The organism is Arthrobacter sp. TmT3-37 (genome assembly GCF_054510835.1).
On sequence record NZ_JBTNDU010000005.1, the window covers coordinates 113,199 to 199,122 of the forward strand.

Annotated in this window: 76 protein-coding genes and 4 tRNA genes (1 of these 80 running past the window's edge); 53 read left to right on the forward strand and 27 right to left on the reverse strand. The window is 70.8% G+C overall.

What is annotated here, in order from left to right; translation table 11 throughout:
• Positions 1-87 carry the 3' portion of an ATP-dependent Clp protease ATP-binding subunit ClpX gene (gene clpX, locus ACX80U_RS09170; protein ID WP_133080633.1) on the forward strand. Its footprint begins 1,206 nt before the window's first position, so only the last 87 of its 1,293 coding nucleotides appear in the window; the start codon falls outside the window, past its left edge; the stop codon is at positions 85-87.
• A 67-nt stretch (positions 88-154) separates the two neighbouring features.
• Here clpX and ACX80U_RS09175 read toward each other — a convergent pair whose 3' ends face one another.
• On the reverse strand, positions 155-1,663 hold the full coding sequence (locus tag ACX80U_RS09175; protein ID WP_459268159.1) for a glyceraldehyde-3-phosphate dehydrogenase: 1,509 nt from the start codon (positions 1,661-1,663) through the stop codon (positions 155-157).
• Positions 1,664-1,872: 209 nt separating this feature from the next.
• Between ACX80U_RS09175 and ACX80U_RS09180 the strand changes: the two genes are divergently transcribed.
• Complete coding sequence (locus ACX80U_RS09180; protein WP_133080631.1) at positions 1,873-2,490, forward strand: mycothiol-dependent nitroreductase Rv2466c family protein; 618 nt, start codon at positions 1,873-1,875, stop codon at positions 2,488-2,490.
• Positions 2,491-2,558: 68 nt separating this feature from the next.
• Here ACX80U_RS09180 and valS read toward each other — a convergent pair whose 3' ends face one another.
• Both valS and ACX80U_RS09190 read right to left on the reverse strand, forming a co-directional pair.
• Positions 2,559-5,183: a valine--tRNA ligase gene (gene valS / locus ACX80U_RS09185; RefSeq protein ID WP_459268160.1), complete on the reverse strand. Its 2,625-nt coding sequence runs from the start codon at positions 5,181-5,183 to the stop codon at positions 2,559-2,561.
• A 53-nt stretch (positions 5,184-5,236) separates the two neighbouring features.
• Positions 5,237-6,757: a SulP family inorganic anion transporter gene (locus ACX80U_RS09190; RefSeq protein WP_459268161.1), complete on the reverse strand. Its 1,521-nt coding sequence runs from the start codon at positions 6,755-6,757 to the stop codon at positions 5,237-5,239.
• Positions 6,758-6,892: 135 nt separating this feature from the next.
• Between ACX80U_RS09190 and ACX80U_RS09195 the strand changes: the two genes are divergently transcribed.
• The 4 genes from ACX80U_RS09195 to ACX80U_RS09210 all read left to right on the forward strand — a co-directional run bounded on the left by ACX80U_RS09195 (position 6,893) and on the right by ACX80U_RS09210 (position 9,047).
• Positions 6,893-7,693 carry an SDR family NAD(P)-dependent oxidoreductase gene (locus ACX80U_RS09195; protein ID WP_459268162.1) on the forward strand — a complete coding sequence of 267 codons (801 nt, stop codon included), beginning with the start codon at positions 6,893-6,895 and terminating at the stop codon, positions 7,691-7,693.
• 74 nt (positions 7,694-7,767) lie between these two features.
• The gene (locus ACX80U_RS09200; protein WP_208741300.1) at positions 7,768-8,217 is read left to right on the forward strand and encodes a hypothetical protein; all 450 of its coding nucleotides are present in this window, start codon (positions 7,768-7,770) and stop codon (positions 8,215-8,217) included.
• Positions 8,214-8,528, forward strand: a complete 315-nt coding sequence (locus tag ACX80U_RS09205; RefSeq protein WP_459268163.1) for a winged helix-turn-helix domain-containing protein — start codon at positions 8,214-8,216, stop codon at positions 8,526-8,528. The genes ACX80U_RS09200 and ACX80U_RS09205 overlap by 4 nt, the downstream gene beginning before the upstream one ends.
• A 123-nt stretch (positions 8,529-8,651) precedes the next feature.
• Entirely contained in the window at positions 8,652-9,047 is a 396-nt protein-coding gene (locus ACX80U_RS09210) for a DUF7793 family protein (protein WP_133080626.1), read from the forward strand.
• 64 nt (positions 9,048-9,111) lie between these two features.
• Here the strand turns inward: ACX80U_RS09210 and ACX80U_RS09215 are convergent, their stop codons facing one another.
• Positions 9,112-10,467, reverse strand: a complete 1,356-nt coding sequence (locus ACX80U_RS09215; protein ID WP_459268164.1) for a cytochrome P450 — start codon at positions 10,465-10,467, stop codon at positions 9,112-9,114.
• 422 nt (positions 10,468-10,889) lie between these two features.
• On the opposite strand from ACX80U_RS09215, the gene ileS reads away from it, so the two are divergent.
• The 5 genes from ileS to ACX80U_RS09240 all read left to right on the forward strand — a co-directional run bounded on the left by ileS (position 10,890) and on the right by ACX80U_RS09240 (position 17,539).
• A complete protein-coding gene (ileS, locus tag ACX80U_RS09220; protein WP_459268165.1) occupies positions 10,890-14,186 on the forward strand; it encodes an isoleucine--tRNA ligase in 3,297 nt (1,098 codons plus the stop codon).
• The gene (locus ACX80U_RS09225; protein WP_459268166.1) at positions 14,179-15,564 is read left to right on the forward strand and encodes a bifunctional folylpolyglutamate synthase/dihydrofolate synthase; all 1,386 of its coding nucleotides are present in this window, start codon (positions 14,179-14,181) and stop codon (positions 15,562-15,564) included. The genes ileS and ACX80U_RS09225 overlap by 8 nt, the downstream gene beginning before the upstream one ends.
• 7 nt (positions 15,565-15,571) lie before the next feature.
• On the forward strand, positions 15,572-16,003 hold the full coding sequence (locus tag ACX80U_RS09230) for a DUF4233 domain-containing protein (RefSeq protein ID WP_208740985.1): 432 nt from the start codon (positions 15,572-15,574) through the stop codon (positions 16,001-16,003).
• A 90-nt stretch (positions 16,004-16,093) separates the two neighbouring features.
• On the forward strand, positions 16,094-16,510 hold the full coding sequence (gene ndk / locus ACX80U_RS09235) for a nucleoside-diphosphate kinase (RefSeq protein WP_459268167.1): 417 nt from the start codon (positions 16,094-16,096) through the stop codon (positions 16,508-16,510).
• A gap of 63 nt (positions 16,511-16,573) precedes the next feature.
• Positions 16,574-17,539, forward strand: coding sequence for an aldo/keto reductase (locus ACX80U_RS09240; RefSeq protein WP_208740988.1), 966 nt, complete (start codon positions 16,574-16,576; stop codon positions 17,537-17,539).
• 107 nt (positions 17,540-17,646) lie between these two features.
• On the opposite strand, the gene ACX80U_RS09245 is transcribed toward ACX80U_RS09240, so the two are convergent.
• The 9 genes from ACX80U_RS09245 to ACX80U_RS09285 form a co-directional block, all read right to left on the reverse strand.
• Complete coding sequence (locus ACX80U_RS09245) at positions 17,647-19,773, reverse strand: 3-hydroxyacyl-CoA dehydrogenase NAD-binding domain-containing protein (protein ID WP_459268168.1); 2,127 nt, start codon at positions 19,771-19,773, stop codon at positions 17,647-17,649.
• Positions 19,770-21,056, reverse strand: a complete 1,287-nt coding sequence (locus ACX80U_RS09250; protein ID WP_459268169.1) for a thiolase family protein — start codon at positions 21,054-21,056, stop codon at positions 19,770-19,772. The genes ACX80U_RS09245 and ACX80U_RS09250 overlap by 4 nt, the downstream gene beginning before the upstream one ends.
• A 49-nt stretch (positions 21,057-21,105) precedes the next feature.
• Positions 21,106-22,395: an HRDC domain-containing protein gene (locus tag ACX80U_RS09255; RefSeq protein WP_459268170.1), complete on the reverse strand. Its 1,290-nt coding sequence runs from the start codon at positions 22,393-22,395 to the stop codon at positions 21,106-21,108.
• Between the two features lie 83 nt (positions 22,396-22,478).
• On the reverse strand, positions 22,479-23,105 hold the full coding sequence (locus tag ACX80U_RS09260; protein ID WP_133081008.1) for a DUF3000 domain-containing protein: 627 nt from the start codon (positions 23,103-23,105) through the stop codon (positions 22,479-22,481).
• A 107-nt stretch (positions 23,106-23,212) separates the two neighbouring features.
• Positions 23,213-24,283, reverse strand: a complete 1,071-nt coding sequence (locus ACX80U_RS09265; RefSeq protein ID WP_133080616.1) for a threonine aldolase family protein — start codon at positions 24,281-24,283, stop codon at positions 23,213-23,215.
• 7 nt (positions 24,284-24,290) lie between these two features.
• A complete protein-coding gene (locus ACX80U_RS09270; RefSeq protein WP_133080615.1) occupies positions 24,291-25,010 on the reverse strand; it encodes an SDR family NAD(P)-dependent oxidoreductase in 720 nt (239 codons plus the stop codon).
• Positions 25,007-26,371 carry a DUF6421 family protein gene (locus ACX80U_RS09275; RefSeq protein WP_459268171.1) on the reverse strand — a complete coding sequence of 455 codons (1,365 nt, stop codon included), beginning with the start codon at positions 26,369-26,371 and terminating at the stop codon, positions 25,007-25,009. The genes ACX80U_RS09270 and ACX80U_RS09275 overlap by 4 nt, the downstream gene beginning before the upstream one ends.
• Positions 26,372-26,612: 241 nt before the next feature.
• Positions 26,613-27,038 carry a peptide-methionine (R)-S-oxide reductase MsrB gene (gene msrB, locus ACX80U_RS09280; protein WP_459268172.1) on the reverse strand — a complete coding sequence of 142 codons (426 nt, stop codon included), beginning with the start codon at positions 27,036-27,038 and terminating at the stop codon, positions 26,613-26,615.
• A gap of 14 nt (positions 27,039-27,052) precedes the next feature.
• Positions 27,053-27,538: a universal stress protein gene (locus tag ACX80U_RS09285; protein ID WP_133080612.1), complete on the reverse strand. Its 486-nt coding sequence runs from the start codon at positions 27,536-27,538 to the stop codon at positions 27,053-27,055.
• An 89-nt stretch (positions 27,539-27,627) separates the two neighbouring features.
• Here ACX80U_RS09285 and ACX80U_RS09290 point away from each other — a divergent pair, with 89 nt between their 5' ends.
• Positions 27,628-28,896 carry an alpha/beta fold hydrolase gene (locus ACX80U_RS09290; protein ID WP_133080611.1) on the forward strand — a complete coding sequence of 423 codons (1,269 nt, stop codon included), beginning with the start codon at positions 27,628-27,630 and terminating at the stop codon, positions 28,894-28,896.
• On the opposite strand, the gene ACX80U_RS09295 is transcribed toward ACX80U_RS09290, so the two are convergent.
• Together ACX80U_RS09295 and ACX80U_RS09300 are read right to left on the reverse strand one after the other, a co-directional pair.
• Positions 28,880-29,320: a SufE family protein gene (locus ACX80U_RS09295; RefSeq protein ID WP_459268173.1), complete on the reverse strand. Its 441-nt coding sequence runs from the start codon at positions 29,318-29,320 to the stop codon at positions 28,880-28,882. The genes ACX80U_RS09290 and ACX80U_RS09295 overlap by 17 nt on opposite strands.
• A complete protein-coding gene (locus ACX80U_RS09300) occupies positions 29,317-30,234 on the reverse strand; it encodes a sulfurtransferase (protein ID WP_459268174.1) in 918 nt (305 codons plus the stop codon). Before ACX80U_RS09300 ends, ACX80U_RS09295 begins: the two co-directional genes overlap by 4 nt.
• Positions 30,235-30,604: 370 nt before the next feature.
• Here ACX80U_RS09300 and zapE point away from each other — a divergent pair, with 370 nt between their 5' ends.
• Positions 30,605-31,639 carry a cell division protein ZapE gene (gene zapE, locus ACX80U_RS09305; RefSeq protein ID WP_459268175.1) on the forward strand — a complete coding sequence of 345 codons (1,035 nt, stop codon included), beginning with the start codon at positions 30,605-30,607 and terminating at the stop codon, positions 31,637-31,639.
• Between the two features lie 97 nt (positions 31,640-31,736).
• Here the strand turns inward: zapE and ACX80U_RS09310 are convergent, their stop codons facing one another.
• The 5 genes from ACX80U_RS09310 to ACX80U_RS09330 form a co-directional block, all read right to left on the reverse strand.
• Positions 31,737-31,988 carry an antitoxin gene (locus ACX80U_RS09310; protein WP_208741005.1) on the reverse strand — a complete coding sequence of 84 codons (252 nt, stop codon included), beginning with the start codon at positions 31,986-31,988 and terminating at the stop codon, positions 31,737-31,739.
• Positions 31,989-32,154: 166 nt separating this feature from the next.
• Positions 32,155-32,228 (reverse strand) — tRNA-Gly (locus ACX80U_RS09315).
• Between the two features lie 29 nt (positions 32,229-32,257).
• Positions 32,258-32,329 (reverse strand) — tRNA-Val (locus tag ACX80U_RS09320).
• A gap of 26 nt (positions 32,330-32,355) precedes the next feature.
• A tRNA-Cys gene (locus ACX80U_RS09325) sits at positions 32,356-32,426 on the reverse strand.
• A 52-nt stretch (positions 32,427-32,478) separates the two neighbouring features.
• Positions 32,479-32,552: transfer RNA gene (locus ACX80U_RS09330), tRNA-Gly, on the reverse strand.
• A 194-nt stretch (positions 32,553-32,746) separates the two neighbouring features.
• Here ACX80U_RS09330 and ACX80U_RS09335 point away from each other — a divergent pair.
• From ACX80U_RS09335 to rpe, 5 genes are all read left to right on the forward strand, one after another.
• Entirely contained in the window at positions 32,747-33,622 is an 876-nt protein-coding gene (locus ACX80U_RS09335) for a cytochrome (RefSeq protein ID WP_459268176.1), read from the forward strand.
• A gap of 137 nt (positions 33,623-33,759) precedes the next feature.
• A complete protein-coding gene (gene def / locus ACX80U_RS09340) occupies positions 33,760-34,365 on the forward strand; it encodes a peptide deformylase (protein WP_133080605.1) in 606 nt (201 codons plus the stop codon).
• The gene (locus ACX80U_RS09345) at positions 34,362-35,327 is read left to right on the forward strand and encodes a methionyl-tRNA formyltransferase (protein WP_459268177.1); all 966 of its coding nucleotides are present in this window, start codon (positions 34,362-34,364) and stop codon (positions 35,325-35,327) included. The genes def and ACX80U_RS09345 overlap by 4 nt, the downstream gene beginning before the upstream one ends.
• Positions 35,324-36,904: an RsmB/NOP family class I SAM-dependent RNA methyltransferase gene (locus ACX80U_RS09350; protein WP_459268178.1), complete on the forward strand. Its 1,581-nt coding sequence runs from the start codon at positions 35,324-35,326 to the stop codon at positions 36,902-36,904. Before ACX80U_RS09345 ends, ACX80U_RS09350 begins: the two co-directional genes overlap by 4 nt.
• 70 nt (positions 36,905-36,974) lie before the next feature.
• A complete protein-coding gene (gene rpe, locus ACX80U_RS09355) occupies positions 36,975-37,637 on the forward strand; it encodes a ribulose-phosphate 3-epimerase (protein ID WP_459268179.1) in 663 nt (220 codons plus the stop codon).
• A gap of 87 nt (positions 37,638-37,724) precedes the next feature.
• Here rpe and ACX80U_RS09360 read toward each other — a convergent pair whose 3' ends face one another.
• Entirely contained in the window at positions 37,725-38,459 is a 735-nt protein-coding gene (locus ACX80U_RS09360; protein WP_459268180.1) for an acVLRF1 family peptidyl-tRNA hydrolase, read from the reverse strand.
• Positions 38,460-38,510: 51 nt separating this feature from the next.
• Between ACX80U_RS09360 and ACX80U_RS09365 the strand changes: the two genes are divergently transcribed.
• From ACX80U_RS09365 to nusB, 13 genes are all read left to right on the forward strand, one after another.
• Positions 38,511-39,980, forward strand: a complete 1,470-nt coding sequence (locus ACX80U_RS09365) for a replication-associated recombination protein A (RefSeq protein WP_133080600.1) — start codon at positions 38,511-38,513, stop codon at positions 39,978-39,980.
• Positions 39,981-40,402: 422 nt separating this feature from the next.
• Positions 40,403-41,029, forward strand: coding sequence for a 30S ribosomal protein S4 (gene rpsD, locus ACX80U_RS09370; RefSeq protein ID WP_055771608.1), 627 nt, complete (start codon positions 40,403-40,405; stop codon positions 41,027-41,029).
• Between the two features lie 158 nt (positions 41,030-41,187).
• Entirely contained in the window at positions 41,188-41,562 is a 375-nt protein-coding gene (locus tag ACX80U_RS09375) for a DUF948 domain-containing protein (protein WP_133080599.1), read from the forward strand.
• A gap of 24 nt (positions 41,563-41,586) precedes the next feature.
• A complete protein-coding gene (locus ACX80U_RS09380) occupies positions 41,587-41,865 on the forward strand; it encodes a DUF6167 family protein (RefSeq protein WP_133080598.1) in 279 nt (92 codons plus the stop codon).
• A gap of 155 nt (positions 41,866-42,020) precedes the next feature.
• Positions 42,021-44,699 carry an alanine--tRNA ligase gene (alaS, locus tag ACX80U_RS09385; protein ID WP_459268181.1) on the forward strand — a complete coding sequence of 893 codons (2,679 nt, stop codon included), beginning with the start codon at positions 42,021-42,023 and terminating at the stop codon, positions 44,697-44,699.
• 8 nt (positions 44,700-44,707) lie between these two features.
• Positions 44,708-45,325 carry a Holliday junction resolvase RuvX gene (ruvX, locus tag ACX80U_RS09390; RefSeq protein WP_459268182.1) on the forward strand — a complete coding sequence of 206 codons (618 nt, stop codon included), beginning with the start codon at positions 44,708-44,710 and terminating at the stop codon, positions 45,323-45,325.
• Complete coding sequence (gene mltG / locus ACX80U_RS09395) at positions 45,322-46,554, forward strand: endolytic transglycosylase MltG (protein ID WP_133080595.1); 1,233 nt, start codon at positions 45,322-45,324, stop codon at positions 46,552-46,554. The genes ruvX and mltG overlap by 4 nt, the downstream gene beginning before the upstream one ends.
• Positions 46,555-47,439: a shikimate dehydrogenase gene (locus ACX80U_RS09400; protein ID WP_459268183.1), complete on the forward strand. Its 885-nt coding sequence runs from the start codon at positions 46,555-46,557 to the stop codon at positions 47,437-47,439.
• 32 nt (positions 47,440-47,471) lie between these two features.
• Positions 47,472-48,680 carry a chorismate synthase gene (aroC, locus tag ACX80U_RS09405; protein WP_133080593.1) on the forward strand — a complete coding sequence of 403 codons (1,209 nt, stop codon included), beginning with the start codon at positions 47,472-47,474 and terminating at the stop codon, positions 48,678-48,680.
• A complete protein-coding gene (locus ACX80U_RS09410; protein WP_133080592.1) occupies positions 48,680-49,267 on the forward strand; it encodes a shikimate kinase in 588 nt (195 codons plus the stop codon). The genes aroC and ACX80U_RS09410 overlap by 1 nt, the downstream gene beginning before the upstream one ends.
• Entirely contained in the window at positions 49,257-50,351 is a 1,095-nt protein-coding gene (aroB, locus tag ACX80U_RS09415; RefSeq protein WP_459268184.1) for a 3-dehydroquinate synthase, read from the forward strand. The genes ACX80U_RS09410 and aroB overlap by 11 nt, the downstream gene beginning before the upstream one ends.
• A 143-nt stretch (positions 50,352-50,494) precedes the next feature.
• Positions 50,495-51,058: an elongation factor P gene (efp, locus tag ACX80U_RS09420; RefSeq protein WP_133080590.1), complete on the forward strand. Its 564-nt coding sequence runs from the start codon at positions 50,495-50,497 to the stop codon at positions 51,056-51,058.
• Positions 51,055-51,465 (forward strand): transcription antitermination factor NusB, encoded by a 411-nt coding sequence (nusB, locus tag ACX80U_RS09425; protein WP_133080589.1) that lies wholly within the window; start codon positions 51,055-51,057, stop codon positions 51,463-51,465. The genes efp and nusB overlap by 4 nt, the downstream gene beginning before the upstream one ends.
• Before the next feature lie 102 nt (positions 51,466-51,567).
• On the opposite strand, the gene ACX80U_RS09430 is transcribed toward nusB, so the two are convergent.
• The gene (locus ACX80U_RS09430; RefSeq protein ID WP_459268185.1) at positions 51,568-52,878 is read right to left on the reverse strand and encodes a PrsW family intramembrane metalloprotease; all 1,311 of its coding nucleotides are present in this window, start codon (positions 52,876-52,878) and stop codon (positions 51,568-51,570) included.
• Positions 52,879-52,974: 96 nt separating this feature from the next.
• Here ACX80U_RS09430 and pyrR point away from each other — a divergent pair, with 96 nt between their 5' ends.
• The 13 genes from pyrR (at position 52,975) to ACX80U_RS09495 (ending at position 68,113) form a co-directional block, all read left to right on the forward strand.
• Positions 52,975-53,562: a bifunctional pyr operon transcriptional regulator/uracil phosphoribosyltransferase PyrR gene (pyrR, locus tag ACX80U_RS09435; RefSeq protein ID WP_133080587.1), complete on the forward strand. Its 588-nt coding sequence runs from the start codon at positions 52,975-52,977 to the stop codon at positions 53,560-53,562.
• The gene (locus tag ACX80U_RS09440; RefSeq protein WP_459268186.1) at positions 53,559-54,587 is read left to right on the forward strand and encodes an aspartate carbamoyltransferase catalytic subunit; all 1,029 of its coding nucleotides are present in this window, start codon (positions 53,559-53,561) and stop codon (positions 54,585-54,587) included. The genes pyrR and ACX80U_RS09440 overlap by 4 nt, the downstream gene beginning before the upstream one ends.
• On the forward strand, positions 54,584-55,957 hold the full coding sequence (locus tag ACX80U_RS09445) for a dihydroorotase (protein ID WP_459268187.1): 1,374 nt from the start codon (positions 54,584-54,586) through the stop codon (positions 55,955-55,957). The genes ACX80U_RS09440 and ACX80U_RS09445 overlap by 4 nt, the downstream gene beginning before the upstream one ends.
• Positions 55,945-56,493 carry a PH-like domain-containing protein gene (locus ACX80U_RS09450; RefSeq protein ID WP_459268188.1) on the forward strand — a complete coding sequence of 183 codons (549 nt, stop codon included), beginning with the start codon at positions 55,945-55,947 and terminating at the stop codon, positions 56,491-56,493. The genes ACX80U_RS09445 and ACX80U_RS09450 overlap by 13 nt, the downstream gene beginning before the upstream one ends.
• Positions 56,490-57,839, forward strand: coding sequence for a glutamine-hydrolyzing carbamoyl-phosphate synthase small subunit (gene carA / locus ACX80U_RS09455; protein ID WP_133080583.1), 1,350 nt, complete (start codon positions 56,490-56,492; stop codon positions 57,837-57,839). The genes ACX80U_RS09450 and carA overlap by 4 nt, the downstream gene beginning before the upstream one ends.
• Positions 57,839-61,144, forward strand: coding sequence for a carbamoyl-phosphate synthase large subunit (gene carB / locus ACX80U_RS09460; protein WP_459268189.1), 3,306 nt, complete (start codon positions 57,839-57,841; stop codon positions 61,142-61,144). Before carA ends, carB begins: the two co-directional genes overlap by 1 nt.
• Positions 61,134-61,985: an orotidine-5'-phosphate decarboxylase gene (gene pyrF, locus ACX80U_RS09465; RefSeq protein WP_459268190.1), complete on the forward strand. Its 852-nt coding sequence runs from the start codon at positions 61,134-61,136 to the stop codon at positions 61,983-61,985. The genes carB and pyrF overlap by 11 nt, the downstream gene beginning before the upstream one ends.
• A 166-nt stretch (positions 61,986-62,151) precedes the next feature.
• Positions 62,152-62,490 (forward strand): integration host factor, actinobacterial type, encoded by a 339-nt coding sequence (gene mihF, locus ACX80U_RS09470; RefSeq protein ID WP_459268191.1) that lies wholly within the window; start codon positions 62,152-62,154, stop codon positions 62,488-62,490.
• Between the two features lie 10 nt (positions 62,491-62,500).
• Positions 62,501-63,070, forward strand: a complete 570-nt coding sequence (gene gmk / locus ACX80U_RS09475) for a guanylate kinase (protein WP_459268192.1) — start codon at positions 62,501-62,503, stop codon at positions 63,068-63,070.
• Between the two features lie 42 nt (positions 63,071-63,112).
• Positions 63,113-63,373: a DNA-directed RNA polymerase subunit omega gene (rpoZ, locus tag ACX80U_RS09480; protein WP_055771293.1), complete on the forward strand. Its 261-nt coding sequence runs from the start codon at positions 63,113-63,115 to the stop codon at positions 63,371-63,373.
• Between the two features lie 31 nt (positions 63,374-63,404).
• A complete protein-coding gene (coaBC, locus tag ACX80U_RS09485) occupies positions 63,405-64,619 on the forward strand; it encodes a bifunctional phosphopantothenoylcysteine decarboxylase/phosphopantothenate--cysteine ligase CoaBC (protein WP_459268193.1) in 1,215 nt (404 codons plus the stop codon).
• 86 nt (positions 64,620-64,705) lie between these two features.
• Complete coding sequence (gene metK, locus ACX80U_RS09490; RefSeq protein WP_133080577.1) at positions 64,706-65,917, forward strand: methionine adenosyltransferase; 1,212 nt, start codon at positions 64,706-64,708, stop codon at positions 65,915-65,917.
• Between the two features lie 45 nt (positions 65,918-65,962).
• A complete protein-coding gene (locus ACX80U_RS09495; protein WP_459268194.1) occupies positions 65,963-68,113 on the forward strand; it encodes a primosomal protein N' in 2,151 nt (716 codons plus the stop codon).
• A gap of 33 nt (positions 68,114-68,146) precedes the next feature.
• Here the strand turns inward: ACX80U_RS09495 and ACX80U_RS09500 are convergent, their stop codons facing one another.
• From ACX80U_RS09500 to ACX80U_RS09515, 4 genes are all read right to left on the reverse strand, one after another.
• Positions 68,147-68,431 (reverse strand): hypothetical protein, encoded by a 285-nt coding sequence (locus ACX80U_RS09500; protein ID WP_459268195.1) that lies wholly within the window; start codon positions 68,429-68,431, stop codon positions 68,147-68,149.
• Positions 68,432-68,533: 102 nt separating this feature from the next.
• Positions 68,534-69,670 carry a glycosyltransferase family 4 protein gene (locus tag ACX80U_RS09505; protein WP_459268196.1) on the reverse strand — a complete coding sequence of 379 codons (1,137 nt, stop codon included), beginning with the start codon at positions 69,668-69,670 and terminating at the stop codon, positions 68,534-68,536.
• Entirely contained in the window at positions 69,667-70,539 is an 873-nt protein-coding gene (locus tag ACX80U_RS09510; protein WP_459268197.1) for an alpha/beta fold hydrolase, read from the reverse strand. The genes ACX80U_RS09505 and ACX80U_RS09510 overlap by 4 nt, the downstream gene beginning before the upstream one ends.
• Positions 70,539-71,372: an aldo/keto reductase gene (locus ACX80U_RS09515; RefSeq protein WP_459268198.1), complete on the reverse strand. Its 834-nt coding sequence runs from the start codon at positions 71,370-71,372 to the stop codon at positions 70,539-70,541. Before ACX80U_RS09515 ends, ACX80U_RS09510 begins: the two co-directional genes overlap by 1 nt.
• 99 nt (positions 71,373-71,471) lie before the next feature.
• On the opposite strand from ACX80U_RS09515, the gene ACX80U_RS09520 reads away from it, so the two are divergent.
• Positions 71,472-71,840, forward strand: a complete 369-nt coding sequence (locus ACX80U_RS09520; protein WP_459268199.1) for a zinc-binding dehydrogenase — start codon at positions 71,472-71,474, stop codon at positions 71,838-71,840.
• A gap of 21 nt (positions 71,841-71,861) precedes the next feature.
• On the opposite strand, the gene ACX80U_RS09525 is transcribed toward ACX80U_RS09520, so the two are convergent.
• Complete coding sequence (locus ACX80U_RS09525) at positions 71,862-72,770, reverse strand: sugar-binding transcriptional regulator (RefSeq protein WP_459268209.1); 909 nt, start codon at positions 72,768-72,770, stop codon at positions 71,862-71,864.
• A gap of 216 nt (positions 72,771-72,986) precedes the next feature.
• On the opposite strand from ACX80U_RS09525, the gene ACX80U_RS09530 reads away from it, so the two are divergent.
• The 8 genes from ACX80U_RS09530 (at position 72,987) to holA (ending at position 85,725) form a co-directional block, all read left to right on the forward strand.
• Positions 72,987-74,729, forward strand: coding sequence for a glycerol-3-phosphate dehydrogenase/oxidase (locus ACX80U_RS09530; RefSeq protein WP_459268210.1), 1,743 nt, complete (start codon positions 72,987-72,989; stop codon positions 74,727-74,729).
• Positions 74,730-74,866: 137 nt separating this feature from the next.
• A complete protein-coding gene (locus ACX80U_RS09535; protein WP_133080569.1) occupies positions 74,867-75,613 on the forward strand; it encodes an aquaporin in 747 nt (248 codons plus the stop codon).
• 71 nt (positions 75,614-75,684) lie between these two features.
• Positions 75,685-77,202 (forward strand): glycerol kinase GlpK, encoded by a 1,518-nt coding sequence (gene glpK / locus ACX80U_RS09540; protein WP_459268200.1) that lies wholly within the window; start codon positions 75,685-75,687, stop codon positions 77,200-77,202.
• A gap of 262 nt (positions 77,203-77,464) precedes the next feature.
• Positions 77,465-79,987: a leucine--tRNA ligase gene (gene leuS, locus ACX80U_RS09545; protein WP_459268211.1), complete on the forward strand. Its 2,523-nt coding sequence runs from the start codon at positions 77,465-77,467 to the stop codon at positions 79,985-79,987.
• A 43-nt stretch (positions 79,988-80,030) separates the two neighbouring features.
• The gene (locus ACX80U_RS09550; RefSeq protein WP_459268201.1) at positions 80,031-80,885 is read left to right on the forward strand and encodes a DegV family protein; all 855 of its coding nucleotides are present in this window, start codon (positions 80,031-80,033) and stop codon (positions 80,883-80,885) included.
• 102 nt (positions 80,886-80,987) lie between these two features.
• Positions 80,988-82,055, forward strand: coding sequence for a helix-hairpin-helix domain-containing protein (locus ACX80U_RS09555; RefSeq protein ID WP_459268202.1), 1,068 nt, complete (start codon positions 80,988-80,990; stop codon positions 82,053-82,055).
• Positions 82,052-84,616 (forward strand): ComEC/Rec2 family competence protein, encoded by a 2,565-nt coding sequence (locus tag ACX80U_RS09560; RefSeq protein ID WP_459268203.1) that lies wholly within the window; start codon positions 82,052-82,054, stop codon positions 84,614-84,616. The genes ACX80U_RS09555 and ACX80U_RS09560 overlap by 4 nt, the downstream gene beginning before the upstream one ends.
• Before the next feature lie 92 nt (positions 84,617-84,708).
• Positions 84,709-85,725, forward strand: coding sequence for a DNA polymerase III subunit delta (gene holA, locus ACX80U_RS09565; RefSeq protein ID WP_459268204.1), 1,017 nt, complete (start codon positions 84,709-84,711; stop codon positions 85,723-85,725).
• Positions 85,726-85,924: the final 199 nt, after the last annotated feature.

Below are 85,924 nucleotides of genomic sequence, written 5' to 3' on the forward strand. Positions count from 1 at the left end.
ATCACGGACGACGTCGTCGCCAAGCGGGCGGAGCCCACGCTCATCTCGCACGAAGTGGTCGCGAAGCGGCGGAACAAGTCGGCCTGACCCCGCGGCGGACAGCGATCCGACAGGAAAGAAGGCCCGGCCGATCGGCCGGGCCTTTCCTGTGTCCTCAGGCCGTGGCGCCCGCGGTGGCTCCGGCGTCCGCCTGCGGGTAGCTCGGTGGGTGGACGGCTGCCATCTCCTCCATGACGCGGACGACCTGGCAGCTGTAGCCGAACTCGTTGTCGTACCAGACGTAGAGGACGAGGTGGATGTCCTCGGAGATGGTCGCGAGGCCGTCGACGATGCCGGCGCGGCGGGAGCCGACGAAGTCGGTGGAGACGACCTCGGGGCTGTCGATGTAGTCGACCTGCTTGCGCATGCCCGAGTGCAGGGACATCTCCCGCAGGTAGGTGTTGACCTCCTCCTTGGTGGTGCCCTGTCCGAGGGTGAGGTTCAGGATCGCGATGGAGACGTCCGGGGTGGGCACGCGGATGGAGCTGCCGGTGAGCTTGCCCGCGAGTTCGGGCAGGGCCTTGGCGACGGCGGTCGCGGCGCCGGTCTCGGTGAGGACCATGTTCAGGGCCGCGGAGCGGCCCCGGCGGTCGCCCTTGTGGAAGTTGTCGATGAGGTTCTGGTCGTTGGTGAAGGAGTGCACGGTCTCGACGTGGCCGTGCACGACGCCGTAGCGGTCGTTGATGGCCTTCAGGACCGGGGTGATGGCGTTGGTGGTGCAGGACGCCGCGGTGATGATCCGGTCGGTGTCTTCGATGGTGCCGTGGTTGATGCCGTGCACGATGTTCTTCAGTGCGCCTTTGCCGGGTGCGGTGAGCAGGACCTTGGCGACGCCGGTGCTCTCGAGGTGCTGGGAGAGGCCCGCCTCGTCGCGCCAGCGGCCGGTGTTGTCCACGACGAGGGCGTCGGTGATGCCGTAGGCGGTGTAGTCGATGGAGGCCGGGTCGTCGGAGTAGATGACCTGGATGCGGGTGCCGTTGGCGGTGATGGTGTTCGACGCCTCGTCGACCTGGATGGTGCCCTCGAAGGATCCGTGCACGGAGTCGCGGCGCAGCAGGCTGGCGCGTTTGGTGAGGTCGTTGGCGGAGCCGCGGCGGACGACGATCGCGCGCAGGCGCAGGCCGTGACCGCCGCCGGCCTTCTCGATGAGCAGGCGGGCCACGAGCCGGCCGATGCGCCCGAAGCCATAGAGGACCACGTCGGTGCTGGTGCGCTCGTCGTGCCCGCCCTGGCCGACGATGTCGGCGAGCTCGGTGCGCAGGAACTCCTCCAGGGAGCGTTCGTCCCCGGCGGCGGTGGAGGCGTCGTAGGACAGGCGCAGGCGCCCGATGTCGATGGCGGCGGCGCCGAGGTCGAGGTCGGCGAGGATCGCGAGCATGGGGGCGGTATCCTCGAGGCGGAGTTCCTCGGTGGTGATGCGGCGGGCGAAGCGGTGGGCCTTGAGGATGTTCATCGTGGACTTGTTGATGAGGCTGCGTCCGTGGATGCTCGTGACCACGTTGTTCTTCCGGTACAGGCGTCCGATGAGCGGGATCATGGCTTCGGCGAGTTCCTCGCGGTCGAGCCAGCCGTCGTGGGTGTCGGCGGGGGTGTCGGCGTGGTCCTCGGTCCGGTGCTGCTGCAAAACGGCGTCCCTTCCATCACCGGGAAGTCCGGTGCGAACTCATCCAGCCCGATGCGACGCAGGGAGAGCGCCAGGCACCGTCGGCTGGTCGTGTCCTTTCATTAGACCGCCTCCGGCAGCACGGCACCAACTCGGGGCGGAATACGACGTCGACAGGGCGGGTTGCACGGAAGAAGGCTACGGCCTCCCAATCTCAGAAGGAGTACTGCATGAGCGAGTCCACGACCGTCGAGAAGGCCGATTTCTGGTTCGACCCCCTGTGTCCGTTCGCCTGGATCACGTCGCGCTGGATCGGCGAGGTGGAGCAGGTCCGCGACATCTCCGTCGACTGGCACGTCATGAGCCTGTCCGTCCTGAACGAGGGACGTGACCTGCCGGAGGAATACCAGGCCATGATGCTGCAGGGCTGGGGGCCGGTCCGGGTCATCATCGCCGCTGCGGAACTGCACGGGAACGAGTACATCAAGAAGCTGTACGACGCGATGGGCACCCGCATCCACATCGGGCAGGACAAGGACTTCGGGCGGGTCATCCGCGAGTCCCTCGAGGAGGTGGGCCTGCCGGCGGACCTGGCCCGGTTCGCCACCACCGACGAGTACGACGAGAAGCTCCGGGCGTCCCACAAGGACGGCATCGATCGTGTCGGCGACGAGGTCGGCACCCCGGTGGTCGCCTTCAACGGCACGGCGTTCTTCGGTCCGGTCCTGACGAGGATCCCGCGCGGCGAGGAGGCCGGCCGTATCTTCGACGGCGCCGTGCTGCTGTCGGAGTTCCCCGAGTTCTTCGAGCTGAAGCGGTCCCGCACGAAGAGCCCGACGTTCGACTAGTCCGCAGGACAGACGGAAGGGGACCCACCGTACGGTGGGTCCCCTTCCGCGTTCTACGCCCGGGAGGCCTATTCGGCGGGCTGGGCGACCAGTTCGACGTCGGAGACGGCCAGGGTGCCGTCTCCTTCCGCGAAGCGGAGGTCCCTGGCGTTGCCCGCGGCGAGGAGGTCGGACAGCCCGGCACGGACCTGCTCCACCTGCACCGACGGTGCCGTCACGACGGCGGTCTCGACCTCGGTGCGCTGTTTGACCTTCGCCTCGGACTTGGCCTTGCGGATGCCTCCGAGGGCCAACGCGACGGAGGTGAGGACACCGGCGTCGGCGGTGTCCGGCAGGCCGGCCAGCGCGTCCGCGCTCGGCCAGGCCGCCCGGTGGACGGAGCCCTGGCGCCACCAGCTCCAGACCTCCTCGGTGGCGAACGGCAGGAACGGGGCGAACAGGCGCAGCAGGGCATCGAGCGTCGTGGCCAGCGCTGTCTGGACGGACTGCGTGCCCGCGTCCGCGGAGTCCCCGTAGGCACGGTCCTTGACCAGTTCCACGTAGTCGTCGGTGAAGGTCCAGAAGAAGGACTCGGTCAGCTGGAGCGCGCGGGCGTAGTCGTACTTCTCGAACGCCGCGGTCGCCTGGTCGGTCACGGTCCGTAGCTGTGCCAGCAGGGACAGGTCCAGGGCGTTGGAGACGCGCCCGACAGCACCCTCGCCCACCGACGCCTCGGTGACGCCGAGGTTCAGGACGAACTTGGAGGCGTTGAGCAGCTTGATCGCGAGGCGCCGGCCGATCTTCATCTGGTTCACCTCGTACGCGGTGTCCGCGCCGAGCTTGGCGGATGCCGCCCAGTAGCGCACGGCGTCGGCACCGAACTGCTCGAGGACGTCCGTGGGTACCACGACGTTGCCCTTGGACTTGGACATCTTCTTCCGGTCGGGATCGAGGATCCAACCCGAGAGTGCCGCGTGCTTCCACGGCACCGAGTCCTGCAGCGCGTCGGCGCGGACCGCCGTCGAGAACAGCCAGGTCCGGATGATGTCGTGTCCCTGCGGGCGGAGGTCGAAGGGGAAGACCTTGCCGAACAGGTCCTCGTCGCGGGCCCAGCCACCGACGATCTGCGGTGTGAGGGACGAGGTCGCCCAGGTGTCCAGGACGTCGTTGTCGCCGATGAAGCCGCCCGGCTGGTTGCGTGCGGATTCCTCGAAGCCCGGGGCGGGGTCGGCCGCCGGGTCGACCGGGAGGGACTCGAGCGCGGGAACGACGGGATGGTCGTACTCGGGCTCGCCGTCGGCGTCGAGGCGGTACCAGACGGGGACGGGGACCCCGAAGAAGCGCTGCCGGGAGACCAGCCAGTCGCCGTTCAGGCCCTCGATCCAGTTCTCGTAGCGCGAGCGCATGAAGGCAGGGTGGAAGTCGATCTCACGGCCGCGCTGGATCAGTGCGTCCCGCTTGCCGGCGTCGCGTCCGCCGTTGCGGATGTACCACTGGCGGCTGGTCACCACTTCCAGGGGCTTGTCGCCCTTCTCGTAGAAGTTGACCGGGTGCACGATCTTCTTCGGTTCGCCGTCGAGGTCCCCGCTCTCGCGGAGCAGTGCGACGACGGCCTCCTTGGCGCTGAAGATCGTCTTGCCGGCCAGCTGCGCATAGTTCTCGCGGGCGCGCCCGGTGGCGATCCACTCGGGGGTCTCCGAGCGGATGCGCCCGTCGCGACCGACGACCGCTCGGGTCGGCAGCTGCAGCTCGCGCCACCACGTGACGTCGGTCAGGTCGCCGAAGGTGCAGATCATGGCGATGCCGCTGCCCTTGTCGGGCTTCGCGAGGGGGTGCGCCTTGATCTCGACCTCGACGTCGAACAGCGGGGAGGTGACGGTCGTGCCGAAGAGGGGCTGGTAGCGCTCGTCGTCGGGGTGCGCGACGAGGGCGACGCATGCCGGCAGGAGCTCGGGCCGCGTGGTCTCGATGTGGATCTGTCCGCCGTCGGGTGTGGAGAAGGCGATCCGGTGGTAGGCGCCGGGCTGCTCGCGGTCCTCGAGCTCGGCCTGCGCGACGGCGGTACGGAAGGTGACGTCCCACAGGGTGGGCGCTTCGGCGAGGTAGGCGTCCCCGGCCCTCAGGTTCTCGAGGAAGGCGCGCTGCGAGACGGCCCGTGAGGTGTCGTCGATGGTCCGGTAGGTCAGGTCCCAGTCGACCGAGAGGCCGAGCGTGCTGAACAGGTTCTCGAAGACCTTCTCGTCCTCGACCGCCAGCTCCTCGCAGAGCTCGATGAAGGTGCGGCGCGACACCGCGTCGAAGTCGCGCTGGTTCTTGGCCGGCTCGGCGGGCGGCCGGTAGTCGGGGTCGTAGGCGACCGACGGATCGCAGCGCACCCCGTAGTAGTTCTGGACGCGGCGCTCGGTGGGCAGACCGTTGTCGTCCCAGCCCATGGGGTAGAAGACGTTGGCGCCGCGCATGCGCTGGAAGCGGGCGAGGACGTCGGTCTGGGTGTAGGAGAACATGTGCCCGACATGCAGCGATCCCGACGCCGTGGGCGGGGGTGTGTCGATCGAGTACACCTGCTCACGCGTGGTGGCCCGGTCGAAGGAGTAGGTGCCGTCCGTCCGCCATTGGCGGGACAGCCTCTCTTCGAGGCCCTCGAGGGCGGGCTTGTCGGGAACGGAAACGGGCTGGGGTGAGGGCGTGTCTGTGCCCTGGGTCGTATCGGCCATGCCTCCATTGTTCCCTACGGCGGCGGGCCCGCCGTGCGCGGTGCTCCCGCGGCTCAGGCGCCGAACTGTCCGCGCAGCCGGTCGCGCATCGACGCGGACGCCTCGTTGAGGCCGACGACGGCCACCTCCGTGCCGTGGGAGCGGTACTTCTCCGAGACGGCATCGAGGGCGGCGATGGTCGACGCGTCCCACAGGTGCGACCGGCGCAGGTCGATGGTGACGTGGTGGGGGTCCGCCGCGTACTCGAACTGCATGTAGAGGTCGTTGGAGGAGGCGAAGAACAGCTCGCCGTCGATCACGTAGGTGACGCGCCGCTCGCCGTCCACCGTGTCCTCGGTGCGGTCGACGGTGACGAAGTGGGCCACGCGGCGTGCGAAGGCCACCATGGCCACGAGGACACCCACGCCGACGCCGATCGCCAGGTTGTGCGTCCAGACGGTGACGATCACGGTGGCGAGCATGACGGTGGTCTCGCTCCTGGGCATGCGCCTCAGGGTGGCGGGGGTGATGCTGTGCCAGTCGAAGGTGGCGATCGAGACGAAGATCATGACCGCGACGAGCGCGGCCATGGGGATGAGCGCGACGATGTCGCCGAGGGCGACGACGAGGACGAGCAGGAAGATCCCGGCGAGGAACGTCGAGATGCGGGTGCGGGCCCCTGAGGCCTTCACGTTGATCATGGTCTGGCCGATCATGGCGCAGCCGCCCATGCCGCCGAAGAAGCCGGTGATGATGTTCGCGGCACCCTGGCCCCACGACTCGCGGGTCTTGTCGGACCGGGTGTCGGTGATGTCGTCCACGAGCTTGGCGGTCATGAGGGACTCGAGGAGTCCGACGGCGGCGAGCGCCAGGGCGAAGGGAGCGATGATCCGCAGGGTCTCGAGGGTCAGCGGGACGTCGGGGAGGAACAGCGCGGGCAGGCTCTCGGGCAGGTCTCCCTTGTCGCCGACGGTCGGCACGGGCACGCCGGCGAGGATGGTGAACAGTGTCAGGACCACGATCGCGACCAGGGGTGCGGGCACGGCCCTGGTGAGGCGGGGCAGGCCGAAGACGATCAGCAGGCCCACGGCGACCATCGGGTAGACGAGGACGGGGACGCCGAGGAGTTCGGGGACCTGGGACACGAAGATCAGGATGGCGAGGGCGTTCACGAAACCGACCATGACGGAGCGGGGGATGAACCGCATGAGCCGTGCGACGCCGGCGATCCCGAGGATCACCTGGATGAGCCCGCCGAGGATGACGGCCGCGATGAAGTAGTCGAGGCCGTGGCTGTCCACCAGGGGTGCGATGACGAGGGCGACCGCGCCGGTCGCGGCCGAGATCATCGCGGGCCGGCCGCCGAGGAAGGCGATGGAGACCGCCATGGTGAACGACGCGAACAGGCCGAGCCGGGGGTCCACACCGGCGATGATCGAGAACGCGATGGCCTCGGGGATCAGCGCCAGCGCCACGACGAGGCCGGCGAGCACCTCGGTCTTCAGGAGCCGCGGGGTCCGGAGCGCCAGCCTCACCGAGGATCGTTCCCTGGGCGAGAGGGGGGTGTCCGTGATGGTGCGTCCTGCGGATGTCATGGTGCGTCGGTTCCTTCTGGTGGGGCAGCGGAGGGCACAAGAGCGCGGGCCCCGCTCAACGTTACCTGCGCGCGGCCTTCTCCGGGTCGGTCCACCGGAGGCACAGGATCGCCCCGGGATGGCTACAGTGGCCCCATGACCCAGACATCCCCGGCGCCCCTCGGCGCGCCCGCCGACCCGGCCCCCTCCGCCCTGCGCGCCATCGTCACCGGAGCCAGTTCCGGTATCGGCGCGGCGACCGTGCGCGCCCTCCGCCGCGACGGCTGGGACGTCGTCGCGGCAGCCCGCCGGGTGGACCGGCTCGAGGCCCTCGCGGCGGAGACCGGCGCCACGGCCCTCGCCCTGGACGTCACCGACCAGGCGTCCGTCGATGCCTTCACGGCCGCGGCGACCGCCGGCGGCCCCGTGCACGCGCTCGTCAACAATGCCGGCGGAGCCTTCGGGGCCGACCCGGTGGGGCAGTCCGTCATCGAGGACTGGCAGCGGATGTACGACGTCAACGTGCTCGGCTCGATGCGCATGACCCGCGCGCTGCTGCCGGCACTGCGCGACGGGGGCCAGGGCAGCGTCCTGTTCCTGACCTCCACCGCCGCGCTCGCGGCCTACGAGGGGGGAGCCGGGTACTGCGGCGTGAAGGCCGCACAGGAGTCGATGGCGCGTTCGCTGCGGCTGGAGGAGGCCGGGAACAACATCCGGGTCATCGAGGTGTCCCCGGGCATGGTGCGCACGGAGGAGTTCTCGCTCAACCGACTCGGCGGGAACCAGGGTGCAGCGGACAGGGTCTACGAGGGCGTGGAGTACCCGCTGACGGCCGAGGACGTCGCCGATGCCGTGGCCTTCACCCTCAACGTGCCCCATCACATGAACATCGACCAGCTCGTCCTGCGCCCGCTGGCCCAGGCGGCGAACCACAAGGTGCTCCGCTCCACCACCTGATCGAAAGTACTTGCCAATCCGGAAAGTAGTTGCGATAGTGGTTCCATCAGCAACTACTCGGAAGGGGCACGACGATGAGCGATACCACGAAGACCGGTCACCCGGGCGCGGGGGAGGCGCAGGCACTGCTCGCGCAGGCGGACCAGATCGGCGCAAGTGTGAGGACCGGTGCGGGCTGGCCGCAGATCGCCACGTTGCTCGGTCTCGGCGCCGTCTCGGCGATGGGCGTCGTCGCCCTCGGACTCGCGGCGCAGGCGCCCGGCACGCCCGTCGTCCTCCCGATCGTCACCATGATGGTCTGGATCCTGATCTTCACGACGATGGCCGCCGTCTTCACCCAGGCGAACAAGCGCGGATTCGGCGTCCGATGGGCGTACTACATCGGGGCGTGGGCCCTGCTGTGGGTGGCGGCGATGGTGCTCGGTGGCACGGTCCTCGAGGGCGAGCTGTGGTTCTCGGCCCTCATGGCGGCGCTCATCACCCTCACGACGACGGCGTGCGCCTGGTACGAGGCCCGCAGGTGAGCACGCAGGACACGCCCGCCCACCCGCGCCACCAGCTGGACGACACGCTGGGCCACCCGGTCCGGTTCTCGTTGATGGCCGCGCTCGCCCAGACCCAGGAGATCGATTTCGCGACCCTCCGCGACCACCTGCAGGTCTCGGACTCGGTCCTCAGCAAGCAGGTGGCGGCGTTGGAAGCCGCGGGCTACGTCGGCGTCCGCAAGGGCTTCATCGGGAAGCGCCCCCGCACCTGGTTGACCATGACGAAGGCCGGGGACGCCGTATGGCGGAACCATCTGGCGGCGCTGCGGGAGATCGCCGGCACCTTCTGAGCCGGGCGGCAGAGCTCTCCGCCACGGAGGGCCCTGCCGCCCGCTGCCGATTCCGTCCGGCGCTCCCCGACCCGGAGTAGGGTGCCTCTGGGCAGGTGTTGCACCGACAGGGGGACGGACAGCGTGGACGATCAGCCGAGCGGGACGGACGTGGCAGCATTCGCGGCCGAGATGAGGGACGCGGTCCTCTGGGTGGAGTGGAGCCGCAGCGCGACGGTCAGCGACGAGATGGCCGAGGCCCTGGTCGAGCGGGCGAACCGGCTCAGCCCCGACCTCTGCCCGCCGATGCTCGTGGAGCTGAACGGCATGGTGTCGCTGAGCCGCGGTGCCCTGCACCGGTTCGCCTCCGGCCTGAACATCGCAGCCATGGCCCTGGTGGGACCGTCAGCCGTCGACCGGACCCTGACCGAGTTCTTCACGCGGGTGCACCGGCCGCCGTACCCCACCCGTCATTTCGAGGACTCCGACCGGGCGCGGGCCTGGCTGGGCGATCATCCGCACAGCGGAGCCGCGACCTGAGGACTGCGTCCCCGGAGTCCCCGGCCGGAAGGTCGGCGGGTCCGGGAGGAACGCCGCCTGCCCCTCAGGCCGGAGGAGCCGTGTCGTGGGCGCTCGTCCGCGACGCGACGCGCAGGCGCACCGAGAAGTTGTCCAGGGTGCCGGGCAGGGGGCGGGCCGGATCGAGGGCCTGACCGTCCTCGACGCCGAAATCGTGCCCGTGCACCAGCGAGGCCAGCGCGGCGCTCGTCAGGAGGAGCACCAACTGCTTCCCCGGGCACACCACCGGTCCGTCGCTGAACGGCACGAGGGGCCAGTCGTCCTGCTCGCCGGACAGCCAGCGCTCCGGCGAGAAATCGTGGGCACCCTGGACGTGGCGCTCGTCCCGGTGGAAGTACGGCGAGTAGATCAGGACGCCGCACTTCGCGGGCATCCGACCCTGCGCCCACTGCACGGGCGCGGTCGTCTGCCGCAGGATCATCGGGGTGGTCGGCCAGAGCCGGAGTGACTCGAGGACGACGGCTCGTAGGTAGGGGAGGAACCGGCGCCCCGACTCGTCCCCGTCCACCTCGTCCCGGGCGACCGCCATCGCCTCCGGATGCGTGGCGAGGACCGTCAGGGCCCGGAAGGTCGCCATCCCGGCCGGATCGAAGGCGAAGAGCCACTGGGGGACCTGCTCCGCGGGCTCTGCGCCGTCGCCCTTCGGGGCGGCGGCCAGCACCGCGGCGAGGCTCCCGGGTTCGGCGTGGGCGAGCTCGTGCCCGACGCGGGCCAGGAACCGCTCGCGCGTCCTCCTGCGCACCGGCCTCAGGAACGCCCAGTTGCCGTCCTTGCGCAGCCTGATCACCATCGCGGTGAGTTCCTTGTCGTCCCGCGCGTGGTCCCCGAAGACCACGCGACGGACCACGCGGTACCACGCGTCCAGGAAATCGCCCCACGGCAGGGACCCGCGGGACGAGGCTTCCGCGAGCAGCTGCTGCATCTCCTCCTCCACCACCGGGACGAATCGATCCGCGAGGTGGTGTACCGGATGGCTGGTGTCGAGGACCTGCTCCTGCAGGGCGCGCCGGACGGTGCGGACCTGCCCCTGGGAGATCAGGACGTTGGCGGGCTGGAAGTGGGACAGGGCGGCGCGCTTCTCGGTGGTCGCAGGCGAGAACGGCTCGGGCGAACCGACCAGGACGGTGTGGACGTCTTCGGGCGCCAGCACCACCGCCTGCTTCCGGATCGGGAGCTTCAGCATCAGGGGGCCGGACGGGTACTTCGCGTGGATCGCCTGCAGGATGCGGACGGCCCTCGTGTCGAGGCCGAGGCGGGCGGAGAGCCCGACCACCCTTGGACGCCGGATGATGGGTCCCTTCGCGACGGTCGGCAGGAAGACTCCCAGCAGCAGCCGTGCGGTGTCCGGTGCGGACGCGGTGGGGAGGGTCGGGGTCGGCATGCGGTCTCCATCCTGTCGCGGTCGGGGTCCCTTCCAGCCTGCCGCGCGCGGGTGGGGACCACAACGCCTTTCGCAGCGCCCGCCGGCCCGGCGGATGTGCAGGTCCCCTTTCGACAAGGAAATCGCGGCGGCGCTAGACTGGGCACACAAGCGTCGACCCGGCGATCACCGGTGAGCTTCCGGAAGAAAGGCCGCCCTCCGTGGCGGCCCGTAGAACCGGACGGGTGGCCCGTCACAGCCGGAACGAGCGGCGGCCCCGGCTGCCGTGCCAGTGGCACGGCGGACGACGGCGGCAAGTGAGGTGGTACCGCGGGTCCTGGACCCCCGCGGCCGGTCAGGCAACCGGTGGTGGGCGGAAGGGGAACCGTCCTCACGGCAGGATTCCTGCACTCCCCGACGCCGCCGCACACAGGATGAGAACCATGCCGCAGATCTACCCCAAAGCCGTGTCGCCCGACGACAGCGGTGCCTCCGTCGGAACCAGCGCCTCCCCGCGCTTCCCCGAACTCGAGGAACGCGTGCTCCGCTACTGGCAGGAGGACGGCACCTTCCAGGCGTCGATCGACGCCCGGGATCCCGGCGTCGACGGTTCCAACGAATTCGTGTTCTACGACGGCCCGCCCTTCGCCAACGGCCTCCCGCACTACGGACACCTCCTCACCGGCTACGCGAAGGACCTCGTGGGCCGGTACCAGACGCAGCGCGGCCACCGCGTGGAACGGCGCTTCGGCTGGGACACGCACGGCCTGCCCGCCGAGCTCGAGGCCATGAAGCAGCTCGGGATGACGGACAAGCAGCAGATCCTCGCCATGGGTATCGACAACTTCAACGACGCCGCCAGGGCCTCCGTCATGAAGTACGCGGGGGAGTGGCGCGACTACGTGACCCGCCAGGCACGCTGGGTGGACTTCGACAACGACTACAAGACCCTCAACCCGGAGTACATGGAGTCCGTCCTCTGGGCGTTCAAGACGCTCCACGAGAAGGGCCTGACCTACAGCGGGTACCGGGTCCTGCCGTACTGCTGGAACGACGAGACGCCCCTGTCCAACCACGAACTCCGGATGGACGAGGACGTGTACCAGGACCGGCAGGACCAGACCGTCACGGTCACGTTCCCGATCCTCGCCGGCCCAACGGCCCTGTCGAAGGACCTCGCGGGCGTGCAGGCCCTCGCCTGGACCACGACGCCGTGGACGCTGCCCACCAACGCCGCGCTCGCCGTCGGGCCCGACATCTCCTACGTCGTCGTGGTCGGGGAGCGCGACGGCGAGGCCGGCCGCTACCTGCTGGCGGAGGACCTGCTGGGCAACTACGCCAAGGACCTGGGCTTCGCCGACGCCGCCGCCGCACGCGAGGCCGTCACGTCCCGCCACCTCGGGACCGAGCTGGAAGGGCTCACCTACGAGCCGCTGTGGGACTACCTCGCCGACCCCGAGGAGGGCGGCTACCGCAACGCCTTCCGCATCCTCGTGGCGGACTACGTCACCACGACGGACGGCACCGGCCTCGTGCACCAGGCACCCGCCTACGGCGAGGAGGACCAGAAGGTCTGCGAGGACGCCGGCATCCAGGTGATCCTCTCTGTCGACGAGGGCGCGAAGTTCCTGCCGATGTTCGGCAGGGGCCCGCTCGCGGAGATCGTCGGGCTGCAGGTCTTCGAGGCGAACCGGCACATCACCCGCGTGCTGAAGACCGAGGGACGCCTCGTACGGCAGGCCAGCTACGTGCACAGCTACCCGCACTGCTGGCGGTGCCGCAACCCGCTCATCTACCGCGCGGTGTCCTCGTGGTACGTCGAGGTGACGAAGATCCGCGACCGCATGGTGGAGCTCAACCAGGACATCACCTGGATCCCCGGCAACGTCAAGGACGGCCAGTTCGGCAAATGGCTCGCCAACGCGCGCGACTGGTCCATCAGCCGCAACCGCTTCTGGGGCAGCCCCATCCCGGTCTGGGAGTCGGACGACCCCGAGTACCCGCGCACCGACGTGTACGGCTCGCTCGCCGAGTTGCAGGCCGACTTCGGCAGGCTCCCGTTGAACAAGCAGGGCGAGGTGGACCTCCACCGTCCGTTCATCGACGAACTCACCCGGCCCAATCCGGACGACCCGACCGGCCGGTCCACGATGCGCCGCGTCGAGGACGTCCTCGACGTCTGGTTCGACTCCGGATCCATGCCCTACGGCCAGGTGCACTACCCGTTCGAGAACGAGCAGTGGTTCGACACGCACAACCCTGCGGACTTCATCGTCGAGTACATCGGGCAGACGCGCGGCTGGTTCTACATGCTGCACATCCTGTCCACGGCCCTGTTCGACCGTCCGGCGTTCCGCAATGTCATCAGCCACGGGATCGTGCTCGGCTCGGACGGGCAGAAGATGTCCAAGAGCCTGCGCAACTACCCGGACGTCTCCGAGGTGTTCGACCGCGACGGCTCCGACGCCATGCGCTGGTTCCTCATGGCCTCGCCGATCCTCCGCGGCGGCAACCTCGTGGTCACCGAGCAGGGCATCCGCGACGGCGTGCGGCAGGTCATCCTGCCGCTGTGGAACGTCTGGCACTTCTTCAGCCTGTACACCAACGCGGCCGCCGGCGGCGCGGGCTACGAGGCGAAGACCGTGACACCCGAGGCCGCGGCACGGCTGGGTGAGCCGATCGACCGCTACATCCTCGCGAACACCGGCAACCTCGTGCGCGACATCACCGAGTCACTCGACGCCTTCACGATCAGCGACGCCTGCGAGTCCCTGCGCCGCTACCTGGACACGCTCACCAACTGGTACGTCCGCCGGAGCCGCCAGCGGTTCTTCGACGAGGACACGGACGCCTTCGACGTGCTCTACACGTGCCTCGAGGCCGTGTGCCGCGTCGCGGCGCCCCTGCTTCCCCTCGTGACGGAGGAGATCTGGCGAGGGCTCACCGGCGGTCGGTCCGTGCACCTCACGGACTGGCCCGAGGCCGCCGCGTTCCCCGCCGCCCCTGACCTCGTCGAGCAGATGGACCGTACGCGCCAGGTGTGCTCCGTGGGCTCCAGCCTCCGCAAGGCCGCGAACCTGCGGGTGCGCCTGCCGCTGCGGGAGCTGACCGTCGTCGCGCCCGGCGCAGCGGACCTCTCGGGCCAGTACTCCGCGATCATCGCGGACGAACTGAACCTGAAGGGCGTCCGCCTGGTCGACTCGGCCGATGCCGAACCGGCCGAGTTCGGGATCACCCAGCGCCTCGTGGTCAACGCCCGCGCCGCCGGCCCGCGCCTCGGCAGGAACGTGCAGAGCGTCATCAAGGCGTCGAAGTCCGGCGACTGGTCGGTGGACGAGGACGGCGGCGTCACCGCCGGTGGCCTCGGACTGGAGCCGCACGAGTACACGCTCGACACCGTGGTGGAGGGCAACGACGCCGCGTCGAAAGCCGTGACGGTCCTGCCCGGCGGTGGATTCCTCGTCCTCGACACCGAGGTCACGGAGGAGCTGGCGGCGGAGGGCACGGCGCGCGACGCGATCCGCGCCATCCAGCAGGCACGGCGCGACGCCGACCTCGACATCAGCGACCGCATCACCACCACCATCGGTGTCGCGCCCGGGCAGGTCGGGGCACTCGAGGCGAACGCCGACCTGATCCGGGCGGAGACCCTCACGGTGGAGCTCCGCATCACCGCTGCCGAGGACGCCGGCAGCGATTTCAGCATCACCGTCGGAAAGCGGGAACAGCAGCATGGATGACACCAACGGCACCGGGGGCGGCCCAGGACTGGACGCCTTCTCGGTGGAGAGTGTGTACGCGGAACTCCTGGGCCGCGCGCCGGAGAACAGGATGGAGCCGCGCATGGCCCCCCTGCACCGGGCCATGGAGATCCTGGGGGAGCCGAACCGGGCCTTCCCGATCATCCACATCACCGGCACCAACGGCAAGACGTCGACGGCGCGGATGATCGAGAGCATCCTGCTGGCGCACGACCTGCGGACGGGCCGCTTCACCAGCCCGCACCTCTCGCGTGTCACGGAGCGCATCAGCATCGACGGTGAGCCCGTCGACGACGACACGTTCGTGCGCGTCTGGGACGAGATCAAGCCCTACCTCGACATCATCGACGGCGAGCTCCTGGTCGCCGGCGAACCCCGCCTCACCTACTTCGAGTGCGTCACGATCCTCGCGTTCGCGATCTTCGCGGACGAGCCGATCGACGTCGGCGTGATCGAGGTGGGACTCGGCGGCATCACCGACGCCACGAACGTCGGCGACGGACAGGTGGCGGTGGTCACCCCCATCTCGCTCGACCACACCGACCTCCTCGGCGACACCGTCGAGGACATCGCCCTGGAGAAGGCCGGCATCATCAAGCCCGGCTCCTTCCTCGTCAGCGCGATCCAGCCGCGGGATGCCGCGCAGGTGCTCCTGGAGCGCGCCCGGGAGGTGGGTGCGGAGTTCCGGTTCGAAGGCGTCGAGTTCGGTGTCGAGTCGCGCACCGTCGCCGTCGGCGGGCAGGTGGTGTCCCTCACCGGACTCGCCGGACGCTACGGCGACCTGCTGGTACCCCTCCACGGCGAGCACCAGGCGGAGAACGCGGCCGTCGCGGTCGCCGCGGTGGAAGCATTCCTCGGCGGCGGTGAGCGCCGGCTCGAGACCGAGCTGATCCGCAACGGGCTGCGCGCCGTCACCTCGCCCGGCCGCCTCGAGGTCGTCCGGACCGCGCCGAGCATCATCGTGGACGCCGCCCACAACCCGGCCGGCGCCCGCGCCGCCGCGAAGGGTATCAGCGAGGCGTTCGACTTCTCCCGGCTCGTGCTGGTCATCGGCATCCTCGAGGACAAGGACGCCGCAGGCATCCTCGCCGAACTGCACGAGGAGCTCGGCGGCATCCTCGAGGACGTCTGCCTCACGCAGTCCACCTCGCCCCGCTCGGTCCCCGCCGCGGACCTCCTGCAGGCCGCCCTCGCGGCCGGCTTCGCCGAGGAGAACATCAACATCGCCCCCGGCCTCGACGACGCCCTCGAATGGGCCGTCATGAAGGCCGAGGACAACAACGACCTCGCCGGTGGCATCCTCGTGACCGGCTCCATCACCGTGGTCGGCGAGGCCCGCACGCTCCTGGGGAAGTAGGTAGGCCATGGCACGCAGAACCAGGGCACAGCGCGAATGGCGGCCCGGCATGCCGAAGAAGCGGAGGTCCACGAAGATCCTCTTCGCCTCCACGGTCCTGCTGCTCGAGGCGTTCGTCGTCTTCTTCGCGACGCTCGCGGTCTTCGGACTGCGACGCGACGAGATCCCGCCCGCCGTCATCCTGACCTCGGGCCTGCTGCTCAGCGTCGTCCTCGTGCTGACGTGCGCCGTGCTGACCAAGCGGTGGGGGATCGGCCTCGGCTGGATCCTGCAGCTGGTGATCATCGCGGGCGGCATCCTCGAACCGGCCATGTTCGTGGTGGGCATCGCGTTCGCGCTGACCTGGCTCTACGGCATCCGTCAGGGGATGCGCGTGGACCGCGAGAACGTGGAGCGGGACCGGCTGCAGGCCGAGTGGGAGAAGGCGAATCCGGAATAGCCGCCCGCTTTAGTAGAGTCGGTCCTGATACCACCACCTCCCCGACCCGACACCGCGCCGTCCCGGACGGCGCCCACCCCAGGAGTTCCCATGAGCGTTGAGCGCACCCTTGTCCTCGTCAAGCCCGACGGCGTGTCCCGAGGCCTGACCGGTACCATCCTGTCCCGTATCGAGGCGAAGGGCTACACCATCGCGGAGCTGAAGCAGGTCCGTGCCTCCCGCGAAGTCCTGGAGGAGCACTACGCGGAGCACGTGGGCAAGCCGTTCTTCGAGCCGCTCGTCGAGTTCATGCTCAGCGGTCCGATCGTCGCCGCGGTCTTCGAGGGCCAGCGCGTCATCGAGGGGTTCCGTTCGCTCGCGGGAACCACCGAACCGACGGCAGCGGCGCCCGGGACCATCCGGGGCGACCTCGGCCGCGACTGGGGCGTCAAGGTGCAGCAGAACCTCGTGCACGGCTCCGACTCGGCGGAGTCGGCGGAGCGCGAGATCGGCATCTGGTTCGCCTGACACCCGCGTCATCGGTTGCCCCGGGTCATGTGCCCGGGGCAACTGTGTTGATAGGTTAGGGCCATGATGACCTATCGCAGACTGGGTTCCTCCGGACTCAGCGTTTCCACCGTCGGGCTCGGCTGCAACAACCTCGGCAGGGCCGGCACCACCTCCGAATCGCAGGAGGGCACCGACGCCGTCGTGCATGCCGCGATCGACGCCGGCATCACGCTCTTCGACGTGGCCGACATGTACGGGAAGGCGCCCGGCGTCAGCGAGATGCAACTGGGCAAGGCGCTCGGCAGCCGTCGCGACGACGTCGTCCTCGCCACGAAGTTCGGACTGGACATGAACGGGGTCAACGGACCCGACTGGGGGGCGCGCGGATCGCGGCGCTACATCATCCGGGCCGTCGAGGCGTCGCTGCGCCGCCTCGGCACCGAGTGGATCGACCTCTACCAGTACCACGCCCCCGATGCCGCGACGCCGATCGAGGAGACCCTCGCAGCCCTCGACGACCTCGTGACGAGCGGCAAGGTGCGGTACCTCGGACACTCCAACTTCGCCGGCTGGCAGATCGCCGAGGCCGAGTTCACCGCACGCAGCGGTGGGTACACGCCGTTCATCTCCGCGCAGAACCCCTACAACCTGCTGGACCGCCGCCTGGAGCGGGAGGTCGTCCCGGCCGTCGAGGCGTACGGGATCGGTGTGCTGCCCTACTTCCCCCTGGCGAACGGTCTGCTGACGGGCAAGTACCGCCGCGACGAGGTCCCCGCCGGGAGCCGGCTCACGCACTCCCGGAAAAACGTGCTGGAGACGGCGGACTGGGACCAGCTCGAGGCGTTCTCGGCCTTCGCGGCCGAACGTGAACTCAGCGAGGTCCAGGTGGCGTTCTCATGGCTCGCCGCCCAGCCGTCCGTCGGCTCGGTGATCGCCGGTGCCACGTCTCCCGAGCAGGTGCGCCAGAATGCCGCCGCAGCGGACTGGACGCCGTCGGACGAGGATCTGGCCGAACTGGACGGCATCTTCCCCCGCCCGGCGGCCTGACCCGGCGACAGTCCCGTCCCGGGCCGCGTGGTCGCCGCACCGGACGCCGATGGACCCCCGGCTCGTGCCGGGGGTCCATCGCCGTCCTGCCTGTCCGCGCGTACGGTTCAGGCCCGGTGGAACGTCTTCCCGATGACGCGCTCGGATGCTCCGACGCGATCGAGGTAGGGCGTGATGCCGCCGAGGTGCAGCGGCCAGCCGGCGCCCAGGATCATGCACAGATCGATGTCCTCCGGCGCGGCGACCACGCCCTCGTCGAGCATCCGCCCGATCTCGTCGGCCAGCGCATCCTGCGTACGGCGCAGCACGTCCTCCGCGGACGATGCGCTGGTTCCGCGCTCCATCAGCGCCAGGGTCTGCTCGGGAACGGTCTCGGTGCCGTCCTCCTGCTTCACCCACAACCCCTTGATCCCGGCGTCGATGAGTGTCCGCTGGTTCGCCGAGACGTGGAAGCGCTCCCCGAAAGCCGCGTGCAGCGACTCCTGGACGTGCTGACCGACGGGCAGCCCCACGAGGGCGAGCAGCCGGAAAGGCGTCATGGGCAGACCCATCGGACGCAGTGCATCGTCGGCCGTCGCGGCGTCCGTGCCCTCGTCGAAGACGGCGGTGATCTCGCCGAACATGCGTCCGAGGATGCGGTTCACCACGAAGGCGGGGGCGTCCTGCACGAGGACCGCGTTCTTCTTCAGGCCCTTCGCCAGCACGAACGCCGTCGCCAGCACGGCGTCGTCCGTCGAGGGCGCGCGCACGACCTCGAGCAGCGGCATCGCGGCGACGGGATTGAAGAAGTGGAAGCCGACCACCCGCTCCGGATGGACGAGGTCCGCGGCCATCTCCGCCACGGACAGCGAGGAGGTGTTGGTCGCGAGGATGCACTCGGGGGAGACGACGGCCTCGACCTCCGCGAAGACCTGCTTCTTGACGGACATCTCCTCGAACACGGCCTCGATCACGAAATCGGCGTCGGAGAAGACGTCCTTGGAGACCGAGCCGGTCACCAGTGACCTCGTCCGGTTGGCGGCGTCCTGGGACAGGCGCTTCTTCCCGAGCAGCTTCTCGATCTCCGCGTGCACGTACGCCACGCCCTTGTCCACGCGGTCCTGGTCGATGTCCGTGAGGACCACCGGAACCTTGAGCCGGCGGGCGAACAGGAGCGCGAGCTGGCCGGCCATGAGACCCGCGCCGACGACGCCGACCTTCGAGACCGGACGCGCGAGCTTCCGGTCGGGAGCTCCTGCCGGGCGCTTGCCGCGCTTCTGCACGAGGTCGAGGAAGGCGTAGACCGTTGCATGGAACTCGGGCGTCTGCATCAGTTCCGCCAGTGCGGTGCACTCCGCCGCCGCCGACTCCTGCCTCGACCAGGTGAGGCCGGACTCGAGCAGATCCAGCACGCGCGAGGGCGCAGGAGCGGCGTTGCCGGTCTTCGCCTCGACGAAGGCCCTGCCTGCGGCGACCGCTGCGGTCCAGGCGGCGTCGTCGTACTGCGAGAGCTCGGCGCGCCGCTCCTCGACGGCAGCTGCGGCTGCGCCGCCCCGGAGCACCTGCGCCGCCCACAGCAGGGACTGCTCGAGGTAGTCGGCGGGTTCGAAGAGGGCGTCGGCGATGCCGAGCCCGTAGGCGGCCCTGCCGTCGAGGCTGCGGTTGTTGCTCAGCGGGTTCTCGATCATCACCTTGACGGCATGGGCGGGGCCGATCAGCCGCGGCAGGCGGTAGACGCCTCCCCAGCCGGGCACGAGTCCGATGAAGGCCTCGGGCAGGCCGATGCCGTTGGCCCCGGAGGACACCGTGCGGTAGTTCGCGGCGAGGGCGATCTCGAGGCCGCCACCCAGAGCGACACCGTTGATGAAGGCGAAGCTCGGCACGCCCAGGTCGGCGAGGAGGTCGTACGCCTCGTGTCCCAGTTCGGCCATGAGCCGGCCGAGGTGCTCGGACTTCACGCTCTTGACGGTGCTGAGGTCGGCGCCGGCCACGAGGAAGTAGGGCTTGCCCGTCACGGCGACGGCGGAGATCTCGCCGCGCGCCGCGCGTTCCTTCAGCTCCTCGAGGGTGCGGCCGAATTCGATGAGCGTGGTGGGGCCCAGCGTGGTGGGTTTCGTGGAGTCGAGGTCGTTGTCCAGCGTGATGAGCGCGAGGACGCCCGCGCCCTCGGGCAGGGTGATGTCCTGCACGTAGGAGTGGGTGACGATCTCGGTCGGGACGAGGCCGGCCAGTTCGTCGTAGCGTTCGAAGCTCATGCTGCGTCCTGTCCGTAGTGCTCGTGGTGGGGGTTCTCCCAGATGACCGTCGCGCCCATGCCGAGGCCGATGCACATCGTCGTCATGCCGTAGCGCACGCCTGGGTCCTCCTCGAACTGGCGGGCGAGCTGGTTCATGAGCCGCACGCCGGAGCTGGCCAGCGGGTGTCCCACGGCGATCGCGCCGCCGTAACGGTTCACGCGGGGGTCCTCGTCGTCGATGCCGAAGTGGTCGAGGAAGCTCAGCACCTGCACCGCGAAGGCCTCGTTGATCTCGAACAGCCCGATGTCGCCGATCTCCAGGCCTGCCTGCCGGAGTGCCTTCTCCGTGGCCGGGACGGGCCCGATGCCCATCACCTCCGGTTCGACACCGGCGAAGGCGTAGGCGACCAGGCGCATGCGGACGGGCAGACCGAACTCGGCTGCTGCGTCGGCGGAGGCGAGCAGGGCTGCCGTGGCGCCGTCGTTCAGTCCGGCAGCATTCCCGGCGGTGACGCGGCCGTGCGCACGGAAGGGTGTCCGGAGCGCTGCGAGGTCCTCGGCCGTGGTCCCCGGGCGGGGCGGCTCGTCGACGGTGTTCAGGGTCCAGCCGGAACCGGGCTTCCTGCCGGCCACGGGTACCAGGTCGGGCTGGATCCGCCCTGCCTCGTAGGCCTGCGCCAGCTTCTGCTGGCTGCGGACCGCATAGGCGTCCGCCCGGTCCCTGGTGATCGACGGGAAGCGGTCGTGCAGGTTCTCCGCCGTGTTGCCCATGTTCAGTGCCGCCGGATCGACGATGCGCTCGGAGACGAAGCGCGGGTTGGGATCGGCATCCGCTCCCATGGGGTGGTTGCCCATGTGCTCGACACCGCCTGCGATGACGACGTCGTATGCGCCGAAGGCGATCCCCGAGGCGGTGGTGGTCACAGCCGTCATGGCGCCGGCGCACATCCGGTCGATGGCGAATCCTGGGACCGTGCGGGGGAGCCCGGCCAGGAGGGCAGCGGTGCGGCCGATGGTGAGGCCCTGGTCCCCGGTCTGCGTGGTGGCGGCGATGGCGACGTCGTCGATCCGCTCGGGCGGCAGGGTCGGGTTCCGGCGCAGCAGGTCGCGGATGCACTTCACCACGAGGTCGTCCGCGCGCATGCCGGCGTAGATGCCCTTCTCGCCGGCCCTGCCGAAGGGGGTGCGTACTCCGTCGACGAAGACGACGTCGCGGACGGCTCGTGACGCGCTGCGTGCGGGCACCGTCCCGGTATCTAGGCTCACCTGTTGCTCCTCTTCGAGATGTAGGTCAGCGATCATGTTACTGGTGAGTAACATAGCGTGCAAGCGACAGGAGCCGGCCCAGGATTCAGCCTTCGGGCGTCTCCCGCACCTTCGCAGGCAGGGGATCGGGGTCCAGGAATGCGACGGTGATGATCGCCGCCACCTGCTCGATCTGCCAGGGGCGCGCCCCCAGGTCGGCGAGTGCCGCCGAGACGGACTCGAGCGAGATCTCGGCCGGCGGACGCCAGGCGATGCGGCGCAGGTAGTCAGGCGTGAGCAGGTTCTCCACCGGCATGTCCAGCTTCTCCGCACACTGCGCGACGCGCGGGCGCGCGGTCTGCAAGCGGGCCGCGGCCTCGGGATCCTTCTCGGGCCAGATGCGGGGCGGGGGCGGCGCGTTGGTCGGCACGTGCAGGGGTGGGAGGTCGGTGAGCTTCCTCGCGTCGCTGATGCATCTCAGCCACCGGGGCGCCTCCTTCTGCGCTGCCCGGCCGTGGAACCCCTTCGTGGCCAGCAGCTGCGGGACGGTGGCCGGCATGGCGCGCGCCGCCGCGACGATCGCCGAATCGGGGATGAGGCGGCCGGGTGCCACGTCGCGGCGCTGTGCGAGGTCTTCGCGCTCCAGCCACATCTGGCGGACGGCGGCGAGCTGGCGGCGGTCGCGCAACTGGTGCAGGCCCGAGGTGCGGCGCCACGGATCCACGCGCGGTTCGGCGGGCGGGGTGCGGCGGATGTGCTCGAACTCCTCCTCGGCGATGCCTAGCTTTCCGCCCTCCTCCAGCAGGCCGGCGAGCCTGTCCCGCAGTTCCGCCAGGACCTCGACGTCGAGCGCGGCGTAGCGGAGCCACGGCTCGGGCAGCGGCCGCTTGGACCAGTCCGCCGCCGAGTGCTCCTTCGCCAGGCTGAAGCCGAGCTGCGACTCGATGACGGCGGCGAGGCCGACCCGGGGGAGTCCGGCGAGGCGCGCCGCGAGCTCCGTGTCGAAGAGCCTGTCCGGCCACATCCCGAGCTCGGCGAGGCAGGGGAGGTCCTGGCTCGCGGCATGCAGGATCCACTCGACGCCGTCGAGGGCGTCATCGATGATCTGGAGGTCGTCGAAGGGCTCGGGGTCGATCAGCCACGTCCCGGCACCTTCCCGGCGGATCTGGACGAGGAACGCGCGCTGTCCGTAGCGGAAGCCGGAGGCGCGCTCGGCGTCGACAGCCGCGGGTCCCGTCCCGGCCGCGAGGGCCGCTGCCGCCCGCTCGAGCCCGGCGGGCGTGTCGATCACGAGGGGGACGCCTTCGCGCGGTTCGGTCAGCAGGGGGAGTGCGGCGGGTATGCCGGGATCGGACGCGTCGGTGCTGTCCGTGTGTTCGGAGGTATGGGAACTCATGGTGATTTCAGTCTATCCCCGCGGGCGTGTGCGCCCGGAAAGCACCCGGCGCTGCTCCCTGGACCGGACGGTGCAGCGCGGAGTCAGGACCTGCGGTGCGGAAGGTGCGCGACGCCGTCGGGCAGCGGCGGCAGCCCGGCGAAGGTGCAGACCATCTCCGACCACGCCTCGAGGTGCCTCCGCACGTCGGAGGTCTCCGGTGTCCAGGACGCGCGGAGTTCGATGTCGATGGTGTCGGGCCGGTCCTCGAGCGTCCCGTAGCTCTCCGAGAGGATCCTCGTGGCCGTCCCGCCGGTGCTGTGGTGGCGTGCCCCGTGATTGCCCAGTGCTTCCACCAGCCAGGTCCAGGCGACCGAGCCGAGGAGCGCGTCGTTGCCCATGTCCGGTTCGAGCTGTGCCCGGATGTAGGTGACGATCCGGAAGCGGCCGTTCCAGACCTCGGAGCCGTCGGGATCGTACAGGAGGATGAACCGTCCGGTCGCCAGCTCCTCGGGCTCGGGCGGGAGCAGGAGGGTGCGGGCCGGGCCGTGGAGCGGTGGCGGCAGGACGGGCGTGGCCTCGAAGACCTCGGCCCCGAGTGCCACCGCGAAGGGGGCCAGGCGCGACGGCGCCGGGATCTCCTCGAGCCGGATCTCGCTGCGACGGGCTGCTTGCCGCAGGCCGGCGAGGGCGTCCAGGAATTCCGCAGGTAGTTGCGTTATACCGCCGATTGCACTCACCCCCGCAGGTTATGCCCTGCGGGGGTGGCTGCTGCGGCGGCGCGCCGTCGCAACGGGTGTGCGGGCGGGCGCATCCGGCCCGGGACGCACCGACCGCGTCAGGCGGAGACTTCCCGACGGATCGCCTCGATGAAGGAGTCGACGTCCTCCTCGGTGGTGTCGAACGAGCACATCCAGCGGACCTCCCCGGTGGCCTGGTCCCAGTCGTAGAAGCGGAAGCTCTCGCGGATGCGGTCGGCCGAGCCCGGAGGCAGGATGGCGAAGACCGCGTTGGCCGTGGTCTCCTGCGTGAGCGTCACGCCCTTGATGCCGCGGACGCCCTCGGTCAGGCGTGCGGCCATCGCGTTGGCATGCCCCGCCGAGCGGAGCCACAGGTCGCCCTCCAGCAGGGCGATGAGCTGCGCCGAGACGAAGCGCATCTTCGACGCCAGCTGCATGTTGAGCTTGCGCAGGTACTCCAGGCCCGTGGACGCCTCCGGGTTCAGGACGACGATGCACTCGCCGAACATCAGGCCGTTCTTGGTGCCGCCGAAGGACAGGATGTCCACACCGGCGTCGCGCGTGAAGGCGCGCAGTGGCTGGCCGAGGGCGGCCGCGGCGTTGGCGAGCCGGGCACCGTCCATGTGGACCCGCATGCCACGGGCGTGGCAGTGGTCCGCGATCGCCTTGATCTCCGCGACGGAGTACAGCGTGCCGAGCTCGGTGGTCTGGGTGATCGAGACCGCCAGGGGCTGCGCGCGGTGCTGGTCCCCCCAGCCCCACGCCTCACGGTCGATCAGCTCGGGAGTCAGCTTGCCGTCCGGCGTCGGGACCGTCAGCAGCTTGATGCCGCCCACCCGCTCCGGAGCCGCGTTCTCGTCCACGTTGATGTGGGCTGTCCGCGGGCAGACGACGGCGCCCCAGCGCGGCAGGATCGACTGCAGCGAGAGCACGTTGGCGCCCGTGCCGTTGAAGACGGGGTAGATGGAGATGCCCTCGCCGAAGTGGTGCTCCATCACCTCCTGCAGGCGTGCGGTGTACTGGTCCTCGCCGTAGGCGACCTGGTGGCCCTCGTTCGCTGCGGCGAGCGCGGTGAGGACTTCCGGATGCACGCCCGAGTAGTTGTCGGAGGCGAAGCTCCGCTGGGTGCGGTCGTGCAGGGACGGGGCTGTTGTCAGGGTGTCGGTCACGGTTCCATTATCCCCGATGCGCGTCGCGCACCGCGTCGATGCGGGCCCCGTTGACGTCCGCCGGAGGCGCCCCGAGCAGCGACGCCAGGATGCCGGCGAGATCGTCGACGTGCGTGTAGCCCGGGAACTTCCGGTCGGGGTGCTGCTGCCGCAGGGTGTCGTCGACCAGCGCCTTGACCACGACGGCGGTCGATGCCGCCGCGCTGCCGTCCCTGGCGAAGCCGTCGGCGACGGCCTGGAGCCAGGCGTCGACGGAGGCCTTGACCGCGGCGTAGGAGGCGTTGCCGGCCGTCGGGGCGGCGACGGCGGTGGCGGACACCGCCGCGAGGCGTCCGCCCCGCTCGGCCAACTGGTCGTAGAAGGCCCTGCTGGTATTGAAGAGGGTGACGAACACCGAGCGGTGCAGGGCGTCGTAGTCCGCCGTGGACTGGGCGGTGATCCCCTTGCCGCCCCGCCAGCCGCCGACGAGGTGGAACAGGGCGTCTGCGCCGCCGTGGTCGGCGCGTACGCGGTCGGCGAGGACCCGCACCGCCGCCTCGTCCGTGAGGTCGCACTCCTGGCGGTCCACGCCCTCGAGCGTCGCGAAGGCCTCGGCGAGCCGCCCGGCGTCCGAGCCGACGGCGACCACCGTCAGTCCGTCCGCGAGGAGCCGTCGCGTGAGGGCCCTGCCGGATGCGCTGGTGGCACCGGCGACGACGGCGGTCCGGCCGCCGGTGCTCTCGCTCATGCCGCGTCCGCCGTGATGCCCGCGGTGGACTCGATGATCGGCTTCATCTTGCGGTCGAGGGCCTCGAAGAACATCGAGAGCGGGAACTCGTCGTCGAGCACGGCGTCGGTCAGGCCACGCGGGGGGCCGAGGAGCTCGAGCGCGTCGGGACCCTTGGCCCAGACCGATGCGGGGTGCGGGGTGACCGTGGCGGATACCAGGTCGTAGGCGGCCAGCCAGTGCGCGATCTTCGGCCGGTCGATCGAGCGCCAGTACAGCTGCTCGATCTGCTCACCGAGGGCGACGACGACGTCCGCCGCCTCGTCCCAGTCGATGGTGAGCTCGGTGTCGGTCCAGTGCAGGACGCGGTGCTGGTGCATCCACGCGAACAGGAGCTGTCCGCCGAGGCCGTCGTAGTTGCGCACGCGGCTGCCGGTGATGCTGAAGCGGAAGATGCGGTCGAAGATGACCGCGTACTGCACGAGCTTCGCGTGCTTCCGCGCCTCGGGTGACGCGTCCTCGTCCTTCTCGATCGTGACGGATTCACGGAAGGCGGTGAGGTCGCAGCGCAGTTCCTCGAGCGAGTACAGGAAGAAGGGCATGCGCTGCTTGATCATGAAGGGGTCGAAGGGGAGGTCGCCGCGCATGTGCGTGCGGTCGTGGATGAGGTCCCACATCACGAAGGTCTCCTCGGTGAGTTTCTGGTCGTCGAGGAGTTCCAGGGCGTCCTGCGGCAGTTCCAGGCGCGTGATGTCGGCGGCTGCCCGGACCACGCGGCGGAACCGGGCGGCCTCGCGGTCGGCGAAGATGGCTCCCCAGGTGAAGGTCGGGGTCTCGCTCACCGCGACGGTCTCGGGGAACAGGACGGCGGAGTTCGTGTTGTAGCCCTCGGTGAAGTCGAGGAACCGGATGGGCACGAACAGGCCGTTCGAGTATGCGCCCGCTTCGAGCTCGGCGATGAATTCGGGCCAGAGGACCTCGATCAGCACCGCCTCGACGAGCCGGCTGGTGCTGCCGTTCTGGGTGTACATGGGGAACACCACGAGGTGCTGGAGGCCGTCCGTGCGGTCCTGCTGGGGCTGGAAGGCGAGCAGCGGCTCGAGGAAGTCGGGAACGGCGAATCCGCTCGATCGCCAGGCGTCGAATGCCGTGACGGTGCGCCGGAGGTACTCGGCGTCGTGGGGGAACAGGGGAGCGAGCTCCGTGATCGCGGCCGTGATGGCGACCGTGAGCTCGGCGGCCGGAGCGTGGTGCTCCGGCTCCGGGATGGAACCGTCCTTGACCTGCAACAGGCGCAGCTCCTGGGCTGCTGCCTTGAGGGAGAGCCAGGCGGGCTGCTCCTGGGGCGTGGTGTCGACGGGCGCGAGCGGGGTGACGGTCATGGCTCCTGCTTTCTCTGGTCATGGATGTCGGATCCGTTGCCGCGAGCGTAGCAACCAGGACAGCTCCTCTTACACTCCGGAGGGAGAAGTTCCAGAAAGTCTTATGCTCGGGAGCGGACGACCGCGGGAGAGGACCAGACCGGCTTTCCCCCCTATGGGACGCACGAGGGACGTACCCGGACACGCCGGACACGGGAAAGGCCGGCTCGCGGGCCGGCCTTTCCGCACGCTCTCGTCCGGGCTACTCCGCCGGAACGAGCGTCATGGAGATCGAGTTGATGCAGAACCGCTGATCCGTGGGGGTGTCGAAGCCCTCGCCCTTGAACAGGTGCCCGAGGTGGGAGTCGCATCTGGCGCAGCGCACCTCGATGCGTTCCATGCCCATCGACCTGTCATGCAGGTACCGCACCCTGTCGTCCGCCAGCGGCGCCCAGAACGAGGGCCACCCGCAGTGCGAGTCGAACTTCTCGTTGCTCGTGAACAGATCGGCACCGCAGGCGCGGCAGGCGTAGGTGCCGGCCGTCTTCGCGTCGTAGTACTCCCCGGTGTAGGGGCGCTCGGTGCCCGCCTTGCGCAGGACCTGGAACTCCTGGGGAGTCAGTTCCCGGCGCCACTCGTCATCGGACTTCTCGATCTCGGGCCGGTAGGTATCGCGTTCGGTAGTCATATCCGGTGCAACGCCTACGAGTCGCCGATAAATCCCGAACCCGAGTACAGGTGCAGCACGGCGATACCGAGCTTGTCCTGTGCCCTGTTGGCCCAGTCGGTGTGGAACGTGTCGGCCATGGCGTGCGGACGCGTGATCACCACCGCCTGCTCGGCCCCACTCTCCGTGGCCTCCCGCACGAGGGCGTCCACGGGATTCCCCGTCGTCGTGCGCCCGCCCGCCGCGAATCCCTCGTCCCGCAGCAGGCGGAGGGACGCGTCGAGGGCGGTGCGGGCGGCGGCTTCGTCATGGCGGCGGTCGTCGCCGGAGAACGAGCGGAACGCCTCACCGACCTCGAGGAGGCTCAGGTGGCGGAAGAACTCGCCCAGGACGGACTCGTTGCGGTCCTCGGGGATCAGGACGACGACCTCGGCGGGATCCTCACCCTGCAGGGTCCGCAGGTTCCGGAGATCGGGATGGGTCAGGGCTTCCTCGGTCAGCACCAGTATTGTTCGGCTCATGGCGCCACTGTACTGCGGCGCCCCGCCCGCCCGCGGTGCTGCAGGGCCGCGAATCGACGGCGCCTGCGGCGCAGGGTAGAAATGGAGCTATGGCAACTGGAACGTCGACGGCCGCGACGCAGCGGGTTCGGGCTCCCTGGCTCAAGTGGACCGCACTCGGGGTGGGCGCTGGAGCCGCGCTCGCGTCCTCCGCGGCCGGCGCGGTGTCCGGGCTCGCCGTGTACTTCGCCCGGCAGATCGTCACACCGGCGCGCAGGCGCGACGAGAACCTGGAGATCCTCGCGGTGGTCGGACAGGCGGGCAACCGCACCGTGATCCTCCCCGCGAACGAGGACACGACCATCGAGGGTACCTACAGCCTGCACTTCGACGGGGGAGCGGGCCACGCCCGCGTGGGCGCCATCCGGTCCTACGTGCCCCGGGAGGGGACGGTGGAGCGTGAGGTGGAGGAGGTCTATGCGGGCGACCTGACCTCGGCGACCCGCGGCTGGTGGGGCGGGGCCGTCTACCCGTCACCGGCCGCGATGGGTTTCGCCGAGGAGGAGGTGAGCATCCCCGTCGAGGGCGGCTCGGCCCCGGCCTGGCTCGTCCGCGCTGAAGCTCCTGCCCGCACCTGGGCCATCATGGTGCACGGCCGCGGAGCCTCCCGGGCGGAGGCGCTGCGCGCCGTACCGCCGGCGCGCCGGCTCGGTATGACCAGCCTCGTCCTGTCCTACCGGAACGACGGCGAGGCGCCGTCCGCGCCGGACGGCCGCTACGGCCTCGGGATGACGGAGTGGCACGACGTCGACGCCGCGATCGATTTCGCCGTGTCCTCCGGTGCCCGCGACGTCGTGCTCTTCGGCTGGTCCATGGGCGGTGCGATCGTCCTGCAGACCGCCGACCTCTCCCGGCACCGGCGGCGCATCGCCGCGCTGGTCCTCGACGGCCCCGTCGTCAACTGGATCGAGGTGCTCGCGCACCACGCCGAGCTGAACCGGATCCCCGCCCCTGTCGGGCGGCTCGGGCAGTACCTCCTCGCCAGCCGGCGCGCACGGCGGATCACCGGACTGGCAGCCCCACTGGATCTCAAGAGCATGGACTGGATCGCCCGCGCCGAGCAGCTGACCCTGCCCACGCTCGTCCTGCACAGCGAGGACGACGAATTCGTGCCCATCGGGCCCTCGGCGGAACTGGCCGCCAGGAACCCGGCCTTCGTCACCCTCGAGCGGTTCCACCGCGCCCGCCACACGAAGGAGTGGAACCTCGATCCGGAACGGTGGGAGGCCGTCGTCGAACGCTGGCTGGACGCACACCTGAACGGCCGGGCCCTCCCCGGTGGAAAGGTGCCCGGCCCGGAGACTACTGCGCTTCCCTGATCTTCCGCTTGATCCGGCCCAGCATCGCGGCCATGCCGCGCATGCGCAGCGGGGTGATCGCCCGGGTCAGGCCGAGACGGTCGGGGACGTCGTCGGGAACGGCGAGGACGTCCGCGGCAGGCAGCCCGTCGAGTCCCTCGAGCAGCACGCCGGCGAATCCGCGGGTGGTGGGAGCCTCCGGCGGGGCGGAGAAGAACAGGTGCACGCGGCGCTCGGGCTCCTCGCCGATCTCCATGGTGAGGAAGAGCGGGCTCTGGCACTCGACCACCTGCTCCAGGAGCTCGGGGTGGCTCCCGTAGCGCTCCGGCAGGTCCGGGAGTTCCCGGGAGAAATCGAGCAGGAGCTGCAGCCGGTCCGGCTCCGTCAGGTCCTGGAAGTCGTCGATGATCTCGGCGAGCTTCGCCGGGACGGCCCCGGTGGTCATCGGGCCGCCCGTACCCGGCTCGCGGGCACGTCGCCGGGCTCGGTGCCCCGGACGATCGGTACGCGCACAGCATTGCCCCATTCGGTCCAGGAGCCGTCGTAGTTGCGCACGTTCGGGAAGCCGAGCAGGTGCGTCAGGACGAACCACGTGTGGCTCGACCGCTCTCCGATCCGGCAGTAGGCGACGACGTCGTCGCCGTCCTGCAGGCCGGCTTCGCCGCGGTAGATGGCGTCGAGCTCCGCGCGCGTCCGGAAGGTTCCGTCCTCGGCGGCCGCACGCGCCCAGGGGACGGAGCGCGCGGTGGGGATGTGCCCTCCGCGCATCGCGCCCTCCTCCGGGTAGGCGGGCATGGTGGTGCGGGCCCCGGTGTACTCGTCGCCCGAGCGGACGTCGATCAGGGGCTTCCCGAGGTGGTCGAGGACATCGCTGAGGAAGGCGCGCACGGGCGCGTCGTCGCGCTCGACGACCGGGTAGTCGCTCGGTGCGGTGTCCGGCTTGTCCGTCGTGAGCTCCCGGCCCTCGGCCACCCACTTGTCGCGGCCGCCGTCGAGCAGCCGGACGTCCTCGTGGCCGAAGAGCGTGAAGACCCAGAGGGCGTAGGCGGCCCACCAGTTGCTCTTGTCGCCGTAGATCACCACGGTGGAGTCGCGGGAGATGCCCTTGGTGGCCATGAGGCGTGCGAACGCGGCGCCGTCGAGGTAGTCGCGCGTCACCTCGTCGTTCAGCTCGGTGTGCCAGTCGATCTTGACGGCGCCGGGCACATGGCCCGTCTCGTACAGCAGGACGTCCTCGTCGGACTCGACGACCACCAGGCCCTCGGCGCCCAGGTTGGCGGCGAGCCAGTCGGTGGAGACGAGCCGCTCGGGATGGGCGTACTCGGCGAACTTGTCCTGCGTATCTGGAGCCAGTGTCATTGCGGCCTTTCGCATAGCTGTCTGCTCGAAGGAGCGTCTCTTCCTCCCTAGCGTAACCACGCGCCCGCCCGATTGCTTCCGGCTCCCCAGCGTGCGGCCGGGGCCGCGATTCCCGGTGCCGGCGCCGGTGCAGGGGAGACCGGCGCCGGGTACCCCGCGTGCGATCAGTGTCCGGTTGACGTCCCGGCCCGCGTCCGATCCGCGTCCGGTTGACGTCCCGGCCCGCGTCCGATCCGCGTCCGGTCAAGGACCTGCGGGAGCGGCACGGACCACCGGCGCACGGACCGCCTTGCCGTAGTCTTGCCTAGCGAAGCGGCCTCCCGCGGGGGCCTCGCGACACCCAGCCGGAAAGAGAAAGCGGTCCAGATCCGTGCCAGCCACCGAACACCTCACAGCGCGCACCCCGAAGGTCTCCGTCGATGAGTTGCTGGGCGGTTTCTACCCGTCGCCCCGCTTCGGCGAGGTGTCCTTCGACACGTATCGTCCGGACCCCCAGCAGCCGTCGCAGTCTGCCGCCGTGACCAAGCTGCGCGAGTTCGCCTCCTCCGTCGACGAGCCCGAGCCCTCGGGATTCCGCAGACTGTTCGGCGGGGGCAGGAAGACCACCACGCGGGCGGGGATCTACCTCGACGGCGGATTCGGCGTCGGCAAGACGCACCTGCTCGCATCGCTCTGGCACGCATCCACGGGCCGCAAGGCGTTCGGTACCTTCGTCGAGTACACGAACCTGGTCGGAGCGCTGAGCTTCCGCAAGACCGTCGACGCGCTCAGCGGCTACAGCCTCGTGTGCATCGACGAGTTCGAACTGGACGACCCCGGGGACACGGTGCTGATGTCCCGGCTGATGCGCGAACTGGCCGACGCCGGCGTCAAGCTCGCGGCGACGTCGAACACCCTTCCCGGGTCGCTCGGGGACGGGCGCTTCGCAGCCGAGGACTTCCAGCGCGAGATCCAGGTCCTCGCGGACCAGTTCGAGGTGGCCAGGATCGACGGCGAGGACTACCGCCACCGGGGGCTGCCCCAGGCCCCGGCAGCGCTCGACGACGCCGCGCTGCGCGAGCGCATCGACGCCTACTCCGGCGGCGTCCTGGCGGAGGACGACTTCGGGGACCTGGTCCGGCATCTCGCCGACGTCCACCCGAGCCGTTACCGGCAGCTCCTCGACGGGATCGACGCCGTCGCCTGGCACGACGTGGAGACGATCACCGAGCAGTCCGTCGCCCTGCGGTTCGTGGTCCTGGCCGACCGGCTCTACGACCGGGACGTGCCGATCATGGCGAGCGGCACGACGTTCGACCACCTCTTCACCGAGGAGATGATGGGCGGCGGCTACATGAAGAAGTACTACCGGGCGGTCTCCCGCCTCACCGCCCTCGCGCGGCAGGGGAGCGACGTCGTCCACTAGGCCCATCGCGGTCCTCCCGCCGCCTCCGGCGGGAACGCAAGAAGCGCCGGTGCCGCCTCTCGGCGGGACCGGCGCTTCCTTATTGCCAGGCTGGGAATTACACGGCCGGCGGAGGGGTAGGGCTGGTGTCGCCCTTGCCGTCCTTCTTGTCGATCCTGTCCACCATCCCCGAAGCCTTCGTCTGCACTCCGTTGATGTGGTGCGAGTACTTGCCATGGGTCCTGCTGTCGACGAAGTCGCCAGCCTTCCCGATGCCGTTCTTCACCTTGTCGGAATTATCGCCAATGAGTTCGGTCGCCTTACCCGCGAGGGTGCCGGCCTTGCCCTTGAGCCCGTCCAATAAACCCACGGACACCTCCTTTCGGTCGTGGAAACGCAGGACCGTTTCCGCTGCTCCAAGCATAGAGGAGGAACCCCGGGGTCCGGCGGGAGAACGGAGGAGTTCGCTCGGGGCTGAGCACAAAAAATGCCCGGTCCTCGCCAGGACCGGGCAACGGCCGCAATCGGCCGGAAAGAGCGGACGACGGGATTCGAACCCGCGACATCCACCTTGGCAAGGTGGTGCTCTAGCCAGCTGAGCTACGTCCGCAAAAAAGCGCCCCCGAGGGGGCGCCTTCGTGGGCGATACTGGGATCGAACCAGTGACCTCTTCCGTGTCAGGGAAGCGCGCTACCGCTGCGCCAATCGCCCATTTTCATGGTGCTCGTACCGTAGTGAGGTGGGGACGGGATTCGAACCCGCGTATACGGCTTTGCAGGCCGCTGCCTCGCCTCTCGGCCACCCCACCGTGACCGGATCGCTCCGGCCACCGGACTGATCCGGCCATACAGTGACTTGCGAGCGGACGACGGGATTCGAACCCGCGACATCCACCTTGGCAAGGTGGTGCTCTAGCCAGCTGAGCTACGTCCGCAGAAGAAGGAAGAACCCGGAATTCCCGCTACCTGCTGAGCATTTCGCGGTGTTTCTTCGTTTTCCAACGAGAAAAAACTCTATCGGACGTTCGGGAGTTCGTCCAATCGGCGGGCGGACGCGCTGCCTCGGCGGGGCCCCGGGACGCCCCTTCGCCTGCATCCCGCTGTCAGAGGAGCCTGAGAGACTGGAGCCATGACCGCCCCGCTTCTTGCACACGCAACGCCGCACGGCCGCATGTACGCCCGCTCCACGACCGAGCAGCCGTCCGTGCCGTCCATCACCACCGTCATCTCGCAACTGCCCAGTTCCCTCGGTGGCTGGTTCGGTCACATGGCGGCCAGTGCCCTGTCGCGGGATCCGCGGCTGCCCGGAGCGCTGGGCGACCCGGCCGAGCTCAGGACGGCGGTCCGGGACGCGGCGTCGGCCGCCGAGCGCTACCGTGACGACGCGGCCCTGCGCGGCACCCGGGTCCATCACTACTGCGAGCAGGTTGCCCTGCGCGCCCTCGGCCGCCCCGACGAGCTCGAGGCTGCCCGACTGGCCCTGGAGGAGAACGGTGAGGGCGGTTTCGCGCAGCGGTTCGACGAGTGGTGGGACCTGTACGACGTGCGTCCCGTCGAGCCGGAACTGACGGTGTGGAACACCGAACTGGGCTACGCGGGCACCCTCGACCTCATCGCCACGATCGGCGGCAGGACCTGCCTCATCGACTACAAGACCAAGAACACCGACCGGAACGGCTTCGTGAAGGCCCTGGACGACAAGGTCGTCATGCAGCTGGTCGCCGGCATGAAGGCGCAGGAATCCCTCGTCGATCCGCAGAAGGGCGAATGGCGGCCGTGGGTCCACGACGACCAGCCGCTGCTGCTCGGCGTGGCCGTGGGCCAGACCGAGGTGCGGGCGATGCGGGCCAACCCCGCCGTGCTGCGGAACCATTGGCTGCGGTTCTGCGCCCTGCGCCGGGCCTGGGCGGCAGGGCTAGAGGCCGAGGAGGCCGGGCGCGCCCTGCTCCCGATCGGACCGCCCGCCACGAGGACGGCCCCCGCCGAGCCCGCGCTTCCCGCCTGAGGGGCCGACCGGGCCGAAGTCCGCGCGCCCGGGCGCCCCGGCACTAGGATTGACGGGAGCCGCGGCGAGCACGAGTGCCGCGGTGCCGATGATCCCGCGCCCTGCGCGCACTCCGCGAAGCGAGGAACCGAACACCGATGGCCGTCCTGAGTATCCGCATGATCGGCGATCCGATCCTCCGCACACCGGCAGCGGAGGTCACCGACTTCGGTCCCGACCTCGCCCGGCTGATCGAGGACATGACCGAGACGATGATCGACGTGCAGGGGGCAGGGCTCGCCGCGCCGCAGGTGGGGATCGGGCTGCAGGTGTTCACCTACCGCGTCGACGGCGCGGAGGGCCACGTGGTGAATCCGGTCCTCGAGCTCACGGGACCCTCCCAGGGGGAGTCCGACGTCGAAGGCTGCCTGTCCGTCCCGGGGCTCGGAAGCTTCGTGGACAGGACGGACCGGGCCCGCGTCACCGGACAGGACCTGACCGGCAAGGAGATCACCGTGGAGGGGACCGGCATGCTGGCCCGGGCGTTGCAGCACGAGACGGACCACTTGCGCGGGACCCTCTACATCGACCGGCTCGAGGGCGAGGACCGACGGAATGCCCTTCGGGCGATCCGCAGCGCCGACTACAACAGCGTCACGTCCCGCACGGCCGCCGAGCGGTCCCGGTCGCTCGGTTCGAGCTTCACCCCCGGCGCGGCATCGACCCCGGGCCGCGCAGGGACCTTCGGCCGGACCACCCGATGAGGATCCTCTTCGCAGGAACGCCCGAGGTCGCCGTCCCCTCCCTGCGGGCGCTCGTCGACGCGGGGTTCGACGTCGCCGCCGTGCTCACACGCATCGACGCGCCGCTGGGCCGCAAGAAGGTCCTGACCCCCAGCCCCGTCGCAGCTGCCGCGGGTGAGCTCGGGCTGCCGGTCCTCAAGGGGAACCGGTTCACTCCGGAGCTGCTCGAGCAGCTCTCCTCGCTCGACCTCGACGCCGCCGCGATCGTCGCCTACGGCGGCATCGTCCCGCCGGCCGGACTCGCCGTGCCGAAGCACGGCTGGATCAACCTGCATTTCTCGGTCCTGCCGGCATGGCGGGGTGCCGCACCCGTCCAGCACGCGGTCCTCGCGGGGGACGACGTCGCCGGTGCCACGACGTTCCGCCTCGAGGAGGGACTCGACACCGGTCCCGTCTTCGGCGTGATGACCGAGACGCTCGAACCGCAGGCCACGAGCGGTGAGGTCCTCGAGCGCCTCTCGCACAGCGGTGCCGTGCTGCTCGTGCAGACCCTCTCCGGCATCGCATCCGGACGGGTCGAGGCCGCGCCGCAGTCGGGCGAACCGAGCTTCGCTCCGAAACTGGGGATCGACGACGCCCGCATCGACTGGTCGGAACCCGCCGTCGCCGTCCGGCGCCGCATCAATGCCGTCACCCCCGAGCCCGGCGCGTGGACGACGCTCGAGGGGCAGCGCGTGAAACTCGGTCCCGTCTCGCCCGCCGCGGGGGACCCCGCCCCGGGAGACCCCGGCGGGGTGACCAGGCAGCCGGAAGCCGGGGGCCCACCCGCTCCCGGCGCGCTGCAGGTCGTGGGTCGGGAGGTCCGGGTAGGGACAGGCACGGAACCGGTGGTCCTCGGCAGCGTCCAGCCGGCGGGGAAGAAGATGATGAAGGCCCTCGACTGGGCACGAGGCGCGACGCGCGGAGAGCTGGTGTTCGAGTGAGCGGTACCGGAGGAACGAACAGCGGATCCGGGGGGAACGGCCCGTCCCGGCGATCCGGCGGCACCGGCGGACCGGGCAACCAGGCCGGCCGGGGGCAGGACGCCCCCCCCCCCCGCAACGAGCAGGGCCGGGAGCGCAACCGCGGCGGGGACCGCCAGTTCTCCTCGGCCGCGCCCTCGCAGCGCACCCGCCGCGCCGATCCCGCTCGACTCGTGGCGTTCGAGGTCCTCCGCGCCGTGGCCGCCGAGGACGCCTACGCGAACCTCGTCCTGCCGGCGAGCATCCGCAAGCACGCACTGGACCGCCGGGACGCCGGGTTCGCCACCGAGCTGACCTACGGCGCGCTGCGGGGCCAGGGGACGTACGACGCCGTCCTGGCCCGCTGCGTCGACCGGCCGCTCGATCAACTCGATCCCGCCGTGCTCGACGCGCTGCGCATCGGGGTCCACCAGCTCCTGGCGATGCGCGTCCCGGCGCACGCCGCGCTGGACCAGACCGTCGGACTGGTGCGCGCCGTGATCGGTGCCGGGCCCTCGTCGCTGGTCAATGCGGTGCTGCGCAAGGTGACCGCGCACGACCTCGAGGGCTGGATCGCCGAGCTCGTCGACGGCATGACGGACGCGACCGCGATCGCGGCGCTGCGCCACAGCCACCCCGAGTGGATCGTCCGGGCCCTGCGCCAGGCGCTCGTGGCCCACGGCCGCGACGTCGCCGAGATCGACGCACTCCTGGCGGCCGACAATGCAGCGCCGGTGGTGCACCTCGTGGCATTGCCGGGCCTCGCCACGCTCGACGACGCCCTCGCCGAGGGCGCGGAACCCGGTCGCCTCGCTCCCGGGTCGGCCTACTACTCGGGCGGCGACGTCAGCCGCCTCCCCGGGGTGTCCACGGGCACCATCCGCGTGCAGGATTCCGGTTCGCAACTCGTGGCCCGGGCGCTGGCCGCCGTCGACCTCGGCGACCGCCGGTCGGACGGTCCCGAGCAATGGCTGGACCTCTGCGCCGGCCCCGGCGGCAAGACGGCACTGCTCTCGGCGATCGGGCAGGACCGCGGTGTCCACCTCACCGCGAACGAGCCGGTGCCGCACCGCGCCCAGCTCGTCCGGCAGGCGCTGCGGCCCCTGCCCGCGGACTCGTGGACGGTCCGCGTGGGGGACGGGCGCGACGTCGGGCGGGAACAGCCGGAGAGCTACGACCGCGTGCTCGTCGACGCCCCCTGCACGGGACTCGGCGCGCTCCGGCGCCGCCCCGAGTCCCGGTGGCGCCGGCAGCCGTCGGATCTGGTGTCACTCGCGCCGCTCCAGCGCGAGCTGCTGGCCTCGGCCCTCGACGCCGTCGCGCCCGGGGGAGTGGTGGCGTACGTGACCTGTTCACCGCACCACGCGGAGACCGAGGCCGTCGTCGACGACTCCCTGAGGAGACGGACCGGCTTCGAGCGCCTCGATGCGGGAGCCGCCCTGGATGCCGTCAGCGTCGGCGGAGCCCTCGACGCCGGACACGGCTCGAGTGCGCAGCTGTGGCCGCACGTGCACGGCACCGATGCGATGTACCTCGCGCTCATCCGCAGGACTCTGTGAGGATGGACGGAGTCCCCCGCGGACGCCGTCGACCGTCCGAAACCCGAGCAGGGCAACGAAAGGAACCGCTGTGACCTCCCTCCGGATCAACCCGAGCATCCTGGCCGCGGACTTCGTCAACCTCGAGGCGGAGCTGCAGCGCATCGCCTCGGCCGATGCGGTGCACGTGGACGTCATGGACAACCACTTCGTCCCCAACCTGACGCTCGGACTCCCGATCGTGCGGCGCATCCAGGAGGTCAGCCCGCTGCCGCTGGACGTCCACCTGATGATCGAGGATGCCGACCGCTGGGCCCCGCAGTACGCGGAGGCAGGAGCCGCGTCGGTGACCTTCCATGCGGAGGCGGCAGCCGCCCCGGTCAGGCTCGCGCGCGAACTCCGCGGCGCAGGATCGAAGGCGGGCATGGCACTCCGGCCCGCGACGCCGGTGGAGCCCTACCTCGACATGCTCGCCGAGCTCGACATGCTGCTCGTCATGACGGTGGAGCCGGGATTCGGGGGACAGTCCTTCCTCGATCTCACGCTGCCCAAGATCCGCCGTGCCGCGGACGCCGTCCGGGGTGCGGGCCTGCCCCTGGTCATCCAGGTGGACGGCGGCATCACCGAGGAGACCATCCTCCGCGCAGCCGACGCCGGGGCCACCGTGTTCGTCGCCGGCTCGTCCGTCTACGGGGCGGACGACGCCTCGACCGCGATCGCCGCCCTGCGTTCGGCCGCCGGTCAGGAGAGCTAGACCCCTCTCCGGGGACTGCGGGGACTGCGGGGACGACGGCGGCACGCACCCCCGGTGCAGCCGGGTCCCGCGGTCCGGTCCGCTCCGTCAGGCCTTCGGGTCCGGCGGATCGGTCACCGTGATCCGCACGGCCAGCGCGGTCCTCGCGGCGTCCTTCAGCACCGCGAACCGGGGATCCGCGACCGTGACGAAGGGGACCTGCGGGAGCCCGGCGAAGGCAGCCAGCACGGGCTCGGCGAGGGTCGATTCCGCCAGCGCCCTGTCGCCGCCGAGCTGGAGGCACGACGGCGGATCGGCCCTGTACAGTGCTGCCGCGCGTGCGGCGGTCTCCTCCACCAGGGCGTCCGCCTGGTTCGCCCGGCGTCGCGCGAAGCGCTGCTGGGACCAGCCGCCCGCCGCCGTCCTGCCCTGGACGTACCGCGTGCCGGTCTTGGACGACAGCACCTGGCCCGACCTGGCGACGCCGACGGAGTACCCGCCGCGCCTGATCAGGAGGAGCCCGACCGTGAGGTCGGGGGCGACACCGTGCACGAGGTCCGAGAGCAGATCCGGCAGGACCTCCGCGGCGGAGGCGGCGGACCGGCCGGCGCCGGCCGGCGTGGCTCCTGGCGCGGTTGCCGGGGCAGCGCCACCGGGAAGCGGCGGGGCGAGCACGGCCGAGCAGCCGTTGCGGGCGACGATCCTGACGCCGGCGACCGTGCCATCGGCGCTCGGGGACGCCGGGGCCGGGAGGGCGGTGTAGGGACCGTTGCCAGCCTCGAAGCGGAACAGCCAGCCCGCGAGCCGATGGGGCTCGACGAGGACCGATCGGGTGGTGGACATGCTCCGCCTCTCGTGCCGCCTGCGTCAGTGGCCCACAGTAACGTTGACGCTGTGAATGATCTATTCAGCGCGGCTGCGGATGACGAGGCTGACGACGCGCCGTCCGACGGACCGCGCGCGCCGGGCACGGTGCGCCCGCGGAGCCCCCTCGCCGTCCGGATGCGTCCGCGCTCGCTGGACGAGGTGGTCGGGCAGCAGCACCTGCTCGGCTCCGGCTCGCCGCTGCGCACGCTCGCCGGCGAGCACGATCCGGGAGCGCACGCAGCGCCGTCGTCGGTGATCCTGTGGGGCCCGCCCGGTACCGGGAAGACGACGCTCGCCCACGTCATCGCGCGGGGCCAGGGCCGCACGTTCGTCGAACTCTCGGCCATCACGGCCGGCGTCAAGGACGTACGGCGGGTCATGGACGACGCCCTGACCTCCCGGGACCTGTACCGGCAGACCACCGTGTTGTTCCTCGACGAGATCCACCGGTTCAACAAGGCCCAGCAGGATGCCCTCCTGCCCGGCGTCGAGAACGGGTGGGTGGTGCTGATCGCCGCGACCACCGAGAACCCGTCCTTCTCGGTGGTGTCGCCGCTGCTGTCCCGCTCGCTGCTGCAGACCCTGAGGCCGCTCGACGAGTCGGACATCCGCGGCCTCCTGCAGCGCGCCGTCGACGACGAGCGCGGTCTGGCCGGCACCGTCGAGGTGTCCGAGGAGGCGCTCGAGCACCTCGTCCGCCTCGCGGCCGGCGACGCGCGGCGGGGACTGACGGCGCTCGAGGCGGCTGCCGGCGTCGCACTGTCCGGCACCGGCGACGGGACAGCGCCCGCAGGCCACGCACCCGCGTCGACGTCCCGTGCGGACCAGGACGACAGCGAGGACGGTGAGGAGCCACTCCCGGTCCTCGTGACGCTCGCCCACGCCGAGAAAGCCGTGGACGTCGCTGCGCTCCGCTACGACCGCGCGGGGGACCAGCACTACGACGTGGCGAGCGCGTTCATCAAGTCGCTGCGGGGATCCGACGTCGATGCTGCCCTCCACTACGTCGCGAAGATGCTCGAAGCGGGGGAGGACCCGCGGTTCATCGCCCGGCGCCTCATGATCTCGGCATCCGAAGACGTCGGGATGGCCGATCCGACGGCGCTGCAGACTGCCGTCGCGGCGGCGCAGGCGGTGCAGCTCGTGGGCATGCCGGAGGCGCGGATCATCCTGGCCGAGGCGGTGGTGCACATCGCCACGGCCCCGAAATCGAATGCGGCCTACAACGGGATCAATGCCGCCATCGCGGACGTCAGGGCGGGCCGCGGGCAGGGCATTCCCGCTCATCTGCGGGACGCACACTATCCGGGCGCGAGCCAGCTCGGCCACGGCAAGGGCTACGTCTACTCGCACGACGAGCCGCACGGCATCGCCCTGCAGCAGTACGCGCCGGACGATCTCGTGGGGCGGGACTACTACCAGCCGACCGATCGCGGGGCCGAACGGGACATCGCCTCGAGGCTGTCCAGACTGCGCCGCATCATCCGGGGGAGATAGGGCGCACGGACGACCGTGGTCATCCTTCAGTTCCCCGTGCGCGTCGGCCGGTCGCCGTCGCGACCGAGCTCCTCGTCCATGCTGCGTGTCGCGTCGGAGAGGGAGGAGGACGAGGTCCTCCTCCCTGCAGGGAGGTCGAGGGGGTAGGAGTCGGTCCCGGTCCGCCTGATTCGGCCCCGCCCTGCCTCGCTGGTAGGATGGGACGCTGACTGGCAAGTCGTCGTGTACCAGCCTCCTCTCTTATGCTCACCAGCAGGTCTCCTGCTGCGCCGCGCGGGGTGGCGGCCAGGGTCGCGGCGGACTGTAGTACCGGGAAGCGGCCAATCCCGGCTCTCCGCAAGTGGAGGCCAGCGACACCAGGAAGTGCGGACGCCCCCGTGGCGCCGGTCCGTTTCTTCGCCGCAAAAAATCGAAAGGTAGACGTGGCTAACAACACACGTGCCCGCCGGAAGGTCCGCATCTCGCGGGCCCTCGGCATCGCCCTGACCCCGAAGGCAGAGAAGTACCTCGAGCGTCGGCCGTACGCGCCGGGCCAGCACGGCCGTGCGCGTCGCAAGCAGGACAGCGACTACGCCGTACGTCTGCGTGAGAAGCAGCGCCTGCGCGCCCAGTACAACATCCGCGAAGCGCAGATGGCCCGCATCTTCGAGGAAGCCCGCCGCACCGCAGGCCTGACCGGTGAGAACCTGATCGAGCTGCTCGAGATGCGTCTCGACGCCCTCGTGCTGCGTGCCGGTTTCGCCCGGACCAGCGCCCAGGCCCGCCAGCTCATCGTGCACCGCCACATCATGGTCGACGGCGCCCGCGTGGACCGCCCGTCGTTCCGCGTGGCCGAAGGCCAGCTCATCCACGTCCACAGCCGCAGCGAGACCATGGTCCCGCTCCAGGTTGCTGCCGCTGGTGCGCACCGCGACGTCCTCCCCGCCGTCCCCGGCTACCTGGACGTCCAGCTCGACAAGCTCCAGGCACGCCTCGTGCGTCGCCCCAAGCGCTCCGAGGTCCCCGTGACCTGCGAAGAGCAGCTCGTCGTCGAGTACTACGCACGCTGATCCCCTCCGCTGACGGTCGTCTCCGCCGGCGCAGGACGAAGTGTGGACCAAGAGCCCGCGGCACACGCCGCGGGCTCTTCGTTCTGTAAGGTACTAAGAGCAAGAATTCCCACGCCCGCCCCGGAGGCGGTGCACCCCTGTGTAGAAGGAGACCGCCCATGTCAGGTGGAGATATTGCGGGCCTGATAGCTGCAGGCGTGTTCGCCGTCCTGGTGCTGCTGCTGGCCGTGCCGATCTGGAAGCTCGGGCGGGTGTTCGACGAACTGCGCAAGGCGATCCGTACCGTCACCGACGAGACGACGCCGCTGATCGAGGAGGTCACGAGCACCGTGAGCACCACCCACCAGCAGCTCAAGACCGTCGACGGCATCACCTCCAACGTCTCCGACGCGTCGGCCAACATCTCCGCCCTGTCGTCGCTGGTCGCCGCCACCGTCGGCTCCCCGCTCATCAAGGTGTCGGCGTTCTCCTACGGTGTCCGCTCGGCCCTCGCGGGCCGCAAGGCGCCTGCACGACGCCGTCGCAGCCGCTAGCCCACCAAAGAACCGGAGAGAACGATGATTCGAAGAGCCTTCTGGCTGGCAGCCGGCATCACGATCGGCGTCGTCGCCGTGCGCAAGGTGTCGCAGGCGAAGTCCACCCTCGGCCCCGAGGGGCTGAACCGCGCCGTCGGGCAGATCAGCGACAGCATCGCCGACTTCGCCGACGCCCTGCGTTCGGCCATGTCGGAGCGCGAGACCGACCTGCGCGCCGCACTCGGCGTCCAGGAGCCGGCCGCTCCCGGCGCCGAGGCGTCCGGCGGGACGCTCCCCGCGCCGCGCCGCGCCCTCGGCTAGCACCGCGCAGCCCCACAGCCCGACCGACGGCCCCGCGGGGAACGCGTCCCGCGCCCGGGCGTCGCGCCGGCGGCACGCCATGCCGCGCCGCGTCCGGTCGCCCCGGCGCCCCGACCGGTCCACCGCGTCCCGACCAACCACTGAAGGATTGCCCCATGAAGTCCCACGAGATCGCCAGTCGCTGGCTGAGCTACTTCGAGAAGAACGGGCACACGGTCGTGCCCTCGGCGTCACTGATCTCTTCCGATCCGTCGCTGCTCTTCACGGTCGCCGGGATGGTGCCCTTCATCCCGTACCTGACGGCCCGCGAGGTGGCGCCGTACAGCCGGGCCACCAGCGTGCAGAAGTGCATCCGCACGGGTGACATCGAGGAGGTCGGCAAGACCGCCCGCCACGGCACGTTCTTCCAGATGTGCGGCAACTTCTCCTTCGGCGACTACTTCAAGGCCGACGCCATCCGCCTCGCCTGGCAGCTCCTGACCAGCGACGTGGCCGACGGCGGCTTCGGCCTGCCGGCGTCCAGGCTCTGGATCACGGTCTACCACGAGGACGAGGAAGCCCTGGAGATCTGGCGTGACAGCATCGGCGTCCCGGTCGAGCGCATCCAGAAGATGGGCAAGAAGGACAACTACTGGTCCACCGGGCAGCCCGGCCCGGCCGGTCCCTGCTCCGAGATCTTCTACGACCGCGGACCCGCGTACGGAGTGGACGGCGGCCCTGAAGCCGACGACACCCGGTACGTGGAGATCTGGAACCTCGTGTTCATGCAGTACCAGCGCGGCGAGGGCACCGGCAAGGACGACTTCGAGATCCTCGGCGAGCTCCCGAAGAAGAACATCGACACGGGCCTCGGCCTCGAGCGCCTCGCCATGATTCTGCAAGGCGTCGAGAACATGTACGAGACGGACCAGGTCCGGCCCGTCCTCGACCGGGCCGCGGCTCTCAGCGGCAAGGCCTACACGAGCGCCGAGTCGCCCGAGGACCCGCACCACACCGACGACGTCCGCATGCGCGTGGTAGCCGACCACATCCGGTCCTCGCTCATGCTCATCGCCGACGGCGTCACCCCCTCCAACGAGGGCCGCGGCTACGTGCTGCGCCGCCTCATCCGCCGCGCCGTGCGTGCCATGCGCCTCCTCGGGGTCGAGAAGGCGTGCCTGCCGGAGCTGCTGCCGGCATCACGCGATGCCATGAAGGGCGTCTACCCGGAGGTCGAGAAGGACTTCGAACGCATCAGCCGGATCGCGTACGCGGAGGAGAAGGCATTCCTGCGCACCATCGCCTCGGGTACGGCCCGGCTCGAGGAAGCCGTCCGGGAGTCGCTCGCCGAGGAACGTCCCCTGTCCGGCCAGGATGCCTTCACGCTGCACGACACCTACGGTTTCCCGATCGACCTGACCCTCGAGATGGCGGAGGAGGCGGGACTGGCCGTGGACGCCGACGGCTTCCGCTCGCTCATGCTCGAGCAGCGCCGGCGCGCCCAGGCGGATGCCCGCGGGAAGAAGGCCGGCCACGCCGACCTCTCGGTCTTCAACGAACTCCTCGGACGCGGCCAGACGATCTTCACCGGCTACGACGAGCTGACGTCCGAGGCGACGATCATCGGCGTGCTCGACAAGGGCGCGTCGGTCCCGAGTGCGCTCCAGGGCGACGAGATCGAGCTCGTCCTCGACCAGACCCCGTTCTACGCGGAGGCGGGCGGCCAAGCGGCAGATGTCGGCCTGATCACTGGGGACGGCTTCGTCGTCGAGGTCCTCGACGTCCAGCGGCCCGTCAAGGGCCTCAGCGTGCACCGCGCCGTCGTGCGGGAGGGCGAGGTCGCCCAGGGTGCAACGGTGACGGCTGCCGTCGACCGCCAGCGCCGCCACGCAGGGGAGCAGGCCCACTCGGGGACGCACATCGTCCACGCCGCCCTGCACGAGATCCTCGGTCCCGAGGCGCTCCAGCGCGGGTCCTTCAACAAGGCCGGATACCTGCGCTTCGACTTCTCCTGGGGCGAGGGCATCAGCGCCGCGGCCCGCTCGGAGATCGAGGAGGTCTCCAACATCGCGATCCGCAACAACTACGAGGTCGAGACGAAGATCATGTCCCTCGCGGACGCCAAGGCCCTCGGCGCGACGGCCCTCTTCGGTGAGGCGTACGGCGACACTGTCCGCGTGGTCGAGATGAACGCCGAGTTCTCCCGCGAGCTGTGCGGCGGCACGCACGTGGCGTCCACGTCGCTCATCGGCAGCCTGACGCTCCTCGGCGAGCAGTCCGTCGGATCGGGTAACCGGCGCGTGGAGGCCCTCGTCGGGCTCGACGCGTTCCGGCACCTCGCCGCCGAGCGGGCCCTCGTCTCCGAGCTCTCCGACATGCTGAAGGTGCCGTCCGCCCAGCTGCCCGAGCGCCTCTCCGCCACGCTGAACAAGCTCAAGGCCGCGGAGAAGGAACTCGACCGGCTCCGCAAGGAACAGCTCGCCGCGGCCGCGGGATCGCTCGTCGACACGGCCGTCGACGTCGACGGCGTGCGCGTCGTCGCGCACGACGCCGGCGAGATCGGCGGCGCGGACGAACTGCGGACGCTCGTGCTCGACCTGCGCGGACGCCTGGGATCCGAACCGGCAGTGGTCGCCGCGACCGGCGTCTCGCAGGACCGACCGCTCGTGCTCGTCGCGACCAACGAGGCGGCGCGGACCGCCGGCGTGAAGGCCGGAGCACTGGTCCGCACGGCGGCGAAGATCCTCGGCGGCGGCGGCGGCGGCAAGGACGACGTCGCGCAGGGCGGCGGTTCGGACGCCTCGCGCATCCCCGACGCACTCTCCGCCATCCGCACGGCTGTAGCGGAACGCTGACGCCTCCCATGACGGACGACGGCGCGGGAGCGGCGACCGGGAACCCGGACGCCGCTCCCTATCCCCGCGGTCCGAAGCTCGGGGTGGATGTCGGGCAGGTCCGCGTGGGGCTCGCCGGCTGCGACCGGGACGGCCTGCTGGCCACCCCCATCCGGACGCTGAAGCGCGACGCGCGCAAGAACAGCGACGTCCGGATCCTCGTCCGGGAAGCCGTGGAACGCGGCGCCGTCCAGATCGTCGTGGGACTTCCGAAGAACCTCAGCGGCCGGGAGGGCGCGTCCGCCGACATGGCCCGGACCTATGCCGGCCTGGTGGCCGAGGAATTGATCCGCCAGTCCCACCCGGTGCCGGTACGCTTGGTCGATGAACGGCTGAGCACGGTATCGGCCCACCGTTCGCTCCACGCGGCTGGTCTGAGCAGCCGCGAGCATCGTAAAGTGGTGGATCAGGTGGCTGCTGTCGAAATTCTCCAGCACGCCATCGACATGCAACGTTCACGTGGACGGGACGTGGGGGATCCGGTTCCTGTGCGTGAGGCAGAGGTCGCTCAGGGCCTCCCGCCGACCCCTACTGAGGAGCCAGTTATCAAGGACAGTTCGTCGAGCACGAGGGAACCGGAGTCATGAGTAACCGTACCGGCCAGTCTCCCGCCTCCCGCGACTCCGACGGCCGACACGGCCCCGGGACCCACGCCGGGGACGAGGGGTACGCCCACCCCGAGCCCGTGGAGGAGTTCTTCGCCGCGCAGGACGACCCGCGGCCCGACCGCCGGCCGCAGTCGTCCAAGATGCGGCAGCGACGGCGCCTGCGCCGCACCGTCGTCATGCTCGTCGTCCTCATGCTGTTCGCGGGCACGGTCTACGGCGCCGCGATGATGCTGCGTGACTTCCTCGGACTCGACGACGTCACCGACTACGCAGGGCCCGGCGGCGAGGAGACCGTGTTCACGGTCCCCTCGGGGGCCGGTGCCCTCGCGATCGGCGAGGGCCTCGAGACCGCCGACATCGTCGCCGACTCGGCGACCTTCGTCACGGCGCTCTCGGCGATCGCGGAGGGCCGCGAGGTCCAGCCGGGCGAATACGAGATGCGCCTGCAGATGTCCTCCTCGGATGCCGCGGAGGCGCTGCTGGGCGCCGACCCGTCCCTCGTGTCCTACGCCGCCGTCGCGCGGGACCTCCGGCAGAACGAGGTCTTCGACATCCTCACCGAATCGACGGGTATCCCGCGCGCCGAGTTCGAGGCACTCGCGGCCGCACCGACGCAGTTCGGCCTCCCGCCGCAGGCACTCTCGCTCGAGGGCTACCTGCACCCGGGGGAGTACCGCTTCGACGTCGAGGCCGGCGCCACGGACATCATCGCCGAGATGGTCAAGGCCACGACGGACCGCCTGGCGCAGGACGGCGTCACCGATCCGAACAAGCAGTACGAGATCCTCACCATCGCGAGCATCGTGCAGGCCGAGGCCGGCGAGGGCGACTACGCGACCGTGGCCGGCTCGATCAACAACCGGCTCACGCCCGGCAACACCGAGACCAACGGCCTCCTGCAGTCCGACGCCACCGTGGCTTACGGGCTGGGCAAGCGGACCTACCAGCTGACGCCGGAGGAGAAGGCGGACACGTCCAACCCGTACAACACCTTCGCGAACCCCGGCCTGCCGAAGGGTCCCATCGGCTCCCCGAGCGACGAGGCCATCGACGCGACGGTCAATCCGGCGGACGTGCCGTTCTACTTCTGGGTGACGGTGAACCTCGACACGGCCGAGACCAAGTTCTCCGAGACCTACGCGGAGCACCTGCGCTACGTCGCCGAGTACGACGCCTGGTGCGCCGACAACGCCGGACGGTGCGAGTAGGTGCCCTGGGCGGCACCGGGGGTACCGGGGGCGCCTCCGCGTCTCCGAGCCGCCGTCATCGGTTCCCCCATCGGCCACTCCAAGTCGCCGCTGCTCCACGCGGCGGCCTACCGGGCCCTGGGGATCGACTGCTCCTACACCGCCGTCGAGGTCGCTGAAGCGGACCTCACCGACTTCGTCGCCGGAGTGCGACGCTCCGACGGCTGGCGCGGACTGTCCGTCACCATGCCGCTGAAGGGCGGCATGGCCCGGCTCGTCGACCACACCACGGACCCGGCGTCGGTGCTCGGGGTGGTCAACACCGTCGTCGTCGAAGGGCACGGCGCGGACCGGGTCCTCACCGGACACAACACCGACGTCGCGGGAGTGGCGAACGCCCTGGCCGCCGCCGGCGTCCGGCGGCCCGAGCGGGCCGCCGTACTCGGGGGAGGTGGCACCGCTGCCGCGGCCGTCGCGGGGCTCGCCCGGCTCGGTGCCACCGAGGTCACGGTGCTCGTGCGCCGGCCGGAGGCGGCCACCGGGCTCGCGACGATCGGGACCGCGCTCGGCATCGGCGTCACGGTCGAGCCCTGGGGCGGGGCAGGACGGGCGCTGGCGGAGTCGGACGTCGTCATCTCCACGCTCCCGCCCCGCGCAGCGGACGCGCTCTGCCCCCTCCGGGACGGTTTCCGCACGGACGGGACGCTGCTCGACGTCGCCTACGACCCATGGCCCAGCGCCCTCGCAGCGGACTGGCAGCGCGCCGGCGGCACGATCGTGCCCGGCCTCGACATGCTGCTCCACCAGGCGGTCGAACAGGTCCGCCTGTTCTTCCCGGACATCGGGCAGGACAGCGCGACGGTCTTAAACGTGATGTGTGACGCAGTGGGCGCCCCCCGGCACTGAAGCCTGCAGTGCTGCATGGCAGTATGGAAACCATGTTGCGTTGGTTGACGGCAGGAGAATCGCACGGCCCCGCCGTGGTCGGGATCATCGAGGGCATGCCCGCGGGAGTGGGCATCACGAGTACCGACATCCAGGAAGCACTGGCCCGCCGCCGCCTCGGCTACGGGCGCGGAGCCCGCATGAAGTTCGAGCAGGACTCCGTCCGCATCCTCGGCGGCGTGCGCCACGGCCTCACGCAGGGCGGACCCGTGGCCATCGAGGTCGCCAACACCGAGTGGCCCAAGTGGGAGAAGATCATGTCCGCGGATCCGCTCGGCGAGGAGGACGCCGCCGAACTCGCCGCCTCGGCACGCAACGCACCCCTCACCCGGCCCCGGCCGGGGCACGCGGACTTCACGGGCATGCAGAAGTACGGTTTCGACGAGGCTCGCCCCGTCCTCGAGCGCGCGAGTGCCCGCGAGACCGCCACGCGCGTGGCCCTCGGCACGGTGGCCGCGAAGTTCCTCGAGGGCCTCGGCATCCGGCTGGTCAGCCACACGGTGTCCATCGCCTCCGTGTCCGTCCCCGAGGACGCGCCCCTGCCCGGTCCGAACGACGTCATCGCGCTCGACACCGACCCGCTGCGGTGCTTCCACCGGGACACCTCGGACGCGATGGTGGCCGAGGTCGACGCCGCGCACAAGGAGGGCGAGACCCTCGGGGGAGTCGTCGAGGTGGTCGCCTACGGCCTGCCGCCGGGACTCGGGAGCTACGTCCACTGGGACCGCCGGCTCGACTCGCGCCTCGCTGCCGCCCTCATGGGGATCCAGGCCATCAAGGGCGTCGAGGTGGGCGACGGGTTCGAGACCGCCGCGCGCCGCGGAACCGCCGCACACGACGAGATCGTCCGGAACGAGGACGGCAAGATCGTCCGTGTCAGCAACCGCGCGGGCGGCATCGAGGGCGGCATGAGCATCGGCGACGCACTCCGCGTCCGCGCCGCGATGAAGCCCATCGCCACGGTTCCGCGCGCACTGCGCACGGTGGACGTGAGCACGGGTGCCGCCGCCCGGGCCCACCACCAGCGCTCCGACGTGTGCGCCGTGCCGGCGGCGGGAGTGGTCGCCGAGGCCATGACCGCGCTGGTGCTGGCCGAGGCGGTCACCGAGAAGTTCGGCGGCGACTCCCTCGCGGAGACCGCCCGCAACCTGCAGAGCTACCTCGAGAACATCCCGGAGTTCCTGGACTCCGCCGGCGTGTGATGGAGACCCGTTCGCGCCTGGTGCTCATCGGGCCCATGGCATCGGGCAAGTCGGCGGTGGGGCGCGCACTCGCGCAGCGCCTGCACGTCCCCTTCATCGACTCGGACCGCGTGATCGTCGAACGGCACGGCAGTATCGGCTCCCTCTTCGCCCGCGAGGGTGAGCAGTTCTTCCGGAGCATCGAGGCCGACGTGGTGGGCGAGGCCCTGAGGACCGACGACGCCGTCGTCTCCCTCGGTGGCGGAGCTGTGCTCCATCCGCGGACCCGTGCGCTGCTCGCCGATGCCACCGTGGTGTTCCTCGACACCGACATCGACACCGTCCTGCCCCGCATCAGCGCGGACACAGCCCGTCCCCTCCTCGCGGGGAGTCCGGCCGAGCGCTGGCAGGAGCTCTACGCGCAGCGCCGTCCCACCTACGCCTCCCTCGCGTCGATCACCATCGACACGCGCGGCCGCTCGGTGCGCGCCGTCGCCGACGCAGTGCTGCAGGAACTGCCCCGAGACCACCGGGCCGACCGTGACGTCGTCCCGGCACAGATCATCCACCCGAACGACGAAAGCGGGACGCAACCCCATGTCGACTGACGACGCGACCATCATCCCGGTGACCGGCAGCACTCCCGAGAACACCTACGACGTCGTCGTGGGACGGGGACTGCTGGGCCGCCTGCCGGCGATCCTCGGGGAGCGGGTGCGCCGCGTGCTGGTCATCCACCCGCGTGCCCTGCGCGCCACGGGAGACACCGTGCGCGCCGAACTCGCCGATGCCGGCTTCACGGCCGTGACGGCCGAGATCCCGGACGCCGAGGAGGGCAAGCACATCCAGGTGGCCGCCTTCTGCTGGCAGGTGCTCGGCCAGAACGACTTCACCCGCTCCGACGCCGTCGTCACGGTAGGTGGCGGAGCGGTGACGGACCTCGGCGGGTTCGTCGCAGCCACCTGGCTGCGCGGCGTGCGGGTGGTGCACCTTCCCACGAGCCTCCTCGGGATGGTGGACGCCGCTGTCGGCGGCAAGACGGGCATCAACACGGCCGAGGGGAAGAACCTCGTGGGCGCCTTCCACCCGCCGGCGGCGGTCCTCGCCGACCTGGACGCCCTGGGCACGCTGCCGAAGAACGAGCTCGTGACCGGGCTCGCGGAAGTGGTCAAGTGCGGCTTCATCGCGGACCCCGTCATCCTCGACCTGATCGAGCAGGACACCGCGGCCGCCACGGACGCGGCATCGCCGGTGCTGCGCGAGCTCGTGGAACGCGCCATCCGGGTGAAGGCCGACGTCGTCTCGGAGGACCTGCGCGACACGGGCCGCCGTGAGTACCTCAACTACGGCCACACCCTCGGGCACGCCATCGAGCTCGCCGAGCGGTACTCCTGGCGCCATGGCGCCGCGGTGTCGGTGGGCCTGGTCTTCGCGGCCGAACTCTCCCGGATGGTGGGGCGGCTCAGCGACGCGGACGCCGACCGCCACAGGGCCATCCTCGAATCCCTCGGGCTCCCCGTGACCTACCGCCGGGACCGCTGGGCGTCCCTCCTCGACGGGATGCGCCGCGACAAGAAGTCCCGTGGCGACCTCCTCCGCTTCGTCGTGCTCGACGGCATCGGCCGGCCCGGCATGCTCGAGGTCCCCGACACCTCCCTGCTCTTCGCCGCCTATCAGGAGATCGCCTCCTGAGCGGCGGCGACGGTCCTCCGCACGGCCACGGGAGCCCGCCGCGCCGCGCGGGGTAGACTGGCTTCTGGACTTTTGGCGCGACTCCGCGCGCCCGCTGTGCCTCGGCCGGCCCATCCATCCGCGAAACCGACGAAAGTGAATCTGTGGCGACCACGAACGACATCAAGAACGGCACTGTGCTGAAACTCGAGGGCAACCTCTGGAACGTCCTCGAATTCCAGCACGTCAAGCCCGGCAAGGGTGGAGCATTCGTCCGCACCAAGCTCCGCAACATCCTCTCCGGCAAGGTGGTCGACAAGACCTTCAACGCAGGCCTCAAGATCGAGACGGCCACCGTGGACCGCCGCGACTACCAGTACCTGTACAAGGACGGCGAGGACTTCGTCTTCATGGACACCACGGACTACGACCAGATCACCGTGCCCGGCAAGGTGGTCGGCAACGCCGCGAACTTCATGCTCGAGAGCCAGATGGCCACCATCGCCATGCACGAGGGCTCACCGCTCTACGTCGAGCTCCCCGCGTCCGTCACGCTGGAGATCACCTACACCGAGCCGGGCCTGCAGGGCGACCGCTCGACCGGCGGCACCAAGCCCGCGACGGTCGAGACCGGCCACGAGATCCAGGTCCCGCTGTTCTTGGGAAACGGCACCAAGGTCAAGGTCGACACCCGGACCGGCGAGTACCTGGGACGCGTCAACGAGTGAGCGCCCGCAGTAAGGCCCGACGCCGGGCCCTCGACATCCTCTTCGAATCGACGCAGCGCGAAATACCTGCCCTCGAGGTCATCCGCGCACGCCGCGAGAAGACGGACATGGTCATCGCCGACTACACGGTGGACATCGTCGAGGGCGTCCTCGAGCACCAGGAGCAGATCGACGAGTTCCTCAGCACCTACTCCCAGGGCTGGACGCTCGACCGCATGCCCGCGGTGGACCTCATGATCCTGCGGATCGGCAGCTGGGAACTGCTGTACAACGACGACGTCCCCGACGGCGTCGCGGTGAGCGAGGCCGTGGAGCTCGCCAAGGTCCTCTCCACCGACGAGTCGCCGAAGTTCGTCAACGGCCTCCTCGGCCGGCTGCAGCAGCTCAAGCCGACCCTGCTCGCGTAGCTCCGCCGACGGATCCTCCGCCACCGGAAGCTCCCGCTGATCGCCCTCCGGGCCGTCGACGGGAGCTTCCCGCGTTCCCGGCCCGGAGCGTGCGGGTGCGCGTCAGCGGGCGGCCGATGCCAGCTGGAAGATCCGCGCGCGCCGCTGCGTGGCGTCGTCCAGGAGCCTGCGTTCCTCGGCGGCGTAGTCGGCGTCGCGCCGTCCGCCCAGCATGCGCTGCCGCGTGTAGGCGATCCGCGATCCGGTGCGGATGAACGCGCGCATGTCCCGCTCGGCGCCCACGGACTGCGCCCAGGCGAGCGCCTGCGACCGGCCCGGGCGCGTCGCCAGCATCCGCACCTCCTCGGGCGTGAACCAGCCGGCCCGGGCGTAGTCGCCGAGCCGTGCCTCGGTCAGGCGGCGCTCGGAGCGGCGCAGGAGGACGACGGAGATCACCGCGGCGACGAACAGCGGCACCTGGACCACGAGGTAGAACAGGAAGAAATCGTTGAACAGCACGAGGGTACCGCCGTTCCACAGCATGTGCCCCGCGATCGCCGGGAGGAGGCCGAGGACGAAGGCCCCGAGGATCCGGGCGTTCCCGCCGCCACGGCTCAGCGCGAACCCGAGGACGAAGCCGAGCAGCGAGGTGAACATGACGTGGGCGAAGGGCGAGAACAGGCCGCGCAGGATGAAGACGCCCACCAGCGCGCCGGCGTTCCCCGACTCCGCCACGGCGGAACCGAAGTACAGGATGTTCTCCGTGAACGCGAAGCCCGCCGCCACCGTCCCGGCGTAGACGATGCCGTCCACGGGGCCGTCGAAATGGCTACGACGCGTGTAGACGAGGATCAGCACGCCGAGCCCCTTGGCGAACTCCTCGACCAGCGGCGCCTGCAGCACCGGCCCGATCACCTCCGGTGAGCTGGTGCCGAGCGCGCTGACCAGCAGTTCCACGACATAGGTGCCGAGCAGCAGCGTCACGACGACGGAGGTGCCGGCACCCCAGAGGAACGCGAAGAGCAGGGCGCCGCGCGGTTCGGGATCCCACCGGTCGATCCAGCGCAGGCCCAGCAGGCAGATGCCCAGCGGCACGAGGGCGAGGATGCCGCAGAGCAGGAACGCGGACGGACCCAGCGACAGGGAGAGCAGGAGCAGGACGCCTGCCACGACGAGGGCCGCGACGATCACGAGGAGCACGTTGAGCACGCCGTGGCGGCGCGGGGGAGGCTGGTTCCAGACGGGCTGGAAGGGGTGCCCTGCAGTGCGGGCGGGCGCCGGACGGTGGTGCCGTACCGTGGTCGCGCCCCACCAGCCCTGCAGCTGCTGCGGCTGCTGCCGCGGTCGATGGTGGCCGTCGGGGTGGTGGTCCACGCCCCCGGGACCGTTCCACCGCGGGCCGCCCGCGCCTGCTCCGGAATCGTTTCTCGCCATGGTGCAACCCTAGGGGCAAGCGGCGCTGTGATAGTTTTGACGGTGCAACCAGCCTTTAAATTCCGTCCAGTGAGGCGGGGAAGGAGGAAGCGTGTTATGAACGTGCCTGCCTCGGAAACCGGCATCCACAAGCGCGTCGTTCTCGCAGAAGCAGACATCGACCGTGCTCTCACGCGCATCGCCCATGAGATCCTCGAGGCGAACAAGGGGCCGCGTGATCTCGTCCTCCTCGGCATCCCGCGCAGGGGTTTCCCCCTGGCGCAGCGGCTCGCCCAGAAGATCGCGGCCGTCGACCCGTCCGTCGACGCGGATCTCATCACGGGACAGCTCGACGTCACCCTGTACCGTGACGACCTCCAGCGCAATCCCACCCGCTCGCCGCTCGCCACCCAGCTCCCGCCGTCGGGCATCGACGACAAGGTCGTGGTGCTGGTCGACGACGTCCTGTACTCGGGACGCACCATCCGTGCGGCCCTCGACGCCCTCGCGGATCTCGGACGCCCGCGCATCGTGCGCCTCGCGGTCCTCGTGGACCGCGGGCACCGGGAACTGCCCATCCGCGCCGACCACGTCGGCAAGAACCTCCCGACGTCCTCCCGCGAGCGCGTGCGGGTCCACCTCGCGGAGATCGACCTGATCGGGGGTTCCGCGGTGAACGAGGTCGTCATCGAGGACCGCGCGTGAAGCACCTGCTCAGCACCCAGGACCTCTCCGCGAGGAACGCCCTGCGCCTGCTGGATGTCGCCGAGGAGATGTCCGCCGTGGGGGAGCGGGAGATCAAGAAGCTCCCGGCCCTGCGCGGACGCACCGTGGTGAACCTCTTCTTCGAGGACTCCACGCGCACGCGCATCTCCTTCGAGGCCGCGGCCAAGCGCCTGTCCGCGGACGTCATCAACTTCGCGGCGAAGGGCTCCTCCGTGTCGAAGGGGGAATCCCTGAAGGACACGGCCCAGACCCTCGAGGCGATGAGCGCGGACGCCGTCGTCATCCGCCACCCGGCGTCCGGGGCACCGGCCCGCCTCGCCGCGTCGGGCTGGATCGACGCGGCCGTGGTCAACGCCGGCGACGGGACCCACGAACACCCCACCCAGGCACTGCTCGACGCGTTCACCCTGCGCCGCCACTGGGCCCGGATCGGCGGCGGCCCCTCGGCCGGCACCACGCTCGCCGGGATGAAGGTCCTGATCGTCGGTGACGTCCTCCACTCCCGGGTGGCCCGCTCCAACGTGTGGCTCCTGACGACCCTGGGTGCGGAGGTCCTGCTCGCGGGCCCGCCCACGCTGCTGCCCGTCGGCGTCGGTTCCTGGCCCTGCACGGTGTACTACAACCTCGACGACGCCCTTGCGCAGCGCCCCGACGCCGTCATGATGCTCCGCCTGCAGGCGGAGCGCATGAACGCCGCGTTCTTCCCGTCGACACGCGAGTACTCGCGGCGCTGGGGCTTCGACGACGGACGCCTCGCGCTGCTCGACACGATGGGCCTGCACGACACGGTCATCATGCACCCCGGACCCATGAACCGCGGGCTCGAGATCTCCTCCGCCGCGGCCGACTCGCCCCGCTCCACGGTGCTCGCCCAGGTCCGCAACGGGGTGTCCGTGCGCATGGCGGCGCTCTACCTGCTGCTCTCGGGCGACCACCACGACGAGCAGGACGGCGAGATGCACGACGAACTGCCCGCCACGACGCCGGAAGGCCGCATCAAGTGACGACGAACACCAGCACTCTGCCCGAATACCTCATCGTGGGCGCCTCGATCGCAGGCGGCGCCCCGGAGGACCTGCTGGTCCGCGACGGCGTTCTCGCCGCCGTCGGGCCGTCCGCGGCGGCTGACGCCTCGGCGGCCGCGATCACCATCGACGCCGAGGGCCTCGTGGCCCTGCCCGGCATGGTGGACCTCCACACGCATCTGCGCGAGCCGGGCCGGGAGGACGCCGAGACCGTCGAGACCGGATCGCGCGCTGCCGCACTGGGTGGCTTCACGGCGGTCCACGCCATGGCCAACAGCTCGCCCGTGGCCGACACCGCGGGTGTCGTGGAGCAGGTGTACCGCCTCGGCCTCGCCTCGGGCTGGGTGGAGGTCCGCCCGGTGGGCGCCGTGACCGTGGGTCTCGGCGGGGAACGGCTCGCGGAACTCGGGGCGATGGCGGAGTCCCGCGCGTCGGTCCGGGTCTTCTCCGACGACGGCGTCTGCGTCTCCGATCCGGTGCTCATGCGCCGGGCGCTCGAGTACGTCAAGGCCTTCGACGGCGTCATCGCACAGCACGCCCAGGAGCCGCGGCTCACCGAGGGTGCCCAGATGAACGAGGGCGACGTCTCGGCGGTCCTCGGGCTCACCGGCTGGCCCGCCGTCGCGGAGGAGAGCATCATCGCCCGTGACGTCCTGCTCGCCCAGCACGTCGGGTCGAGGCTGCACGTCTGCCACGTGTCCACCGCGGGGTCGGTGGAGATCATCCGCTGGGCCAAGGCACGCGGCATCGACGTCACCGCCGAGGTCACGCCGCACCACCTGCTCCTCACGGATGAACTCGTCCGCAGCTACGACCCGGTCTACAAGGTCAATCCGCCGCTGCGCACCTCCGGCGACGTCCACGCCCTGCGGGCCGCCCTCGCCGACGGCACCATCGATGTCGTCGGCACGGACCACGCCCCGCACCCGAGCGAGCACAAGGAGTGCGAGTGGGCCCAGGCCGCGATGGGCATGACCGGCCTCGAGACCGCCCTGTCGGTGGTGCAGCACACGATGGTGGAGACCGGCCTGCTCGACTGGGAGGGCTTCGCCCGGGTCACGTCGGTCGCCCCTGCCCGGATCGGCCGCCTCGCCCACCAGGGCCGTCCCCTGGCGACCGGCGAGCCCGCGAACCTGATCCTCGTCGATCCCGCCGCGCGGTGGACGGTCGATCCCGCGACCATGGCCACGAAGGGCCGCAACAGCCCCTTCCGCGGCCTCGAGCTGCCCGGCAGCGTGCGGGCCACGTTCTACGGCGGCCACCCCACGGTGCTCGACGGACGCCTGGCCACGCCCCGGCCGGCCGCGGGACCTGCGACGACCCAGGAGGCGCGGGCATGGAGTATCTAGGCTGGGTGGCCCTCGCCGTCGGCATCATCGTCGTCGTCGTCGCCCTGATGGCCCTCGGCTGGCGCAACCGGCTCCGCCGCCAGGCGGACGTCGCGGAACCCCCGGAAGCTCCCGCCGATCCCGGCCCCGTACTCTACGAGGCCGAGGGCCAGTACGTCGCGACGACGACGGCGGGGGACTGGCTCGACCGCATCGCGGTGCACGGGCTGGGCCTGCGGGGCAACGCCGTCGCCACCGTGTACGCCGCCGGTGTCCTGATCACGCGCAGGGGTGCACGCTCCGTGTACATCCCGCGCACCGACCTCACGTCGGTCCACCTCGCCAGCGGCATGACCGGCAAGTTCGTCGAGAAGGAGGGCCTGGTCGTGATCACCTGGCTCCTCGGCACCGAGCGGGTCGATACGGGCTTCCGGACCCGCCATGCCGCCTCCAAGGCCCAGCTCGTCGCAGCCATCGCGGCGCTCGTGCCGGCCCCACCCCCCGCTACGACCCACCACCGAACTCCACCGACCCCCGAAGGCAGGGAACAGCTGTGAGCACCGTCCAATCCAAGGCACCGGTCCATCGGAAGGCACCCGCGGTGCTCGTCCTCGAGGACGGGCGGACCTTCCGCGGCCGCGCCTACGGCGCCGAGGGCACCGCCCTCGGCGAGGCCGTCTTCGCCACCGGCATGACCGGCTACCAGGAGACCATCACCGACCCCTCCTACGCGCGCCAGCTGGTGGTCCAGACGGCGCCCCACATCGGCAACACCGGGGTCAACGCCGACGACGCCGAGTCCCGGCGGATCTGGGTGGCCGGGTACATCATCCGCGACGCCGCACGCCGCCCGTCGAACTGGCGCTCCGAGCAGAGCCTCGACGACCAGCTGCGCGAGCAGGGCGTCGTCGGGATCGAGGGCGTCGACACGCGCGCCATCACCCGCCACCTGCGCGAGCGCGGGGCCATGCGTGCCGGGATCTTCTCCGGCGAGGACGCCTCGCAGCCGGAGGGCCGGCTGCTCGAGCAGGTCGTCGCCCAGCCGTCCATGGCGGGCGCGCGCCTGGCCGACGAGGTCAGCATCGACGCCGCGTACGTCGTCGAGCCGGCCGACCACGGCTGGACAGGCGAGACGGTGGCGACGATCGCCGCGCTGGATCTCGGCATCAAGGCCATGACGCCCAAGCACTTCGCGCAGCGCGGCGTACGCACTGTCGTCCTGCCGGCCGGCGCGACCTTCGACGACATCGCGGCCGCGCGGCCCGACGGCGTGTTCATGTCCAACGGCCCGGGTGATCCGGCCACCGCGGACGCGCAGGTGGACCTCCTCCGGCGCGTGCTCGATGAGCGGATGCCGTTCTTCGGCATTTGCTTCGGCAACCAGATCCTCGGACGCGCCCTCGGCTTCGGGACGTACAAGCTCCGCTACGGCCACCGCGGCATCAACCAGCCGGTCCTGGACCGCCGCACCGGCAAGGTGGAGATCACGTCGCAGAACCACGGCTTCGCGGTCGACGCGCCCCTCGACGGCCCCGTCGAGGCGCCCGCCGGACGCTACGGCCGCGTCGAGGTCAGCCACGTCAGCCTGAACGACGACGTCGTCGAGGGCCTCGCGTGCCTGGACCTGCCCGCGTTCTCCGTCCAGTACCACCCCGAGGCGGCGGCGGGTCCCCACGACTCCGCCTACCTCTTCGACCGCTTCATCGACCTCATGCAGACCGAGAAGGAACGCGCGGGCTCGGGCGACGCCCGCGCGGCGTCGGCCCTCGATGCCCCCTCCGAGTCGGAGGCGCTCGAGCGTGCGGCCGCCGCAGAACTCGGCACGCACGGATCCAAGGTGACGGGCACGCAGCCCCGGCACAGCCCCGCAGAACAGAGCAGCACCACGCAGGAAGAGAACTGATGCCCCGCAGAACCGACCTCAAGAGCGTCCTGGTCATCGGCTCAGGGCCGATCGTCATCGGCCAGGCCGCCGAATTCGACTACTCGGGAACCCAGGCGCTGCGCGTCCTGCGCGAGGAGGGCCTGCGCGTCATCCTCGTGAACTCGAACCCCGCCACGATCATGACCGACCCCGAGTTCGCGGACGCCACCTACGTGGAGCCGATCACGCCCGACGTCGTCGCGAAGATCATCGAGAAGGAGCGGCCGGACGCCCTGCTGCCGACCCTCGGCGGGCAGACGGCGCTGAACACGGCCATCGCCCTCGACAAGAACGGCGTCCTGGAGAAGTTCGGCGTCGAGCTGATCGGGGCGAACATCGCCGCCATCGAGCTCGGCGAGGACCGCGAGAAGTTCAAGGGCGTCGTCGAGCGCTGCGGTGCCGAGTCCGCCCGCTCCGCCATCATCCACTCGATCGACGAGGCCCTCGTGGCGGCGGAGGACCTGGGCTACCCGATGGTCGTCCGTCCCTCGTTCACGATGGGCGGCCTCGGGTCCGGACTCGCGTACACGGAGCAGGACCTGCGCCGGATCGTCGGCCAGGGCCTGCAGTACAGCCCCACGAGCGAGGTCCTGCTCGAGGAGAGCATCCTCGGCTGGAAGGAGTACGAGCTCGAGATGATGCGCGACAAGAACGACAACGTCGTGGTCGTCTGCTCCATCGAGAACTTCGATCCCGTCGGCGTGCACACCGGCGACTCCATCACCGTGGCGCCGGCCCTGACCCTCACCGACCGGGAGTACCAGCGCCTCCGCGACATCTCCATCGCCGTCATCCGTGAGGTCGGCGTCGACACGGGCGGCTGCAACATCCAGTTCGCCGTCGAGCCGGACACCGGGCGCGTCGTCGTCATCGAGATGAACCCGCGCGTGTCGCGGTCCTCCGCGCTGGCGTCGAAGGCCACGGGCTTCGCGATCGCCAAGATCGCGACGAAGCTGTCCCTCGGCTACACGCTCGACGAGATCCCGAACGACATCACCCTGAAGACCCCGGCCTCGTTCGAGCCGACGCTCGACTACGTGGTGGTCAAGGTCCCGCGGTTCGCATTCGAGAAGTTCCCGGCCGCCGACCCCACGCTCACCACCACCATGAAGTCCGTCGGCGAGGCGATGGCGATGGGCCGCAACTTCACCGAGGCGCTCCAGAAGGCGCTCCGCTCGCTCGAGCAGAAGGGCTCCCAGCTGTCCTTCGCCCCGGTCGCGGTCGAGGACGTCGACGCCCTCGTCGAGGCTGCGAAGCGCCCCACCACCGAACGACTCTCGCAGGTGCAGCGCGCGCTGCTCGGCGGCGCGAGCGTGGAGCGGCTGTACGAGGCCACCGGGATCGACCCGTGGTTCCTCGACCAGCTCGTGCTCCTCAACGAGGTGGCCGAGGAGGTGCGCTCGGCGCCGAACCTGACGGAGGACGTGCTGCGGCACGCCAAGCGCCACGGCTTCTCCGACGAGCAGATCGGGCTGCTGACCTCCACCCCCGACGCCGTCGTACGCGGTGTCCGGCACGCCCTCGGCATCCGCCCGGTCTTCAAGACGGTGGACACGTGCGCCGCGGAGTTCGCGGCCTACACGCCGTACCACTACTCGTCCTACGACGAGGAGGACGAGGTGGAGCAGCACGAGAAGCCTTCGGTCATCATCCTCGGCTCCGGACCCAACCGGATCGGCCAGGGGATCGAGTTCGACTACTCGTGCGTCCACGCCACCATGGCGCTGCGCGAGGCCGGCTACGAGACCGTGATGGTCAACTGCAATCCCGAGACGGTCTCCACCGACTACGACATCTCCACGCGCCTGTACTTCGAGCCGCTGACCCTCGAGGACGTCCTGGAGGTCATCGCCGCGGAGCAGCGTACCGGTGGCGTGCTCGGCGTGTTCGTGCAGCTCGGCGGCCAGACACCGCTCAAGCTCGCCCAGGAACTGGCCGACGCCGGCATCCCGATCCTCGGCACCTCGCCGGAGGCCATCGACCTCGCCGAGCACCGCGGGGCCTTCAGCCGCGTCCTCGACGCGGGCGGGCTCATCGCGCCGAAGAACGGCACCGCGGTGTCCTTCGAGGACGCCAGGACGATCGCCGACGACATCGGCTACCCCGTCCTCGTCCGCCCCTCCTACGTGCTGGGCGGCCGCGGCATGGAGATCGTCTACGACGAGGCCAACCTCTCCCGCTACATCACGAACGCCACGGAGATCACCGAGGCGCATCCCGTGCTGATCGACCGCTTCCTCGAGGACGCCATCGAGATCGACGTCGACGCCCTGTACGACGGCACGGAGATGTACCTCGGCGGGATCATGGAGCACATCGAGGAGGCCGGGATCCACTCCGGCGACTCGGCGTGCGTGCTGCCGCCCATCACCCTCGGCGCCGACGTCCTGCAGCGCGTCCGCGAGGCGACGATAGCCATCGCCGAAGGGGTCGGCGTCCGCGGACTCATCAACATCCAGTTCGCCCTCGCCTCGGACGTGCTCTACGTCCTCGAAGCGAACCCCCGCGCCTCGCGGACCGTGCCCTTCGTGTCGAAGGCCACGGGCGTGCAGCTCGCCAAGGGCGCCGCGCTCATCGGGACCGGGGTCACGGTCGCCGAGCTCCGCACGCGGGGCCTGCTGCCCGCGCGGGGCGACGGCGGATCCCTCCCGCTGGACGCCCCGGTGTCCGTCAAGGAGGCCGTCCTGCCGTTCAGCCGCTTCCGCACGCCGGAGGGCACCGTGGTGGACTCGCTGCTGGGCCCGGAGATGCGTTCGACGGGCGAGGTCATGGGGATCGACAAGTACTTCGACACCGCCTTCGCCAAGAGCCAGGCCGCGGCCAACGCGGCCCTGCCCGTCAGCGGCAAGGTCTTCGTGTCGGTGGCGAACCGCGACAAGCGCTCGATCATCATGCCGGTCAAGCGCCTCGTGGACCTCGGCTTCGAGATCGTCTCGACCGGCGGCACCGCGGACGTCCTCCGCCGTAACGGCATCCAGGCGACCACGGTCCGCAAGGTCGCCGAGGGAGCGGGCGAGGGCCGGGGCACCGTCGTCGACCTCATCACCGAGGGCGGCATCGACATGATCATCAACACGCCCTCGGGCGGCCAGGCGCGCGGAGACGGCTACGAGATCCGGGCGGCCGCGACCTCCTACGGGCTGCCGGTCATCACCACCATCCCCGAGGTGGGGGCCGCCGTCCAGGCGATCGAGGCCATGCGTTCCTACGAGTGGTCCGTCACGAGCCTGCAGGAACACGCGGCGAACCTGCGTGCCTCCACCGAGGCCCGCGATGCCTCCTGAGGCCGGCGCCGCCGCGCGCCGCGCCCCCTTCGGGGAGCGGCTCGCCGTGGCCCGCGCCGCCAGGGGCAGCCTCTGCGTCGGCATCGACCCCCACCCCGCCCTGCTGGGTGCCTGGGGGCTCGAGGACTCGCCGGGCGGCCTCGAACGGTTCTCGCTCGCGGTGCTCGACGCCGTCGGGCCCGTGGCGGCGGCCGTGAAACCCCAGGTGGCCCTCTACGAGCGCCACGGGGCACGCGGACTCGCCGTCCTCGAGACGCTCCTGGTGCGCGCAGCGGAGGCCGACGTCCTGACCATCGCCGACGCGAAGCGCGGCGACATCGGCTCGACCATGCAGGCGTACGCGGAGGCGTGGCTGGGGGAGGGCCGGCCCCTCGCCGCCGACGCCGTCACGCTCAACCCCTACCTGGGCTTCGAGTCGCTCCGTCCCGCGCTCGATCTCGCGGCGGCCACGGGCCGCGGCGTGTTCGTCCTCGCGCTGACCTCGAACCCGGAGGGCCGCACCGTGCAGCATGCCGGCGGGGAGGAGTCCGTGGCGCGGTCCATCGCCCGCGCCGCCGCAGCCGAGAACGTCGGCCCCGGTCCCGGATCCGTCGGGCTCGTCGTCGGGGCGACGATCGGCGACGCGGCACACCGGCTCGGCCTGGACCTGGACTCACTCAACGGCCCGATCCTCGCGCCCGGGGTGGGCGCCCAGGGTGCGGGGCAGGAGGAACTCGCCGCCGCATTCGGGTCGGCCCTGCCGTTCGTGCTCCCCACGTCGAGCCGCGCCATCCTGGCCGCCGGGCCCGACGGCGGGGACCTGCGCTCCGCCGCCGAGCGGACGCGCGACGGGCTCCGGTGAGCCGGGGCGCGCATTGATTTCGGACGGGTGCGCCCGGTAGGTTCGGTTCCGGACCGACCCCGTGCCGGTCCCGTTCGACCTCCGTCCCGGCCCGAGTCCTCCTCGGGCGATCCATCCGACGAGCGGTCGCCGTCCTGCAGGGCGGCGTCCAGCGCAGGGAGCACCCGTGAGCCTCAAGCCATTGACGGACGTCGAGCGAACGCGGGCACGCGAGAAGGCGACGGCGGCACGGGCGGTGCGGGCGGACATCAAGGCCCGACTGAAGACCGGTAAGCTCTCAGTGGCGGACGTGATCGAGAATTCCGGCGGCGAGGACGCCGTGGGCCGCCTCCGGGTCCTGGATCTCCTCAAGGCACTGCCCGGCGTCGGGGACGTCCGGGCGGCGGCGATCATGGCGGACGTCGGGATCGCCGCGACACGTCGCGTGCGAGGCCTCGGCATCCACCAGCGCACGGCTCTCGTCTCATACCTCGAACACCATCATTCTGGCTCGGCCAGCAAGTAAGGAAGCGTTTGTGTTGCAGCCCAGGTTGACTGTCCTCGCCGGCCCGACGGCGGTCGGCAAGGGAACCGTCTCGACCTACATCCGGGACAACTACCCCGAGGTGTGGCTCTCCGTCTCCGCGACCACGCGCCCGCCGCGACCCGGCGAGGTGGACGGCGTGCACTACTTCTTCGTCGCGCCCGAGGAGTTCGACTCGCTCATCGCCGACGGTCAGCTGCTGGAGTGGGCCGTGGTCCATGGCCGCAACCGCTACGGGACGCTGCGCCGCACGGTCCAGGCCGCGATGGACGAGGGCCGCACGGTGCTCCTCGAGATCGACCTGCAGGGCGCGCGGCAGGTCAAGGAGAGCATGCCGGAGGCCAACTTCGTCTTCCTCGCCCCGCCGAGCTGGGACGAGATGGTGCGCCGCCTCGTGGGCCGCGGCACCGAAACGCCCGAGGAACAGCAGCAACGGCTGGAAACCGCTAAACTGGAACTTGCCGCCGAGCCGGAATTCAACCACACCGTCGTCAACGACTCCGTGGAGCATGCGGCAGACGAGCTCGTATCACTGATGGGACTGCGTCCGCTGCAGCGCTGAGAAGCCCCGCAGCAGCCGTTCCGCCTAATATTTGGAGATTTTGTGTCAACTCAGCCCGAAGGCATCATCAACCCGCCGATCGACTCTCTGCTGGAGGCCTCGGACTCGAAGTACGCCCTCGTGATCTACGGCGCCAAGCGCGCCCGCCAGATCAACGCGTACTACTCCCAGCTCCACGAGGGGCTCTTCGAGTACGTCGGCCCCCTCGTCGACACGAAGCTGAACGAGAAGCCCCTCTCCATCGCACTGCGGGAGATCAACGAGGGCATGCTCGTGTCCTCGCCCATGGAACAGTCCGAATAGTCCGGCCCCCGAAGCAGGCCACGGACGACCGGTGCGCATAGTACTTGGTGTCGGAGGAGGGATCGCGGCCTACAAGGCAGCATCCCTCCTCCGTCTTTTCACGGAGTCCGGGCATGACGTCACCGTCATCCCGACCGACGCCGCCATCCGCTTCGTCGGGACCGCCACCTGGGAGGCCCTCTCGGGCAAAACGGTGAGCAACAGCGTCTGGGACGACGTCGACAAGGTCAACCACGTACGGCTCGGCCACGAGGCCGACCTCATCGTCGTCGCCCCCGCCACCGCGGACGTCCTCGCGCGCGCCGCCGCGGGCCTGGCCAACGACCTCCTGACCGGCACGCTCCTCATGGCGCACGGGCCCGTCTTCCTGGCCCCGGCGATGCACACCGAGATGTGGCAGCACGCGGCCACCCGGGCGAACGTCGCCACCCTCCGCTCGCGCGGCGTCACCGTCATGGAGCCGGCCTCCGGTCGACTCACCGGTGCGGACTCGGGTCCCGGCCGGCTTCCCGAGCCCGCCGACATCTTCGCGGCGGCGATGGACGCCGTCGCCCGCAGCGGGGGCTCCGGTCCGCTGCGGGGCAGGCGCGTGACCATCTCCGCCGGAGGCACCCGGGAGGCCCTCGATCCCGTGCGCTTCCTCGGCAACCGCTCGTCCGGCAAGCAGGGTATGGCCCTCGCCGAAGCGGCGCTCGCGCAGGGTGCACACGTGACTCTCGTCCTCGCTCACGCCGAGGTCGCCCCGCCGCCCGGGTGCGACGTCGTACGGGTCGAGTCCGCGCTGCAGCTGCGCGACGCCGTCCTCGAGGCCCTGCCCGCAACGGACGTCCTCGTGATGGCCGCTGCCGTGGCGGACTTCCGGCCCGCCGAGGTCGTCGCCACCAAGATCAAGAAGCGCGACGACGGCTCGGATCCCGTGATCACCCTCGTCCGCAACCCCGACGTCCTCCGCGAGGCCGTGCTCGCGCGGGAGGGGCGCTCGGAGCCGCTCGTGATCGCCGGATTCGCCGCCGAGACGGGAGACGCGACGGCCGATCCGCTGACGCACGCCCGGGCCAAGCTCGCGCGGAAGGGCTGCGACTTCCTCGTCCTCAACGTCGTCGGCTCTGACCTCGTCTTCGGCGAGGATTCCAACGCCGTCACGATCCTGGGCGCCGACGGCACCGAGTCCGCTCCGGTGCGGGGTTCCAAGCGCGCCGTCGCCGACGCCGTCATCAGGCACGCCGCGCGGCTCCTCGCCCCCTGATGCGCGGGCGCCCTCCGGTCCGCCGCGCCCGTTCCATCGCGGCGCAGCCGGGCCGGACCGTCCCCCCGACCAAGTAGAGTGGGCACGTGAATCCACCGAGCACTGAGTCCCCCCTGCGCCTTTTCACCTCGGAATCGGTCACCGAGGGCCATCCGGACAAGATCTGCGACCAGATCAGCGACGCCATCCTCGACGGGCTCCTCGAGCAGGACCCCGACTCCCGCGTCGCGGTCGAGACCCTGGTCACCACGGGCCTCGTGCACGTGGCGGGCGAGGTCACCACGGAGGCGTACGTCGAGATCCCCGACATCGTCCGCCGGACCATCCTCGGCATCGGCTACGACTCCTCGGCCAACGGCTTCGACGGCGCCCGCTGCGGCGTCTCGGTGTCCATCGGGCAGCAGTCCGCGGAGATCGCCTCGGGTGTGTTCACCTCCCTCGAGACCCGTGAGGGCACCGGCGTCGACCCCTACGACGCCCAGGGTGCCGGGGACCAGGGCATCATGTTCGGCTACGCGAGCGACGAGACCGCGGTGATGATGCCCACGCCCATCTGGCTGTCGCACCGCCTCTCGGAGCGCCTCACCGCGGTCCGCAAGGACGGCACCCTCCCCTACCTGCGGCCCGACGGGAAGACCCAGGTGACCATCGGGTACGACGGCGACCGGCCGGTCTCCATCGACTCCGTCGTCATCTCGTCCCAGCACTCCGCCGACGTGTCCCTCGAGCAGCTCCGCGCCGATCTCGCCGACCACGTCATCGCGCCGGTCCTGGCGGACTCCGAGCTCGACACGTCCTCGGTGCGCCACATCCTCAACCCCGGCGGCGCCTTCGTGATCGGCGGACCCGTGGGTGATGCCGGACTCACCGGCCGCAAGATCATCGTGGACACCTACGGCGGGATGGCACGCCACGGCGGCGGAGCGTTCAGCGGCAAGGATCCGTCGAAGGTGGACCGCTCGGCCGCGTACGCCATGCGCTGGGTGGCAAAGAACGTCGTGGCGGCGGGCCTCGCCCGCCGGGCCGAGATCCAGATCGCCTACGCCATCGGCATGGCCCAGCCCGTCGGGATCTACGTCGAGACGTTCGGCACCGAGACCGTGGACCCGCTGGCCATCGGCACGGCGATCCGCGAGATCTTCGACCTCCGGCCCCTCGGCATCATCAACGCCCTCGACCTGAAGCGCCCCGTCTACCAGCGCACCGCGGCGCACGGCCACTTCGGCCGCGAGGAGGACGGCTTCACCTGGGAGCGTACCGATCGCGTCGACAAGCTCCGGAGCTACTTCGACGCCTGAGGCGGGAGGGGACGGCGGCCGGCGCACGCCGGTCCCGGCGACATCATGACGGAGACGAAGCGGGATTCGGGCGGCACGGACGGCCAGCTGTCGCTGCTGCACGGCTTCGGCGCTGCGAAGCTGCCGCGCACCGATCCCGAGCGCGCGTCCGCCCTGCCCGTGGCGCGGGTCGTCCTCGACGCCCAGCTCCCACACCTCGACCGGTTCTTCGACTACGCGGTGCCCGCTGCCATGGACGCCGAGGCCCAGCCCGGCGTGCGGGTCAAGGTGCGGTTCGCCGGCCGCGAGCAGGCGGGCTTCCTGGCCGAACGCGTCGACGAGGCCAGCACCACGGCGACGCTCCTGCCGCTGGGCAAGGTCGTCTCCCCGCACCGGGTGCTGACGCCCGAGGTCCTGGCGCTCGCGACGGCGGTCGCCGCGCGGTCCGTCGGCACGGTGAGCGACGTCCTGCGCTCCGCCGTGCCGCCGCGCATGGCCCGCGTCGAGGCCGAGTTCCCCTCCGAGGCGGCCGACGGCGCCGCGCCCGACGCGGCAGGCCCGTCGTCCGGCAGCTTCCGGCGCTACCCGAGCGGCTCCGCCTTCCTCCGGCACCTGACCGCCGGGGAATCGCCCCGGGCCGTCCTCACGAGCCTGGGTGGATTCGGCGCCAGGGCCTGGACGGAGGAGATCGCCGACGCCGTGGCGGCCGCGGCGGCCTCGGGGCGGGGGTCGGTCGTCGTCGTCCCCGACCAGCGCGACCTCGCCCGCGTCGAGGCCGCCCTCACCGCCCGGCTCGGTGCCGCCGCCGTCGCCCGCCTGACGGGCGAGGACGGAGCCACGCCGCGGTACCGCAACTTCCTGCGCCTCCTCACGGGCACGGCGACCGTCGCGGTGGGCACGCGCTCCGCCGCCTACGCCCCCGTGCGCGACCTCGGCCTGCTCTGCCTGTGGGACGACGGCGACGACCAGCACATCGAGCAGCGCGCACCCTACCAGCACGTCCGCGACGTGCTGCTCCTGCGGGCCGAGCAGGAGGGTGCCGCGGTGCTGCTCTCCTCCTTCGCCCGGACCACCGAGTCCCAGCGCCTCGTCGACACGGGGTGGGCACGCGCCATCCAGGCGGACCGCGCCGAGGTGCGACGGTCCACGCCACGCGTCGTCCACGCGGCCGACGCCTACCAGATGGAGCGGGACCCGCTGGCCGCGCAGGCCCGGATCCCGCACGCCGCCTGGGCCGCGGCGCAGGCTGGGCTCCGGCACGGCCCCGTGCTGCTGCAGGTCGCGCGGACCGGCTTCTCGCCGGCGCTGGCCTGCGACCGGTGCCGCCACCCGGCCCGCTGCTCCGCCTGCGCCGGGCCACTGGCCCAGGCCGGACGGGATGCCCCCCTGGTGTGTCGCTGGTGCGGGCGGCCGGACAACTCCTGGTCGTGCGCCGAATGTGGTGGCACGCGGGTACGGGCGACCGTCGCGGGTGCCACCCGGACCGCGGAGGAACTGGGGAGGGCGTTCCCGGGCGTGCCGGTCGTCTCCTCGGCGGGCGAGCACATCGTGGACACCGTCCGCGATGTCCCCGCCGTCGTCGTCGCGACGCCCGGCGCGGAACCCGTGGCCCCCGGCGGCTACGCGGCCGTCATCCTCCTCGACGGCAACGCCCTGCTGAGCCGCGAGTCGCTGCGTGCGGGCGAGGACGCGCTCCGGCGGTGGTTCTCGGCGGCGATCCTCGCCCGTCCGTCCACGGCTGGCGGCACGGTGGTGATCACGGGCGACGACGACGTCGCGGTGGGGCACCTCGTGCGCTGGGATCCTGCGGGCGCCGCCGCCCGCGAACTCGTCGAGCGGCAGGAGCTCGGGCTGCCTCCGGCCGTGCGGTACGCGGTGCTGACGGGGACCCGGGAGGCCCTCACCCACTTCCTCGACGGCGTCGAGACGGAGGGGGCCGCGCGCGTCGTCGGCCCGGCCCCGATTCCGCCCGATGTGCGCCGGGAGGCGATGCTCGCCGCGCGTGCCGCCGCCGCGGCAGGGCGCGGTGCGGATTCGCCGGGGCGAGCGGCGACGGAGGCCCTGGCCGGCCAGGGCTCCCACCGCGTCCTGCTGTTCTTCCCCTACCGTGCCGCTGCGGGCATCACGCGGCAGCTGCGCGCACGCCGGGCCGCGCTGTCGGCGAAGCGGACGGGCGAGCCCGTCCACATCCGGCTCGATGCGCTGGACGTGCTCTAGGCGGCCTGCGCCACGTGCTCCGGGCGGCCTCCGTCACGGCGGGGGGACGCGGCGCCAGCCCTCGGAGTCGACCTCGATCACGAGGGGGACGACGGCCGCCACGCCCTGCCTCCGCAGCGCCTCCTCGATGTCCGGCGACGGTGCGGCGACCACGAAGGTCTCGCCGCGGTACAGGTCCGCCGTCGCGTTCACGAGCGCCACGAGGGCCTCGTGCCCTCGGCACCCGAAGCGCCCGGCGATCGGCAGCCGGGCCAGCCACGACGGCGGGATGCCCGCGTCGTCGACGAGGACGGCCGTCGCCGGGCACTGGAGATCCATGTCAGGAGCCTGCCCGGGGGAGCGGCTGGTGCCCCGCCGCTCCCCGTCCGGGAACCCCGGGTCGGGGAACCGGCGGTCGCGGGGTCCGTCGGGAAGGGCGCGTCATGAGCCCTTCGCCCCGTCCTCCGGCCTCGGGACCGACCGGGTGCGCCCGCGTCGCCGCCGCCGGGTGTATTCGGACACCGCACGCCGGCAGGCACCCCGCAGCTGCTCCGCGGACACCTCCCAGGAATAGCTCCCTGCACGCTCGAGCCCGGCGCGGGATGCTGCGGCCCACCGCGCGGGGTCGTCGAGGCTCCGCACCGCCGAGGCCACGTCCTCCGGGTCCCCGGGATCGACGAACAGGGCTGCCTCGCCCCCGATCTCACGGAAGATCGGGATGTCGCTCGCGACGACGGGCGTGCCGGTGGCCATCGCCTCGATGATGGGCAGGCCGTAGCCTTCCGCCCGGGACAGCGTGAGCAGGGCCGTCGAGTCGTGGAGCAGGTCATCGTACTCCGCATCCGTCACGCCCCCGTGGAAGACGATGCGCTGCTCGTCCGCCGCCAGGTCCGTGAGTTCGGCGCGGCGTTCGGGCGTGATGCGGCTGAGCAGGTGGAGCGTGTGCCCGGGCAGCAGCGCCATGGCGCGGACGAGGGTCTCGACGTTCTTGTACGGCATGAAGGAGCCCATGTAGAGCAGCGACGGCGAGCGCGGCGCGTCAGGGTCCCGCCGGCGTTCCGTGGGCTGCGGGGCGTTGCCGACGAGCAGGACGGGCCTGCGGGTGAGCCTGTGCTCCGCCATGAGGGCCGCCGTGGTGTCGGAGATCGTCGCGACCACGTCGGCCCGGTCGAGCAGCAGGCGCTGCGGCCAGTAGGCGAGATGGTACAGCCGCCAGAGCAGGCGCACCGGGAGGGGGAGGAAGGACGGCGGCAGGGGGTTCTGGTAGTAGATCAGGTCGTGCAGCGTGAGGACGAGAGGGTATCTGCGGCCCCACGAGCCCATCGTCTGCATGGGGCACACGACGACGTCGGGCCGGAGGCGGTTGATGCGCCGGGCGACGAACAGTTCGGCGGGGGAGAGCGGGCTGTTGACCAGCACGGACGGCACGTCGGGCAGCAGGGCCAGCTGCCGGGGATCACTGACGAGCATGACGACGTCGTCCGTCTCCGCGAGCGCGGCGATCAGGCTCGCGCCGTACCGGCTGATGCCGTCGTGGTGGTCCGTGCGCGTGAAGCGCGCGTCGAACAGGATCCTCATGGGGCTGTGTCCTCCAGGAACTCCTCGATGATCAGCGCCGCTTCGCGCGGCTTCTCGTAGTGCACCAGGTGCCCGACGTCCGCGATGACCTCGAGCCGTGCGTGCGGGATGAGCGCTGCGAGGTCGCGCTGGCTGGCCACGGAACCGATGTCGTCCCGATCCGCCGCGATGAGCAGGACGGGCATTCGCAGGTCCGCGGCCCGGTCCCGCACGGTGCCCGAGATCGATGCCCGGAAGGCCTCGAGGACCACCCGCCGGCCGGCGAAGGAACTGAAGTAGGCGTCGTGCTGCCCGTGGATCCAGCGTCGCAGGGTCCGGTCCTTCGTCTTGGCCATGAAGATGCTCATGCCGCGGACGATCACCGGATTCGCCAGGAGGGCGCGCCCGGCCGCCTCGGGCAGGCGGTCGGCGGCCACGTAGTATCCCTCGGCGAGCCGGGAGGCGGTGCGGCTGGGTCCCTCGAGCGCCGGAGCGCTGATGGGATTGACGAGGACCACGCGCCCGGCGAGGCCCGGGGAGCCGGCGGCGGCCTCCGCGGCCACGATCGAACCGAACGAGTGGCCGAGCAGGACGGGCGAGTCGGGGGCGAGGAGCCGGGTGCAGTCGCTGATGAAGCGGGCGTAGGTGGCTACGTCGTGCGTGCCGGCCAGCGCCTGGCCCTGCCCGAAACCGGGCAGGTCCGGCAGGATGACGCGGTGCCGGGGCAGCTCCTCGACGAGGCGCAGCAGTCCGTGGTGGTCGCCCCGGAAGCCGTGCACCATGACGATCGTCCCGCGGGGCGCCTCGCCGGGCGCCGTAACGGCGGGATAGTCCCAGATGCGCTGCAGGGTGCCTTCCCAGCGCAGGGTCCGGACCGTGGCATCGCGCATCAGCCGACCCGGTCGGGGTGGGAGCCGAATCGCTGGTTTCGGTCCAGCGCGTCGAGGGCCCCGACCTGTCCGTCGTCGAGCGCGAACCCGAGGATGTCGAGGTTGGAGCCGATCCGCTCCCGCGAACTCGCCTTCGGGATCGTGAGGATGCCCTGCTGCAGGTGCCATCGCAGGATCACCTGCGCCGGTGTCCTCCCGAGGTCGGCCGCGATGCGACCGACGACGGCGTCCTGCAGGACGTTGCCGCGGCCGAGGGGGCTCCATGCCTGGGTGGCGATGCCGTGCTGCGCGTGGAAGGCGCGCAGGTCGCGCTGCTGCAGGTAGGGGTGGAGTTCCACCTGGTTGAGGACCGGCACGACGCCGGTCTCGTCGAGCAGCCTCTCGAGGTGCGGCTGCTGGAAGTTGGAGACGCCGATGGACCGCACGCGTCCGTCGGCGCGGAGGCGTTCGAGGGCGCGCCACGTCTCGACGTAGAGCCCCTTCGACGGGCAGGGCCAGTGGATGAGGTAGAGGTCGAGCTCCTCGAGGCCCAACCGCTGCATCGTCGCGTCGAAGGCGCGCAGGGTGGCGTCGAATCCGTGGTCGTCGTTCCACACCTTCGAGGTGAGGAAGAGGTCGTCGCGGGCGCCGGTCTCGAGGTACGCGCGGGCGGCTGCTCCCACACCCTCCTCGTTGCCGTACAGGGCGGCCGTGTCGAGCAGGCGGTACCCGACGTCCAGCGCCGTCGAGCAGAGCCGGGCGGTGTCCTCGGGCGGGACCTTGTAGACGCCGTACCCGACGACGTCGATCGACGTCCCGTCGGCGAGGGCGGCGCGGGGGACGGAGGAGGTCATGGGGGAACTCTACCGAGGTCGTCCTGTGGCCGGTGCCCCCTCACCCGGTCCTGCGCGTCGTTCGGCGGGATCGATGCTGTCGAGGATCAGTCCCAGGCCGTGGTCGAACTCGTCCCCGAAGTCGTAGCCGGGCTGCAGCACAATCCCGGTGGCGGTCCTCGGGCACCGGGCGGGGTCGGCAGCTGCGCCGTGCAGCTCGCCCGGGCGGCAGGAGCGCAGGTCGCGGCGGTCTGCAGCGGCGCGAAGGCCGGGTACGTGCGCTCGCTGGGCGCCGGGTCCGTCCTCGACTACGGCGAGCGCGACGTCGCCGACGGCGGGACGGTGTTCGACCTCGTGCTCGTGGACCTGATCGGGGCCGGGTCCGTCGTGCCGAGCATCGACCGGGTCCTTCCGCTGGCGCATGCGGCCGAGGCCCTCGAGCTCCTCGCGTCGGGTGCCGTGCGGGGCAAGCTGGTCCTCACGGTGTAGCCCCCGACGGGCTCCCGTCCCTCACGCGTGGACGAGGCGCCGGGCACACCCCTCGTCCAGGATCAGGTCGGTCGCGAGTCCGGCGGCGAGCGCCCCCCGCAGGCCGTCGATCTTGGACTCGCCGGACACCACGCAGATGCGGCGCTGCACCGCCCGCAGGTCGTCGAGGTTGGGACCGGTGCTGCGCGTGTTGAGCCGGATGTCGCGGTGCGTGCCGTCCGCACGGAAGAACATGGTGGCCACGTCGCCGACCACCCTGTCGGTCTCGAGGGTCTCGAGGTCCTCGCGGTCCAGGTAGCCGCCGCTGTAGACATGGCTCGGGATGCCTGCGCCGATCGAGCCGACACCGAAGATCGCCATGGTCATGCGGCGTTGCAGGTCCAGGATGCGGCGCACGCTGCGCTCCTCCCACATCGCCGTCTTGGTGGCCGCGTGGTCGAAGAAGGCGGGGACGGGGAACTGCTCGACGCGTGCGCCGTAGGCCTGCCCGAAGCGGCGCAGGATCTCGCTCGCGTAGGTGATGCCCGTGGTCTGGGTGTTGCCGGCCCCGTTCAGCTGCACGATCGCGCTGTCGTGGGTCTGCTTGCGGGTCAGGTGGTGGCTGACGGCGCTCAGCGTGGATCCCCACGCGACGCCGATGATCGCGTTCGAATCCACGAGTGGCCCGATGGTGCGGGCGGCCTGGATGGCCACGCGGTCGAGCACCTCGGAGTCGTTCCCCGAGTCCGCGACGGGCACCACGTGCGCCTCGACACCGAACCTCCGGCGGATCTGCTGCTCGAGCGCAGGGGCCCGCTCGGACGGGTTGTTGACCTGGATCTGCACCAGCCCGGTCTCCCGTGCCATGGACAGCAGCCGGGAGACGGTGGATCGGGACGTCCGCAGTTCGCGCGCGATCGCGTTCATGGTGAGGTCCTGCAGGTAGTACATCTGCGCGGCCCGCAACGCGTCCCGTGACCTGTTGCCCCGGTACTGGTCGGGGTCGCCGGGATCCCGGGTGGGACCACCGCTCGTCGTCGTCATGCCGCCAGTCTGGACCGCTTCTGCACGTTTGTGCAATCCGGTTGACTGTTATTTCCAGCGCTCGAAGAATGGACAGTGCAGTACCCATTCCAGACATTGAGGTTACGGAGTAGTCCCTTGAGCATTCCAGCCGGCCGGACCGACGGTGAAGGCACCACAACTTCTACCCGCACCGCGGTGCAGGAGCTCAGGGACAACCCCCGGGCCTCCGTGCTGATCGTCGGTGGCGGCATCAACGGGGTCGGGACCTTCCGCGACCTCGCACTGCAGGGCATCGACGTCGCACTGGTGGAGCGCGGCGACTACTGCCAGGGTGCATCCGGTGCCTCGTCGCACATGATCCACGGCGGTATCCGCTACCTGGAGAACGGCGAGTTCCGCCTCGTCCGTGAATCGGTCATCGAGCGCAACGCACTCATGCGGATCGCACCGCACTACGTGAAGCCGCTGCAGACCACGATCCCGATCTACACGACGTTCTCGGGCATCCTCTCGGCGCCCATGCGGTTCCTGACGCACCGCCAGGGCAAGCAGGTGGAACGCGGCGCCGTCCTCATCAAGGCCGGCCTCACCATGTACGACTTCTTCTCGCGCGACGGCGGCAACGTCCCCCGCCACTCCTTCGTCGGCCGCAAGAAGGCGCTCGCCGCCATGCCCGACCTCCGCAAGGACATCAAGTACGCGGCGACCTACTTCGACGCGTCTGTGCACAATCCGGAACGCCTGACCCTGGACGTGCTGCGCGACGGCCACGTCGCCAACCCGGCCGCCCGCGCCGCGAACTACGTCAGCGCCATCGGGAACAGCGAGGACGGAGTCCTCCTGCGCGACGAGCTCACGGGCGAGACCTTCCCCTTCCAGGCCGACGTCGTCGTGAACGCCACCGGCGCCTGGACGGACGGCACCAACGCCGTGCTCGGGGCGGAGACCCGGTTCATGGGCGGCACCAAGGGTTCGCACATCGTGCTCGACCACCCGGAACTGCTCCGTGCCTGCAACGGCACGGAGATCTTCTTTGAGCACGTCGACGGCCGGATCGTGCTGATCTACCCCATGGGCGACCGCGTCCTCGTCGGCACCACCGACATCGACGTCGACGTCACCGAGCAGGCCGTGTGCACGGACGAGGAGATCGAGTACTTCTTCGAGCTGATCGGGCACGTCTTCCCGGACATCGAGGTGACGCAGGACGACATCGTGTACAGCTTCTCCGGGGTCCGGCCACTGCCGCGCCACGACGAGACGCAGCCGGGCTTCGTCTCCCGCGACTACCGCATCGAGAAGCGCGAGGAGATGCTGGGCGGCCGGTCCGTCACCACCCTGAGTCTCGTGGGCGGCAAGTGGACCACGTTCCGCGCACTGTCGGAGCACCTAACCGACGACACCCTCGCCGCCCTCGGGGCCGAGCGCAGGACATCGACGGCAGGTGTCGCGATCGGCGGCGGGAAGGACTTCCCGACGGACGAGGCCGCCGAGCGCGCCTGGATCACGGCGGCCGTCCGCCCGGGCTTCGACGAGGCCCGCGTGCAGGTCCTGCTGACCCGTTACGGAACCCGCGCGAAAGACGTCCTCGAATACCTCGCGGAAGGCCCCGACAGGTTGTTTAATTCCACGAAGGAGCTGAGCACGCGAGAGCTCGCCTACATGGTGGAGCACGAGCAGATCGGCCACCTGATCGACGTCCTGATTCGCCGTACATCGCTTGCCTTCCGGGGACTCGTCTCCGAGGAGCTGTTCGCAGAGCTTGCCGAGACCCTGGCCCCGTTGCTGGGCTGGACCGCAGCGGAATCCGCAGCGGAGATCGAGCTCGCCGAGAAGGTCCTCGCCGATGCCCATCGGGTGCAGGTCAAGAGCCTGACCGCGTAGCGGCTCCCGCCGCAACGGGTCGAACCGCTGTTCGGAACAGCGGTGCAGTGCCAACGGCAGCAGCTGCCGGGGGGGATCAGCGCGTGCCGTCGAGGCGGCGGCACGCGTCAATAAATGAATAGATAGAGGAGTCAAAGATGTCTCTGGAAGTGTTTGTCGCCGAAATGTTCGGCACGATGCTGCTGCTGTTGCTCGGTACGGGTGTGGTCGCGAATGTCGCGCTCGCCCGAACCAAGGGCAATAACGGCGGCTTCCTCATGGTCAACTTCGGATGGGGCCTCGCCGTCTTCGCCGGCGTCTACGTCGCGGCCCTGTCGGGAGCCCACCTCAACTTCGCGGTCACGGTCGGTCTGTGGGTCAACGGCGACACCGCCGAATTCGCTCCGGGGGTCGACAAGAACTTCATCACCGCGATGGCCTACCTGGCGGCCCAGATGATCGGTTCGATCCTCGGTGCCGTCCTGTGCTGGCTCGCCTACAAGCAGCACTTCGACGAGGAGCCGGACCCCGCCAACAAGCTGGGCGTCTTCTCGACCGGTCCCGCCATCCGCTCCTACGGCTGGAACCTCGTCACCGAGATCATCGGAACCTTCGTGCTCGTGTTCGTCATCCTGTCCTTCGCCGGGACACCGACGGAGATCGGGCCGCTCGCGGTCGCCCTGCTCGTCGTCGGCATCGGCGCCTCGCTCGGCGGGCCCACCGGCTACGCCATCAACCCGAACCGCGACCTGGGACCCCGCATCGCCCACGCCATCCTGCCGATCAAGGGCAAGGGCAGCAGCGACTGGGGCTACGCCTGGGTGCCGATCGTCGGCCCGATCGTCGGTGGCGCCCTCGCCGGCATCCTGGTCCAGGTCATCTCGTTCCCCGTACCTGCCGCCTAGGCTCCAGCACCACCCGGGGCGGCTGTGCGCAGCCGCCCCCCGAAGACGTCCATCCAATGAAGGAGTAAGACATGTCGCAGCAGTACGTCATCGCCATCGACCAGGGCACCACGTCCAGCAGGGCCATCGTGTTCGACCACAAGGGCGATATCGTCTCGTCCGGCCAGAAGGAACACGAGCAGATCTTCCCGAAGGCCGGCTGGGTCGAGCACGATCCCGCCGAGATCTGGGGCAACACCCGCGAGGTCATCGGCACCGCCCTCTCCAGGGCCAATCTCACGCGCCACGACATCGCAGCCGTGGGCATCACCAACCAGCGCGAGACCGCCGTCGTCTGGGACAGGACCACCGGCAAGGCCGTCTACAACGCGATCGTCTGGCAGGACACGCGGACGCAGAACATCGTGGACGAGCTGGCGCAGGACGGCGGCGTCGAACGCTACAAGGCCAAGGTGGGCCTGCCGCTGGCCACCTACTTCTCCGGCACGAAGATCAAGTGGATCCTCGACAACGTCGACGGGGCCCGCGAGAAGGCCGAGGCCGGCGATCTCCTGTTCGGCAACACCGACTCCTGGGTGACCTGGAACCTCACGGGCGGCACCGACGGCGGCGTGCACATCACCGACGTCACCAACGCCTCGCGCACGCTGTTCATGGATCTCGAGACCCTGTCCTGGGACGAGTCGATCCTCGCCGACTTCGGCGTGCCCCTGTCGATGATGCCCGAGATCCGCTCCTCCTCCGAGGTCTACGGCACGGTGCACACCTCGCAGCTGCTGCGCGAGACGCCGGTGGCCGGCATCCTCGGCGACCAGCAGGCGGCGACCTTCGGCCAGGCCGCCTTCGACAAGGGCGGTGCGAAGAACACCTACGGCACCGGCAACTTCATGATCGTGAACACCGGCGAGGAGATCGTCCACTCCAAGAACGGCCTGCTCACGACGGTCTGCTACCGGCTCGGGGACGCCAAGCCCGTCTACGCGCTCGAGGGTTCGATCGCCGTCACCGGTTCACTCGTGCAGTGGCTCCGCGACAACCTCGGCATCATCAAGAGCGCCCCCGAGGTGGAGCAGCTCGCCACCACGGTCGACGACAACGGCGGCGTGTACATCGTGCCCGCGTTCTCGGGACTCTTCGCGCCGTACTGGCGCGCCGATGCACGCGGTGCCATCGTCGGCATGACCCGGTTCGTGAACAAGGGCCACATCGCCCGTGCGGCCCTGGAGGCCACGGCCTTCCAGACGCGCGAGGTGCTGGACGCGGCGAACGCCGATTCCGGCGTGAACATGGAGGACCTCCGGGTCGACGGCGGCATGGTCGCGAACGACGCCCTGATGCAGTTCCAGGCCGACATCCTCGGCATCCCCGTCATCCGACCGAAGGTCACGGAGACCACCGCGCTCGGCGCCGCCTACGCCGCGGGCCTCGCCGTCGGCTTCTGGAAGGACACCGACGAGCTCGCCACCAACTGGGCCGAGGACAAGCGCTGGAACCCGTCCATGGACGAGGCCGAGCGGGAGCGCCAGCTGCGACTGTGGAAGAAGGCCGTCACGAAGACCTTCGACTGGGTCGGCGAGGACGTGCGCTAGCACGGACTCCCCACCGAACGGGGCACACCCGGTCCGCAGCAGACGGACCGGGCGTGCCCCGTTCTCCGCCGCACATCCGTCGGCACGGCTCGCACTGCTAAAGTGAACCCATGCCCCGAGCCCTCCTCCTTACCTAGCCGCACGGCATCCACCGTGCGGCGGCCCCTCCTGGATGTGAGGGGCTTTTGTGTGTCCGGCGCCGGACACCCCAGGCAGGGGCGGGTCCCCGCGGACGAGCAGTACCAGAGCAGGACGACGTTCCATCGACAGGACAGGTCAACACACAGTGAGCATCAACCCCGAGGGCGCTCAGCCGGACGAGAACACCTACGACTTCTCCGCCATCGAGGCGAAGTGGCCGGCGGTCTGGGATCGGCTGCAGGCGTTCGCGCCCGCCGACGACGGCACGCGCGAGCGGCGCTACGTGCTCGACATGTTCCCGTACCCCTCCGGCGACCTCCACATGGGCCACGCGGAGGCATTCGCCATGGGCGACGTCGCGGCGCGCTTCTACCGTCAGAAGGGCTTCGACGTCCTGCACCCCATCGGCTGGGACTCGTTCGGCCTGCCCGCCGAGAACGCCGCGATCAAGCGCAACGCGCACCCGGCCGAATGGACCTACGCGAACATCGAGACGCAGGCGCACTCGTTCAAGCGGTACGCGATCAGCGCGGACTGGAGCCGGCGGCTGCACACCTCGGACCCCGAGTACTACCGCTGGACGCAGTGGCTCTTCGTCCGGTTCTTCCAGAAGGGCCTGGCGTACCGCCGGAACTCGCCGGTCAACTGGTGCCCGAAGGACCAGACAGTGCTGGCGAACGAACAGGTCATCAACGGGGCCTGCGACCGCTGCGGGACGATGGTCACCAAGAAGAACCTGAACCAGTGGTACTTCAAGATCACCGACTACGCCGACCGCCTGCTGGACGACATGGAGCAGCTCAAGGGCCACTGGCCCGAGCGGGTGCTCGCCATGCAACGCAACTGGATCGGCCGCTCCGAAGGTGCGCACGTGCATTTCCGGATCGAGGCCGACGGCGACCTGCCGGAGCGGGACGTCACCGTCTTCACCACCCGGCCCGACACCCTCTACGGGGCGACGTTCTTCGTCGTCGCCGCCGATGCGGACCTGGCCCTGGACCTGGTCACGCCGGACCGGCGCGCAGCCCTGGAGCAGTACCGCGAACAGGTCAAGGGACTGTCGGAGATCGAACGGCAGGCCACGGAGCGCGAGAAGACGGGGGTCTTCACCGGCCGCTACGCCGTCAACCCGCTGAACGGCGAGAAGCTGCCCGTCTGGGCTGCCGACTACGTGCTGGCCGACTACGGCACCGGGGCCATCATGGCCGTCCCCGCGCACGACCAGCGCGACCTCGACTTCGCCCGGGCGTTCGACCTGCCCGTCCGCACCGTCGTCGACACCGGGGCCGAGGATGCCGCCGAGACCGGGATCGCCACGACGGGCGAGGGAACGCTCGTCAATTCCGGCGAGCTGACCGGGCTGGACAAGACGACCGCCATCCGCCGGGCCGTCGAGCTCGTCGAGGAGCAGGGTACCGGTGAGCACACCATCAATTACCGCCTGCGGGACTGGCTGCTCTCCCGGCAGCGCTTCTGGGGGACGCCGATCCCGATCATCCACTGCCCGTCCTGCGGTGAAGTACCGGTGCCGGACGACCAGCTGCCGGTCACCCTGCCCGAGGGGCTGCGCGGCGAGGCGCTGGCGCCCAAGGGCACCTCGCCGCTGGCCGCCGTCGAGGAGTGGGTCAACGTGCCCTGCCCCGACTGCGGTGGCGCGGCGAGGCGTGACACCGACACCATGGACACCTTCGTCGACTCGTCGTGGTACTACCTGCGCTTCGTCGACCCGCAGCTGGACACTGCGCCGTTCGACACCGAGGCCGTGAACCGCTGGCTGCCCGTCGGCCAGTACGTCGGCGGCGTCGAGCACGCCATCCTGCACCTGCTGTACAGCAGGTTCTTCACCAAGGTGCTGTTCGATCTCGGCATGGTCGGCTTCACCGAGCCCTTCAGCGCGCTGCTGAACCAGGGCCAGGTGCTCAACGGCGGCAAGGCCATGAGCAAGTCCCTCGGCAACGGCGTGGACCTCGGCGAGCAGCTGGACCGCTTCGGCGTGGACGCCGTGCGCCTCACCATGGTGTTCGCGTCACCTCCCGAGGACGACGTCGACTGGGCGGACGTCTCGCCGTCGGGCTCGGCGAAGTTCCTGGCGCGGGCCTGGCGCCTCGGTGGCGGCGTCACCAGCGCGGTCGGGGCCGACCCGTCGACCGGCGACCGGTCACTGCGCTCGGTGACGCACCGCACGGTGGCGGAGTCCGCGGAGCTCATGGAGGCCAACAAGTTCAACGTCGTCATCGCGAAGCTCATGGAGCTCGTCAACGCGACGCGGAAGGCGATCGACTCCGGTGCCGGCGGCGCCGACCCCGCCGTGCGCGAGGCCACCGAGGCCGTCGCGATCCTGCTCAGCCTCTTCGCGCCCTACACGGCCGAGGACCTGTGGAGCCGCCTCGGACACGAGGCGACCGTCGCCACGGCGGGCTGGCCCACGGTCGATCCGGGCCTGCTGACCCAGGAGAGCGTCGTCGCCGTCGTCCAGGTGCAGGGCAAGGTGCGGGACCGCCTGACGGTGTCCCCGGACATCGCCGAGGACGAGCTGCGCGAGCTGGCGCTGGCCAGCGAGCAGATCCAGCGCGTGCTGGACGGTCGCGACATCCGCACGGTCATCGTGCGGGCGCCCAAACTGGTCAACATCGTCCCGGCGTGATGACTCGTCGGTGGACGGCCCCGACGCGGGCAGGGCGTGCTGCGTGCGCATAGCCGTCGTCACCGACTCGGCCGCCGGGTTCGCTCCGGAATGGAGCGCGCCCGGTGGCCTCGCCGACGGCATCCCGGTGGTCGCCATGCCGGTGCTGGTCGGCGCCGACATCCTGACCGGTGAGCACGACGACGTCACCGCACCACTCATGGTCGCCCTCGCCGCAGGCACGACCGTGCGCACGTCCCGGCCGTCTCCCGGCCAGTTCGACGCCGTGTACGGCCGCCTCGCCGAGGAGGGGTACGACGGCATCGTGTCCGTGCACCTGTCCGGCCTGCTGTCGGGCACGGTCGAGGCGGCCCGCCAGGCGGCATCCCGCGCGACGATCCCCGTCGAGGTCATCGACGCACGCACCGCGGGCATGGCGCAGGGCCGGGCGGCCCTCGCAGCCCGGGCAGCGGCGCGGAGAGGTGCGGACCTGCAGGCGGCCGCCGCCGCCGCGGCCATGGCCGCGCGGGCGTCCGCCCTCTACTTCTACGTCCCCAGCGTTGAGCAGCTCCGCCGCGGAGGCAGGATCCCGGCGGCGGCAGGCTGGCTGGGCGCCCTGCTGTCCGTCCGGGTGATCCTCCATGTCCAGGGCGGGCGACTCGTCCCCCTCGAACGCATGCGGTCGGCGGCGCGCGGCATGGCGCGGCTCCAGGAACTGGTGGAGGCCGACATCACCGCGCGCGCCGGCGGCGTCCTGCTGACCGTGCACCACTTCGGCAACGAGGACGAGGCTGCGGCCCTCGCCGGGCGCCTCGAGGCGGTGGCAGGAACCGGGCAGGTGTCGACCGCCCCGTGCCCCTCCGTCCTCGCCGCACATGCCGGGCTCGGCGTCGTGGCGGTGACCGTCAGTCCCGACTGACCGGTCACCACGAGGACCTCTGCGGCGGACCGCCGCGGGTGCGATATCCACATAGCGCTCCGGGACCCGATCGAGGAGGAGTCCCGCTCCTAGCGTTGCGGGATGGGAAAGCACCGATGGCCGACCGCCGGCGACGCAGGGGAGACCGGCACCTGGGCTCCCGCGGCCCGGCCGGCGGATGGCAGCGCGGCGGGCGCTCTCCTCCCGGCGGATGGCCGCGAGGAAGTGCCGGACAGTTCGGATGCGCGCGCTGTCCGCGCTGCCCGGGGGGAGGAGGAGGGCCGGCAGACCGTCTCGACCGGTGTCCAGTGGCGCGTCGCCCGCTCGGCGGCACTCGTCTTCGCCGGGGTGGCACTGGCGGTCGGCGCAGCGCTCTTCCTCGTCCGGAGCTCCGAGCCGTCCGCGGCCGCGGTGTCGGTGCAGCTCGACAGCGGCGTAGCGGACGATACTGCCGAGCCGGCTGCCGGCGACGGAGCCGCACGGGGTGCGACTGCCGGTGACGGAGCCGCAGGGGATGCAGCCGTGGGGGCCGCTACGGGCGAGCGTCCGGGTGGTTCTGGTGGCGAGGACGGTACGGGTGGAGTCGGCCCGGGGAGTCCCGGTGAGGCACCGACGCATGAGCCGACCGACCGGTCAGGGGACCCTCTCGGCGTCACGGGCGGTACCGGAGGCGGAGCGCAGGGGATCATCATCGTCTACGTCACGGGAGCGGTCGCAGCACCCGGAGTCGTCACGGTCCCGTCCGGTACGCGCCTGTTCGACGTCATGGGCAGGGCAGGTGGTGCGCTCCCCGAGGCAGACCTCGAGGGGATCAACCTCGCTGCGACACCGTCCGACGGGCAGCACATCCACGTCCTCGCCGTCGGCGAGGAACCGCGGATCACCCAGGACCTCCCCGGCACCTCGTCCCCCGCCCAAACCCCGGGACGGCAGGTCGAGGGTCCCGGCGGCGGCGGTGCACCTGGCGGGAGCCCGGGCGGAATCGACATCAATACCGCGACGCTCGCGGAGATCGAGCTGCTGCCACGCGTCGGTCCGGTGCTCGGACAGCGCATCATCGATTGGCGCACGGAGCACGGGCCGTTCGGCCAGGCGGCCGACATCGACGCCGTGCCGGGTATCGGGCCGGCGATGCTCGACGGGATCCTCCCCCTCATCGTGGTGCGGTGAGGCACGACGGCGGAGGTCCTGGCCGCGCCGCCTCCGCCGATCCGCCGGGAGGATTTGTCCCGGGACCGGCCCACCGAGGCCCGCAGGCTGCTCCGTCCCGGTGGCACGGCGACCTGCGCCTGGTCCCGTCCGCCGCGGCTGCGTGGACGGCCGCTGCCGTCGCTGTCCATGGCGGGGCGGTCGAGGCGACGGCAGCGGGGCTCCTGGCCGGGGCCTGTGCACTCATGCTGTCCTGTCTCGTGGTCATCGTGCCGGGCCGGCGACGTGCGTGGGCGCTGCTGCCCGGTCAGGCGCTGGCCCCCGCGGCCGCGCTGAGCCTGGTGCTGCTGTCGGCCGGCGGCAGCCTCGCCCGTGCCGAGGCGGGACCGGTGGACGAGGCGCTCGACGGCGGTGTCCCGTTCACCGCGGTCCTGCGCATCACGGGAGAACCGTCCTCGTTGGGTCCGGGAGCATTCGGGGGCGGGAAGCGCTACCTCGTGGACGCCGAGGTCCTCGGGGGTGTCCTCCGGGGTGCTCCCTTCGTAGCGGCGACCCCCGTCGTGGTCCTGGGATCGGGCGGGTGGGCCGGCGTGGGGACCGGCGACACCGTCCGCGTCCTGGGCACGGCGGAACCTGCGGACCGCGTGGGGAGGGCGGTCGCGATCTTCCTCCCTGCCAGCAGCCCGGCGATCGAGGAGGCCCGCGGCTGGCTCGGCTACACGGATCACCTGCGCACGCGGTTCCGGGACCTCGCCCTCGCCGACAGCCGCGACGGAGGCCTGCTCCCGGGCATGGCACTGGGTGACCGGACCGGGCTCGCCCCGGACCTCGAGGAGGCCATGCGACGGACCGGACTGACCCATCTCACCGCGGTGAGCGGAGCGAACTGCTCCTACGTCGTGGCGTTCGCCTTCCTCGGGCTGCGGGTGCTCCGGCTTCCCCGGCTACCGGCCGGCGTCGGTGCCGTGGTCTCGCTCGTGGCGTTCGTCCTGCTCGTCCGGCCCGAGCCGAGCGTCCTGCGCGCTGCGGTCATGGGGGCGGTCGGGGTGGCTGCCGTCCTCTCGGGCCGCGGCAGGGTCTCGCTGACACTGCTGATGGTGTCGGTCATCGTCCTCCTCGCCGTGGATCCCTGGCTCTCGGTGTCCTTCGCCTTCGTGCTGTCGGTGGCGGCGACCCTGGGGCTGGTCACGGCCGGTCCGACGGTCGTCGACACCCTCGGCCTGATGATGCCGCGCCCGGCGGCCCAACTGCTCGCCATCCCGCTGACCGCGCAGCTCTTCTGCACTCCGATCCTGGTCCTGATCCAGCCCGCCCTGCCGGTGTACTCGCTACCCGCCAACGTCCTGGTGTCACCGGTCGTCCCGGCCATCACGCTGGTGGGCATGGCGGCGGTCGTGGCACTCGTCGCCGGTCCCGTACTCGCGCCGGCCCTGATCGCCACCGCCCAGTGGGGTACCCGCTGGGTGGCAGGCGTCGCCGAGGCCCTCGCAGCCGCTCCTGCCGCGACCGTGCCCTGGTTCCCGGGCGCGCCGGGAGCGGTGGTGGCTGCATCCGGGTCGGTGCTGCTTCTCCTCGCCATGGTCCGCCGCGAGTCGGTCCTCGCCGGTTGGCGGCGTGCCGTCACCCGCACTCGGCAGCCCCCGTCCGTCCCGACCGGGTCTGGAACAGCAGGGCGGCCGCCGGCCAGGGCCGGAACAGCAGGGCGGCCGCCGGCCAGGGCCGGGCGCCGGACCGTCGCGATCGTCCTCGCCGTCGCCCTGCTGGGGGCGCTCGCGACCATCGCCCTCGTCGAGCGGCGGGGCACGGAGTCCTCCGCCCGGTGGGCTCTCACGATGTGCGACGTCGGACAGGGCGACGGCATGGTCATCAGGACGTCGGCGGAGCACGCACTGGTCGTCGACACCGGGCCCGATCCCGATGCCATGGACCGGTGCCTGGACGCACTCGGGATCGAGGTGATCGACGCACTCGTCATCACGCATCTGCACGACGACCACTACGGCGGGGTGGAAGGGGCATTGCGTGGAAGGACCGTATCGGCCCTGTACTACTCGACCGGGGAGGACGGCCTGCCGCGTGAGCTGACCGACGCGACGGCAGGCGCCGGCGTCGGAGCCGAGCGTCTGACCGGTGCGACCCGGCTCGACCTTCCACCCGTGCGGGTGGACGTCCTCTGGCCACGGGGGGAGACACGCCTGCCGGAGGAGAACAACGCGAGCGCCGTCCTGCAGGTCGTGGTGCCCACGGCGGAACGGCCCGTCACGCTCCTCCTCACCGGGGACCTCGAGGAGGACGCCGCCGCGGAGCTCCTCGCCGCGGTCCCCTCCCTGAGGGACGGGGGAGTGGACATCCTCAAGATCGCCCATCACGGAGCGAGGAACGGGGGAACAGGGATCATCGACGCCGTCTCACCCGCCCTCGCCCTCATCTCGGTCGGCAAGGACAACGACTACGGCCACCCGCATCCCCGCATCCTCGAACGGCTCGACCGCTCCGGTATCGCCAGCGCCCGGACCGACGAACTCGGATCGTTCACCGTGGGTGTCACCGACGGCAGGATCGAGGTCCACCGACTCCGCTGACGGGGTGCCGGCCGGAGCCACCGCTGCAGCTTTGAGGCGAGAGGGCTCCGTGCAAGAGTAGGAGTGCATTCCGACGGAAGGAACACCCCCGCGTGGCAACGAGATCACCCGCCGGCCGCAGCACCGGCGCGGGCCAGCAGCAACCAGCATCATGGCGCGAGGTGCGCCCCGCCGGCGTCGTCCTGCTCTCCGGTCCCGAGGACTACCTGGCATCCCGGGCTGCGGAATCGATCCGGGCACAGGTGCGCACGGCACAGCCCGGAGCGGAACTGGTCCGGTTCGACGCCGGGTCCTATGACGCGGGAACCCTGACCATGCAGGCCAGCCCGTCGTTGTTCGGGGACTGGAAGATCATCGAGGTGGCGGGGCTGGCACAGATGAACGATGCCTTCCTGGTCGACGCGCTCGCCTACCTCGAGGACCCGGCACCCGATGTCGTCCTGGTGATGCGCCACTCGGGCGGGAACCGTGGGAAGAAGCTGCTCGATGCGATCAAGGCCGCCAAGGCCACCGTCGTCGACTGCCAGCCTCTGAAGAAGGACGGGGAGAAGGCGGAGTTCGTCACCACCGAGTTCCGTCTGGCACGCCGGCGCATCGACTCGGATGCCGTGCGGGCGCTCGTCGCCGCGGTCGGTTCGCAGCTCCCCGAGCTGGCGGCAGCCTGCCAGCAGCTCATGGCGGACACCGCGGGCGACATCTCGGCGGAGACGGTGGAGAAGTACTACGGGGGCCGCGTCGAGGCGACCGGTTTCAAGGTGGCCGATGCCGCCCTGGCAGGGCGGACCGCGCAGGCACTGTCCATGCTGCGCCATGCTCTTGCCACGGGGGCGGACCCCGTCCCCATCGTCGCCGCGCTCGCCATGAAGGTCCGCGCCGTCGCGAAGGTCCATGGGGTCCGCGGATCCTCGATGCAGCTGGCGAAGGACCTGGGGATGGCGCCGTGGCAGGTGGACCAGGCGCGCAAGGAGGCCCAGCGCTTCAGCTCCGAGGCCCTGGCGCGCTGCATCCGCGCCCTCGCCGAAGCCGACGCCCAGGTGAAGGGCGAATCGCGGGATCCCGTGTACGCCGTCGAACGGGCCGTCACCGTCATCGCGCTGGGCGACGGCTGACGCAGCACGGACAGGATCAGCGCCGCGCCAGGCGCCTGGCTCGGCTGTGCGGCAGGGCCCCGGCGTTGTCCCGCGGGCCGGGAACGGTCCCGGCCCGGGACCGCTGCGCTCCCGCCCTTAACGACGTAGGGGGGGCGGACCGCGGGGGGGGGGGGCAGGCGAGGGGGTTGGGGAGCGGGGGGGGGTGGGGTTTTTGGGG

Excerpts from the sequence above, each read along its gene's own strand:
- pyrR (WP_133080587.1), top strand. The coding sequence starts at position 52,975 with ATGAACGTGCCTGCCTCGGAAACCGGCATCCACAAGCGCGTCGTTCTC.
- ACX80U_RS09510 (WP_459268197.1), bottom strand. The coding sequence starts at position 70,539 with ATGCGCGATGCCACGGTCCGGACCCTGCGCTGGGAAGGCACCCTGCAG.
- ACX80U_RS09255 (WP_459268170.1), bottom strand. The coding sequence starts at position 22,395 with ATGAGTTCCCATACCTCCGAACACACGGACAGCACCGACGCGTCCGAT.
- ACX80U_RS09285 (WP_133080612.1), bottom strand. The coding sequence starts at position 27,538 with ATGAGCCGAACAATACTGGTGCTGACCGAGGAAGCCCTGACCCATCCC.
- ACX80U_RS09275 (WP_459268171.1), bottom strand. The coding sequence starts at position 26,371 with ATGACCGTCACCCCGCTCGCGCCCGTCGACACCACGCCCCAGGAGCAG.
- ruvX (WP_459268182.1), top strand. The coding sequence starts at position 44,708 with ATGACGGACGACGGCGCGGGAGCGGCGACCGGGAACCCGGACGCCGCT.
- ACX80U_RS09495 (WP_459268194.1), top strand. The coding sequence starts at position 65,963 with ATGACGGAGACGAAGCGGGATTCGGGCGGCACGGACGGCCAGCTGTCG.
- def (WP_133080605.1), top strand. The coding sequence starts at position 33,760 with ATGGCCGTCCTGAGTATCCGCATGATCGGCGATCCGATCCTCCGCACA.
- carB (WP_459268189.1), top strand. The coding sequence starts at position 57,839 with ATGCCCCGCAGAACCGACCTCAAGAGCGTCCTGGTCATCGGCTCAGGG.
- ACX80U_RS09335 (WP_459268176.1), top strand. The coding sequence starts at position 32,747 with ATGACCGCCCCGCTTCTTGCACACGCAACGCCGCACGGCCGCATGTAC.
- ACX80U_RS09430 (WP_459268185.1), bottom strand. The coding sequence starts at position 52,878 with ATGGCGAGAAACGATTCCGGAGCAGGCGCGGGCGGCCCGCGGTGGAAC.
- ACX80U_RS09410 (WP_133080592.1), top strand. The coding sequence starts at position 48,680 with ATGGAGACCCGTTCGCGCCTGGTGCTCATCGGGCCCATGGCATCGGGC.
- valS (WP_459268160.1), bottom strand. The coding sequence starts at position 5,183 with ATGGCCGATACGACCCAGGGCACAGACACGCCCTCACCCCAGCCCGTT.
- ACX80U_RS09290 (WP_133080611.1), top strand. The coding sequence starts at position 27,628 with ATGGCAACTGGAACGTCGACGGCCGCGACGCAGCGGGTTCGGGCTCCC.
- ACX80U_RS09190 (WP_459268161.1), bottom strand. The coding sequence starts at position 6,757 with ATGACATCCGCAGGACGCACCATCACGGACACCCCCCTCTCGCCCAGG.
- ileS (WP_459268165.1), top strand. The coding sequence starts at position 10,890 with ATGCCGCAGATCTACCCCAAAGCCGTGTCGCCCGACGACAGCGGTGCC.
- ACX80U_RS09250 (WP_459268169.1), bottom strand. The coding sequence starts at position 21,056 with ATGATCGCTGACCTACATCTCGAAGAGGAGCAACAGGTGAGCCTAGAT.
- ACX80U_RS09525 (WP_459268209.1), bottom strand. The coding sequence starts at position 72,770 with ATGTACTACCTGCAGGACCTCACCATGAACGCGATCGCGCGCGAACTG.
- mltG (WP_133080595.1), top strand. The coding sequence starts at position 45,322 with ATGAGTAACCGTACCGGCCAGTCTCCCGCCTCCCGCGACTCCGACGGC.
- ACX80U_RS09535 (WP_133080569.1), top strand. The coding sequence starts at position 74,867 with ATGTCTCTGGAAGTGTTTGTCGCCGAAATGTTCGGCACGATGCTGCTG.
- pyrF (WP_459268190.1), top strand. The coding sequence starts at position 61,134 with ATGCCTCCTGAGGCCGGCGCCGCCGCGCGCCGCGCCCCCTTCGGGGAG.
- ACX80U_RS09300 (WP_459268174.1), bottom strand. The coding sequence starts at position 30,234 with ATGACACTGGCTCCAGATACGCAGGACAAGTTCGCCGAGTACGCCCAT.
- ACX80U_RS09215 (WP_459268164.1), bottom strand. The coding sequence starts at position 10,467 with ATGCCGACCCCGACCCTCCCCACCGCGTCCGCACCGGACACCGCACGG.
- msrB (WP_459268172.1), bottom strand. The coding sequence starts at position 27,038 with ATGACTACCGAACGCGATACCTACCGGCCCGAGATCGAGAAGTCCGAT.
- glpK (WP_459268200.1), top strand. The coding sequence starts at position 75,685 with ATGTCGCAGCAGTACGTCATCGCCATCGACCAGGGCACCACGTCCAGC.
- ACX80U_RS09195 (WP_459268162.1), top strand. The coding sequence starts at position 6,893 with ATGACCCAGACATCCCCGGCGCCCCTCGGCGCGCCCGCCGACCCGGCC.
- ACX80U_RS09360 (WP_459268180.1), bottom strand. The coding sequence starts at position 38,459 with ATGTCCACCACCCGATCGGTCCTCGTCGAGCCCCATCGGCTCGCGGGC.
- ACX80U_RS09245 (WP_459268168.1), bottom strand. The coding sequence starts at position 19,773 with ATGAGCTTCGAACGCTACGACGAACTGGCCGGCCTCGTCCCGACCGAG.
- ACX80U_RS09295 (WP_459268173.1), bottom strand. The coding sequence starts at position 29,320 with ATGACCACCGGGGCCGTCCCGGCGAAGCTCGCCGAGATCATCGACGAC.
- ACX80U_RS09500 (WP_459268195.1), bottom strand. The coding sequence starts at position 68,431 with ATGGATCTCCAGTGCCCGGCGACGGCCGTCCTCGTCGACGACGCGGGC.
- ACX80U_RS09450 (WP_459268188.1), top strand. The coding sequence starts at position 55,945 with ATGGAGTATCTAGGCTGGGTGGCCCTCGCCGTCGGCATCATCGTCGTC.
- ACX80U_RS09375 (WP_133080599.1), top strand. The coding sequence starts at position 41,188 with ATGTCAGGTGGAGATATTGCGGGCCTGATAGCTGCAGGCGTGTTCGCC.
- ndk (WP_459268167.1), top strand. The coding sequence starts at position 16,094 with ATGAGCGTTGAGCGCACCCTTGTCCTCGTCAAGCCCGACGGCGTGTCC.
- ACX80U_RS09555 (WP_459268202.1), top strand. The coding sequence starts at position 80,988 with ATGGGAAAGCACCGATGGCCGACCGCCGGCGACGCAGGGGAGACCGGC.
- ACX80U_RS09505 (WP_459268196.1), bottom strand. The coding sequence starts at position 69,670 with ATGAGGATCCTGTTCGACGCGCGCTTCACGCGCACGGACCACCACGAC.
- ACX80U_RS09240 (WP_208740988.1), top strand. The coding sequence starts at position 16,574 with ATGATGACCTATCGCAGACTGGGTTCCTCCGGACTCAGCGTTTCCACC.
- ACX80U_RS09270 (WP_133080615.1), bottom strand. The coding sequence starts at position 25,010 with ATGAGCGAGAGCACCGGCGGCCGGACCGCCGTCGTCGCCGGTGCCACC.
- ACX80U_RS09225 (WP_459268166.1), top strand. The coding sequence starts at position 14,179 with ATGGATGACACCAACGGCACCGGGGGCGGCCCAGGACTGGACGCCTTC.
- ACX80U_RS09180 (WP_133080631.1), top strand. The coding sequence starts at position 1,873 with ATGAGCGAGTCCACGACCGTCGAGAAGGCCGATTTCTGGTTCGACCCC.
- alaS (WP_459268181.1), top strand. The coding sequence starts at position 42,021 with ATGAAGTCCCACGAGATCGCCAGTCGCTGGCTGAGCTACTTCGAGAAG.
- ACX80U_RS09380 (WP_133080598.1), top strand. The coding sequence starts at position 41,587 with ATGATTCGAAGAGCCTTCTGGCTGGCAGCCGGCATCACGATCGGCGTC.
- ACX80U_RS09230 (WP_208740985.1), top strand. The coding sequence starts at position 15,572 with ATGGCACGCAGAACCAGGGCACAGCGCGAATGGCGGCCCGGCATGCCG.
- ACX80U_RS09515 (WP_459268198.1), bottom strand. The coding sequence starts at position 71,372 with ATGACCTCCTCCGTCCCCCGCGCCGCCCTCGCCGACGGGACGTCGATC.
- aroB (WP_459268184.1), top strand. The coding sequence starts at position 49,257 with ATGTCGACTGACGACGCGACCATCATCCCGGTGACCGGCAGCACTCCC.
- ACX80U_RS09345 (WP_459268177.1), top strand. The coding sequence starts at position 34,362 with ATGAGGATCCTCTTCGCAGGAACGCCCGAGGTCGCCGTCCCCTCCCTG.
- ACX80U_RS09200 (WP_208741300.1), top strand. The coding sequence starts at position 7,768 with ATGAGCGATACCACGAAGACCGGTCACCCGGGCGCGGGGGAGGCGCAG.
- aroC (WP_133080593.1), top strand. The coding sequence starts at position 47,472 with ATGTTGCGTTGGTTGACGGCAGGAGAATCGCACGGCCCCGCCGTGGTC.